The following is a 115343-nucleotide window of genomic DNA, read 5'->3' as shown; positions in this document are numbered from 1 at the left end:
TCGCACTCCTTATAGCGCAAATTCTCTACATCATAGAAACGGGAAGTTCCGTCGGCAAACACGGCTGCTGCGACCATGGCAAGCACGGCGTCTGTCGCTTTGTCCCCGTCGAATTCGAGCGCCTTCAGCTTGCCGTTACCCTGTACCCGGATCGTGCCGTTCTCGTGCGTTAGTGGGACTTCCATCATGCGGAGCACGTCAACGATAGCGCGCTCACCCTGCTTGCTTTTCTCTTCCAGCCGGTGCAGAGTAACATCGGAATTCGTCACCGCCGCCGCCGCCAGAATTGCAGCGGATCCAGGGTAATCCCCTTGAACGACATACTTCTTCGCCTCATACCGCTGACGTCCAGGCACACGGAAATGCATGAGGTCCTCGCTAGCCTCGATTATAATTCCGGCCTGTTCCAATACTTCGAGTGTCTGGCCGACTACGACTTTCGATTTCAGATCATTAAGCACTTCGATCTCGCTGTCCTGCTCAAGCAGAGGCGTGAGAAACAACAAAGCGCTCAAATATTGGGAGCTGACGCTTCCGGAGACGCAGATTTTTCCGCCGCTCGGCTTACCTCCGCGAATGGTAATTGGAAGACGGCCGTTATCATGGTCGACTTCGACTCCGAGCTGTCCGAGCGCATCGATCAAATCATCGTGCGGACGTTTGCCGAGCGAATCGGGATAGCGGTTAATGAATGTCACATCGGGACAAAGTGCGGCTATAGCCATCAGGAAGCGGAGCACCGCTCCGGCATTCCCGACATCAAGCTCTTTCACATCCTTGGGGCTTCGTCCGAAGCCGGTAATGACGATCTTCTCGTCATCCTCTTCAATAACTGCCCCCAAATCGCGGATGCACCGGCGCATTGCGTCGCTATCCTCACTATGGGCCGGGTAATAAATCGTGCTCGTGCCCTCAGCCAAAGCCGCAACCAGCAGGTAACGGGTCGTATAATTCTTGGAAGAGAGCGCTTGAATTTCGCCGTGCAGTTTAGGTGTGGGAATTACGCGAACATCCATTGTCGAATCGTTTCTCCTTTATATATGATGGCTACATTATTATCAATCAATGCCAAGGCAGACGAGTATAAATAAGATCTGTCACTTCTTTGGCGCTCATGGCGGTCGTATCGATCGATAAATGGGCAAAATCGTAGGCATGCTTTCGTTCTTCCAGCAGCTTGTTTACTCTTGCCCGGACGTCTCCCTGCAGCAGCGGACGTGCGGTATCCTGGCTGACGCGCGCAATAATCATCTCGGCATCGGCCTTCAATGCAACCACAAACCCCCGATTCAGCATGAGTTCACGGTTAGCCTCGGCAAGTACGGCACCACCGCCGGTCGCGACTACTTGCCGCTCTTGTCTGTCGAGCACGGCCGCAAGCGCTTCCGTCTCTTGTGCCCGAAAGGCGGTTTCGCCCTTCTCTGCAAAAATATCCGCAATTCGCTTTCCGGCTATGCGTTCGATCTCTTCGTCGACATCGACTTTTTCACATTCCAACCGTTTAGCAAGCAGCCCGCTTACCGTCGATTTTCCCGTGCCCGGAAATCCGACAAGCACGATATGCGTTTGACGCTTGTCCTCCATCGTCTACAGACACCTTCTCATTTTCCACTTAAATTTGGACATATGTTAAACTATCATACCATTTTCTCAAAACTTCGGGTATAAAAAAGTTCAAATTGCGTAGAGATGATAATACCGTTAAATGACCATTTAAGCCGAGGAGTGACCTTTATGGCTCCAAACCGCGAGCCTCATCCGTCGCATCAACGAATAAACCGGATATTAGGGCCCGAGTACCCCTTGTGCCGGGAAGACGTCGTATGGGCGCTTGAATACATGAAAAAGAAAGTGGCTGACGAAGCGCCTGAATTAATCAGCCTTCCCCAGCCACAATTATTGCGTATATTTCAATCGTTTGCCGAAGTGTCGATGATACTGATTAAACAGCGCAGCGGGTGCGGCCCGGAGGCCGACCGTTTGCGGAGCCGATTAGCCGAAGCAATGTCCGGGTTCCATTAATTGACGGACTTGCCCTCCGGTCCTCGTACTACGTATCCAGCCAGTTGAAGTGGAACGTGCCTTCTTTATCGACGCGTTTGAACGTATGAGCGCCGAAGTAATCGCGCTGGGCCTGCAGCAGGTTGGCAGGGAGCCGCTCGGTGCGGTAGCTGTCGTAGTAGGACAGCGCGCTCGAGAACGCCGGAACAGGTATGCCTTGCGTTACTGCAGTCGCAACGACTTCACGCCATGCGCCTTGATACGACTCGACGATTTCTTTGAAATAGGAGTCGAGCAGCAGGTTCGGCAGTCCAGCGTCGCGGTCGTAAGCATCCTTGATGTTCTGCAGGAAACGCGCGCGAATGATGCAGCCGCCGCGGAAGATCATCGCGATATCGCCATAACGCAGGTTCCAGCCGTATTCGTCGGAAGCGGCGCGCATTTGAGCGAAGCCCTGCGCATACGAGCAAATTTTGCTCGCGAACAGTGCTTTGCGAACAGCTTCGATAAATGCCGCTTTATCTCCTTGATAAGGGGCTGAGGCCGGTCCTTTGAGCAGCTTGCTTGCCTCAACTCGTTCTTCCTTCAGAGCGGACAAGAAGCGCGAGAATACGGATTCCGTGATAATCGACAATGGCACGCCAAGGTCAAGCGCGCTTTGGCTTGTCCATTTTCCCGTGCCCTTCTGGCCTGCCGCGTCGAGGATGACATCGACCATCGGCTTATTGGTTTCGGGATCGTATTTGGTGAAAATATCAGCTGTGATCTCAATCAGATAACTGTCGAGCTCGCCTTTGTTCCACTCGGTGAAAATGCTCTGCAGCTCTTCCGTGTTTACGCCAAGCACGCGCTTTAGTAAATCATAAGCTTCGCAAATGAGCTGCATGTCGCCGTACTCGATGCCGTTATGCACCATTTTCACGTAGTGTCCGGCTCCGTCCGGTCCGATATATGTACAGCAAGGGTCGCCGCCGACTTTAGCTGAAATCGCGGTCAGAATCGGTTCAACGAGCTTATATGCGGACTCCTGGCCTCCAGGCATGATGGACGGTCCTTTAAGAGCGCCCTCCTCGCCGCCTGATACGCCGGTTCCGATGAAACGGATGCCCTTCGATTCCAGTTCCTTGTTACGGCGCTGCGTGTCCGGGAAATATGCGTTGCCGCCGTCGATAATAATATCGCCTTCGGCCAAATGCGGAACGAGAGCGTCGATCGTAGCGTCAGTACCTTTGCCCGCTTGCACCATGATCAAGATCTTACGGGGAGTTTCGAGCGATTCCACGAATTCTTCGATCGAATAGGTGCCAAACAGGTTCTTGCCCGGCGAGTCTTGAAGAAGATCGTCTGTTTTCTCACGGGAGCGATTGTACACCGATACGGTAAACCCTCTGCTTTCAATGTTGAGCGCAAGGTTTCGGCCCATTACGGCCAAGCCCACTACACCGATTTGTTGTTTAGACATCTGGTTCTTCCATCCCTTTACTCGTTTATAGTCTACCTCTTACGTGCGCCAATCTTTCGATATCCCGCATAGGGGTACACCTGGACGCTGCGCATACAATACTCCTATTTTACTCTTTTTGACCGGGAATGAAAACTATCTTTCGAATAAAAATGTCGACGGTGTCAAAACCGCTGCCCTGACCGCAACGACCGGAAGCTGATACTGTCCGCATAGCGCCTTAAACAACAAATGAGCTTTCGGGCCTGAATCGCTCCGGAAGCTCACTTGTTCAAATATATCTTATACATAAGTTCACAACTCAAGTTGGATCATCTCGGCCCGTAAAGTTTGCAGACGCTCCTTGGACAATGCCGCATCAGACTCGCGTCCTTCCATAACCGCCTCATGGAGGACGGACAGCTCGTAATCAAGCTCATAACGGAGAACCGACGCCCGCTCTTCCGCCCGCTTCGACTGAAACGCCTGGATAACTTCTTCAACAGTGACAAACGGTTTTTTCTGATAAATGATTCTATGTTCCATGCCGGACACCTCCACAAGTCGTATGATTTCGCCAAACATAATGCTTTCAATCACGATCTGCCTGTCTTTGAAACGCTTTACTACCGCGTGACCGCGGGAATCGTTAATCAGCTTCTCAAGCAGCTCCGACAGCTTCTCATCTTTAATAATATAATCGCCGATAATTTTGTACCGGTGGCGCACCCGTTGGAAACGGAGTTTTACCAGCTTTCGCCCGCTTCGAACGGAAATGAGAAAATAGACGTCCGTTTCGCTCCAATAGAGCGAATACCCTTCCTGGATCAAATCCCGGATCAGATTTTGGATTTGCCGGCGGTCAAAACGCAGCTCCAGGTTGCAATATTCTACTTCGTGACTCTTGTTCATCGGCAATCCCTCCTCCAGCAATATCATTGACGAAATGTTCTGAATATTCTCTCATATTACTATCTTATACTCCATCTTATGTAATGGCAACTTGGTTTATTGACTATTTTTAACCTTGTTCAGGACATTTGAACAGTAGAACCGTAAAAAAAACGAGGCTGTCCGCCTTCGTCTATAAAAAGAAGGTCGGACAGTCTCGTACCTGGTATTGTCTTTACTTGCTTATAGTCATTTTTAATCCACAATCCTCAAGACGGCGACGCATCTCGCTGTCTCCTCTGCCATCCGTTATCAGATGATGCACCTGCTCACAGGAAGCGATAAGCGAGAAAGCGCGGACGCCGAACTTCGAGTAATCGGCAAGCAAGAAAACTTCATCGGCGATTCCGATCATTTTTCTCTTAACGGATGCCTGCAGTTCATTTGACTCGCTGATACCGTAATCCGGGTGAACGCCTTTGCCCGAGATAAACGCTTTGTCCACATGGAAGTGTTCCAGGTTCGATTCTGCAAGCGGGCCTTGGTAAGATAACGATCTGGAAGAAAGTATGCCTCCGGTGGAAATCACTTCTATCTTCTCCTTGCCCGCGAGTTCCAGCGCTACCTTGATCGAGTTCGTGAGAACCGTTAACGGAATATCCGGTATCGCCGCAGCCATATAGAACGCCGTGGAGCTCGCATCCAGTGCGATTTTATCGTAAGGCTCGATCCGCTGGACCGCTTCCTGGGCTATCCGCTTCTTCTCGGCAGCGTTCATAATTTCACGCTCGAAGTAAGGAACTTCAGTCTGCGCATCCTTCACGCTCACCGCGCCGCCGTGACTGCGCTGAAGCTTGCCTGCATGCTCAAGCCGGTCGAGATCGCGCCGGATCGTTTCCTCCGTCACGCCGCACAGCTCGCTTAGCTCGCTTACCCGGATGCTGCCTCGGTCATTGACCAGCTGTATAATTTTTGCATATCTTTCGGCCACTAGCATGGACTTCATTCCAATCCGATCAACTGGTTGAATGTGCTGTACGCTTCATTCCAAACGGCGGGGTCTTCGGGCCGGTATGTTGTAATTGGGAATGAGTCCCGGATCAGCCTCCGGGCTTCGGCAATATCGCTTACTTCACCGGCGGATATAAACTGAACCGCCAGATTGCCGAGCGCGCTTCCTTCCGCAGGTCCGGCCCACACCGGCTTGCCGATGGCGCTTGCCGTGAACCGGCACAACAGCTCGTTCTGAATGCCGCCCCCTACAATATGGAGACCTTCAAAAACGGAACCGGTCAAAGACTGCGTTTTGTCAAGCACATACCGATATTTTAAAGCCAAGCTCTCCAGAATACAACGAACAATCTCGCCTTTTGTAACAGGCTCAGGCTGGCCGGTCTCCCTGCAGTAAGCAGCAATTGCCGAAGGCATATGGTCAGGGTTAAGAAAACGCAGGTCGTCCGGGTCGATCAGAGAGCGGAACGGTGCCGCCTGCGAAGCGCTGTCCAGCAATTCGGGATACTGCAGTTTGCCTCCACCGGAACTTTCTCTCTCCCATGCGCGTTTGCTCTCTTCTAGCAGCCACAAGCCCATAATGTTCTTAAGCAGCCGGTAAGTATCGTATACGCCGCCTTCGTTCGTGAAATTGAGCCTCTGCGCTTCCCCGGTAAGTACCGGTGCCGGCACTTCAGTCCCCATCAGCGACCAGGTACCGCATGATAAGTATGCAAACGACGGAGTAAGCGCAGGAACACCCGCCACTGCGGAAGCGGTGTCATGTTCACCGACGGCGATAAGCGGAATCGCCGGCACCCCAAGCTCCTGCGTCACGGAATCGCGCAAACGGCCGACAACCGAGCCCGGTTTAACCGGTGGAAGCAGAATATTCCTGTTAATGCCTATAGCGCCGAGCAGCCGTTCATCCCAGTCGCCGGCAGTCGGATTGAACGCTTGCGTAGTCGTTGCGTTGGTGAATTCGCTGTACATATCGCCGCTCAGGAAATAACGCAGCAAATCCGGAATCATCAGCAGATGCCCGGCTTGCGCCAGCAGCGGGTTTTGATCCCGCTTGAGAGCATGAAGCTGATACAGTGTGTTGAAAGGCAGAAATTGAATGCCGGTGCGGGCGAAGATTTCCGCATCCGGGACGATCGCGAATACTTCCTCCATGGCGGTCGCAGTATGGGTGTCGCGGTAATGGTAAGGGTTGCCGAGAAGCTCGCCATTCCCGCCGATGAGGCCGAAATCGACCGCCCAGGAATCGATGCCGATGCTGCTTATATCTTCATTCGAAATGCGCCAGGCATTGCGAATCCCCTGCTTAATCTCGTGGTACAGCCTTAAAATGTCCCAATGGAAGCGCCCGCCGACCCGCACCGGTTCATTCGGGAATCGGTGCGCCTCTTCAATGACGATTCTGCCCTCCTCCACCCATCCAAGCACCGCGCGGCCGCTGCCTGCGCCAAGATCGAAAGCGAGCGCCTTCACCAGCTCGCGCCGCCCTTGCCGCGATGGGCGATGGATTCGACATAACCGCTTTCCCGGAATGCTTTCATCGGATCGAGCGGCAGACCGAGCTCCTCGCGCACCGCATGAAGCAGCGGTGTAACGTCGACTTCGTACGCGCTGCGGACCGCATCCTCGGCAGCCATCACATCCTGGGCTTCCTGTGCGGCGTGCACCTCGTCCAGATTAATAAGCAGCGCCTTCGCATACTGCGTCTGGACGTTCAACACCGAGCGGATCATCGCCTGGATCTTCGGCTCGATATTGTGGCTTTGGTCGATCATGTAAGCAATATCGTCCGCGCAGCCGCGGATGCCGCCGTCTGCATCGTTAGCAGCTTCGATAATTTGATAGAAAATAAGGAAAAGTTCATAAGGATTGATCGCTCCGACGATCAAGTCGTCATCTGCGTATTTGCGGCTGTTGAAGTGAAATCCGCCAAGTCTCTGCTCATCGAGCAGGTATGCAACGATATGTTCCACGTTCGTGCCGGGCGCATGATGGCCGGTATCGACCAGCACCGAAGCCCGGTCGCCCAGTTTTTTCGCCAAATTGTACGCCATGCCCCAATCGGCGAGATCCGTGTGATAGAAAGCGGGCTCGAAAAATTTATATTCAATGAGCATCCGCATATCAGGGGTCATCGCTTTATACATCTCGGACAGCGCCTCATACATCCATGTTTTCCGCTTGCGGATATCCGCTTGGCCGGGATAATTCGTGCCGTCCGCAAACCACAGGCTTAGATCGCGAGAGCCTGTCGCTTTGGCGATATCGACACATTCGAGCAGGTGGTCGGTCGCTTTGCGGCGAACCGCCGGATCGGAATTGGTGACGCTGCCGAACATATAGTCATCCTCTTGAAACAGATTGGGGTTGACGGCTCCGATTTGCAAATCGAGTCCTTCGGCATGAGTGCGAAGCTTATCGTAATCGTCAACTTTATCCCAAGGAATATGAATGGCAACCGATGGACAAAGGCCTGTCAGCTTATGGACGACAGCCGCATCGTCAAATTTCTCGAACGGAGTGCGGGGCACGCCATTTTTGCGAAACACTTTGAACCTTGTTCCCGAATCGCCGTAACCCCAGGATGGCGTTTCGATACGGATCGATTTCAGCTTCGCTTTCACTTTGTTTAAATCGATGCCTCGATTGTGCTGCTGCTCTTCAAACAAGCCGTAAGCGCGGTCGCTCATCGTTGTTTCATCCTTTCGTATCTATTTTATTTGGTTGGTACGAACGGGATATGCCATCACGGACATGAGGGCATTGGCGGGCTGTGTAGCATCAAGTCTGCTGTACTGGACGTAGATTGGAATATCGCTCAATACCTCCATCGCATACGGGACACCTTTGGGAATGATCTCTGCTCCACTCTTCAGGCTGGAGGTGCGTGCATGCAGCGTCCTCTTGGCCGGGACGAGCAGCGGAATGCCTTCGAGCGGCGGCTGATCTTCGAAATAGACGTTGACGATCAGCTGGGCGTCCGTTTCATTCGTATTCAAGACGCATATCGATTCATGACTTTCAAGATCGCCGGTGCTTACGGGCGGAATATATCCGTCCGGAACGACCCATAACGTTTCTCCTCTTTGGACAGACACGAGGGCTCTCCTCCTATAACAGCTGAATGATAAGTAAATGTATTATCGCGTAAATGCCGCCGGAACGCCGCCGTCGATCGTAAGCATGCAGCCGGTCGTCTTTGCGGATTTGGAAGAAGCGAAGAAGGCTACGCCCTCGGCAATATCGGACGGATAGATGTTAACGAGCAGTGTCGTGCGCTTGCGGTAGTATTCTTCCAATTGATCCGGCTCGATGCCGTAAGCGGCGGCGCGTTCATTGCGCCAGTTCGAATTCCAGATCGCCGAGCCCTGCAGGATGGCATCGGGCAGGACCGTATTGACACGAATGCCGTCCGCGCCGCCTTCTGCCGCTATGCAGCGTGCCAAATGCGCTTCGAGCGCTTTCGCCGCGCTGTAAGCAGACGCGTTCTTACCGGCGTAAACCGAATTTTTGGAGCCGATGAATACCATATTGCCGCCCGTACCCTGCGACTTCATCAATTTAAAGGCTTCACGCGCTACAAGGAAATAGCCGGTTGCAAGCACATTTATATTGAGATTCCATTCTTTAAGTGATGTCTCCTCAAAGGGACTGGAGGTTGCAAGTCCGGCATTGTTGACGAGAATGTCAACACCTCCATAGTAAATAGCGGCTTCCGCGAAAGCGCCGAGCACCTGCTCTTCGCTCGTTACATCCATTTTAACGGCAAGCGCGCGGCCTTCGCCGAATTTCCCGTTGATCTCGCCGGCAACCTGCTGCGCGCCTTCGAGATTAAGATCCGCGAGCACGACATGAGCGCCTTCCGCCACAAGCCGGCGTGCCGTGGCACTGCCTATTCCTCCCGCTCCGCCGGTTATAAAGGCTACCTTACGGGAAAATTCCGCTTCAGCCGGAGCGAGCGTCAGCTTATACAGCTCAAGCGGCCAATATTCGACGTTGTACGATTCGTTCTCGCTTAGCGAAACGAATGATCCGAGTGTCGTTGCGCCGCGCATAACCGCGATAGCGCGGTGATACAGCGCACCGCTGACTTGCGCCAAAGCGCGGGATTTGCCGGTGTTGAACATTCCAACTCCCGGGATAAGTATAACGCGGGGCGCGGCTTCGAACATGACGTCTCCTTCGTGCTTGTTCCGTTCGAAATAATCCGCATACTCCGCTTTGAACTTCGCTATTCCTTCTTTCACTCTGAGCGTAAGAGTCTCCGCCGTTCCCGCCGCAGGATCCCAATCGATATAAAGCGGAACCATCTTCGTATGGACAAGATGATCAGGGCATGCGGCGCCGACCTGCGAGAGCACAGAAGCATCCCGGCCGTTAACAAAGGTCAGCACATCCGCTTCATCATCGAACGTGACGAGCATGGACTTCGAATCGCTGACCGCTCCGCGGATCACAGGCATTACCGCCGCCGCGAGATCACGTCTTCTGTCCGCATCAAGGGAGCTGTAACGCGCGCCGCCGAACAGCGCCTGCTCGTTCACCTTGCTCTCGATGTAGTCCTCCGCCTCGTTGATAATCGACAGCGTCTTGTTATAGCATTCCTCAGACGTATCGCCCCACGTGACAAGACCGTGCTTCTCCATTAGGACCAGTTCCGCTTTGGGGCTCGCGAGGACGCCTTCGGCAATCATTTTGGACAAAGTAAACCCTGGCCGGACATACGGGACCCAGACGAAACGGTCGCCGAAAATTTCCTTGGCCAGCGCCTGCCCATTATCCGTGCAGCAGAGGCTGATGATTGAATCGGGATGCGTATGGTCGACATGCTTGAAGGGCAGAAATGCATGCAGCAGCGTCTCGATTGAAGCGCGCGGATGCTTGCTGTCGATCATGCAGTTCGCGAGGTAAGAGACCATATCCTCGTCGGTCATGCTTTCACGCTCGAACAAAGGGCGGATGTCGTCCATTCGAAGCGCAGTAAAGTTATGCGCTTTCATCGTGGCCAGATCGGAACCGCTGCCTTTGACATACATCACTTCCACGTCACGGCCCCGGAAGTCCTGAACGACAGTCTTCATGGAAGTGTTACCGCCGCCCCAGTTGCACACTGTACGGTCCGTACCGATCAAATTGGAACGATAAACAAGTTCATCAACGCCGCTTGCAACCGCAGACGCCTTCTGTGATTCCCACAGTGATTTCGCCATTTTGTCATCACCTTTGTTTATTATTGTTTTATTTTGTTTGTGTTTGTTTTCATGGTATCACAGGCAGTAAATAATGTATATACAAAAAAAACAGCGAAATACACAAAAAAATTTGCCCGACACGAAGGTAGGCAATCTCATTGGAGGGACAACGGCACAATCATCCCACCCCCCGCATTCATACAATGTGAGGCATAGCAAAACAAGCATAGTCTTCGCTGCCTTTCCCCAGGATTCAACTTATCCCCCGAAACAATTCCATGCGCTATGCCCAGCATTTTGATTTGAAAGGAGTGTGACGTACATGTCATATCCAGGCTGCTTTACCAGTGCAGGAGTTATTTTGGTTCTTTTCATTCTGCTCGTCATCGTTAGCCGTGCTATGTTTCTATAATCTTCATTGACCATCCGGATGAGAGTCCGGGTGGTCCTTCATCTTTTTACGCCAAACGGTTAAAAAAAAAAGAGCCGTCAGATTGACGACTCCTCTTCCGAATATTAATATGCGTCCCTACAGGAACCATTGTTTCAGGATGAGCCCGAATGCGACCCCGCTCAGAACTGCGCCTACAAAGCTGTACCAGCCTGCGCGGTTTTTCTGTTGGAACATCTTAAGAATCCCAAAGCTAAGCAGCGAGAAAATAAGCAGTATAAATATTGCACCTGTGATGAACAGGTCTGCGGAAATCGTGCTGATATCGTCAACCGTCAAATTTAACACCCCTTTATTTAAGTCTTTACTTCAAATATATGAAAGCACGAAGTTTCCTTCATACTTTGCCGGGCCGCTTCCATGCCGCCTGCATAGTCGCGACAGCCAATTCTTCCTTCATTATAATCGATTCTCCTGAATTATAACCACTGCTTGTCCTTGAAAGTTCGGACAAATTCGTGACAATTGATCCTCGGAAGACGCGATTATAATATACGATCGCCTAATGGCTCCTTTGCCGGACGTGCGCTTACGGGCTGATGATCCGGAAGGCGAATCCCCGCGGGCACCGCGGCCGACTGCAGATGGGCGTAATGCTCAATTACATATGGACCCGGTACAAACGTCCAATCTAATTAATAGCTTTGTCATACATTAACAGTGTGATATGACAATCACAAATAAAATCAAGAACTCAGGAGGTATGCACAGTGGGATACCTACCAGGCGTAGGCGGTGCAGGCTGCGGACCCTGCGGACCGATAGGCGCAGGCTTCTGGACCAGCACAGGCGTCATTCTTGTACTCTACATCTTGCTGGTTATCATTCTTCGTGCCGGCGTATTCTAAGTTGACAAACTATAACCAAAATCAGCCCTGCCGTTCGGCAGGGCTGATTTTTTGAATAGCAGGCCGGACAAGCCGGTTTTCGAGGCCGTCAGCTATGGGACATTGCGCATTTGATGCATTTTGAGAGCGAGCTGCAGCTGCAGCCGTACTTCGGGATCGTCCAAATCGACACCGAGCAGCTGTTTGGCTTTTTCCAGGCGATAAACGATCGTATTATAATGCGTAAACAACGTTTCGGAAGTCAGCCGCATATTGCCGTTGCAGCGGAAAAAAGCTTGAAGCGTCTCAACCATGCGTCCGCCCTTCCGATCGCTGGCAAGAAGCGGGTCTATGAAGCGCTCAAGGACCGCCTCCCACTCCTCGCCACGCGGAATCAGATACAGCATGCTGTAAATGCCGAGCTCATCGTAGTGAACAAGTTCCTTCCGCAGCCTGCATATATCGGCGGCCTGCCGGGTTCGCTTTGCCTCAACGAAGCTTGTAGAAATATGCTCCGGTCCGGACCCGCTCCGGCCAATATAGAGCGATTGCAGCGACGGACCGCAAATGGCGCGGAGTTCAGTGAGGAAAGCGGTATCAGCCTTCGGATTCGCCTGAAAGATGATGATCAGTTCACTCTCATGTACAGCGGCTAATACAAATTCCCGCCGATAAAACCGTTCGCTGCGGATCGCTCCGGCCATTTGACGGAGATGGCCCACCGGTTTGGGAGCGCCATCCCAACTGACAACCGCCGCCAGAAGCGGAATATCGGGGATGATCTTACAGCCGCAAACATCGGCACGAAGCATCACGTCATCCGCCGTAAGCAGTTTTCCGGCAAGCCAGTCCTCGGTAAACTGCTCTACATACTTTCCTTCCACATCTCTTACCGCTTCGGCGTTCATTAATTCCAGCCCCGCCAGCGGGCTCATGCGGTCAATCGTCAAGGCGTCGACCGGCGTGATATCTTTGCCTCGTTCGAGCAGAACGAGCAGCGCCGAACGTTTGCGCGGCATGGGGATATCCGCAGCATACATTTTAATCGGCTGCCGTTTGAAGGACCCGTTCACCGGTTCGTTCTCATCATTCATTGGCGAATCGAGGTACCGAAAACCAAGTCCCTGGGTAGAACCGATGGAGGCATAGCTTAAAAGGTGTTCAAAATCCGCTTCATCCGGGCCGGGCCGGCCTCTGATAGCTCCCGAGAAACGAGATGCTTCTCCAGGGCGTATAACAGCTACCGGGTTTCCGAGCATCCGCTCCAGCATATCCAGAAACGCATGCAGGCCGCCCCCTTCAAGAAGGAGACGGCTCATGGTTTGTATTCGGTTCTGAAGGATGACCAGGTGGGTGGATTCATGCACTAAAACCCGCTCCATAACTTCCCTGACAACATCGGAGAATACTGTGCCCGGCGGAAGCTCAATGAGCGGAAGACCGTGTCGCTCCGCAGCTTCAACAGCTTCCTCCGGAATCCGGCCCAGGAACCGCTTTGTCTTTATTCCAAGTGCGGAGACGCCCCGTTCGACAAGGTCCGGAATAAGCTGGCGGAACAAATCCGGCTTATCGCGGAACGGATAACCGGTCGTCATAAGCAGTTCACCCGGGCGCACCCAGTTCAAAATATCCGGCACCTCCATTACATTGACCCGGCTGACGCTCTTCTTCAAGCCGGATTTGCCGGCGAGCAGCCGCGCTTCGTGAAAATGCGGCATCGCAAGCAGCTCCGCCACGGTAAAGACAGGCGCGTCAGGCATAATGCCGGCTGCCGGCTCTTGTGTCAAACCCGGAGCGGAATCGATATCCGATTTGTTTTCATCCCGTATATTTCGCCTGGTTTTGTTAGCTTTCAAACCGATCTTAATGACTTCTGCCATGAACGCTCCACCTTCCTCTGCTTATGCCAAGCCATGAAGTACGTTATTAGTCGACGCGGCAAATCCGAAAATCCCCCCCTGCTGAACCGTCATTCGGACCGCCGCCTCGTGATCCCGCAGATCGTACGCTGCCGCCGCATCCTCCACAAGCAGGCAATCAAACCCGCGATCGTTTGCCTCTCTGATTGTTGTATGAACGCATACATGGGTCGTGACGCCTGTCACGATTAAAGATTGAATATCCAATGACCGGAGCAATGCGTCCAAATCCGTGCGCCAAAACGCGCCTTTTCCGGGCTTGTCGATGACCCATTCGCCGGGGAGCGGCGCTAGTTCAGGGATGATAGCGTGACCCCGCTCCCCGCGGATGAGCAGACGGCCCATCGGCCCTTCGCTGCCGATCCCCGCCCCGCCTTTGCGGCTGCGCTCAAGCTTATTCGGCGGACAGTCCGATAAATCGGGAAGATGACCTTCCCGTGTATGTACGACCGGCAGCCGCAGCATCCGGAATTTACCGAGAAGGGCATCAATATGGGGAATGATGGCCCTCGCCGGGGCTATATCATTGCCTAGCCTCTCGCCGAAGCCGCCCGGGGCGCAGAAATCGTTCTGCATATCAATCACGAGCAGAGCCGTGCGAGCAGGCTCGAATGTGAAAGTATAGGGAACGGCGTCGATCGATTTTCTCACCCCTTGTACCGGGCCGCTCACTTTACCGACCCTCCGTCAGCACCTTCAGACTCTTTCGCAACAATTCCCTCGCAGTCCACCTTTGTCGTTTCAAAAAAACGGTTGGGGGGAATGTCAGCCGAAGCCGGCAGAAAGATGCTCACCTGTTCCGTTGGAAGAACATCATCGTTGCGGACCGAGTGGACGACGCCTGCGGGTACATGGAAGGTGTCGCCCGCTTTGTAGGATTGCCACTGGCCATTACATAGCAGCTTTACTTTACCTACGGTGATATGAATGATCTCCGCGACGTCATGATAATGCGGAAGCACTGCGCCGCCGACGTTAATTCGTTCCCACAGTACCGAGCTCGCCCTGATACCAAGGGCATCGGCTTCCTCGGCCGTTACAATCTCCTTATGATAAAGACCTACGTGCTCGGTAATCGGAGCCCACTCGATCGCCTCGCTTGTTTTCACGCTTGTCGCATTTGCCCTGTCCCGATTCATCGGTTTTCTCTCTCCTTCGCTAATTTGCTGTCTTCTCCATAGTCCATTGCCTCATCGCTTCAATCACCTTCAATGAATCCGATACGGAACCAAATACGCCGCCCTGCATCGTAACCATCCGGAGCGCTGCATCGTGATTATTCTTATCCGTCGCGCCGGTACAATCTTCCAGAATGACGCATTCATAGCCGCGGTCGTTGGCCTCGCGCATCGTGGTATGCACGCAAACATCGGTCGTAATACCAGTCAGTATCAGATTCCGAATGCCGCGTGTTCTCAGCAGTAAATCCAAATCCGTCGCATAGAAACAACCTTTTCCCGGTTTGTCAATCACGATTTCGCTCGGCATCGGCTTCAACTCATCGATAATATCCCAGCCTGCTTCACCCCGGACCAGGATCCGTCCGAGCGGACCCGGCGAACCGATTTCGGCGCCGATACCGGCACTCCGCCATCTTTTGTTCGCCGGCAAATCCGAGAGGTCCGGACGATGGCCTTCACGCGTATGAATGACCGTAAAGCCCGGAACCGCCCGCGCCTCATTCAGCAGCGAGCGAATGGGGGCTATCGCTCTCGCGGTTAATGAAATGTCATATCCCATAAGGTCGACATAGCCGCCGGCTCCGCAAAAATCAATCTGCATATCGATGATGACAAGAGCGGTCGTCTCGGGAGAGAACGAACCGTCATAAGGCCAATTGTAAGGTTCGGCATTCACAGTAGGCATGGTTTGCACCTTCCTTTCAATAACGTTCCAAGAAGAGGCGGCGAGCCGTTCCATGCCGGCCGCCGCCGCAATATTTCGTCATTACGGCTCATCTTATTGGCCGGGAATGCTGCCGATAACACCTTCGACAAGATAGTTGGTCGCTTCCAGATCGTCCTCTTTCGGCACCGATCTGTCCGGTATTTTCACATTTCCCTTTTGATCTTTGACAGGTCCGGCAAACGGGTGCAGCTTGCCGTTCAATATTTCCTGCTTTTTGTCCAGTACGTATTTGCGAACATCCTCGGGCACGGCTTCACCAAAGGCGGTAAGCTGCACGATGTCGTCCTTTAAACCGCCCCGGTACTTCCCGTCGTAAACGCTTCCCTTGAATTTGCCGTCTACAGCCGTTTTTACCATGTCCTCGTAGAGCTTAGACCAATTCCAGACCGAGCCGACAATCCAGCCTTTGGGCGCGAGAGAGGAAGCATCCGCATGGTAGCCGACGGTCATGACGCCTCTGCGTTCCGCCGTCTCGATGACGGTTTTCGTGCAGTCCTGATGCTGAGTTAGAACATCCACACCGCTGTCGATCAAGCTGTTTGCAGCGTTCGCTTGCTGGCCCGGATCGCACCAGCTTCCTGTGAATGTAACGGTTGTCGTCGCCTTCGGATTTACCGAACGGGCGCCAAGCGTGAATGCGTTGACGTTAAGCAGCACTTGCGGAATGGGTACCGAGACAATATAGCCGAGTTTGCCTGATTTGGACATTTTCCCCGCCGCAATGCCTGCAAGGTAGACCGGCTCGTAAATCGTTCCGAAGTAGGTACCGAGATTATCCGATGTCTTTAGACCGCCTTGGTGGAAGAAGACGACATCCGGATGATTCTTCGCCACTTCCAGCGCCGGGTCGAGATGGCCGTACGAGGTCGGAAAAATTATTTTAGCCCCCTGGCGGATCATTTCCTCCATTACACGCCCGGCTTCCGCGGTTTCCGGAACATTCTCGGAACGAAGTATTTTCATATCGGGAAACGCCTTGGCTACACCTTCGCTGCCCAGGTAAGCGGCTTGATTATAGCCGTAATCGTCCTTGGCGCCGACAAATAAGAAGCCAACCGCCGAACCGCCGGTTCCTGGTGCGTTGCCGGAATTCCCCGCGCTTTTATCGCTGCCTGCCGATGCCGTTGAAGTCTCGACGGGTTTATTACCGGTCCCACCGCCCTGCGAGCAGGCCGAAAGCAGGATCAGCACGATTGCACCCAGCACAAAGCCGCTTTTCGCTATCCATCTTCTTAAACCTTCCATCTCCAAACCCTCCCCAAGTGAACCTGTCTATATGTTCGCAACGCTCGCTGCCCAGCGCTAGGCTAATGAGCGATGGACGACGGTTTAACCGGTTGCTCCCGTAAACACTTTACTGAGCCCCTCCGGCATTCGCCCCCGCTGCCTTCGTTCGACCAGAAACAGGGCCGCCAGTGTCAGCACATAAGGAAGCATGAATAGCAGGAAGGGGGACACATCCACCCCACGGCTTTGCAGCACCAGCTGGAGCGCCTGCGCTCCGCCGAACAAATATGCGCCGAGCATGGCGCGAAACGGGCGCCAGGAAGCAAAGATGACGAGCGCCGCGGCGACAATGCCCCTGCCGCTGGTCATACCTTCCACCCATGAATGGGTGAAGGCGACGGAAAGCTGGGTACCGCCAACTCCGGCAAGAAATCCTCCGGAAATAACAGCCAGATATCGGATAAGCACCGGCGATATACCGTATGCGTATACGACTTCATCGCGTTCTCCGACCGCGCGAAGGATAACGCCGATTCGAGTCCGGTGCAATAACAGCCAAACGCCCGGCACGAGCAGATAAGATACGTATGTCAAAGGGTCGTGTTTAAAGAGGATCGGACCTATCCAAGGGATATCGGAGAGAAGCGGTATTTCCACCGTATTAAATCCCACGATTGACGCGCTTACGAACGAGCGGCCAAAGAAAGCGGTCAAGCCGAGACCGAGAAACATGAGCGTGAGCCCTGAGGCAAGCTGATTCGCATTGCGCGAGATAACGAGAAATGCGTGCATGAGAGAAATCAATCCGCCGCATATACCTCCGCCAAGCGCGCCGATCCAGGGATTACCGGTCCAGACGGTGACGGCGAAGCCTCCGAGAGCCCCTGCTACCATAGCCCCTTCCGTGCCGAGGTTGATTACGCCTGCCCGCTCCGAAATGAGCTCACCCATGCTTGCATACAGAACGGATGTGCCGGACCTGAGAGCGCCGGTCAATATGTCCGCGATCATTTCGCGCGCCCCCTTCCAAACGCCAGAATCGAGATCAGAATAATCGCCATAAAGATATGCATGGCTGAGGAAGGAAGCCCGCTTGTCATCTCAAGTGCATTGCCGGCAACCGATGTCGCTCCTATAATGAGGGCCGTTCCAATTATCCAGAGCGGCTGATTCCATGCCATCCATGCGGCAAGAAAGCCGAGATATCCGTAATTCACGCCTGTTGACGGGCGAAGCCGCCCTTCTATTCCGGTTATCTCGATCATACCCGCCAGGCCGGCAAGTGCTCCGGCTGCCAGTAGAACTAACACCTGCATCCGCTCCGCCGGAATTCCCGCGAGTCTGGCGGCCACCGAATTGCCGCCTACCGTCTTGAGACGATATCCAAACCTTGTTCGGGTGAGCAGCCACCAGATAAATACAGCCAGCGCAAGCGCTATGACCACTCCCAGGTGAATCCGAGTTCCCGTAACGACCGGCAGTCTTAACGAGTCGTCGATTTGCGGAGAAAAAGGCCAGTTGAATGATGCCGGGTCTTTGAGGATACCATGCACGAAATAACCTACCGTGTAAAATGCGATATAATTCAGCAGCAATGTGGTAATCGTCTCATTCATGCGGCCATAATGGCGAAGTCCTGCGGCTACTCCCGCCCATAACGCCCCTCCTGCCGCACCGGCGATAGCCAGCATCGGCAGCCCGGCATAAGCGGGCCATCCGCTCACTGCATAAAGCGCAGCGAAGGTTGTGGTCAATGCGCCGATGGCAAGTTGGCCTTCGCCGCCGACATTGACGAGTCCGGCTCTGGCCGGCAGCGCGGTCGCCAGAGCCGTCAGCAGAATCGGCGTTGTTTTCACTACAACCTCGCCAAAACCGTAGCTGTCACCAAAGCTTGAACGTATCATAGTTATATAAATCTCTAAAGGATTTGCTCCCACGAGGAGCAGAAAGAGGGCGAACAGTATAAACGGACCGACAATCGCAAGTCCGATATGAACGTTCGGCAGCGTTTTGCGCCAAAACGGCACATTAGATGATGCCTCTAAAGCCGCAGCAGCAGCGCCCTGCCGAATATCGTCAACCGGCTCATGGGGCGGTTCACTCATTGGAGCGGCATGGTTCATGCGCTTTCCCCCTTGAGCATAATCGTACCTATTGTCTGCATATCGACTGCCACCGGATCATAAGGACCATACAGCCTGCCTTCATTCAGCACGACTATCCGGTCAGACAAGCGAAATAGCTCGTTAAGCTCCTCGGAGATGAGCAGAATGGCCGCTCCTTCATCGGCAAACTGCCTCAGCATTGACTGGATGCGCCTTGTCGTCCCGATGTCGAGCCCCCGGCTCGGATAGCTCACGACCATCGCCTTCGGCTTTGCAATAAGCGCTCTTGCCAGCACCATCCGCTGGATGTTTCCGCCTGAAAGCCGTTTCGCATACCGTTCCGGTCCGGCGACCCCCAGCTTTCGGACAGACTCTGATTCCTCAAACGAACGCCGTATTTCCCGCCAATCGATTCCGGCGCCGCGCGGCACGAGAGGCAGCCCGCCAAGCGTCATATGCTCCAGTACGGAGAAGCCTGCAACAATCGAATCGCGGATAGGATCTTCACTGACAAAGCCGACTCTCGCCTTCAGAAACTCCCCGGGCTGCTTGCCGGTTAAATCGCGTTCGCCGCTTGTGATCTTACCGCTGAAAGACTGCCGCAGACCGACGAGAGTCTCGGCCAACTCCCGCTGCCCATTGCCGGATATTCCAGCCACACCAATGATTGTATGGCTGTAGAGTGATAGATTAAGGTCCCTGAATATAACGCGGCCGTGGTCATCCCGCACCGATAATCCAATCGTGCGCAAAACCGGCTCGCCTGCACCGAAGTGAGCGGATTTGTTCTTAATTTCTCCGGCTTGATTCATGGCCGCAGCATCCCGAGCCGCAAGTGCGCCGTCAGCTGTCGGTATCGTTCGACTTTCATCATCTCGCAGCATCATCGCTACAAGAGACATTTCATCCAATCCGTTTTCCCGCGTGCCGGTATAGGTTACTCCCCCTTCCCGCAGCACCGTCACCCGGTCCGCGCATGCAGCAACCTCGCCTATTTTATGAGTTATAAGCAAAATCGCGAAACCGTCGTCACGCAGCTTGCGCAGTAAATCGAGAAAGGAGGTCACTTCACCGGGAGTCAGTACACTTGTCGGCTCATCGAAGATGAGCAATCTCGCATCATTCCCCAGCAGCGCTTTAACGATTTCTACACGTTGACGCTGCCCAAGGTCAAGCCGCCACACAAAAGCATCCGGATTCACATCCAGTCCATATTGTCCGGAGATCGCTGTGATTCGTTCACTAAGTGTTTTCAATCCAAGCGTGAACAGTCCCCGCCCAACGGCAAGAGCCATATTCTCGACGACGGTGAGTGAGGGTACGAGACGGAAATCCTGGAACACCATTCTCACTCCAAGCAATTTCGCTTTCGATGGAGGAAATAACGCCGCCGGCGCTCCTTCGATAAAGATTTCCCCCTCGTCAGGAGGGTAAAGACCGTACAGCATTTTCATCAGAGTGCTCTTGCCTGCGCCGTTCTCGCCAAGTATGGCATGAATTTCACCGCTGTAAATATTCATGCTGATCCGGTTATTTGCAGCTAAAGAACCGAACCTCTTGGTCACCCCAACCACCTGGAGCAATGGCATGGGGCCTGTTTCCTCCGACGAAGACTGTACCGCCCTGCTCATATCCTGTTTCACCGTCATCACAACCTTTATGTTATTTAACCTAACATACAGTCGCAGTATTCTTCTTGCTTTTAATAATATCTTACGTGAAGATGAATGTCTCTATTGATATTCAACAAACTTTAGCGTTGTTTCTTAGTGAATCATAATAAAAGCTTTACATTCATTACATTTAATTAACTTCATATGTAATATATTTTATTCAATAAATAATTGAATATCAAAACAAAAAAGCTGCACCGCCGCTTTCATCGAATTACGATGAAGCGAGAGTGCAGCTTTTTTTTATATTTATGCCTTAATTGCGGAGAGCTCTGCATATTTTGCCGCATACCGGCTCACTGAATGGATAAACGTCGCATGGGACCATGTCAGCGGTGCGACAGATAACGGACTGCCGTCAAGAGGATGTATCTGCTCGGGTAGAAGTCCGCTCGACAATGCGTGCTTCACGACCCATTCCATCGTCTGGCGCGGACCTTCCAAATCCTTCAGGCTTTGAGCGGATTCGATCTCGAAATTCGCTACCCAAAGGGTACAAATGATCCATGGGTTGCCCGGAATATTCTCGATATCGCCGGATTGCTGGAAATAGTAGTCGTTCGTGTAACGGGCGGCTCCGCCTACGCCGTTGCGGATCGACAGTCCTGTCTTGATCGCACTCATCGTACTAATGACGCGGGGGTCTTCAACAGGCAGAACGCCGAACTCCCAAATGCCGAACAGGCTGCTCTCCAGCGTCATGTCTTTCACCCAACGATTGTCCTTCTGGATTAGCCCCCGGGCAAACCGGCCCGATTCCTCATCCCACAGATGTGTCAGCATCCCGTGTTTGATCGCTTGGGCGGTGTTGCGCAGATGATCGCTCCGCTCGTAATCGCCGAACAATTCGGTAAAGTACGCCCCCGCCATCAATCCTCCGTACACGGAAGCCACCGTATACGTCCAAATACCGTACCGTTCTTCCCACAGATCATAGCTCGGCTTGGGCAGGGACAGCGAATGCTCCATATATTGGCTCAAGAACGCTGCGCCTTTGCGTATCAAATTGTTATATAACGACTGAGGAAGCTCAATCACCTGATTGCGCATATAATCCTTCCAAAGCGCGAACAGCACGAGCGCCGTCTCGTCCTCCTGGATCGGCAGCCTTCGGCTTCCCTGCACGATATAGGGATGCCAGCTCGAGCCGACCGTGCCGTCCGGATTATACTTGTGAAATAAATAACCGTCCGGCGAAAGCGTCTGGGCGCAAAATTGGAAGAACGGCGATATAACGCTCTGGAATCCGGCAGCGGACATCGCATCGGCAATCAGAGCGCCGTCGCGCGGCCACATATAACTGTAATGATCCCGGTTGTACTGCAGAATATCCGTATCGTTGGCTGCGACGATCGCCCCGCGTTCATCCGTCTGCGTGCGCACGATGAGCAGACTCAGTCTGAACATGCGGGACACTTCAGGCGGAAGATCGCCCAAATTGACCTCCGCCCTGTGGAGCCAATGCTTCCAGTAGATGACGATCCGGCTGAGCAGTTTCTCCGGATGGCTTTCCTGGACATATTGGTTCAGTTCTTTGACTTCCTCGAGATTCTTGCCGATGGACATCCAGTAATACACGGTTTTCTCGCCGCCGCCCGGTACCACGGTCCGAAAGCTCATCGTACTGTCCACCGAGCCCTGAGAGATCGAGTTTCCCATCAGAATTCCGTCTTCGGCGTCCCGCCAAGTTCCTTCGGCAGAGTGAAACCGCTTGATGCCGGTTGTATACTGCATCATTCCGCCTTCGTCCGAGAAGCCGTTAAACATGAAATAAGAGGAACGCTTATAGTGAAACATCGTATGATTATCGGGATAATAAGCCGCTGTATCCCCGACCTCCGAGCCGTCTATCATCAGATCCTGATGGAAGAACAGACGAAACTCCCGGGGCTCGGACGATTTGTTGCGGACTACGACACGCTTGATATAAATACATTCGCGCTGGTGAATACCGTCGTTCATATGCAGCTCGACATTAAGCCGCTCGTTCTTCGCGATTACATTCGTGACAAGGGAATCCTCAATGTACCCGAGCTCGAATTTCCACTCCGGTTCCTCCAGCCAGGAGAATTGACCGCCGACCCAAATGCCGAACCTGCAGTACTGCCCCCCGACGTGATTAAGCTGTCCCACATAGGGATAATAGATGTCGCGGATATAACAGTTTTTATCCAGGTTGACAAGCAGCTTGCCGTTGCCGATTACGAGATGACGGGCCATGGTTATGTCTCCTTTCGATTCAGCAGAAGTTCGCCATAAAGTTCCATGTACGATTTCGCGGATTGCTTCCAGCTGCAATCATCTTTCGCGCCATTGGCGACGATCTTCTGCCATGCCTGCTCGTCGTTGTAAAACGTGAGCGCTCTGCGTATGGTGAATAGCAGGTCTTGAGCGTTGTAATTGGTAAAGCTGAACCCGTTTCCTTCTCCTGTGAACTCGTTGAAGGCCTTAACCGTATCCTTCAGTCCGCCGGTTTCCCTCACGATCGGCACAGAACGATAACGCAGCGCAATAAGCTGGCTCAAACCGCACGGTTCGAATTGAGACGGCATAAGGTACATATCGCTCGCCGCATATATCCTCCTTGCGAGACCGTCATTGAAGCCGAACCAAACCGCAACCTGGCCCGGCCGCTCTGCTGCTGCGCGGCGAAACATTTGTTCATAGTGCCAATCGCCTGCCCCGAGTACGGCCAGCTGTACTCCTTCCTTAAGCATAGGCTCAAGCACGGCCTGGATCAGATCCAATCCTTTCTGGTCCACAAGGCGCGACACGATGCCGATAAGCGGTGTGGCATCCGATTCGGCAAGACCAAGCTCACGCTGCAGCGCCAGCTTGTTCTTGCGTTTACGCGGAAGCGAGCCGCGATACGGCACCTTCACTGCCGGATCATGCATCGGGTCAAATGAGTCGGTGTCTATTCCATTGACGATACCCGTCAAATCTTCGGAACGGGACCGCAGCAACCCGTCAAGCTTCTCTCCGTAAGCTTCCGTCTGGATTTCCTGCGCATATGTCGGACTAACTGTCGTCAGCTTGTCCGCATAGCTCAGACCGCCTTTCATACAGCTTCCTGCGCCGTAAAATTCGATTCCCTCCGATCCGAACAGCTCCTCGCCGCTTCCGATCAGATCCATCAGCAGCTCCTTACCGAACACACCTTGATAACGCAGATTATGTATCGTGTAGACAGTGGCGATATCCCGGCAAACCGGTTCATGCGCATATCGCGTCTTGAGAAGAAAAGGAATAAGCCCTGTCTGCCAATCATGGCAATGAATAATATCCGGAAGGAATTCCAAATGGAAGAGCGCCTCGGTAACGGCAAAGCAGAAAAAGACGAAGCGCTCCGCATCGTCGCCATAGCCATACAATCCACCGCGCCGGAAATAGTATTCATTGTCGATCAGGTAGAATACAACTCCGTCAATTTCCGCTTTGAGCAGCCCGCAATACTGCTCGCGCCAGCCGAGGCGGACCGTAAAAACGGCAACTGTCTCGAATTGCTTCGCGAACGCTTCCGGAATGGCTTCATATTTGGGGAGGATAACCCGCACCTCGGCACCGAGCTCCTTCAAAGCCTTGGGCAGAGACCCGGCGACATCCGCAAGTCCCCCCGTCTTGATAAGCGGTACAGCCTCCGAAGTGGCAAATAACAATTTCATTGTATGATTTCACCTCTGTCTCTCTATCGGAACCCCGATCCCGGGGCTGTTATATTACCTTACGCTTGATCGCCAAGAACGGTGAAGATGCGCCGCCGCGAAGATCTCGGCTTCTTTCAATCGTTACGTCTTTATCCAGAATGACGTGGTCGACGCTGCTGTTCTCGCCGATTATGCCGTTTTGCATCACAATGCTGTTACGGACAACCGCGCCCCTGCGGACATGAACTCCACGGAACAATATGCTGTTCACGACCGTCCCTTCGATAATGCAGCCGTTGGCTATCAGTGAATTGCTTGTTTTCGCCCCGTCCGCATATCTGGCGGGCGGCTCATCCTTGACCTTCGTATAGATCGGCCCCGGCTCAAAGAACAAACTCCTCCAAACATTGGGGCACAGCAGCTGCATGCTGTTTTGATAATAGCTCGAAACCGTATTGACGATGCCCAAATAGCCTTCATACATATGGCTCTGAATATGAAGCGTATCGACACGTGACATGATGGCGTGCCTTACAAGATGATCCTGGCCCTGCGCCAGCGACGTCTCCACGAGTTCAAGCAGCAATTCCTTGCGCATGATATACATTTCCATCGAGACGATATCGCTGTCCATCCGGCCGTAATGATCCTGCATCGCCGTAATGCGCCCGGAGCCGTCTATAAGTACTTTCCGCGCATTGCCGTCCAGCAGATCTCTTTGCTCCTTACAAACAACCGTTATATCCGCTCCGCTTGCTTTGTGCTCCTCGGCGATCGGGTCGAAATCGATATTGCAAATCATATGACTGCGCGTTATGACGACATATTCCACCGAACTGCGCTCAAAATAGTCGCGGTGCTGATAGAAATGAAACAAGTCGCCGCGGCGCACCTCATTGACATCGTCGGTTATCGGCGGCAGCATAAACAACCCGCTTTGTCTGTGGTGGAGATCCCAATGCTTCCCGGAGCCCAGATGATCCATCAGTGAACGGTATTTGGTATGAGCGAATACGGCTACCTTTGTAATGCCGGAGTTTACCATGCTCGATAAAGTAAAGTCGATCAGCCGGTAACGCGCGCCGAACGGCACTGTTGCCAAGCATCGTCCCGCCGTCAGCGACTCAAGCTCATCCGATTCATGAATCAGGTTAATAACGCCGATAATGTTCGAATTCATGGTTGCTCCACCTCCTGCAGCGATTGATTCGTCGCAACATATTCATCACTTCCGATTACCGTCACGGCACCTCTGTTCGGGCTGCCGATCGTCACGCCGTCCGCGATAATTGCACCTTCTCCGATAATGGAGCGATATATGGAAACGCCTTTGCCGATTTTAACGCCCGGCATAATAACCGATTCCTCGATGCGGCTGTCAATGCCGGCTTGAACGCCGTAGAATAAGACCGATTGCTTCACGAGGCCTTCAACGACACAACCTTCTGTAATCAGCGAATTGATAACTTCGGTCCCGGACGCTATATAATGGGCCGGCCGATTCGGGTTAACCGAGTATATCCGCCATTCGTGGTCGTTCAAATCAAGCGGAGGCTTTTCGGCAAGCAGATCCATATTCGATTCCCATAAGCTTTCTATCGTGCCGACGTCTTTCCAATAGCCGTTAAATGTATAGGAATTCAGCTTTACCCCATCCTGCAGCATGGCAGGTATGACGTCTTTACCGAAATCGTTGCCGGATAAACGGTTTGCTTCGTCGCGGATCAAATATTGTTGAAGTACGTGCCAGGAGAAAATATATACTCCCATTGAGGCCAAGTTGCTCGTCGGCACCTTTGGTTTTTCTTCGAACGAAGTGACTCTGCCGTCATCGTCGACTTGCATGATGCCAAAACGGCTCGCTTCCTTCCACCCCACCTCAATGCACGCGATCGTAACATCGGCACCGGTCTGTTCATGCTGCTGCAGCATCAGCTCGTAATCCATTTTATAAATATGATCGCCTGAAATGACAAGCACATAATCGGGATCAAACCGATCAATGAACCCCATGTTCTGGTATATAGCATTGGCCGTTCCTTTGTACCACATGCCGCCTTTTTGTTTCACGTATGGAGGAAGAATGGCCATTCCGCCGTCACGCCTGTCAAGCCCCCAAGGACTGCCGATGCCAAGATAGGTGTTAAGCACAAGCGGCTGATATTGGGTCAATACGCCGACCGTGTCGATGCCCGAATGAGCGCAGTTGCTTAAAGTAAAATCGATAATACGGTACTTCCCGCCGAAATGGACGGCCGGCTTGGCTAAATCCTTCGTAAGCACTCCCAGTCTTTTCCCTTCACCGCCGGCAAGAAGCATAGCTATCATTCGTTTTCTGCCCATGGACACCCTCTCCTTTTCCACTGCAGCAGGCCGCAGCAGTAATTAAGTGTACAGTTTCAATACAACTCGCGTTACGATAAATGCGTTACCCCTTGCGAATAAGTAAGCAATTGGAAGCTGAGTGGCGGAAGATCAAGTGCCAAGCTGGATTCCCTTCCGTGCCAAGGAACATCCCGGCTGTGAAACACATCCGGTATATGTTCCCATGTACCTCCGAATGCTGTCGATTCGCTATTTAAAACGAGCCGGTATTGACCCGGTTCGGGGACGCCTATAATGAATTGGTTATATTGATGGCGGGAGAAGTTGCACACGGAGATCGCGAACTGATCGGAATGATGGCCCCTTCGCATAAAAACAACAATGCTCTGCGCCGCATTATGCACGTCGATCCATTCGAAGCCCCCCGGCTCGCAGTCCCGTTCCCACAACGATGTGTGCCGGGCATAAGCTGCATTGAGCGTTTGCACATAATGGTGCATACGCCCGTGCAAATGGTAATCGAGCAGCATCCAATCCAGCGATTCCGCGTCCTTCCATTCGTCGAATTGCCCCCACTCGCCTCCCATGAAGAGCAGCTTCTTTCCCGGATGCGTGATCCAATACCCGTAGAATAAGCGAAGCTGGGCAAATTTTTGCTCGTAGGTACCGGACATTTTGTTCAAGAGCGATCGTTTGCCGTGTACAACCTCGTCATGGGAAAGCGGAAGCACGAAGTTTTCGGAAAAGGCGTATACAAGTGAAAAAGTAATCAAATTGTGGTGGTGCCTGCGATCATCAGGATCGAGCGCCATATAGCGGAGCATATCATTCATCCAACCCATGTTCCATTTAAAGTTAAAGCCGAGGCCGCCCATATGGGTCGGTGAAGTTACAGCCGGCCATGCCGAGGAGTCTTCTGCAATCATGAGGGTGTCGGGATAATAATGAAACACTGTCTCGTTAAGCCGCTTCAGAAAGCGGATAGCATCGACATTCTCCGATCCGCCGAATTTATTAAGCGTCCGCAGTTCCGGAGGTTTGTCAAAGTGAAGGTCGATCATGCTGGCTACTGCATCTACACGCAGTCCGTCGATATGATAAACATCCATCCAGAAAATCGCGTTCGAGATAAGGAAGCTCTGCACCTCTGTGCATCCAAAGTCAAAGGCAAGCGTCCCCCAAAGCGGTTTCTCAGCACGTTTCCAATCGGTGCCTTCATAGATTGGCGTCCCGTCAAACAATCTCAAGCCATGATCATCCTTGCAGAAATGACCCGGAACCCAGTCCAAAATAACACCGATTCCCCTTTGATGGCACCTGTCGATTAAATGCATAAGCTGCTGCGGAGATCCGTAACGGCTCGTTGCCGAGTAGTAGCCCGTCACCTGATACCCCCAAGATTGATCAAGAGGATGCTCGGTAATCGGAAGCAGCTCGATATGGGTGTAGCCCATGTCGAGGACATAATCTACCAATTGTCCGGCCATTTCCTCATACGTCCAGAAATTTTCTTTTCCATTATTACGCCAGGATCCAAGATGCACTTCATAGATGAGCATCGGCTCACTATAAGGTCTGCCGGCCTGCTTGCGTCTTTGCCAGTCCCCGTCCCGCCAGTCATAGCCGTTAATTTCGGCTACTATCGAAGCCGTGCCCGGTCTGCGTTCGGATGCAAAGGCGTATGGGTCGGATTTCAGCACTCTGCCGCCGTCCGGCGTTTCAATCTCGTATTTATAAACCGCACCCGGTCCGACTTCCGGAACGAACAAACACCATACGCCCGTGTCGCCAATCCGTTCCATCGCATGACTTTCACCCTGCCAGCCGTTAAAGGAGGAAACAATACTCACGCCGACTGCGTTGGGCGCCCATACTGCAAACCGTACGCCTTGTTCATCGCCAAGGCTGACAAGGTGCGCGCCCAGCGTCCTATAACTATGAAACAATTTACCCTTATTAAATAAATATAAATCACGCGTGGACAAGCCAAATGCAGCATTTACCATAAGTAGCAAGCACCTCCCATATAAGGATGGTTATGATAGGCCGTTGTCAAGATTATTGCTGCGATTGCGCGATATTTCCTTCATTATACACCTTTCGTCAATTGGTTGGCACTCTATTTTCTGAAAATTTCGTTTGTTTCCGGGCTTTTTACCCTGGAACTGAAAGGCAAAAAATACAAGCTTTAATCTACTATATACGTCCGGACGCTGAAAAATTAATGCCAATTGTGCCGGATTTATAAATGAAAGCATTTCAAATCTGCGCTTGTTCGCGTACCAAATATGGATTCCTCAGGCATCATTAACCAAAACCCGGGAATTGCAATCAAAATACAAGAGTCGCTTCTGTATTTGGTTCCCAGTTTCAAAGATACGCAAACGCTCGCTGCATAAGGGAGTCCGGCCCAAACATGCCCGAACATGGAAAGGACCTCGGCGCCGCTGCTGCGCGCTGAGGTCCTCTCACTTGAATATATAAGCCTGTAAGGTTCTTACTCCTCCGCATCCAGCCTGGAAACGTTCTTGGAGATTGAAGTGCCTGTGTACCGCTTGCGATAAAGCAGTGGAGTAATACCGATATGGTCGGAGAACGACCGCGAGAAATGAGGAGTTTGTTTAAAGCCCGTTTCATTCGCGATGCGGGAAATCGGCCAATTAGTCTTCAGCAGCATCAGCTTGGCCTGGTCGAGCCGGTACGAGAGCAAATATTGCTGCGGCGTGCAGTCGAACACTTCGCTCATACAGCGGGCGATGTAATTGGGATGCAGCCCAAGCGCTTCGCCAAGCTTCCGGTTCGTCACCGAAGTCCGGAAATGCAGCTTCAAATATGCGGCGGCTTCTTCGGCTACGGCGATCGGAGCTTTGGCGGCATCGCTCCTCCAGCCTTCATCGAACAGCTGAAGCAAATGCAGAAACCATTGCTGCCGCTGCCAGAATGCGGCGTGAGACGTACCCATCGCCGCTTCGTGCAGCTTGCCGAACAAGGAGATGGCTTCCTCGGGAAACCCGAGCGTCATTGTCTTGGGGAGACGGATCGCATAGGAATAATAATCGCCCCGAAGCGTTCCGCTGTTGTTCTCGACCAGCTCTTCCCAAGGTCCCGATGTCTGAAAATGCACCCAGTCGAGCACGGTATTCTCCGTGCAGGGTTTAACGGGATAATGCCAGCGGTCAGGGCGGAGAATGACCATTTGCCCCGGACCGAGCGCCCAAGTACGCGATTCCTCGCCAATATATAGCGTACCGCTGTGAACGAAGAGCAGATCAAAAACACCGATATTACGGCGGTTCGGATGCTTGCCGCCCGGCGAATATGTTTTCCGGTTGGATTCTATGAAATAAGGCAGCGGCGGCGATAAAAAAGTAAGCAGCGGATCGGACGACAAAAGAAGCCCTCCCTGTTGATATGACTGAGCTGTTAATTAAAATTTGACGCCCGTTTATTTTATCAAACTATTCCCCCTTGAGAAACAGAAAATTACTGTATAACGATAAAAAATAAAGTCCCGCCGGCAATAAATCATATAGTGAATCTATCAGGTCCGGGTCTCGCTTTACCTAGAGGCGCTAATCTTTTATACTGATCGTAAAGCTTACCATCTGGGAGGACCCATCGTTATATGACGAATTCGATTTATCGCTGGAGCCTTAATCTGATCACACTGGCGTTATTATTTTTAATTGTGTTTGTTATGACGGGACACAATCTCGCCTCCTTAATCTCCTTTAACTTCTTATCCGGCATTTCGGCCGCTCAGCTGCAAAGTCTCAAGACGATATTCGTGAGTATATTTCTGGAGGCGCTCCCGTTCATTCTCCTGGGGGTTATCATATCATCCGTTCTTCACTTATACATTTCGGAAGAGCGGCTTCAGCGGTTCATTCCGCGAAACCCGGTGCTTGGAGTCGTCTACGCCTGTCTGCTCGGCATACTGCTGCCTGTTTGCGAGTGCGGCATGATTCCGATCGTCCGCCGTTTGATCAGCAAGGGCATGCCCGTCTACATCGGAATCACTTACATATTGGCGGCTCCCATTATTAACCCGGTGACCTTTGCGGCGACGTTCATGGCTTTCCGGACGGACCATCAGATGGGCTATTTCCGTATCGGCTTGGCGTTTGTCGTTGCATTGATAATCGGAATAGTCCTGTATTATACGGTCCGTAAGAACCCTTTAAAACATCACCTTGAACATAATCGGCATGATCACTCCAACCACCAACATGATCACAATCACTCGCATAATCATAAACCGGGAAACCGGCTGCTGGCCGTGTTCACCCACGCGTCGGACGAATTTTTTGAGATGGGCAAATACTTGATGATTGGCGCTTTCCTCACCGCTGTAATCCAGACATTCATTAGCCGCGAACAGCTTGTCTCGTTGAGCGGCGGCGCCCTTGGATCTCATCTGCTGATGATGGGTTTTGCCTACCTTATATCATTATGCTCTACCTCCGATGCCTTTGTGGCCGCATCGTTCAGCGGTATTTTCCCCAAGGGGGCGCTGCTCGCTTTTCTGGTGTTCGGACCGATGGTCGACTTCAAAAACACGCTTATGATGTTGTCCACCTTTCGTTCACGCTTTGTATTTCGGCTTATCCTGCTCGTAACAGTGGTGGTATTCGTAGGCTCGGTGGCCGTCGGAGAGCTGTGGCCGAATTTATAATAAGGAGGTGCTACCTATGGAAGATCGGACTGAACGCCGATTAATCGTTCATCATGTCATTCGCGCGCTTATACTGGGAAGCATTGCCTTCTACATCGCTCATCTGCAGCTCACGAACAATCTGACACTTTATATCGCCCCGCGCATGACGATATATGTAAAACTGGCTTCGCTCGGACTCTATCTTGTTGCGGTGATCCAGATCTATCATGCGTTTCGGCTGTGGAACCGGCAGGAAGAGGAGCCGGAGGAAGGCTGCAGTTGCGAGCATGATCCCGCGCCGCATTCGCTCGGGCGGAATTTGCTTGTTTACGGACTCTTCGTCATTCCGCTGGCCGCGGTATTCTTCACACCGGATACGACGATCGGCAGCAGCATGGCCGCCAATAAAGGATTTAACCTTAGTGCCTCATCCGTCATTAAGCAGAAGGAAAGCCAGTCTGCTTCCGCGGAAGTCGCCTATGCGTCCGCAAGCGTCACAACGAATACGTCCGGCGCCGCAGTGATATCAACCCCGGATGCTGGCAGTCCGGGCCAAAGCGCTGCAAAGCAGCAGTCACCTGGCAGCGGGGATGCCAAGCTTGAGAAACTGTTCCCCGGCGATGAGTTTACCGAAGCCTACGCCAAACTGGGCATACAGCTATACAAGCAGCCCGTCGTAGAGGTGAAAGAAAAGAATTACATGGAAACGTTGACGGCTGTCGACCTTTATCTGGATAATTTCATAGGCAAAAAATTATCGATTAAAGGTTTCGTCTACCGGGATGATACGTTGAAAGAAAATCAGTTTATTCTTGGCCGCTTCGCGGTTCAGTGCTGTACGGCCGATGCGCTTCCTTACGGGGTGATGGTCGATTTCCCCGAAGCGAACCATTATGATAAGGATAGCTGGCTCAATATGACCGGAACGGTAAGCAAAACCACATACAACGGTCAGGAGATTATTCTGCTCAAAGCCGATAAAATCGAGAAGATTAAGCCGGCCGATGACCCTTACGTGTATCCTGACTACGATTTCGGATAGTAGCCTTGGACTACAGCCCGCCTCCGTCATTTCGGTGCGCGGGATTTTTTTGGTTTTACACGCCGGAACTAGGCCGGGGTCTGGGCAAATCTCCGTCTTCTGGCTGGTTTTCCCTCCAGCTTCTTAGTGTAACATAACGATCGTAAGGCACTCGTATGAGGATCGGAGGTCTGATCGGATCGCTATGATGAAGCTGCGGCGAAAAATCCTTATTAAAATTATGGTTTACTTGCTCGTATCATTGAGCGTTATGTTGACCGCGGGATTCATTTATGAGTGGGCGGGCTCCCGGCAGGATGAGAAAACCTTCGTCCCGGTCGGCAAGCTGTATGAGGTAAATGGCCGAAACATGCATCTGTATACAGGCGGTAGAGGGGATACTACCGTGGTATTATCATCAGGATGGGGGACGGCCAATCCCTACGTTGATTTCTATCCGTTATACAAGGGGCTCGAATCCTCCGTCAAATATGCCGTCTACGACAGGTTCGGTTACGGATTCAGCGATGCGACGTCTTCGAAGAGAGACATCGATACGATCGTGGCGGAAATCCACGAACTTCTTACTGTATCCGGGCAAAAGCCGCCATATGTTTTCGTCGGACATTCCCTGGGATCGCTGGAAACCATCCGATATGCGCAGAAATATCCGGATGAAGTGAAGGGGATCGTGCTGGTGGAAGGCGGCAGCCCGGAGTATTACGCGTCGCGAAAGCCCCTTACGTTGATCCCACTTATTCAGGGGTTTCTGGTAAAGTCAGGTGTAGTGAGGGTGCTCTATCACTTCAATGGATTTGCCGAAGGGATCGCAGATCAAAGAAACGGATTGCGGCTGCTTCCTGAGGATCTAAAAGAACTGGACCGCGTATCGACTTTGATGAAGACGGGGAACCGTAATATGATTGACGAAATGCGGTTGAGCCGTGACAATGCCGAAACGATTCTGGCCGGCGGCAAGCCGCTCCCGGTCCCGATAACGGTGTTGACTGCCGATTATTTCGGCCATCTGAGTAACGACAAGGCTTGGAAGGAATATGAGGCGCAGCTGCCGTCGTGGTCCAACTCGGGCAAACAGATCATCGAACCGGGAACGTCCCACTATCTACATCACTACCGGCCTGATACAGTGGTGAAAGAGATACTCCTTCTATCGGTTCAATAGACGAGCGAATAGTGGACGACACATAGAAAAAGCCTCGTCGTCCGTGTAAACGAGCGGAGAGGCTTTTCAACTGGAATGAAGATGTCTTATTCCTTGTACAGATGTTTTATTTCTGGCAATCCTCGCAAACTCCGTAAATCTCAAAACGGTGATTCATGATTTTATAATTCCCCGGCAAATTGAGGGTTCCATTCATCGGACAATAATCAAACGTCTCAGTCTTCTCGCAGTTTACGCAGATCAAGTGATGATGGTGGTGGTGGGTGCAGCCTCCCTTGAACTTCAAGCCGCCCTCCATAAAATAAAACTGTTCAAGCGCTCCCATATGACTGAGCATGCGCAAATTGCGATATACGGTATCGAAGCTGACCCCTGGATATTTGTCCCTCATTTGGTCATAAACATCTTTGGGCGACAAGAATCCGTCTGCATCAGCAAATATTTGCGCAAGGGTTCGACGCTGGTCGGTGATTCGCCAACCGTTCCGGGACATGACTTCGAGCATTTCCTGCACGATGTGGGTATCCGCCATCGTTTCCCCTCCCCTCTTCTTCTTTATGTCATTATATATTGCCGAACGAAACGCGAGAAGTCAAGGGCAAGCGAATCATCACGGGACATCGATTACAAAAGGGACAATGAACGTCTTCCCGTTGCGCTGGAACTGGCCCCACACTTTGTATACGCCGCTTTGCGGGAAGTTCGTCATAAACTTGGCATCCGGGCCTTTCGACTTATCATCCGACGGATGCACGTGGAGATATTCTCCCGCATCCGCGCTCATGATAACCACATGTCCGACCGCTCCGAGATAAGGCTCCAAATCCGTAACCGGCTTCTTCGACTTCGAATCAACCATACGGAAGGTCAGGTTCAAATCCGTTCCCGCCACCAAATGCTCGTATGCAAGCGTCGCTTCCACGCCGTCTACGCTTTTTACCAATTCCTGATCCGGCTTGATCGGTTTCATATCGGGCGCAGTACCTTTAACGGTAATCCAGGTGCTTTTGTTCGTCGCCGAACCTCCGGTAGGAACATAATCCGCAATCAGCTTATACTCTCCTGCGGCCGGGAACCGGGTCTTGACCTCAAAGCGGCCGTTTCCTTTGTACTCCGGGTGTATGTGGTTGAAGAACGATAAATCCTTGCTTACCACAATCAGATGCATCTGCTTCTCATGGCTAATGTCGAAATTGTCGACCGGCTTACCGTTATCGTCATTGATCTGGACATCAATGGTCGTATCGGAATTCGGCTGGACTTGTTCTTCCGAAAGCTTCCATGCAGCTTCTGTGTGCACTTCCGCCCCTGCGTTCGCATGCTCCCCGCCGGCTTCATGACCCGCATTTCCCGTCTTACTGCCGCCCTCCCCATGATTTGTCCCATGATTTGTCCCATGTTTTGTCTCATGGTTAGTCGACGTAGAGCATGCGGTCATCAGAATTAAAGCTGCAGCCAGCATTACCAAAGCAAATCGTTTCATATTAGAGACCTCCAAATTTCACCTTCAAATTTTTACAATTTGACCCGCTGAAGACGGAGAGCGTTCAGCACAACGGATACCGAGCTGAGCGCCATTGCTGCTCCGGCTAGCCAAGGCGCCAGAAATCCGCTTGCCGCCACAGGTATGCCGATAACGTTGTATGCTAGCGCCCAAAACAAATTTTGTTTGATATTGACCATTGTTCTCTTACTCATTAGAATCGCATCGGGTATACTGTTCAAATCTCCGCGCATGAGGGTTACGTCTGCCGCTTCCATCGCCACATCCGTTCCGGTGCCGATGGCCATTCCGATATCCGCAGTTGCCAGAGCAGGCGCATCATTGATGCCGTCGCCAACCATAGCCACCTTACTGCCGCCCGCTTGGAGCTTCTTCACCTCGGCTGCTTTACCCTCGGGAAGAACTTCAGCGAGAACATGTTCTATCCCTGCTTCAGAGGCGATCGCTCTGGCGGTCCGCTCGTTATCGCCGGTAATCATAATAACGCGAAGCCCCATTTCCTGCAATCGGGACACAGCCTTCCGGGACGTATCCTTTATCGTATCCGCCACTGCTATCGTCGCCGCATACCGCCCGTTCACCGCTACCAGCATCGCGGTCTTCCCCTGCTCTTCCAGTCTGACCATTTCTTCGAGGGCATGCCCGAGCGAAATATCGTGTTGGCCCATCAGCTTGCGCGTGCCGATCAACAGTTCATTGCCTTCAACCGACGCTTGAATTCCGAAGCCCGGGATAGCTTGGAACGAGCCGGGTTGCTGGAGCGCGATTCCTTGAGCTTCAATTCCCTGAACAATCGCTTCCGCAAGCGGATGCTCTGAATTACGCTCGGCCGATCCGATCCAGCTGAGCAGCTGTTCGCGGTTCCACGATGCTTCGACTTGGATATCCGTAAGCTCCGGCTTTCCCTTCGTGACCGTACCTGTCTTATCAAGCAGAATGGTGTTAATCCGGTGCACCGCTTCCAGATGCTCGCCGCCCTTGAACAGAATACCGAGCTCGGCTGCCCGCCCGGAGCCTGCCATAATTGATGTCGGAGTGGCTAGCCCCAACGCGCAGGGGCAAGCAATAACAAGAATCGCAATAGCCTTCTCAAGCGCTCCGGGGAAATTGCCTGGTTCGGCCACGAAATACCAGATTAACAAGGCTGCTGCAGCAATGACGACGACGATCGGGACGAATATACCGGAAATAACGTCGGCAACCCGTTGGATCGGCGCTTTGGAGCCCTGCGCTTCTTCAACAACTTTAATGATCTGGGCTAAAGCAGTCTCTTTGCCCACTTTGGTGGCTCTGGCCTTCAGCACCCCGTTTTTGTTAATCGTAGCTCCGATAACCGCGAGGCCCGCATGCTTCTCTACCGGGACACTCTCACCGGTAAGCATCGATTCGTCAACAGCAGATAAACCTTCCATCACTTCGCCGTCAACGGGGATTTTCTCGCCCGGCTTGACGATGAATATGTCTCCGGCAACAACTTCTTCAACCGGGACGCTCACTTCCAGCCCCTCCCGCATTATTCGCGCGGTCTTGGCTTGTAATCCCATCAGCGATTTAATCGCTTCGGAGGTACGGCCTTTGGCCAGCAATTCGAAGAGCTTGCCAAGCAGAATCAGCGTGATCAGGATTGAGCTTGTTTCGTAATAGAGCTCAATCTGATGATGGCTGCCGGTGGACCGAATCGTCATATATAGGCTGTAGAAGTAAGCGGCGGAGGTCCCAAGCGCTACGAGCACATCCATATTCGCGCTCCCATTGCGCAAGGCTTTATATGCGCCTGTATAAAATGGCCATCCGATGATAAACTGGACGGGAGTGGCCAGAATAAGCTGAAACCAGGGATTCATAAACAGCTCCGGCACCGGAATCCATGCGGTGAAGGAGAAATGTCCGACCATCGCCCACAGGAGCGGAAGGGAGAGCAGCGATGAAGCAAGCAGCTTGCGCTTCTGATTACGCAGTATTTCCTCTCTGCGTGCGCCGGAATCATCAATTTCCTCCTTCAGCTTCGCCTTATACCCGAGCTGTTCGACCTTGTGTATCATACCGGCAACATCAACGCCCGATGACGAGAATTCAACACTCGCCGTTTCAAGCGCGAAGTTCACTGACGCGTGATGGACGCCTTCCAGTTTATTCAACCCTTTTTCAATCCGATTGGCGCAAGCCGCGCACGTCATTCCCGTTATTTGCAGGGTTGTTTGTTGATTTCCGTCGGTTTGCATCTTGTCTCATCTCCATAAACACTAATTCATATATGGTACCCCAGTAGGGTATATTTATTCGTAAAAGAATGGAGCCTCCCATCCGAGCGGCTCCGGACTGTGTTATACGACATCGTAACCTTGTTCCTCTATTGCCTCTTTAATTGCGTCCAGCGAAATTTTACCGGCATCGTAATCAATGGAAACGGATTTGCTTCCAAGATCGACTTTGGCGGTAGCTCCCAGTGTCTTAACGGCGCTTTCAATAGAGTTTGCGCAATGTCCGCAAGACATGCCTTCCACCTTCAACTGTACATGTTCCATAAATAAATTCCTCCTATTTCATCAATTTTTTCACGGTAATCAACAGCTCATCAATGACTTCTTTTTCTCCGGCCTGTATACGTTCTATGACGCAGCTCTTCATATGGCCTTCAAGCAGCAGCTTTCCGACGCCGTTGAGCGCCGATTGAATCGCCGCGATCTGGTTGAGGACGTCGTCGCAGTAAGTGTCTTTCTCGATCAGTCCCTTCACTCCCCGTATCTGGCCCTCGATCCGGTTAAGCCGGGTGATTAAATCCGACTTCATTTTATCCGGGTGATGACTCTTTCTTCCGCCTTCTCCGGGGCTGCACTCCGTATGAAGAAGCTCTGTCGGCTTATCCATGTTTGTTCACCTCTTGATTCAAATATACAATACCCCCCATGGGTATGTCAATCAAAAATATCACATCCTCATTAAGCGGCCATATCCATATTCTTAACCAAACCACCTTTCCCATCCTATCTAAGCCCGGCAGCCGCGCCAAAGGCTGGAAGTATTATGATTGACATTAATAAAAAAAGACAGCGGGAGCGATAAGGCTCACGGCTGTCTACTATATTCCCCGCTATACATTAATCCCATTATCTTCGCCTCGATATGCGGCCGAAACCAACCCGCGTCTTGGGCTTTGATGATTTGCGCGGGGTCAGCCAGCTGCCCGAGCTGCTGCCGCTGCCGTCATCCCGCGTTATTTTGCCGGATTTCGGAGGAGCTTTGTTGAATACATTGCCGTCGCTTCCGACCTTACCCGAAACCGCATCCTTCGCTCTTGTAAAAATCGATCCCTTGCGCTCCACCGTCATCGGCGGAATCGCCTTCTTCTCATTCACAGTAGGCACATGGTAGGTTCCGGTCTTCGGCTTGTACGTATCCCTGTCAGCATAGCCTCGATAAGATCCGCCGCCGTAGCGGCCGCCGTCGAATAAATCACCGAGCAAGCTCGCCAGCAGGTAGCCTTGAAGGAAGCTTGAGCTGTAGTTGTTCCGCACATAGTCCTTGGAGTCAACCTCTACAAGCGTGTCCTCCGGTTTTTTCTCATCCTGCTGCAGGTGTATGATTTTGTCCGAATAAACAAGAAACATGTGGTCGCTTTTCTCAGCCGATTCCTGCTGCGGCTTCGACTCAGCGGCGAGCGCCTTCGCCACTTCCGGTACGGTTTGCCCGGCAGCGCGGTAAACATAGGAAGTTTGCGAGCCGCTGCCGCTGACCGATTCCAGCGGGTACTTATCTTCAATCGTGCTTGATATGCCGCATGCTGCAAGGAGCGGAACAATCAAGCTGACGACGAGTAAATTTTTTATGAAGAATGACAGCTTCTGCTTCATACCGATTCCTCCTAGCTTCCGCGGAGGACGCGAACGTCGGCCGGAAGCACATCTTCGCCTTCATACAGCATAAATCTGCCGTCCTGCCATTCGACGCGAAGCAGCTTCATGTCATCGGATTGATACTGCCATACATACTGCTCTCCGCCCTGTACGAAAGGGGTCCTGCCGGCAGCGGTAATGAATCCGGAATACTGCTCTTCAAGGTGATACGTACGCTCGTCAAGCTCAATAATCGTCGGCACTTCCTCTACGGAGTCGAGTCTTCCGTCGATGGGACCGTATATCGCATAAACCGTCCGTTCGCGCTCCTCGATTGTCAGATAGCGGATGTCCGAGCCGTCCTGAAGGGTTAGCATTATCAAGCTGCGCTGACGGTTTTGCGTCCGTCCGACCACTTGGTAGGTCACAAGCGATATTTCGCAAACGTCGCCAGGTCCGATCGTCATCATGCTCTTCTCCGGCATCGGCGGTTCCGGCTTTGCCAATATGTTTTTGATCCGTGAAAACAGGCTCATCGCCACCGCTCCTTTTATGAATAGTTTACAAGCACGAACCGATAATCAGAGCGCCTGAGATATGAAGCGATCCGGCCAGCAGAGCGTGCGCTATTTTGCCTTCCTTCGTACCTCTGTCCAGATCAAGTCCGAACGCGGTTCGCAGCACAAGCCCCAGCAGCCTTTCAAGTACAAGCAGAATCAGAAAGGAAATGACGGAAACGATCAGTGCCTCGCCCAGATGGTTTGAAGTTGTTATCGACTGTGACAAGATGTACGCCTGCGCGAGCAATTTCATCACAAACCGGGTCGTAACCGCTAAATTGCCCTTCTTGATTTCCTCCATGTCCTTGTAGCGGGTAAAGAGCGAATCGACCGTCATCAGCACGACTAACAGCACCGCACCTGCACCGGTCCATACCAACATGGCTACTACTTCTTGAAATGTCATCGGACATCCTCCATCGTCAATTTGCCGCGCTTCGTTACAAAGAAAAAACGCCGAAGGCCGTCAGATCGGCGGTTAGGCGCGATCAATGCCAGCGGACGTTCTTTCTTTGCTTACGGGCTGTTTAGTTTTTGTTCTCGTACTGCTTCAATAGAGCCGCGAGTTCGTCGTCGACCGCCTTGTTCTTGCCAAGCGCTTCGAATTCGGCGTCAAGCGATTTCTCTTTGCTGTTCATCTCGTTGCTCGCTTCGGCCTGCGCTTCCATCTGGAGCATTTTCTCCTCCATCCGCTTCATGCCTGCCGATGCGGTATCCGAGCTGAACCCGGCCATAGATTTGTTAATCTCAGCTTGCGCTTTCGCCGCATTATAACGAGCGACGAGCGTTTCGCGTTTGTTCTTCATCTCAGTCAGCTGCTTGCGCATTTCGTCCAGCTTGGAGCGCAGGTTATCGGCGGACGCTTTGTTCTGATCGAAGCTTGTTTTGTACTCATTCATCTTCTGCTCCGCGGCCTTCTTCTCTTCAAGGGCACGGCGGGCAAGCTCGATATTCTGCATTTGAGCGGCCGTGTGGGCCTGCTCATCGCGTTTCTTCACAAGCGCTTCCTGCTCTTCATACAGCTGCTTGAACTTCTTCTCGATTGCGATTTGGGCTGCGACCGCTTTCTCCGCGTCCTCCAGATCTTCCTGCATATCGCGGATATATTGGTCGGTGAGCTTAACCGGATCTTCAGCCTTCTCAATCATGGCATATACATTGGATAACGTTAAGTCTCTCAAACGTTTGAATATCGACATCTTTCATTTCCTCCTTAGAGTTTTCTCCCAAGCTACCGGCACACGCCTATGCGGACAAGCGTCCCGGAAGCATATAGCTTACGAAATTGCGTTATGCTAACTAGTACGCAGCCAAACCCGGTTCGTTTCAGCCCCCACGAATTAAATTATGTATCGAAGCCGGTGAAGAAGCAACTAAAGATTTCATACATTTTTTCTCTATAGACAGCGGCATGCTACACCTTATACAATCCGAGAGGGGTTTCTTTATCTAACAGCGCTTCATTAATTTGTAACCGGAGGAACATCTCACCGTAAAAGGTAACATGCTTTTCAATGCCGCCCGCCGGCCGCCATCCTGTAAGGAAAGGAGGTGCTGCACGCATGCACTTTATCCGCCGATTATCCGTTAAGCTGCTGCGGCTCAAAAATTCACTGCTTGCGTATGGAACAATACTGTTCATCCTGTTAAGCTCGGCGATTGTTTATTACCTTGAACCGGATACCTTCCAAAATGGGTTCAATGCCTTGTGGTGGGTGATGACGACTGTGGCGACGGTCGGCTACGGCGATTTCTACCCAACAACGGTACCGGGCAAGCTGTTTGCGATGTTTCTATATGTATTCGGTATCGGACTGCTCAGCTTGGTGATCGGCAAAATCATTGAAGCGATCGCCGATCTGCAGCGACGAAGGGGGAGCGGAAAATTGAAGTTTCAAGGCCGGAATCACATCATCCTGCTGAATTGGAGCAAGAAGGCCCAGTTAGCCGTTGAAGAAATTATGTCAACGGACGAGAACGCCGAAATCGTCATTATAACCGAGAGCGAAAAACATCCTTACGACCGCAGGAACATCCATTTTGTCAGCGGCGATCCGACATCGGACGATACGCTCGAGCAAGCCGGCATTAACCGTGCCCGTTCGGCAATCATATTCGCGGATCCGGGGATCGAGGACTCATCTCTCGTCGACGGCAAATCGCTGCTGATCGCCGCCAGTATCGAGCGGATTGCGCCCGAGGTGCATACCACGGTAGAAATTACCCTCGAGAAGCATATCCAAAACTTCCGGCATGTGAAGGTAAATGAATTCGTCCTTTCTCATGATGCGGTATCCCGGCTGGCGGTCCGCTCGGCGCTTAATGAAGGAAACATCGAAATCCTGACCCAGCTCCTGAGCAGACAGCACGGCGAAGACTTGTTTGAGGCAGCGCGCGATCCCGAGTGGCGAACTTACGGGGACGCATTTCAGGCACTGCTTAAAGAAGGCGCGACGCTTGTCGCAGACGGCAGCGATATGACCATCAACCGCAAGCTCCACGAGCAGCTGCCTGCCAATACCAGGCTGTTTGTCATAACCGACAAGGCCACCATAGACAAAATTAACGCTAAAGGGAGAAATAGTTAATGACCGTGTCCGTGACGTACCTCGAATGGTCGGATATGCAGGGGAAGGTCCTGCAAACCATAGACCGGCACATCGTGGGCCGCGATGAACTATTCATTCGCAAGCTCGTTAACGCTTCCGTCATTCATAACGTCTTGTATGAGCATACATCGAACGAGTCGGAGCTCTCTCAGCACGCCATCTATGTCATACCTTTTCGCGGCAAGGAGATTGCGGAATATGGGCGGGCGATTGAGTCATCTTTGTCCGAATTTTGCGATGTGGCGATGCGGATCGAACCGGAATTTTGGCTTTGGGACAATTTGGGCAATCGATTCATTCGAGGCGGGACCAGGTTGTCACCGGGCGAAGCAGCGGAAATTGCTCAGCTGCTGCTGGACCATTACATCGTAACGGATGAACGGACTTATGAGTGCATATATACGGTCATGGATACCGACCGGCGCAAAGCATTGTTTTATTTGAAAGAGGTGAAGGCATAAATGAAAGGCATTCCCGGCAAAAAAATCTTGCAGTTCGCACTTCTCCTTACCGTGCCGGCCGTGATGAGCGGCTGCACCGACTACTCGTCTTCGCAGCAATGCTATGACGGCAATAACGACGGCTACTGCGACGACAATAGCGGCGGAGGTACTTACTACAGCACCGGCGGCAGAGCGACCGGACCCGGTAAAAGCTACAGCTCCGGCTCGGATTCAGGCTCTCACAGCGGATTCGGCAGCGGCGGCTCCCACAGCTCCTTCGGAGGATGAAGCCATGAACCGCGTCCTTGATTTGAAGCTGAAGCACGACGAGCTGTTTCAGGGGAAGCTGGCAGAAATGATTCCCTACCATCGGATGTATGGAAAGAGCTACTGTCTCCCTTCCCTTACGTTATATCAGCCCGAAGAGTGGGATTACCTGCGCAGCGCATCGGAACGTATCAACCTTATCTATTGGAAGGCGCTGCGGTTCACGCAGCGTTACTTGCCGGATTCGTTTCTCACAGGACCGCTTGGTCTCCACCCGTCAATGGTCGAGGCATCGCGTTTGGAGGTTCCTTCGCATGGGATATCCCGGCAGGATTGGATTATCGGTCCGAACGGTATGAAATGTATCGAGAACAACACCGATACGCCGACGGGGGTCCCGGAAACAGCTATATTGGAGAAGCGGCTTGTGGAAGGGTTTACGCCCTATACTTCCATCTCCGGGGAAATGCGGAATTCGATCCAGAGCGCCTTTCGCCGCCTGATCGGTTATTACTCCGAACAGGGTCTCGCCGGTACAATAGCGTTCAGCTGTTATGATTGGCATATGGAAGACACGGTTAACACGCGTTATATTATGGACGCCGTTGCGGAGCTTGGCTATTCGGTAATGTTCGTCCCTTTGGAACGGCTCGAAATCATCCCCGGCGAGGGTCTCTACGCTTATGGGCGGAGAATTCACATGCTCTACCGGCTCTATCCTCTCGAATATTTGATACAGGATACCGATGAAGCTTCGGGGCTTCACGTCGGTGAAGCGCTTATGGATCTCGTCGTACAGGGAAGACTCGGACTTATCAATCCGGCTCAAAGCATCATCATGCAAAGCAAGGGCTTCATGGCGCTAATCTGGTCGCTCTTCGAACGCAGCGACATCACCGAACAATACTGCGGATTTACATTGTTTGAACCCGAGGAGCTGGAAACAATAAGCACCTACCTGCTCCCGACCTATTACGAGAAGACCGTTTTTGAACAGGCAAACAAGCCGTATGTGGCCAAAGCGTACTGGGGGCGGGAAGGAAAAGGTACAGCCGTATATAACGGCAGGGGCACACTGGAAGAAGCCGAATGGGGTCACGACGAAGAAGAAGCAGCTGAAGTGATAGATTATTACGGTAATCAGCCGAAAATCTATCAGGAGTGCTGGCCGATGGAAGAAGTGAACATCCGTACGGAAAGTGGCGAGACCAATGGCTTCCTGCTTACCGGTGTCTACGTGATCGGTGGAGCCTGCTCCGGCCTGCTGCCCAGAATTGGCGGTAAAATAACAGGCGATATGGCCTACTACTGTCCGGCGGCGCTAGCTATTAAAAGGGAGGGAAAGAATTAAATGAATGCATTTACGGATAATTTGCTTAACATAGTAATTGGAATCGGCATTATTTTTCTCATTCTGGCGGTTGGGGCTTTTGTGTTCAGCCGGTTGACGCGTTTCAGCGACGCTGAGGAAATCAACAAGGGAAACGAAGCGGCCGGCGTGTATATGGGCAGCAAGCTGCTCGGGCTGTGCATCATTGTGGGCATGGTTTCCTTCAGTTCGCACGATTGGATCTCCATGCTTATATGGTCTGGGATCGGCATCCTTGTACTGTGTCTTGTCTATCTCGTATTTGACTGGTTGACGCCGCGCTTTAAAGTATGCGACCAGATCGCGGCAGGCAATATGGCCGTTGCGCAGATGCTTCGCTCTGTCATTATCGGCGTCTCGATTGTGGTCGGTACGATTTTGATGTAAGAGCTTTTCCTTAAGAAAGGACGGCCTGAGCGGAATCTCTCAAGCCGTCCTTTACCTTCTTGCAAGACTCTCCCGCTAATTCGGCTGAAAGAGTGAATCGCATGACGCTTATATTATGCGCCCGGAGTAACAGGCCCCGATTTGCCATCGGTTCGCTGTTCGCCATTAACCGGTTCGATTATTTCACCCTGTTTCTCACGCTCAACGGTAACATTGTATTGTCCGAGCTCTTTCTTTTTGCCGTCGCTATCGATCGTGCCATATTTGGAGAAATCGGGAACCATCGGGTCAAAGACGAAGTAGACGGATTCTCCGAAATCGGGAGGCTTGATACCTTCTTCACGATACGTACCGTTCACCGGAATGGTATCCTTTTGCCATTTCACTTCGGCCAAACCTTCGCTGCTTATCTCGATATAGCTGATCAAGCCTTTATATTCCACCATAAACCGGAGCGCCTCACCCTTCGGGAATGTAAACGTTTGGGAGAAGCCTTCGCCCTGGGGTTTGAGCTCTTTGTTTATAAATACCTCAGCCAATCCGACCGCGGCATTGCGCGCTTCCACCAGCGTCCCGTTCATCAGCGTCTCATAGACGTCCTGTCCGGCCGGTGTACGAACAATCGCATGCTTCGTCTGGTCGTTGTATTCGACATACCCTCCTAGTGTCTCCGAGAGAAAACGAAACGGCACGTATGTCCGCCCTGAATTTATGATAGCGGGGACAGCAAGCTTCGCGTGCATTCCGTTCACATTTACCTCGGATACCCCAGGCTGCAGACGGATTGTAATATTACGGCTTGGATTGTTTATGATTACCGTTCGCGTCTCGGCTTCATAAGAGTAGTTGACCCACTCCGGGTCATTAAAAGAAATGAGACGTACCATTGTGGATCCATGAGATATGAGTACTGATTCTTGTTTTCTGCCGTCGATATAGACTTCCGTGTGGTTGGAGCTATCGGCAAAAACGGGCAAACCGGCTGATACGAGTCCCAAGAGCAGCAGTGCAGCGGCTGTCGGCTTCAACCATTTCATCGTCTATTAGTCCTCCTTTGTCCAGAGCTGATTGATCCCTTGACCCATCGCCTGATTAGCTATCCCAAGCTGTGCAGGAAACGGCTCCAGCCCGTTTCCATATTCTGATACGCCCATTTGATATGATTATCATCCTCGTAATGGCGATAAGGGCATTCAATAACCAGAATAAGATCCAGGTACAAATCGTAGAGCGCTCTCCTAGCCAGTTCTTCCTGCGAGAAAGCGGACTGCCCGTAGCCCTCCAGGAAAGGTTCAGGCTTGGCAAAATGGCTAAAGTAAAATTCCATTAACGGGTCGCCCCAGATCGCTCTTTCAAAATCGATAATACCGGAAATACGCCCATCATTGATAAAGATATTGCCATCCCACAAATCCCAATGAACAAAATACGGCCGCTGAACCCCGGACAATACATCCGATGCCCCGTGCAGCTCCCTTTCGATCTGCGAGTAATCAACGGGCAGCTCTACTCCCGCATCGCGGCCATCCGCAAGGACATCCAGCAGCATTTTGCAGAAAGTCTCCTTCCACCCGTTTCCTGTACGATTGACCTGGCCAAAATATCCGAATTGGCTACCCTCAATTTCGTTTAACCTCCGGTTACAGACCCCGAGCTCATATTGAATGGAGGCTGTTTCCTCCATGGAAAGCGAGTCTCTTATTTTGTTTAAGGGCTCTCCTTCTAAATATTCCATTATGAAATATTCACTGTTAAGGATCGAGAACGAATCGTCATGCGCATAAATCCGCGGCACAGGAAGTATATCTTTACCGCCGATTAACTTCATCGCCATTACTTCCGCGGTCATTATATTATTCTCGTATCTCATTACTTTTGTATCTTTCACGGGAGCCGCTTTGAGAACCACCTTCCGTCCGCTGCCGAGCAAGATCGAATATGCCGTGTTTGCCCACCCGTCCGACAGCTCCCTTGCCTCTTGAACGGACTCATTGAATACCTGACGGATGACAGCTTTGAGCTGCTTCGCATCCAATTTGTTCTTTATTCCGCTTTCCACCGGCAAACACCCCACAATGATTGATTTTTCTATGTATTTCCCGTTAAATAAATGCCTACATCATACCATATTCTCCGTTTCGGCGCGATACAATAGATCAAAAAGAAAAGCAGCCCCCTACTATGGGAGACTGCTTTGCCGTGAGCTGGAGCTTCGCTTGCTATCAGCTCCTTACTTATAAAACTTCACCCGCTCCTCGAGCGGCTGGAACTCTTTCTCACCGGGCGGCGCTGTCGGCTTGCCGAACGGCATCTGTGCGATCAGCTCCCAATCATCCGGCACCTTCCACAGCTTCTTCACTTCCTCGTCGATCAGCGGGTTATAATGCTGCAGCGATGCTCCGAGTCCTTCAAGCTCCAGCGCTGTCCATATGACAAACTGCAGCATCCCGGACGACTGATGGGACCAATCGGGAAATTTATCTTTGTAACGTTCAAATTTGCCTTGAAATTGCCGGATAACGGAATAGTCCTCGAAGAACAGAATCGTACCGTATCCGCTGCGGAAGCCGTTGATCCTCTCCTCCGTTTGAGAGAATTGATCTGATTTCACGATTTTTCTAAGCGTTTCTTTCGTCGTATCCCAAAGCTTGTCATGATGAACGTCCAGCAGGACGACAATTCTGGCGCTCTGGGAATTAAATGCCGAAGGAGTGTGTTTCACCGCTTCATTGACCAACTCGAGAATACGCTCATCCGGTACGATTCGATCTTTACTGATACCATAAATCGTTCTGCGCTCTTTCAGTGCGGCGAGAAATTCATTGCCCATTTCTATTCTTCCTCCTTCACTGTTATTCTATCTCTCTAGTTTCATTAACCTATCCGGAGGAAAAACCAACAACAAAACGTTTTACCCGTTTAGAGATACCTTCTGATTTCTTCTTCCGGCAGCGGCCGGTTAAAGTAGTATCCCTGCGCTTCATTGCATTTCTGATTTTCAAGGAACCGCAGCTGCTCCTCGTTCTCAACCCCTTCCGCCACCACTTGAAGGTCCATATTTCTGGCCATGGCAATGATCGTTGAGACGATAGCCGCATTATCCTTATCAACCGTTACATCATTAAGGAATGAGCGGTCAATCTTCAGCTTATCTATCGGCAGCTTCTTCAAATGACTGAGGGATGAATATCCGGTACCGAAATCATCCATCGAAATCGATACACCAAGCTGCTTTAGCTGAATCAGCTTTTCAATGACTTGATTCGAGTCGTACATAGCTACACTCTCGGTAATCTCCAATTCCAGGTATCCGGGATCGATATTCGATTCCGCTATAATACCAGTTATGGTTTCCACGAGGTTAAATTCATAAAACTGCCGCAGTGAAATATTCACCGCCATTCGTACCGGCATAAGCCCTTCGTCGATCCATGTCTTTAGCTGGCTGCACGTTTGCCTGAGTACCCATTCTCCGATCGGTACAATCAGACCCGTATCTTCCGCCAAGGGTATAAATTCGACCGGAGAAATTTCGCCAAGCTCCGGGTGCTTCCATCTGGCCAGCGCCTCCACTCCAACCATACGCCTTGTCTCCAAATGAATTCGGGGTTGATAATACACCTCCAACTCCCCGTTCTTGACCGCTTTGCGCAGCTCCTTTTCGATGACCATTTTCCGTAAATAAGCTCCGTCCATATCGCTATTGTAGAAACGGTATTTATTTTTCCCATGCTCTTTTGCGCGGTGCATGGCCGTATCCGCATGCTTCGTCAAGGTTTCGGCATCAGCTCCGTCGTAAGGCGACAGACTTATTCCGATACTGGGAGTGGAATAAATCTCTTGACCTGCCAAATAAAACGGAGACTTGAAGCTGCTTATAATTTTCTCGGCATAAACGACCGCTTCATCATGAGAACTGTTCTGGATCATAATGACAAATTCATCGCCGCCGATTCGAAAGACTTCTCCGCGCCCTTCCAAATGATAGGTCAACCGCCCCGCAACAAGCTTTAGAAACTGATCGCCCATAGAATGTCCCAGCGTATCATTGATCACTTTAAACCGGTCCAAGTCGATAAACATCAAGACGATATGCGTGTGCTTGGCAAGCAGTGCCTGACTTAAGGACTGATTGAAGGAGAGCCTGTTCAAGAGTCCTGTCAGCGTATCGTGATAGGCAAGCTCGGTTATTTTATTCTCGTACTGCTTACGCTCCGTGATGTCAGTCGATACGCAAAGCTGCTGCAGTGAATTAAGTATCCGAATCGGGACCTTAGCCGTCTGCATCCATCTTCTGTTTCCCGCGGCATCGATAATACGTTCTTCAACATTATGCACGCCCTCGAATGATTCTAAATTGTCATTCACATTATTTCCGCCTGCATGTTCGTCGTTTTCGTATCGAACGAAATCAGTTTCTCTTTTTCCTAATATATTATCAATTGTTTCCCCATATAAATTGGCAAGCGAAAGATTGGCGAGGGTAAGCTCCCCGTCGGAATTTTTGGTATAAATGAAATTCGGATTCGTATCGATTACCGTCCGGAGAAATTCTTTCTGGTCGAACAGCGCTTTATTCATTTCCTTGACGAAATTGGCGTGCATCAGGCAGAATCCGATAAATACGGCGATTGCGAAGATTAAGACGGCGATGCTGCTCGGATATAAACCGCTTCTCTGCGAAATGTTAAGAATACCGATCGAATAGGCGACGATGGACGTTAAGACAAACAGCAATAAAAATGATTTAATATGAACATTCGAAACCCTTCGGCTGATCGCCAGGCATATTCCGAAACTAATGAAGAATAACGGGAAACTCACATTGAACAGCCAGCTGTAGGCGCCGTAAACCGGAAAGAGGAAGCTCTCAGAATGCTGGATTTGTACCAGGTTAAGGCCAATAATACCTTGAGTTGTCCAGCCCAATACATAAACGATCAAGCTCCATATCAAGAATGCGATGATCATTCTTCGATTGATGAACCAGCGCCATCTGCCCGAAAGCTTCTTCCGATCAACCAGTTCATTATAAATAACGTAGGAAACATAGAGTAGAGAGGGGGACAGCATGATCGAACCGAATCGGAATAACCGGAAAAGAAAGTCGATCATTTCGCGTCCAAAATAATCATGGGCAAACAATATACCGACATCAAGCTGCCAGATACTTATAAAAATCATGAAAATAAACATGCTGCACGACAGCTTATTTCGGCCGAATAAGGTTTGAATCGCCAGCCCAAGTCCCAACGGAACGATGGCGAATACAAGCATTAAGAAAAACATATTGCATTTCCCTTTCAAAAACAGCCTTTATTGGAGGTACTTGGACAGCAGCATACACGTATTGTTTCCGCCATAACCGTGGGATGTGACTACGACCTGATTTACATCGCAATATTTTGTTTCCTGGAGAATAGGCAAGTCGCCAAACCCATAGCCCGTCGTCTTTACGGTCGGCGGTATGAAATCATACTCTATCGATATAAGCGAAGCTATGGTTTGCATCACTCCGCTTGCTCCGAAGGCATGGCCAATCTGGCCTTTAATTGAAGTAATCGGAATGGAGTGGTCCTCGAAATTATTCGTATAGGCTATGTATTCCACTGTATCGTTAGCCTGAAGCCCCAGCGCCTGACTGTTGATATAGGTCGGAAGGTAATCACCAACTGTCATCTTAAGCGCTTTGGACATCGTTTCGCCAGTAAGGTCCGATGCGAATATCGACTGCCCGTCATTGTTCGAATAGATGTTATCGATTGAACCGTAAATCGCAGTGTCTCTCTCCAATGCATCCGTTTCCCGTTCCAATACTAGCACTGCGGCGCCTTCTGAGAGAACGAAGCCTTCTTTATCCATCGAAAATGGAGAACCTGCCGTATGAATATCCAAATCCTTGGACAGTGCTCCCAGCTTCGCAAAGCTGTAGATGCAGCCTGTCGATATCGGCGCATCCGATCCTCCCACGATACAGACGTCCGCTTGACCCGACTCGAGCAGCACCTTCGCCATCATAATGGAATCCAACCCGGCGGTGCAGCCTGTACTTAAAGTAAAAACCAGTCCGTTCGCACCGATATGATACGCCACGGATGAGGACAAACTATGCGGGTTGCCCGCACCCGCGCCGATTAACGGAAACTTATCATATTGTCCGTTATTGCTGTAAACGGCGTACTGCTCTATCTCCGACAATCCGCCGACAGAGGTTCCCATAATGACGGAAACCCGCAACCCTTCCTTTAATTCAATACCTGACATCTTCACCGCTTCGTCCGCTGCAGCGATGGCCATCCGTGCTATTCTGGGGTAGTATTTGTAATTGCGGCCATTAATTCGCTTATACTCGTTATGAATGATTCCACACACCAGATCCGTTTCATTAGGGCCGATTCCGCTTACCACCTCCAAGGTGCACAACCCTTGATCCAATACGTCTTTGAACCGCTGCCTGTCTTCAATACCCGGTGCTTTAATGCCATATCCGGTAACTACGATTCTCTTCACAATTTTCCCCGACGCTCTCTATATATATTTAATTAATTAAACATTAGCCACGCAATTCGACAACGTTCGAGAATATTATAACTAATATTCTATTTTTCGGCACTTAATCTTTTGCAAAGAGTTTCCATACTACCCGATGCCTGGATGGTAATGTGAGTGGTAATATGAAAATAAAACCGGGCGAAAACGAATATTTCGTTTCACCCGGCTTTTATCCATTGCTTGCTGTTAGCCTCCCCCTCCGCCGGGGACCTTAATAACGCCTAATTCATTGGCATTAATGGCGAAGGCATTGCCGCCTTGACCGACGAAAGCGGTAGCTGACTGTTTCGCTCGGAATTTCACTCTGCCCTTGTCGGCGGATACGTTGTTCACTTTTTTCACTTTCTTCTTGCTCATACAAGCATCACCTCCCCTCCCGGGCTCTAACATGCATGGTGTGCATGCAAAAGTGTTCCGGTCAGCGGCGTCTTTTCTTTATGATTTGCACATTGACTGCATTGCTGGCCAGCACGTTACCGATATCCGCCTTGGCCGCTGCGGTTTGTTGAATATTAATGACAATGTATTGATTCTTGCCTATACGGTAGCGGTACGTCTTGATATTCGATCGGGTCATGTATCGATCCTCCTTATCCTGGAGTTGATCTATTAATATGTTTGACAACCCTCCATCGAAGCGGCGAATGATAGATTAATAGAAAAAAGAGGCATATACACGAGTGTACATACCTCCTATAAATGACCCGAAAAAACGATGTTTACGGATACCACTCGTTCTGCGCGGTAGTAATCGAACACCAACGCGAAGCGAACAAATAATCGAGCAGAAGGCTCGTCGATTCCGGCGTTCCAATCCGGCGCAGCGCCTCGGCGGCATGACCCCGCACGTAGCGGTTGTCGTCGTCCAACGCTCTGACAAGCCCGGGAACAGCCGCAGCGGCCGTGGATCCCTTCTTCGCCAAAGCCAGCCCCGCCCAGAACCGCACTTGGTAATCCCCGTCCTGCAGCTTGTCGGCCAATGCCGTAATAATGCTATCATCATGCTCCGGGGACTGAATCCGTCCCAGCGCTTCCACTGCCGTTCTGCGGATGACTACCGACGAGTGACCGGTCAGCCGGACAAGTCCGGGAACAGCTTTACCTGCCAAATGCCGCAGCTCGCCGAGTGCGAAAGCCGCAAGATTGACCGCTTCTTCACGGTCGCCTCCCAGTAAGCGTGATAACCCGTCGACAGCCGACCCGCCGTTCACACTCAGACCATAAGCAGCCGCCATTGAGACCTTACGGTTATCGTTCAGGAGCGCATCAAGGAGCATACCGGCGCCTTCCTCACCCATTGCGGCAAGACCGTAAGCGGCATTCAAGCGGACAGGTTCGAATTCATCTCCAAGCGCTTCCGCCAGCGCGTCCGAAACGCGGTTGGAACCTGCGGCGGCTAATCCCAATTGGTTCGCCGCTTCCGCTCTTATCCCCGGAGCCGGATCCTTCAACTGTTCCAGCAGGAGCTCTGTCTCAACAAGCCCGCCGGTCGAGTCCGAATCCTCCGCCAAGCTGCCGACTTCACCCTTTAGCCAGTTCCAGGTATCTTTCCACAGTAAATCATGTCTGATGAGAGGCGCGCTGAAAGCCGCTGGAGGCCGCCACTTGGGATCGGAGCAATCCCAGGCGGGTGCGCTGGGCACCTGCGTGCGCATGAACTCGAATTTAAGCATATACCGCTGTTTACCCGACAGATTAGCCGTTGACCGGTGCCAGATGTCATAGTGAATCAGGGCGAACGTACCGGCATTTCCGCTTGCTTTGCCCTCCTCATCATGATCGTCGCCTTCAAAGGTGCGGCTTTCATAATATTGAGTGCCCGGCATCACACCGGTAGGACCCATTTCAATTGGAGTATCCTGCGGAAAATACATAATCATCGCCCACCAAGGTTTGTGATTGCGCATTCGGCTGTAGCCCCAATAGCTGTCTTTGTGCCAGTTGCCCGCTTGCGGATTGCTGTTCAGGTGACCGTAACGATGCGTATGCATAATATAGCCGGGTCCGAGCACGCTTGTAAGCGCCCCCTTGATGACAGGACTTTCAAATACGAGCTGCAGCTCCCTGATACGCGGAAGCAGATTGTTGCCGGGATTTCCTTCCTTCTCGTAAACATAATCAAGCTGAGATAATAATTGCCGTTGAAATTCCTGAGAGAAATCGGTCTTCAGGATCAGAAAACCTTCCGCAATAAACGTTCTCATCTGTTCATCCGTCAGCAGCTGAAGAGCTTGCCGCTCACGAATCGCTTGCTGCTCCATATTATCACCCTACCTTACTGGTTAGTTTCCCTAGCGGTTATGCTGGGGAACAATGTCTTCATTATAAGGCCGGTTCAGGTGTGTTAATATGAATGTTCCTATGATGCATTTGTACAATATTAAGATTCGCCGTCAGCCAATAATAAGTAAACCAGATGGCTGTTTAAAAATCTGAGCGCCGGCCCCAGGGGATATTGGTTAATAAAGCGGATTAGTATTTTTTTCGTAGTATATGAAGTCTATCAATACAGTGAATACTCATCTGTAATAAGCATGTGTATGTTCTATTGAAAGGCTTCTCCATGTAATAAATGATGTACGTGCGGCAACAGCCCATCCTCCCTATATAATAATCGCCATTCAGCGCTTGATATATTGCGGGGCCTCCGCTTGTCGCTCGGGGAAATAATATTTCCACTCATTATCTCACCTATTTTCGAGTGAATTGGAATATATATTTATTTAATGAGATTAGGTTGAACTTCACCTCCAATTGTTTTTCAAACTATATCAGCGGCTGCCTTACAATTAAGCTATCTTTTATTAGTCGTCCCATTTTTTGGATATTTCGTTCATTCTGTGTGCTAATATGAAAAAAAGTGACGGGAGGGCAGCTTCAATGGGAAAAATCGTTTATCTCCCTTTAGATGAAAGACCCTGCAATGCCAAGTTTCCTATGCAAATCGCCGCTTCCTCGGACCTTAAACTGACGGCTCCTCCAAGGTCACTTCTGGGTAATAAGAAACAGCCCGCTCCCTACGGAGCGCTGAAGGATTGGCTGATTGCCGAAACCGTTCAGGCCGATATTCTGATTATTTCTCTCGACATGCTCGTTTACGGCGGAATCGTCCCCTCCAGGCTTCACCATCTTTCCGGCCGGGAATGTTCGGAGCGGTTCGGGACGTTAATCGAATGCAGGAAGAGAAATCCGTGGCTTCGAATCTATGCGTTCAACTTGATTATGCGGGCCCCTGCCTGTAACAGCAGCGACGAAGAACCCGATTATTATGAGGAATTCGGGGTCCGTCTGGCGAGGAACGGATGGCTCAGCGACAAAACTATCCGGGAAGGCTTATCGGATGAGGAGCGGCTGGAGCTGCAGCAAATCCGGTCCGAGCTGCCGGAGACTGTGACCCGGGACTTCATAGGCCGCCGCGAGACGAATACAACTGTTAACCACATGGCGGTAGATCTCGTGCGTCAAGGCGCGATCGACTTTCTCATCATCCCTCTCGACGATAACGCTAAATACGGTTATTCCTCACACGAACAACGGCAATTGTTGTTGTCGGCGGAGAAGCATCAACTGCTTGATAGGATACATATATACCCCGGCGCGGACGAGATCGGCTGCACATTGCTTGCACGCGTCTTCTGCGAGCTCAAAAACTATCGCCCGGAAATCTACATCCGACACTCCTCGACTAACGGACCCTTCGTCATCCCGAAATATGAGGACCGAAGCTTGGGGGAAAGCATCAAAAGCCATATTACCGCTGCCGGGGCATTCATCGCAGACAGCTCCGCTGCGGCCGATGCGATACTGATGGTCAATTCACCGCCGGCGGGCCAATACGATATGGCGGAGACATCGCAAAGCTTCAGCGAGAGGCATGCTTCTTATTTCTCGGAAGTCAACCTCAGAGAGTTCGCGCAAGCGATCGATGTATATACGGAGAAAGGGAAAATGGTCGCCCTTGCCGATGTCGGAACATGCAATGGAGCTGACGAGCCGCTGATGAAGCTGATCTCCAAGTCGGGGCTGCTTCCGCGCATCTCGGCGTACGCGGGTTGGAACACATCCGGCAATACCCTCGGAACCGTCATTGCACATGCCATCATAGAGTCGTTCTACCGTAAAGCGGAGGTTGTACTGCAGCAGGAAGCTTCGCGTTCGCGGCGCAGCAGAGAGTTCTACCTCGCCAGACTTGTTGAGGACTGGGGCTACCAGTCCATTATACGACGCGAAGTCGCCCGCGATTACTTAGAAGCGCTTGGAGGTAACTATTTCGATATAAGCGCGGCCGCTTCCCAGGTGCACGAACTGATCCGCGGCAAAATGAATGCTTTTATTACACAATATCTTCATGATCTGCAGCCTGACCGGATCAAGCTCGGGCGCGTCGAGCTTCCTTGGAGGCGAATGTTTGAGGTCGACTTTGAATTATCGATTATATAGAAAGAGGCACGGAGCGTCTGAGCTCTGTGCCTCTTTCCTAATTCCCGTGATACACCGACAATTCCGAATGCCGATTTAGCTTATTTCCGAATGTTCTATCAACCGATTAAGCCGGGAGCACTTTCAACCGTGTTTTTAGCTTCATAGGCGATTTGGCCGTCAAGCACATCCTTAGCGCGGTTGATATCGAGTAGATTTTCCCAGCGTGCAATGACAAAGGCTGCAACGGCGTAGCCGATAATGTTGACGGTTGTTCGGTAATTCCCCATGAACCGGTCGGGAGCCAGCATCAGGGCAACGGCTGCTATAGGAAACGAACCGGTTGCCGCGGCGGTTGCCGAAAGTGCGACGAAAGCGGAACCCGGTATACCCGCCATACCTTTGGAGGTTAATAACAGGACCCCAAGAATCATCAACTGATCGCCAAAGCTCAAATTAACACCGGTGGCTTGAGCAAGAAAAACAAGGGCGAGCGAGAGGTAAATCGATGCTCCGTCAAGATTGAATGAGTATCCGGTCGGAACGACAAGGCCCACAACGGCTCGATTGCAGCCCGCATGCTCGAATTTGTTCATTAACTGCGGCATGACCGCTTCAGAGGAACCTGTCGCGAAAGCCAGCATGATCTCTTCCCGGATATAAAGTACAAGCTTCCACAGACTGAGGCCGATGAATATTCTCATTATAACGGCCAGGACAACGATGAAGACCAAACAAGCGACCGTCATCGCGGCAAAGAGTTTACCCAATGACAGCAGCGTGTCGATACCGTACTGACTCACGGCAAAGGCCATCGCCCCGAATGTGGCAATCGCGGTAAGCTTCATGATATAGCCTACAATCTTGAACAACACCTCGTTGACCCGCTCCATGAAATCAAGAATGACTTCCGAGGTCCGCCCCCCTACATGCGAAAGCGCAAATCCGAATAAACAGGAGACCAGCAGAACCTGCAGCATACTGTTATTAACGAACGCGCCAATGGCGCTATCCGGAATGATGTTCAGGAAAAAGCTCGTTCCGCTCGGAAGCTCAGATCCTTTCGTTGTTGCCTCGATACCTGCTGTTGACAGGCTTGCCGGATCTACATGCATTCCTACACCCGGATTGGTGAGATTGGCCACGACCATGCCGATAATTAAAGCAAGGGTGGTCACCACTTCGAAATAGAGGATCGTTTTGCCGCCGATTCTACCTACGGCCTTGATATCACCAATCTTCGCGATGCCGACTACCACCACACTGAAGACAAGCGGCGCGATCATCATTTTAATCAGCTTAATGAAGCCGTCGCCGAGCGGTTTCAGTTCAATACCTACGGTTGGCCATAAATAGCCCACCAGGATACCTGCAATGATTGATACCATGATTTGAAAGAAAAGTCCTTTGTAGAATGGCTTTTTTACACGTGCTGTTTCTTGCTTCACAAACAATCACCTCACATTGTTTTTGTATGCCGTGCTGATTGTGGATCCTTTCTTCCATCGGCTTGGTACATAACCCAGATGTACAAACACGTTAGATAACATCACATAAATGAAGGCTGCATTACGGGAATCTTAATTTTCATGACATATTTAGTTTCACAATATGTCATCTTATGCACTTAATATAACGTATAACTAACAGCGGCACATTGTTTATTGTGAACAAAATTTCAAAACCCATTTAGGCAACACATACAAGACAATGAAATCATTAAACAGGATTGCCGCAAAAAAAGAGGGCGCCCCCAAGTAGATAAATCTACTTCAGGCACCCTTTTTTGAATGCTGAACATGTGTTATTGTATTTACTCACTGAGCATTCCGACTGTTTGCGGCCTCATACTACACATTTTCCCGTATCCAAGTACGCAACTTTTCAGCATATATTGAGCGTTCATCTGGATCGGTCTGATAACCATTCATCAGGTAAAGTTGATCATTCTCATATCGCGGATAAACATGGAGATGGTAATGCCACACGTCTTGATTGCCGGAAGGCTCATTATGTTGTCGCGTGGAAATTCCATCACATCCATATGCACCTTTCATTGCAAGCGCTGCTAGTTGAGCTGCTCGGTGAACTTCAACAGCATACTCTGCAGGGAGTTCATATATGTTCTCGAAGTGTCGATTTGGGACAACAAGAACATGCCCTTTATTGTTTATCCACCACTTGCTAGCGATAAAGGCTGTTATGTATTCATTCTGGTGAATGATATCTTTCTGTTTTGTTCCCTGCTGAGGTAGTTCGATGCCCGAAACAACATGGCAAAATGGACATTCGTATCCTTCGGGCTTATGTGAATATGCATTCATCTCTTCATACAACTCCCTTGCAGTATTCCGTTAGTTCGGTTCAACCTGCAATAAATGTTGGTGTTTTCACATTCTTGTGATTAGAAATCCATTGTGATAACACACTCCTAGTTGGTGCTCCCATAATAAAATTAACATCGTTCGCGGGATGCAAACTGTTGTCGGTTATCTCTTTCAATGGAATCCATGCAACGCCAACCTGATGCACATCCGGTGTTTCCCCGACTTTAGCTTCGTTGTTTGAAGTAATAGCGCACAAAAACGTAAAATCAATTTGATGAACATCAGGTTCCAATTCAGGAAACAATGAATCTCTCTTTGCGATAAACTCATTAATAAATAGCAATTCCACAATTTCAACCTTTAAACTTACCTCTTCGAATACTTCTCTCATCAAAGTTTCGTGGATGCTTTCACCATGTTCTTGTCCGCCTCCAGGGAGAACATAAAATTCTCCTTGGACGCCAGTTCTCCTTAATACAAGCAATTGCTCATCTTTTATTATCACTGCCCTAGCTGCAGTTCTAATACTCACGGTATCACCTCGTTGAATTCAAATGTCAAAAATCCCTTACATAATATAGATACCGCCATTCTTGTTGCATGCGCAGGTAGAATATTTTCGTTTAACGTTTGAACAAGCGGATACAATTATCCAAGATAGTTCCAACAAGGCAGAAGAAAGCAAAATGCACAATATAACCAGGAAATTTTGCGGTGATTAGGGCACTGCTCGGTGGTTTAAAAGGATCAAAATCGAGCATCCAATGTTTAAATGGCTCAAATGGCCCCACTCCAATATCAAGGATATCGGGAGCATGAACAGTTTCCCAGATATCATTTAGACAAATTGTAATGCTAATTAATGAGAGCCAGAAGGTGATTCTCTTCAATAAAATCATGAGTTCACCCTTTCATCACTGGTGCTGTGCCCTGGTTTAATATAAATTGGCCCTCCTTCAATATGTAAGCGGTTAATATTTCCTATTTATAAGCGGATTCCCTGTAGTTGTCAAGGTAAATAGGAATATCATGGAAGGAACGTTAAAAGACGCAGCCTTTTAAAAACAAGCTGCGCCTAACTTATCTTATGTTTTTTGAGAACGGCTAACCCTTAAGACCTTTATCAATGGCATCCAGAAGCCGGCGCGTTCGGTCGCAGCCGTACTCCCAGAACATGATGCCTGCCAGGCCGTTGTATCTTACATAATCGCATTTATGACGAATGGATTCCTCGTCTTCATATGAGATGAAGGTGCTCCCGTCAAAGAGATACGGCGCTCGCGCCTCGTCGTCCCAGTGTCGGACAAAACCGTTCCTGCCGATATACTCCGCGGCAAGTGACGTGTAATCCGGACCATAGCCGCCGGAGCCGCCCGCCATCTGGTGCAGCCCGTTATTACGGTCTGGAACTTGCTTCCACATCCGGGAATAGAACGCCGCGCCGATCACGATTTTGCTCCCGGGCACGCCTGCTTGAACAAACATCCGGACGGAAGCGTCCGTACTGATACGGAATAAATCCCCGGTTGGCGTGTACAGGTTGGTATGGTGACCGGTCAGCACTTGAAAGCCTCCGCGCATATCGTAGGTCATCAGCTGCACGAAATCGACCAGCTTTCCCACCTTGTCCATCTCGGTACCGTCAATATAATACTGGTCGGCGCCAGCCGCAATCGTAAGCGGATAATGGCGGCCGTCCTCCTGTCCCTTGCGGTCGAGCGCCGTCCGCATTGCACGGAGCAGAAGCGTGAAGTTCGTTTTATCACTAGGACTTGCCTCAATACCGGCTTCCGCATAGCACGGATACTCCCAGTCGAGGTCTATGCCGTCGAACGGCAGTTCATGAAGCACCCGGACCGCAGATTCGGCCATCTTTCCACGTCCTGCCTCCGTCGATGCTGCCTCGGAGAAGCCGCCCGCACTCCAGCCTCCGACGGACAGCAGAACCGTCAGCTCAGGGTGATCTTGTTTCAGCCGATTCAGTTCGTTCATATGCGGCCTCAGATGTTCCGTACGTATTTCATCATCACGGACATGCCCGAACGCTACGTTCAAATGCGACAGCTTCCTGACGTCCTCCAGTGTCAAGTCACGCAGGCTAGCGGCCGAAGCGTATCCCGCGGTAATATAGCTTCGTGTCATATTTAAACTGATCTCTCCTTCCACAGCATTCCGTCTTCCCTAATCCGCCATATAGACCGCTCATCAGCAGAAGGGGCAGAAATTTCAAACAGTCTTCCGGTGATTTCAATTGTCGGACAAATCGTCCAGCTGTCGCCGCCCATGAGCAGTGCCGAGTCCCCAGTAAATTCCCCACACTCGGCGTAGCGGTTGCGCTGCCGGTAATATAATTTTCGAAGTTCCCATTTCACCAGTTCATCCGGCGGCAGCCGGAATGGTTCGGCTTCTCCCCGGTCTCCCCCGTCGAATATTACATAACCCCATAATTCAGGGTAATGCATATTAACAATCCCCATCGGCGACCATACCCAGTTATCCTCGGGATACGGTTTTCCGGTCTCCGGGTTCACAACCTTGCGGTATTTGCCATCGACAACCTCGGTTCGCCATTCGACGCGGGAGAAATTGACACGCCAATATTCCCCCTCAACCGGCGGCCTGCCTTCAGGGGCGCATTCACGTAAGGTGGTCCAAGGCATGGCCACCTCGACGCTCCACTTCCGGTTTGCGGCCCCAGGCCGGTTGAGCTCGCCGTCAATATGGACCGCCGTGCGCAGTCCGCTTATATCCCACCCGTTGACCGCCGGCCCTCCGTCGCGATACGGCTTGACCAGCAGCAAATCCCATACCGTGTTAAGAGCATTGATTTCAAATTCGTAATACTGATGGGAATCGCCGTCCGGGTCTATGAAGATTTCAAAGTCGTTGTCATAGAAAATGACCGAGTCCCGCTCCGTCAAGGTCGCCCAAATCTGATCCTCTTCCAATTCGGCGCCAAAATAGAAACAATCGTCGTCCCAGAGCATTTTGACCCGGGTACGTTTACCCGGCTTCGGACGGAGGTCGCCTTCAATATCGACAAAGTCGTCGGTCCAATCGGCCTTCGCCCAGAACGGTTTGTCCAGACGGCCGTCCAGTAGAAGCGGTTCTGCCGCCCGCCTGCACATATAATGCTTCGGAGCAAATGCAAGCTTCGGCTCCGGTACCCCACTTAAATTCACATTGATCTCTCCTGTCTTATTGAGCATACCTTACTGATGCTATCAGCTTTGTTCCCACAATCGGCGCAAGTTGTTCATGCGATTCGCGATGACTTAGCAGCTTTGATAATAGTAGGATTCGATCAAAAATGATGTTTTCCTTCAACAAAATGAAAATTACATAACTTAATATTCAATTTACCTTCAATATATTGATCGTCATCATATGATATATCTCTTTAATAACGTTTACTGTTCAAGACAGAATTTATTGTGTTCCGTGACCCGGACAGCGTCATGAATGGTGCGCTTGATTTCATAAAATACATTTGCGGGAGCAATCCAATCGGATAATGTACTTGTCAAATTTTTTGGTACAATTCATGGCGATCGGCATCGGTTTGGTCGAAACGATATTGAGCTTCGCCAAAAAATTATTGTTCCCGCTCTCATTTCCATTATTGACAAATAAGGAGGTGTCTCTACTTAATCCCTTTGCAATTCATCCATAAATCTATGGAAAACAGGAGGAATATGTAATGTATAAGAAGGTTCGAACGATGCGAAAATCGGTTATCTGGTTACTTTGTTGTCTGCTTGTCTGCTCGCTCTATATCCCTGTTAAGCATGCGACGGCGGCCACAGCCCGTCAAATGGAGGCGCTCGACCGCGGCGTAGTCGCGGTCAGCGTCAGTGGAGGCGTGTTTATCAGCTGGCGGATGCTCGGAACCGATCCCGATTCTGTCTCCTTTAACCTCTACAGGAACGGAACGAAGGTTAATGCATCACCAATTTCCACGAGTACCAATTACCTCGATGCTCAAGGTACGGCAAGCTCCCTCTACAACGTTCGCGCCATAGTGAACAGCCAGGAACAGCCCGCTTCGGAGACCGGCTCAGTATGGGGGCAAAATTACTACTCGCTTCCGCTTCAAGTTCCTCCAGGCGGTACCGTACCCGACGGCTCCTACACCTACAACGCGAATGACGCAAGCGTCGGAGATCTTGACGGGGACGGCGATTACGAGATTGTTGTCAAATGGGACCCCTCCAATTCCAAGGACAATTCCCAGTTCGGTTATTCCGGCCCGGCCATATTGGACGCATACCGGCTCGACGGCACCCGCCTATGGCGGATTAATCTCGGCAGAAATATTCGCGCCGGCGCCCACTACACACAGTTTCTCGTCTATGATTTCGACGGCGACGGTAAAGCGGAAGTCGTCTGCAAAACAGCCGACGGCACAGTTGACGGGAAGGGGGTAACAATCGGAAATGCAAGCGCCGACTATCGAAATTCGGACGGCTTTATACTGTCGGGGCCGGAATATTTGACCGTATTCAGCGGTATTACCGGGGAGGCGCTTTCGACCGTCAGCTACGACCCGCCTCGCGGAACCGTCTCCAGCTGGGGGGACAGCTACGGCAACCGCGTCGACCGCTTTCTGGCGGCCGTCGCTTATTTGGACGGCCAGCGGCCCAGCATCGTTATGGCTCGCGGCTACTATACGCGCACTGTACTTGCCGCATACAACTGGAGGGATGGCCAGCTCACGAAGCTGTGGACGTTTGATTCGAACAGCTCCGGTAACAGCGGTTACGCCGGTCAGGGCAATCATAACCTTAGCGTCGGGGATGTCGATAACGACAGCAAGGATGAAATCCTGTACGGCTCGATGGCGGTTGACGATAGCGGATCCGGCCTTTACTCAACCGGGCTTGGGCACGGCGACGCGATGCATTTCGGCGATCTCGATCCCGACAGGCCGGGGCTTGAGGTGTTTAAGGTGAATGAAGAAAAAGCAGCCCAGTATGGTGCGGAAATTCATAATGCGGCAAGCGGCCAAGTCTATTGGGGGGTATTCACGGGCGTCGATACCGGCAGAGGAATGGCCGCGGACGTCGACCCCCGATACAAAGGCGAAGAGCTCTGGGCCTCGAACGGCGTCGGCCTGAATACCGTTAAGGGACAGAAGATCGGCAGTACGATCCCCTCCTCTATCAATTTCGGGATATGGTGGGACGGCGATTTGCTTCGCGAGCTTCTGGATCATACGGGATCGGGCGGCAATGGGACTATCTCCAAATGGAATTACCAGCTGCAGCAGACTGACAGGCTGCTTACTGCAACCGGGACGGCTTCCAACAACACAACCAAGGGCAACCCAAGCCTTCAGGCCGATATTCTGGGCGATTGGCGGGAGGAAGCGGTCTGGCGCACCGCCGATAGCTCTGCGCTGCGCATATATACGACAACGGAGGTCACGAATCATCGTATCCGTACCCTGATGCACGATCCTATCTACCGCCTCGGCATCGCCTGGCAGAATGTCGGATACAACCAGCCGCCGCACACCGGCTTCTATCTTGGCGACGGGATGTCTACGCCACCGAAACCGGACCTCTATCCGGCCGGCATCCAGGGTACCTTCAAGCTGCTGAACACGAGCAGCGGCAAAGCGCTCGATGTCTACGCCGGAGTAACGGCAGACGGAACCAACGTGCAGATTTGGACCGACAACGGCGGAGATAACCAGCTGTGGAACATCGTTCCGATCGGTGAAGGCAGCTATAAGCTTATTAACGTACGAAGCGGTAAGGCGCTCGATGTGGATGCCGGGGGAACGGCAAACGGCACCAATGTTCAGATTTGGACCGACAATGGCAGCGCTGGCCAGCGCTGGAAAATCGTCGCCAACCCGGATGGATCTCACAGACTGATCAGCAGCCTCAGCGGCAAGGCGCTCGATGTTTACGCCAAAGGAACGGCAGACGGAACCAACGTGCAGATTTGGACCGATAACGGCGGCGATAACCAGAAATGGCGGCTCGTTAAGCCTTAGGACGCGGCAGTGCGCATGGCTACCCGCAGCCATGCGCACCCATTTTACCGTAATTTTCTCAAGTTTTAAGGCATGTATGCTTTCCGCGGGGAATGCAGAGCCATACCCTGAAGATGTTCTCCGATTAATGCGGCCACGGCAGGCCCTGTTAAATCATCCAGTTCGATCTGTAATTAAATCACTCCATCCACTTAATTAAATTGCATGTTATATAACCTGGCATATATCCCGTTTTGCTTCAACAGCTTTTCGTGTGTGCCTTCTTCTGCAACCCCGTGTTCTGAAAGCACGATAATCCTTTCCGCATTCTTGATGGTGGACAGTCTATGGGCAATGACAAAGGTTGTGCGGTTCTTAGACAATCTCTCGAAGCTTTCCTGCACCACCCTTTCGCTCTCGTTGTCCAAGGCGGAGGTCGCTTCATCAAAGATAAGGATCGAAGGGTTTTTCAAAAATACCCGTGCTATACTTATGCGTTGCTTCTGACCGCCTGAAAGCTTAACGCCGCGCTGTCCGATATAAGCATTGTAGCCGCCCGGAAGCCCCATTATAAATTCATGGGCATTTGCATCCCTGGCAGCTTTTACAATTTCCTCATCTGTCGCCCCGGGTCTCCCATATAATATGTTCTCTTTAATCGTTCCTGAGAACAAATACACTTCCTGCTGTACGGTCCCGATATTGTCGCGCAATGATTTTAATGTCACGCTTTTTATATCCGTCCCGTCGATTTTAATTGCACCCCTGCTTATGTCATAGAAACGCGGTATCAGACTGCAAAGCGTCGTTTTCCCAACTCCGGATGATCCTACAATCGCTACATATTCACCGGGATTTGCCGTAATATTTATATTGCTCAGCACATCATTCGTGTCGCCGGCATACTGGAAGCCTACATTTTCAAATTCCACCTTGCCTTTAACACCGCTTAATACTGCGGCATCTTTTGCATCTGTAATATCAGGCTGAACCGCCAATATTTCCGCAAAACGTTCAAACCCAGCCACACCATTCAGGAGGTATTGGGTAAAGTTCAACAACCTTTTCACCGGGTCGATTAAAGTGTTTATATATAACAGAAAGGTAATCAGCTCAGTCAGCTGCAGCCGGTTATAGCTTATAAGAATGGCGCCTGCGACAACAACCGAAATATTCATAAATGAGATGAACCCGGTCAAGCCGTTGAAGAACAATGCCTCAACCAAATAACCGTTCTTCCTGCTTTCGAGAAAACGGCGGTTACTGCTTCTTAATTTATCCATTTCGATCTCTTCGTTGGCAAACGATTGCACGACTCTAATGCCGGAGAGGCTGTCTTCGATTTGCGTGTTGATGTCTGCTATACGTTCCTTGTTCTTTTTAAGCGCGTTTTTCATCTTTAAGCTGTAGTGGTATACGAAAATAATCATTACAGGCAGAATTAAAAAAATCGTTAAAGTAAGAATCCAATTAATACTTGCCAAAATAACGAACGAGCCTACTATTCTGACCAAAGAAATTACCGTATCTTCCGGTCCATGGTGCGCAAGCTCCGATATATCGAGCAAATCGGTTGTTGAACGCGACATAAGCTGCCCTGTTCTGGCATTGTCGTGATACTGAAACGAAAGCTTTTGAAAATGCTGAAACAAGTCGTTTCGCATATCACACTCCATCTTCGCGCCTATTACATGCCCATAATAGTCCGTATAGAAGTTGCTGACATACTCCACCACCATGAGGAACAGAAAAATCCCTACCATTTTTATTAAAAAGCCTGCAGCGATTCCGTCGTCACTTAGTGCGTTTGTCGTAATTTGATTTACCAGCAAGGGATATGCCAGCACTGCCATCGAAGCCAGCGATGCAAAGAATAAATCTGCGATCAACACCTTTTTATAAGGCTTATAGTAGGATAGAAACTTTTTGAACATTTCCACGCAGCATGCCTCCAATTTATGCTTCCCTTATGTTTTATTGTGTTCACAGCAATCAGACAGCCGTTCATCTTCACGGATTTGGTATAGTTGTTTTTCATCAATATCACTCCATTCGTCTTATTTCACCTTCATGGTAGCATCACCATATCAAGCAAACAAATTATAAATTGACTATAATCTTTTTTACCACGGCTATTCCGGTAATAACAGCTGCAACGGTCCTTATAAGCGAGAAAGGTTTTTTAAACTGAAAAAGCGGCTGAACGGACATTACACCCGCTCAAGCCGCCTGCCTTCTTATAACTGTCTATCCTTTTCTTTTCTCCGGCCGATGCTCGGACTGCTCATAAATCATTTCACCGTCGTGGAGCCGCAGCCAGGTACGGAAATCTCTTTTTCCTTCCTCCAGCAGGATGATTCTGGCACCGCGTGTAAATCCGCTCCGGCTGTAATTATTGTAGCCGGTCTGCCTGCCATAGCAGAGCCGGATTCCGTAAAGCTCGCCTATGTAATCATTAATATGGTCATGGCCGACGAAGGTGCCGATGATATTGTCCGTCTCCACCATCGCGGCAAACATGCCGGAGTTGAGATGAGGCGAACAAACCTCCTCATATTTGCTGCCGTAACAAGTGGCAAGCTCCCACACATCGCGGTATTCCGGAAGAGGAATATGAAAAAATGCAAGCGCAGGCACAATATCGCCGCGTTCGGACGCAAGTGCCTCCGATTCCCGCACGTACCACTCGATCTGGTCTCGTGCGATGGCAGCGTAGCCGCCGGCGCAGGTATTCCCGTAACTGCCTGAATCAAGAAAGAACAATGCTTTATCAGTGATCTCATCCCTGCCGAGCAGCCTCACCACGAAATTGCCGATGCCGCTTATATTCTCCGGGCCGCTTTCCGTAATGCAGTGATCGCATTGAAGCTGGACAGCCATCAGCTCCTCCCGAGTTATACCGGCCTCGGTATCATGATTGCCGAATACGGCCGCCCACGGCGTCCCGCTTGATTCCGCCGCCGCAATTGCCTGTCGGAAAGAGCGTCTCGGGTCTATGCAGGCTTGGCTTTCTATCATGTCGCCTGTAAAAACGACCAAATCAGGGTGTTCCTCATTTATTACCTGTACCATCAGATCACGCGTAAGCCCATCCTTTTTGCCTCCGTTTTCCCAGTGCAAATCCGTAAACTGAACGATTTTGAACGTGCCGTCTTCCTTGTAACGCAGTGTGTTCGCCAAACGTTTCACCCTCCGGTTCCCATGCTGGCGTCGTGGCGCGTTCTTGCGCAGATTGGCCGCTATCTCCAGTATACGCTTACACTTGGCGATCTTAAAGAGGCATTCTCCAGACTGAAGCGATACGAATTTCACAGACGCACGAAAGCGCTGTTGAAATCAAGATTAGGTGGTCCACCGGGTTTGATCTAGGACACACCTCTCCTTATAGAGTGCATTGGTAATGCCATACCTGGGCAGCCGCTCCGATTACTCCCGAGTCCGCACCGACATAAGCGGGAAGAATGCGGCACGCTTTCCTCATGCCCGGTGAAGTCCGGGCATCCACTTCCCGCTCAACTGCCGCCAAGAACAAACCGCCCGCTTCGGATAAGCCTCCTCCGATAATGACAGCCTCAGGATTAAACGTATGAATGAAGCCGCCTATTGCAGAACCGAGCGCACGGGTGACAGTGTCCATCACTTGAGCCGCATAAGGATCGCCCTGCATCCAGGCGTGAATGATGCTCCGGGGCTCGGAAGTCCATTCGACCTCCCACCCTTCAGCCTTAATGCGCTCCCTTGATACTCGCGCTATTCCGGTGCCTGACGCGTATAATTCAATGCACCCGTAATTGCCGCAGCTGCAGCGCGGGCCGTTGAAATCCACAGATACATGCCCCAGCTCTCCCGCCCCGCCGAAAGCCCCTCGCACAAGAACGCCGGCCTCCACTATCGCACCGCCGATTCCCGTCCCGAGTGCAAGGCAAATGAAATTGTTAAGACTTTTGCCAATGCCGTAATATTTCTCAGCAATTGCCATGACATTGACATCATTGTCGACATAAGTCTTCAGCAGAAAGCGCCGCTCCACCATTCGCTTGATCGGCATCCCCGTCCAGCCGGGAAGAGTATCGACCGCGAAAGCGACCGAGCCTGAATGAAAGTCGATTTGCCCGGCGCTTCCGATTCCGATACCGGCGATCCCGGCTTCTCCGGCTTTTCCGGTTTCACCGGTGGACACCTCAGTACCAGCCTGGCGGCTGAGCATGCGGCCGATGCCGTCCAGCACTTTATCCATTACCTGCTGCGCTCCATTCTGCGCTTCCGTCGGCACAATGTCCCGGTCGTGAATGATCCCGTTTCTGTCGATGACCGCAAATTGGATCTTCGTTCCGCCGATATCGACCCCGATTGCATATTCCACCGCGGCTCCCCTTCCCTAGAACTCCATCCCTTCGGGCCAGTGAGTTTCGATCCCCTGACGCCTGATCAAATCCAGAAATGCTTCAAGATGCTGTTTTGAGGCACGTACCTCATGCGGTGAAATGTCATTCAGGATCGAATACGCAGCCAAATAACCGGCGGATTCGCCGATATTCCACTCCGTCGGATGCAAACGATAACAACCGTTCGTGATTTGTGTCGTACCGATGTTCTTGCAGCCTGGAAGCATGTTTCTCATTCGCACAGGCAGTAGCGCTCCAAGCGGAATCTCATAGGGAACGGTTGGAATGTAAAATTTCCTGTTTGAAACCGTAGTCGGATGCAGGTCAAGGTAATAACTGCCGACCCCAACGCTGTCTTCATAGCGCCGTATGCCCAGCTCTCCCCGAAGCTCCCTGCTTACGTCGGTTTCCGTAATCGTATATTGAGCCTTGATGCGCCTTGATTCGCGGATATACGGGTACTTCGCGAGTCCGTCCCCGGTACCGAGCACATCCTTGCGCAGCCGGATCCCCGGGTATCCTGCTCCGCCGTCCGGACGCGGAGCCTCGGTCTGCAGCCAGTAGACGAGCGATAAGCTGAGCTGCCTTGCACCCTTCAGATGCTGCTGCCTTTCTTCCTCCGGAACGCCGTAAATCGGCCCCAGAAAGTAGTCGTTCTGACTCCAGTTGACCAGTGTAATGTCGCTCTGATACAAACCTTCCGCGAACAAGGAGCGGTCAATTATTCTGCGGTATGTCCACAGCGGCATCGGTTCCGACCCGTCCGGAAACAGAGCAATCTCTCTTGTTCCATCTTCAGTGTTCACGTCCGGAATGAATAGACTCAGGAGAGGATGCCCGGAAAACCCCGGCACGTAATGCCGCCAGAAATCGTACTGCTCCGGCTTCTCAATCGTGAAGTCGCCGCCCGCCGAATAATCAAGGGCGAATACATGCGTTACCGACTGCATGTCCAGCGGATCAGCCGTTATAGCGGCATGCGGTTCCCCTGTTGCGCTCTGAGCTTCGGCTCCCGTAACATATTCCACGCCGGCAAGCGGCAGCAGATCCCCGCACTCCGTGGCATCCACATAGCAGGCGCCTTCAAGAATGACAGCATCTCCGGTTGCGCCGCTTTCAACCGTGACGGATTCAATTATATCCTCGCCCACAGCCGCCAAGGCAGGGCGAAAACCATAAAATATCTTGATGCGGCCGCTGCTCACATAAGGCGCCATCATGTCCTCAAGCACTCTTAGCGATACTCTCGGTTCATGGCATAGGCGGCTTACCCATCCGTTTCCCGGATTTAGAAGCGCTGTATGCTTCGCTTCTTCGGTAAGCGGATAATTCTCCTTGTAATACTGCCGCACCCGATCGCGAAACTCCCTGTACGTTCGGGTGCAGCCGAAGCTTTCGATCCACTTGTGCTCATCCGGTGGAACTGCCTGACTCGTCAGCTGCCCGCCGAGCCAATCCGTTTCTTCGGTGAGGATAACGCGCAGACCCATTTTCGCCACGGCCAAAGCGGCCATACAGCCGCCGAGCCCTCCGCCAAGCACGATAACGTCAGCCGATTCTCTCATTCGCATCGCCTTTCTTTAACATATTCAAGGTGAACACAACGTATCACTCGCTGAACTTTCACTTCACCATTTTATGAACAATAAAAGGAAATATCCATTTAACTTTAAGAGGAGACTGTCCGGATAAAAAAAAAGAACCGATCGCGGATGATCGGTTCCCTCCAGATTTATGCCATGTCTCATGTTAATATAATTTATCCGCGACGGACCTGGCCGTTTTCTTCAGTGACTCGTACATATTTCTTATTAGTTTTAAGAAAACTTAATATTCTTTGTTATAACTTGACGGATGTCTATGGATAACGAGTTGTGTTAAAATATAACACGTCGTCCATGTTTAGGCATATTTTTCAACGACGGCCAATCCGATATAGACTTTCAAATCAAATGGAGGTTTGACACATGAATCACCTGATCGTTTACGCCCATCCGAACCCGGAAAGCTTTAACCACGCCATATTGGAAACGACAGTAAATGCACTGAGAAAGAAAGGTCACGAGGTTGTTGTGCGCGATTTGTACGACATCGATTTCCAACCGGTACTGAATCCGCAGGATACCGCGGCGATGAAAGCCGGACAGACTCCGGAGGATATTAAAACAGAGCAGGAGTTTATCACCCGTGCGGATGTCATTACATTCATTTATCCGATTTGGTGGACCGGTTTGCCCGCTATTCTGAAAGGGTATGTAGATCGGGTTTTCTCTTATGGTTTTGCATATGCATACGGAGAAGCAGGAATCGATCAATTGCTGAAAGGGAAGAAAGGCCTAATTATTAACACCCACGGCGCGCCAAAAGAATTTTATGATCAAATCGGAATGACGGCTGGACTTAAAATCACCTCGGATATCGGTATTTTCGATTTCACGGGGATTGAAACGGTAGAGCACTTGCTTTTTGGAAATGTCCCCGGTGCAGGCGAAGCAGCGCTTAAGGATATATTGAGACAAGTTGAAGACACTGTAACTTCAGTGTTCTGAACTCAATCGATTGACTCAAATGTAACGCCAGATCCTTTCATTACAAAATGGAGCAGCCGGAAATGTTCCCGGCTGCTCTATTTTATTTCAGTATGTAAGCAGATAACGGAAGGCGTAATTGCTCGATCGCCTCAATGACGAGCCGCGCCATTTGTTTGGCTCCATATTCGGAGAAATGTGTATCGTCCTGAATGCCGTCCGGATAATTAGGAGACTCCCCCGGCTCAAGCCATACGAATAATGATTTGGATTGCTCGGGTCCCAAGCTTTCGATAAGAGCTTTGCTGCGGACATCCAAATCGATGATAGGAACATTGCATTCTTCGGCAAGCTGCTTCATCGCTATCGGATAATCCCCATGAGTGTCCAGATGATTGCCATGCTCATCGAATTTCCTGCGCTGCACGGAAGTAATAAGTACCGGCACCGCTTCTTTGCTTCGGGCGACGTCGACGTAACGCTTCAGATATGATTTATAAGTGCTGAAAGGCTCTGTGCGTCTCTCCTCATCCGGCTTCTGGTCGTTATGGCCGAACTGGATAAGCAGATAATCCCCGCTTCCGATATTGGCTTCAATCTTGGCCAGCCTTCCCTCATCGATAAAGCTCTTGGAGCTTCGACCGGAGAAAGCTTCATTATGTACTATTGCCTCCCCGTTCATAAAGCTCTGCAGCACCTCTCCCCATCCTTCCATAGGAGCGGCATGGTTACCGGAGACCGTTGAATCGCCTGCAAGAAATACGTTTATTCGCGGCATAGTGAACCCCCTTGAGAATGTTGTCTGTTCCGGATTCCATCCGTCATTGCCTGATAGAACATTTGCGATTGAATAGTCATCAGCCTCTTTAATCGTCAGCATACTAGACCAAGGTGCACGCTGAGCGGCAGCAGCCGCCCCGGGTCCCGAGCTGTTATATTCGCAGTAACGGGTTGTCCGCTCGCTCGCCGGCTTATCCCAGTTATGCCATCCTTCGGGCTTGATGTGATCTCCCATCCAACAATTCAGAAAGGCGACTTTCGCATGAATTCTCCATGGTCTTCCGAGATAAACCGACTGTCGCGGCGCATCTCCAGTGAGGCTGCATTCGGTAAAAACATAACCGAACGGGGCGTCTTCAGGCGTAGATGCCGCCGTTATCCAGCCGTTGGTGTACGAAGGACCCGACCGTTCTGCCGGCCCGGCAAGCCGGTTTCTGGAAAATATTTCGCACCGGTTAAACACGGCGGTCGCCGATCCGAATATGAAATCCACATCTCCTTCAATATAGCATCTTTCGTAATACTGCCGCACCTTTCTTCTCGGCGCCTGATCTCTGGGCCCTCCGAAAGTGGCTCTCTCAACAGGAGCTTCCGGCAGGGGACCGGTGAAGACGGTATCCTGGCAGCCTATAAACCGGCAGTCCTTGAATGCAGCACGGTCTCCATCGATGTACGCCGCAAGCGCCTGCCCGACTGCGTCCCCTCTTCCGGCGGAATTGATGAATGTCAGATTCTCGGCTTGAAAGTCATCTGCACCTATAAAAACGGAATATGAATAAAAGGTGTAATAATAAGTACCGTCAGGAAATTTCTTCTTCGCATAATCGTCGAAAGTGATGACCGTTCTTTCCGCATCCTCACCCTTCAGCCTAATATAGGGCTTCTCGATATGAAGCTTCTCTTTATAAACGCCGCTTTTAATGAACACTGTTACAAGATTCGAATTATTTGACGGTATGGCGTTAATCGCTTCCTGAATACTTGTAAAATCACCGCTTCCATCCGCAGCAACAATCATGCACTGGCCTCTTCACCGGTCATAGCCGCATGATAGCGTTCCATTTCCAAACTTGCCAGCAGAAATGGCGCCATGCCCATATGAGCATCGGATACGACCTGCTCTCTGATGTAATATCCGTAAGTTCCGTCTCGGTCGAGACTTAGACCGGCTCCATGACAGATCGAATGCAGATGAACGCCGGATTCGTCCTCTTCGACCAGCCGGTCCAGAATACCCTGATAACCTCTGACTGCGTTAGAATGAAAATTACCCGATAAATAACGTAATCGCAGCCCTTTTGCCATCGCATAAACGAACATGCTTGAACCGGAAGCCTCCAAATAATTCCCCTCCCGGAAGCCCTGGTCCAGAACCTGAAACCATAATCCGCTATCTCTCTCCTGAACACGGCAAAGCGAGTGGCACATCCGCTCGAATATGCCGATTATCGTTCCCCGCTTTGGATGATCGACCGGAAAATGCTCAAGACTATCCACTATCGCCATCGCGTACCAGCCCATCGCACGGCTCCAGAAATTCTGCGAGCAGCCGGTAACGGGATCAGCCCATATTTGCTCCTTGGACTCATCCCACCCGTGATACAGCAGCCCGGTCTTCGGATCACGGGTTTTCTGCTCTACCAATAACAGCTGATGCGCCACTTCATCGAAGAGCTGCGGACGCTCAAATGTCTTCGCGTATTGCGCCAGAAAAGGCATCGCCATGTACAAGCCGTCGAGCCACATCTGGAACGGATATACTTTCTTGTGCCAGAGCCCTCCGCCGGATGTTCTCGGGTGTCCGAGCAGCTGAGCGGCGAGCAGATGCGCCGCTTTCTCATACCGGCTTTCCCCTGTTATCTTCATGAGGGTGAACAGGTTTTTGCCCTGGTTGATTTGGTCAAGATTATATTCTTCCAGCGAATAGGAGTAAATCGTCCCGTCTTCACGAACGAATAAGTCCATGTGCCTCTTCATGAAATCAGAATACTCAGGGATTCCATATTGCTCCCCTGTTCGGCCCAGGGCCATCAGCATCATGCCCGGAACATACGCCCATCGTTTCGCAAGCTCCGAGTGATACCCTTTATTATCCGATTCGTTTACAATCGTCTCGGCCGTTTTCTGCGCCCACCCGATGGACGCTTGGCCTGTTAACAGCTTATTCATATCAGACTCATCCCTTTCCTGTTTAGCATCAAGCACGCAGCCCTCGAACGATACTGACAACCTACCCTCCGAATTCAGGCAGAAAAAAATGTTTAACGCTATCATTTTAACGAATTAAAGTAATATTTTCTTTATCGCTTTCTGTCACTATTCGCTTCGAATTTTCTTTTCTTGTCATATGGTCCGTTCATTCGTTTCATTGATATAAAAAAAAGTTTCCCCGCCGGCCGCGCGGAGCGGCGGCAAGGAAACGCGCGTAACAACTTAACCGAAAATTACAACCCTGTAACTTGAAACCAATCAACGTCGATGAATCCGCCCGCGCCCTGCTGCGTTCCGTCATGGATCGCGAACAAACCGGCTTTCGCACCGACCCAGTGCCCTTCTCTAGCCTGGAACGCAGGCCCGTCAACAGCTGTGAAGTTTGTCCCGTCTGTGCTGAAGCTGAACGAGCATAATGCATTTTCCTCAACCGAGACCCGAAGATAGACCGTTTCGACTGCAGCTTCCGTGTACCATAATACGGTCTCCTGCTTGGCGTCCCCTTCCGCCCTGAATAGTATGAGGCCACCGCCGTCTTCGTCTGAGCTGCGCCGAAGTCCCAAATAAGCATAGCTATAGCCGAAGATAATGAGTCCAGCTTTGTCTCCCTGGACCATCGCATGACAATCAAGCTTTGCCGTCGCTTGAAAGCGGAGAGCGGGGAATTTCTGCAGAAGCAGCTGTGGGACATCATATAAGGTAGCGGCGTCGCTGGGAAGCGGTGCGGCATAAAGTCTCAGATGGCTTTGTCTTTCTCCAAGCTTATACCAATCAGCTTTCGGGTTTGCCTGCCATTGCCACTGAAGGCCGAGCACCGCATCATCGAACCCGTCAGAAGTGACCGGTGTTTCTACCGGATATTCCCTTCCTACATCCGGTTTCTTGAACCGCAGCACCGGTTCGCCGATACCGTCACCGTTACTGTCTTCACCCATCAACGGCCAATCATCTACCCAGTTGACAGGCTGCAGGTGTATAATGCGGCCATACGCATCCTTATCCTGGAAATGAAGGAACCATGATTCACCCGAATCCAGCTCCACCCACCCGCCTTGGTGGGGGCCGTTCACCGGTGAATCTCCTTGATGAAGGACGATCCGATCCTCGTACGGACCGAATACCGACTTCGAACGCAGAATCATCTGCCAGCCTGTCGGGACTCCGCCGGCCGGTGCGAACATATAGTAATACCCGTTCCGTTTATACATCTTGGGTCCTTCCAATGTCGGATGGGTAACGGTGCCGTCGAAAATAATTTGTCCGTCATCAAGCAGACTCTTTCCGTCGAGAGACATCCGGCAAAGGTTTAATTTGCTTTTGATCCCGCAGCGGCTGTGCGCGAAAGCGTGCACCAGATAAGCCTGACCGTCTTCATCCCAGAACGGACAAGTATCGATCAATCCCTTCCCTTCCTTAACCAAGTGGAGTGGCGTCCATTGCCCCGCCGGGTCATCAGCAGTAGTCATGAATATACCGACGTCCGGATCACCATAATATATCCAGAATTTGCCATTGTGGAACCGGATGCTCGGAGCCCAAACGCCTTTACCGTGATGCGGCTTATCATAACCCGGCAAATCCATACTCTGCATAACGTGATTGATCAGTTTCCAGTTAATCAGATCCTTCGAGTGCAGGATAGGCAGTCCCGGCAGATGACTGAAGCTTGAGGCCGTCATATAGAAATCTTCTCCGACTCTGATTACGTCAGGGTCCGAATAATCGGCATGAAGAACCGGATTGATAAACGTGCCGTCTCCTTGGTCCGACACCCATGGTTGACTATTATTTAGATTCATTGTCGTGCTCATTTATGATTCCTCCCAAATAAACATTCAAAAACGTCTTCATTTTATCACATGTGGACACTTACTAACTTATCAAATACTCACGAATTATTTAAAAAATACTCATTTTTTGTCCATTTTTTAATTCTTTACACACAAAAAAACCGCTGCTGCCCTTTTTTTGCTCAGCGGCGGTTCTATTCGTACAACTCAAAGGCATCGGAGGCACGAGTGTCTTAAACTGCGGCTCGTCCACGCAGACATAGCCAAGTCCCTCGTCTTCCAGCAATTCGAATATCCGCTCATCGATCCACTCTTCATGGCGGAACTCAACTACTACAGGAATATCCCCCAACTGCTCCCTGAAATCCTTCAAATTAAAATAGAAAGGACTATTCCGCGGAAGTTCGTGGCTTGTGCTACATGGGTTTCCTTTGCCATGTCAATTCCCACAACAAGATGATAGGTGGTATTTCGTTCAATACGTTGATTTCCCTTTATGCGATCTGCGTAATAACAAGGTGTGCGGAAACTGACCTTGTTCCTCCAGCTAATGGAGTGATCGTGAGTGCCGCGGCATTGCCGGCAGGATTTCGAACTGTGAGAACTGAATTAATGACCGAAGTTTGCACAAGAGCCATTCCTACTATTTGAGAAGTTCCTGTTGCACGCCCGACCACCGTATAAGGCAGGTCAGCGCCATTGAGCGTTAAAATGAGTTGACCCGGCTCATTTACACCTACCTGAAACAAAACCTGATAAGTGCCAATTGCAGCCAAGTTAAATGAGCTCGCATTTACACGGGTAATTTCAGTCCCACTGTTTGGACCATCTTGCGGAAAACTTACATCCGTGTCGGGAGCAACAGTTGCTGCATTATCAGGAGGCATTAAGGCAAAAAAATCTGCAAAGCCTAATACTCCACCTTCTGGTCCAGCTGCGCCAATTGCTCCTGTCAGTCCTGCTAGTCCCTGGGGTCCAAGCGCTCCTGCCAGTCCTTCGGGGCCAATTGCGCCAATTGCTCCTGCCAGTCCTGCTAGTCCCCGGGGTCCAAGTGCTCCTGCAAAACCTTCGGGTCCAAGTGCGCCAATCGCTCCCACAAGTCCTGCTTGTCCTTGGGGTCCAAGTGCGCCTGCAAGTCCTCCGGGTCCAGCTTCTGCAATTGCTCCCGCAAGTCCTTGAAGTAATTGCTGTCCAGTAGGCGGGGGACACGGGCATTGTTTTTTAATAACTTTTTTATTAACCCAATGACGACGTCTCTTTACGGTTTTCTTTTTAAACCGTTTTTTTCTATCCGGACAACTCAACAATGACACCTCCCTCTATAGATGGTTTAGTGTACGTGAGTCGTTTATTTTAGGCATGGACTAATAGCCGGTATTGGCTAGACTAAAAACTATTTTTTAGAATATTGGGTTAATGGTAGGGTAGAATTTCACCACAAAAACCCTAGCCTTATTCGGTATTCCATTCTACGCATCGCCATCCGCTGATTTGTCAATGATGACTCGATGCAGTGAGGCTCCAGGCAAATTACCGTTAATCAATACGACAGGCAGTCGCTTGTTGACCTCAGCCACTTCTTTAATCAACTCCGCACCACATTTGACTAAATCGACCCGACGCCGAGCATGATGTTTCCTTCCACCTGTTTCTCAACTAGAATAATTTCACTGTCTTTCGAGCTAACCTCTACTTCCTATGCTCGTAGTGGAGCACGACGTTTCCGGAATCGAACGCTTTCGCTTCCATCAGAGTGAGTCCAAACTGACCGACATTCAGAAATAGAGGCTTGCCTCCACCTGAAACAACGGGAGTGACGATAAATATAAACTCGTCAATCAAACCTTCTTCCGCAAGCTGCTGTATGATGGAGCCGCTGCCCAGCACGAGTATATCAGAGCCAGCGTCTTCTTTTAATTGTCGCACGACTTCAATCAGGTTGCCATCGAAGATTTGTGTGTTTTTCCAATTCGAACTTTTGATTGTTGTGGAGAAAACGACTTTAGTCATGTCGGTTAACTCTTCAGCGATCTCCTTCAAATGTTTGGGCGCATGGGAATCATTCAGAACAGGCACCCAGGAGCGTTCAAATCCACGATAAGTCGTGCCTCCGAGGATAAGCGTGTCCATCTTGCCGCCGATTAAATGCGCTGCTTTGTCTACCTCTGGGTCATGAATAAACCAATCCATACCAAAACTGGCTTCAGTGGGGCTAGCAAAGTAACCGTCGATCGATATTCGGTTCAACATTTTAATTTTGCTCATGCTTCATCACTCCTTGGTAAGTTGGTTAATTATTTCCTAATGGAATAACCTGATCATACCCGGAATGGGTGACAAAAAATTGGACGAAACCGTCTTTTTTCTACAAGTATGAGGACCCGGCCAGGTCACTATGAAATTCACTAACCTTCATCGCTATATGTTTCGGGCTTACCCAGGAGAACAACTTCATATCGCGTATAAAATGAGACTGATCGTAATAGTTCAGCGCATAGGCGACGTCGGACAATCGTTCGAACTGCCCTGAATGCATCAATCGTAATGCTTCATTGACGCGCCTTAACCTTATGTACAATTGCGGCGGCATGCCTACGACACGGGCGAATCTCTTCTGTAATTGCCGCTCCGAAATATGAAAAGCAGCTACCAGCCCCTCCACTGAAATACTCGAGATATGATCGCGAATATAATCCAGCGTCAACTCGATGAGCTCGTCCCTGCAAGCTGAAACACGATACCCGGATAACCACTCGGACACACCTTAACCTCGAGTGGCTGATTTCCTGTGTGCACCGCGATGCGCAGGCATTCAACATCCCTACTTAAAGCCTGTGAAGGTGGCAAAACAGTAAAGTTTATTGTTGTCATAATCTTTAAGTGTTCAAGAAATAAAAGCCAAAAACCTTTATTTCCCCAAATGTTATTCAACTATGCTGCCCTAGCTGAGCGAAGGGGATGCTGTACAGTAGCCCCCATAGTTCACATGCTCAGTCAGATCCCGTTTGAGTATTGAACTCATTCTTTGTTACAAGTCGATATACACGCCTTTTCTTCGACCGCCCGAATATAGTGCCCATCCGGATCATAAAAGGTGAAATAACCAAAATCATTAGTAAATACAGGTTCTTGATCAATATGGGCTCCAGCTTGTTTAATCCGTTCATGCAAAGCAAGCAAATTATTCGTCAACATCTCAACCATCGTCACGTGCCCCGTGCTGCTTGTGATAAAGAATGAACGAGGAAATACAAACTTCAATTGTGTGACCTCTTCCGGTTTGGTTTCCATCAAAAAAATACTCGGCCCGTTTCCATTTTTCAATGCAACATGTGCCTCCCCAAACTGAAAATCTGCCGAATTCAATTCATAGCCCAACACATTGCAATAAAAATCTACCGACGTTTTCAAATCCGTGACTGGAAATCTCATGCAACAGTAACCGCTCACATCCGCATTATTCGTTTTTTTGCTCAACATATTCTACATTCTCCTTTTTTAAATAGCTATTTTCGTTGTTTATTACTAAATTATCACTTGCGTTTTCAGTGCATCCGTTCTCGCTTCCGTGCCGTTCTCCGTTCACGATATTCCTTGCCTGCACCTTCCGGTCCCTAGAACGAGAGTTACTTCAAATTCTTTGTCGATGATCGCCATTGCTGGTTCTCAGATCAATTCTGAGTATTTGAGGCTGAAGCCTTCCTTGAATTTATTTATTCGTTAAAAAATTTCACAAACCTGCCCGATAGTTGAGCGACCACGCGGACGCAGTAAGAGTTGATGGATCAGCTCTTCATCTCTTTGATAATCTGATGTCGAATAAAAAAAGCCGGTTATTCCTTACTGCAAGGAATTCGGCTAGTTTACAGTTAGTCTACGAGAAATAGAAGCCCGCTACAGCAGCCTACTTCCCTTATACCTATATAATAACTCATATTTTCGAGAATAAACAGACTACTAATTTTTGTAAATTTAACTATAATAAATAGCAATCGTAAGTTTCATATTAGGGATACCGCAATTACAAATGATTGGCGAAATGGAGGATGCTGTCCATGAGAATCGGAACTGCACGAGCCGTAGCCGCCGAGTGGGTCACGCATAACGCCAGCCGGGAGGTTTGGTTTCGGGGCGCGTATTTCAGCGGCTCGACAGTTGGGATGTCTGATGAAGCAAAATTGTCTCCGGCGTCCGATGTCGATATCGTAATCGTCACCGCACAGACTGAGCCTCCCCTCAAGCTTGGGAAATTCATCTTTCGTGACACTTTATTGGAGGTCACATATCTGTCCTGGAACGAGCTCTCCTCGGTAGAGGAGGTTCTCTCATCCTACCACTTGGCAGGAAGCTTCCGGGTGGACACAATCATTGCCGACCCCACAGGACATCTGCGCTTATTGCAAACACAGGTGGCTCACCATTTCGCAGTCCGTAGGTGGGTACGTCGCAGATGCGAGAACGCCACCCAGAGGGTCGAGAATTCCTTGCGGGCTATCGACATCTCGGCACCGTGGCACGATCAGGTGACGGCTTGGCTGTTCCCGACCGGCATAACCGCGCACGTTCTTCTGGTGGCGGCTCTTCGCAACCCCACTGTGAGGCTTCGCTACCTCGCCGCACGCGGCGTGCTTGACGATTACGGTCACTCCGGCCTCTACAATGATCTGTTGAAATTGCTCGGCTGTGTTGATCTGACTGCCAGTCGAGTCGAACAGCATCTCACCAATCTGGAACATACATTCGACGCCGCCGCAGCTGCGGCAAAAACACCGTTCTTCTTTAGTACTGATATCACCGCCGTATCACGATCGGTCGCAATCGACGGAAGCCGTGAACTCATTAGGGCTGGCAATCACCATGAAGCCATCTTCTGGATCGTTGCGACCTTTGCCCGCTGCCACAAGATTCTGGCTGCAGACGCCCCGCATCTGCTGAATGTTCATGCTCCGGCATTCCACGAGATCGTTGCAGATCTAGGGATAACCTCTGCGGGCACCCTCATCCACCGTGCCAGGGATGTCATCCAGTTCCTTCCGAGACTATGGAAGACCTCCGAGGCAATACTATCCGCCAACCCGGGAATCGTTGACAAGTAGCGGGGTGTTAGGCGTCATACTAAACTAATCCGTTGCTAACTATCAGGAGGAGCAACTAGTTCAACCTTAACCCGATCCGGATCCTCAAAGAATACTGCGTAATGGTTCTTGCCTCCTGCATATGGATGATTGGCTTGGTATAAAATCCCGGTCCCTCGAGAACGTAACTTCTCAGTTATAACATCGACTTGTTGACGCGATTCGGCGTGGAAAGCCAAATGGTTCAATCCTATACGACATCTATGAAAAGAATCATTGAGGTACCTATCGCCTGTCTGAACGAAGACAAGATATGTATCTCCAAGCTTCCAACTTATGCCTTCATCCCATTTCTGAAACAGTTCATAACCGATTTCGTTCAGAAACCATCCCCAAAATTCAGAAGAACGCTCCAAATTTGAAACATTGATTTCTATATGGTGAATGAGTCCTGCTTTTCCATTCATAAAAGCCCCCTCCTTTCTCATTATTCGGGATTTCGTTACTCTTTTCTATCATTAAGAAACGCTTCGAATTCCCGGATCGTTTCAAACCGGTTGATTTTGACTTCATGTTTTTTGAGATGACGTTCTAATAGGTAGTTCAGATTTCCAACAGCCTTTAGTAAAGGAGTTAAGTCGTCAGGATTAAGAAGCTTAATAAGATCGGGAAACTGGAACTGATTGTAGAATGCATGGTAGGCCGAAGCATCATCTAATTGGCCCGGCCACTGCCCCTTTTCAGCGAAATAAAGAAATCGGGCGATTTCATCCTGCACACCGATAGCCCAGTAGTAGGCAGTTGAATAATCGTTCCTTTCACAGGCCGACGCAACCTTGTCCAATACCCCCTTTACCTCTTCGTAAAAACCCAACATTCTGTCTGGGTACGAAGAGGCGGTGGCATAGGTTTCCTTTTTAATCAAAACAAGTTTAAGTGCTTCGCTCAGCAGCTCTTCGCAAGCCTGCCGGGCCGTTGAAGCTTCCTGTGCTTTTATAATTTTATCAACAAGCATTTCAACGCGCGCCGGTTTGAATGGAAGCAGCAAAATCTGATCCATGTTTTTACCCCAGCCTGCTGTGTAATAGGTCTCGTTCAGCAGAGCAAGGCTCTCGAGAACTTTCGTCAAAACTGCGTGAGCTTCCAAACGAAAGAAGGTCATATCGTTATCGTTGCTGCTGCTCATCTTATTTAGATGAGTATTGGCATCGCAAAGCAACGTTTCCGCCCTCTCTGTCAACAATCGTCCATTCTTTGGATCGCACATATCCCTGATCTTGTCTCTCAGCTTCATGAAGCGAGCTTGATCACCGTCGGAACGAACATAGAGCAGGTGGCAATCAGCGATGATTGTCGTATTCGGTTCCTTCAATGCAGCCATATTTTCAGCCCGTTCCCAGCTTATAGGCCAGAAGTCGAAGCTAATCTCATTCACGATGAACTGGATGCTTGCGCGGTAACCTCTTGATGTTGCCGGGATGAAGAAGAAGTCCAGGTCTGACCGTTTTGTGGCCGTTCCTTGGGCATATGACCCATAGTAAGCAATGATCGCAATATCATCCGGATAGCTTGTACGAATATGGTTCACCAACGCATCAGAAACGTCAAATACATTGAACAATTGCTAGTCCCCCTCTTTCTACACTGTCTGGCTAAATTAATTCCCCAACGCTGAAAATAGGCACCGCTTCAATAACCAATCCGAAAGCTGGCGAAGATGCAAATTGAACTTAACATGATGAATTTCCATTTATATAAACAAATTATATCACCTTCCCTTCGAACAAACGAAAAAAGGAGCTGCCGTGTCGCAAGCTCCTCCGCTATCGTTATTGCAGATCAAAGGCATGTATTCCCATGAACTATAAATATCTCTTACTCTATGCAAAATTCGACATCCGATGCATTCCGGATGTCAGCAAACGACCGAAACATACCGTTGTAGCGCTCTATCAGTTGAGGTGCGCTTTGATTACCTTGGCCCCATGTGCTGTGAGCGTCCCCTGCGACGATGACTTCATATCCTAACTTACTGGCTTGGCGGCATGTCGCATCGACACACAAATCCGTTTGAATACCCGTTAAAACTACCTTCTTAATCCCAAGCCTCGTCAATTCGTGTTGAAGATTCGTTTCATGGAACGAGTCGGGGGTATGCTTTTGAATGACGATGTCTCCCGAAGCAGGAGCGATCATGGGATGAATATTCCAACCATGACTATTTGTTTCCAGCGGTTCTCCTTCGCCTTCGTTGTGTTGAACATATATAACGGGAACATCGCACGCTCTAGCTTTCTTAATCAGCCCACTTATACGCCGAAGTAAACCTTCACCATCGTACACAGGGTCTTGCTCAGGGAACATTCCTATTTGAACATCAATTACCAGCAGAGCCGTATCCGATTTCATAAACGAGCACACCTCCAAGGTTAAAATAATACTCCTGTTCATTATACACGAACATATATTCTTGTGTAAATTGTACAGAAAACAATCAAACGAGCCGGACAAGGGTTGTTTATCAGAGATTATTTCATAATCAAATTAGCCTTGAATTGAACTGAATTTTCGGAATATTTAGATTAATTTTTAGAAGAATATCTAATTTTTTCCATCATACACTGATAGTGCCAAACCCGATGCAGAGCTGCAAACGCAGAATTTGGCGATATCAGTGTAGGAGGTAAATTGTGCGAAAACAGAGTAACGATTCCCCGAAAGTAGCAAAAGATCATTCTTTCAGCCTCGAGATAAAACCGCAAACCTTCAGCTTCAAGGGCAGCCCCGACAATCCCCTTAACGAGAAGGTTACCGAGACGGTCAACAGGATGGGAGGAGTAGGAGCCGATGCGGAAATCAAATACCGCAAATCACTCACCGAGCTGTCTCGTTCGGCAAAAGAGGTTGCCTCCATTGTCGCTGCCGAGTATGGTCATCTGTCGTCCGACCAGTATTTGGACCGGTGGTCGTTGGTGCAGCTATTGTCGGATCTGAACGAACCCTCCGCTTTATCCGCGCTTGAGCCTATTCTCAGCTCCCCCATTCCGCCGGAGAGATCGGAGGACCCTCATAGTCTGAGCACAGTCGGGGAAGAAGTCATAATCCGGACTACTGCGGTGGAAGCCGTTACCCGATTAGCGGCGAAGGGTGATGTATGCGCAAGGGAATTATTGCTTAAGTATTCAACCCATGACAATTTCTCGATCAAGAGAGCCGCAATCCAGGGCTATTTAACGTATGGCGGCAAAGATGCCCGCGAAACACTGTTAAAAACCATAGATGAGAAAGACCGCCATATCATGGACATCCAGCGTACCGACGTAAGGCGTGTTCCGCAAGCGCAAGGCGGACTCCATATTGTAAACCGCGATAAAGACGAACTGCCGCCGCCGGCCGACCCGGACAGGAACCATTTATAAACGGGGTCATGACGCGGTGAAGCCGCTCAATTTCTCTGCGACGCAAACATAACGTTTAGGAGGCGAATCATGGCAAGCTGCACATTCATGGTACCCGATAAAAACGCAAGCGGGGACAATTTGTACGGAAGCATTATTTGCAATCAGGCCTACATCGATTATTTCTGGAATACTTACGGTTTCAGCGGAAATAAAAACTATTGGGATGACGGCTTCGGCTGGGAAGATCCCTGCAACACTAATCTGCCTCTCGCCCGTGCCTTCAACGCCTGTTATCTTCTCACATATTCCGCGGAAGACTATTCCAACGAGAGCTGGAGTTCTCCGATACTGAATTGGGGCAGGCGTTATGTGCGGAACAACATCGACGATTTGCGTTCCCTATGCGGAGACGGCAGCGCAATAGCAAGATCATATTCCGGCTTCTTCGTAGATGATCGGGTTGAACTATACTTAGGTTTCTTCTATTCCAAAGATGTCCCAGGACGTGCGGAAACGCTTATTCACGAAGCTCGACACCAGGGCGGCAAAAGCCACAACGCCAACTTTCCGGCCGGCTCAGTGTTCGGCGGGGGAAAAAGCGGGGCGGACTCCAACTGGGGTTACGAAGGGGCCTGGATGTACGGAGCCTTGTATTTATGGTGGTTTTACGCTGCCGGAGCCCGTACGACATCCGCAATGAGAGAGCGTGCCCGCCAACGCGGAAACCTGGTCATCGATAACGCGTTTGCGACGCATCCCGGGTTCAGCATCTAGCGAATTTTGACAAGAGGTGAAGGCAGGGTGCTATCGCCCTGGCAGAGCAGAAAAAGGACCAAGGCGCGTCTTATCCGCCTTGGTCCTTTTCCCATTCTGTTCATTAGTTTTATTATTGCTTCGACTACGGCTACCGCACGATGGATACTGCTAAGACGGGATCTGTCCCCGCGCTGAAATCGAACGTTAAGCTCGTCGTACCCAATGGCTGATTGCCCAGATAGCTCTTCGAAATCGTTACCGTATTGCCCGAAACGGTGAAATCTGTTCCCATTGCAAGCGATGCGGTTCCGTTCTTGAGGCCGAGCAATGTATTACCATTGAGCGTCATGGTAACCTGAATGTCAGATGGTCTTTTCTTGGAGAATGTCGCCGTTGTCGGCGTAATGCTTGAATTCATTATCGGAGTACTGCCCACGGCGGGATCGCCGTATACGATACCCCGACCGTTCGTGCCTACGTATACCCTGCCGTAAACTTTCGGATCGCCCGTAATCGCGCTGTTCAATACGCCGTACTGATGCTGGTCGTCGTTGACGCGAACCCATGTGGCACCTGCGTCGTCTGAACGGAAAATGCCTCTTACGCTATCGATTTGGGCCGATACGTACAGCGACATATACGTTTTACCCGGCGCCGCCTTGCCAAACCCTACCACATCGGCCTTCTCGACATCTGCCAGCTTCGTGAATGAAGCGCCGGAGTCAGTTGAGTGCCAGAGGCCGTATGGGCCGGTTTCATCACTGCCGCCAGCAAGCCAGATATCGCCCTCCACACCCGGAATAGCCTTGAAGTTCAGCGCTCCTTGGACTGGCAAGCCTGCAGCCGAGGTTTGCGTAAAAGTGGCGCCGCCGTCGGCGCTGATATAGAAACTTCCACCAGAATATGCATAGAACTTATTTTTGTTCACGCGGTCGGCCGCGATTTCCGCGTTGGCGGGTACGCCAGAGCTTGCCGTCCAGGAGCTTCCACCCGTCTTCGAGTAGAATACGCCGATATCCTGCGTTTTCCAGACCAGGGAGCTGCCGTCGGCTGCAACTGCAATCATGCCTCCGCCTGTCGTGCCGCTTGGTTCCGAAGACGGGTTGGACCAGGTCGTCCCGCCGTCACTCGAAAGTGCGATCGATTTGGCGTTCGAGTTGGCAGAATAATTCGCTTTGCCTACCCGCGCGATAAAGCTTGGGTTTAGCTCTGCATAATCGAGGCTTGTTGTACTATCCGGATTGATCAACATCTTCGTTGGAGCGACCGTCAAATCATCGTGGCGGAAGCCGGAAACGTCTCCTACCGCGCTGATCAGAGGTGCGCCTGACGGTGGACTGATCAGGTCGAGCACGGCCATCTCCTCAATTCCTTTAGCCATCACGGAAATGTTGATTTGGCCGCCGCTGTCCCAGGTTGTTAGATTATTGGTGCCGTAAAGCGTAGCGCCTGTGCCGTACATCATCCGGTTCGAGTTGAACGGGTCGATTTCCAGATCCCCGACCATCCAGCCCAGCTTCGGAGACACTTCCGGCAGCGAGGGGGTTGCGCCCCAATCCAGCCAAGGCGCTGCTGATATATCCTGCGTGTATCGGAAGGTGCGGTTCGGATAAGCCCCCCAGTCCCAAGCCCGGGTCCAGGTCGCGCCTCCGTCGGTGCTGCGGAAAATTTGCGTGTCCGGCCACCAGAGATTCAAGGCCGCGACCATTAACGTATCCGGGTGCTGCGCGTCAACCGCAAGACCCCCGTAACCGAAGCTGTTGTCGCTGCTGCTGCTTGGAACCGGGCTGATATTGGTCCATGCTCCGGTCGCTGTATTGAGCTTCCATACATCGCCCTTGGCGCCGTCATAAGGACCGATGCCGTCGCTGTATGTAACGTACAGGTTCCCATTCGAGGACAACACGCCATGATGCGGCAGGAATCCTGTTGGTTGGCCGGGAACCGCCGACCAGGTAGCCCCGCCGTCCGCACTCCGGTAGATGCTGTTCCCTTTATCCGCTACTCCGACGTAGATGGTCTGGGTTGCATTGCCGGAAGTGCCGGTGCTAGGATCGAACGTGATCCATGCCAGACCCATAATATCACCTTGATAGCTGTTGGAGGGGTTCTCAACATAAGTACCCGTATTCGTAAAGCTCGTCACTTTATTCCATGTTGCCCCGTAGTCGGTACTCTTCCACAGACCGTTGCCGCTTCGGGCCCCAAAGTAAAGAATGTTGTTCTTGTTCGGGTCGATCGCAAGACGTTCCCCTATGGAGCGTCCGGGCATATTGCCGCCGACCTTGAAGGGCAGCTGTGTCGATTGCCAGGTGTTTCCTTTATCGGTCGAACGCATGATATACCCGTTGTTGGGATCCCATTCGTTCGTGTAGGTACCTGCGGCAATATATAACCGGTTTGGATCGACAGGGTCGGTCGCCAGTGCGTCGACGCCTAATTTCGACCAGTCGCTTGTTCCCACAAAATCAAGCAGCGGAGTCCAGCTTTGGTCGGTCTGATTCCAGCGGTATAACCCTCCGATATCCGTTCTGGCGTAGATCAAATTCTGCTCTTTCGTGTTGAAGATAATGCCGGGTATAAAGCCTCCGCCGGCTCCCGTGTTAACATTACGCCACGTATAAGCTTCGCTGCCTGCCGCATTCGCCTTCGGCGTCATTTGGGCTAAAGATGTGCCCGTAATAATTGCGGTAAGCACCAGGATGCAAAGCTTGTTGATCAGCTTTCGTGTCATTGTCATACCTCCCTCAAGTTTTAAAAATGATGAAGTGCAGCTTGTGAGCTTCTTTTGCCGGTTTGTTGAATCCAGCACCTCCTCCGTTTCCGTTTCCGTTTCCGTTTACATCAGCAACCTTTTGTGAATACGCTTACATATTATCACGCACCAAATCCTTTCCATACCTGACAATTTGGATTAGATTTCAGGTATATTTTAGACATTTTCATGCAAAAAGTGCATCTACGGGTCATGCAGCGGCTCGTACCAGGAGGAAAGGCAGCGGCGATTTCGTGACAATTCACGAGGCTGCCGCCCGGAATTTGAAAGGAGTTACCGTTTCGTTTCCACTGGGCTGCCTGATTACGGTAACCGGCGTATCAGGTTCCGGTAAATCGACACTGTTGTTTGATCTGCTTGCCGCCGGCGGCCAAGATGACCAACCGAGGACCGGCTGCCATCAGATCACCGGACTCGCTGCGGTCGGCGGGATCATCACAATCGATCAGTCACCTCTTGGCCGGATGAGCCGGTCGAACGTTGCGACTTATACGGAAGTGTTCACCATGATGCGGAACCTGTTTGCAGCCCTGCCGGAGGCGAGGAAAAGCGGCCTTTCGCCAAAGCACTTCTCGTTCAATACGCCCGGCGGACGGTGCGAGACGTGTCAGGGACTCGGCGTCGTCCCAATGGATATGTTTTTCCTGCCGGATGTGGAGGTCCGCTGTCCAGCTTGCCGCGGAAGACGGTTCAAGGACGAGGTGCTGAGGGTAGCATACAAAGATTGCACGATCTCTGACATGCTTGACTTGACGGTTCAGGAGAGCCTCCCCCTGCTGCGGGATCATGACAAAACAGCTGAATCGATCAGACTCCTGTGCGAGGTCGGTCTCGGCTACCTGCAGTGGGGACAGTCCGTGCGGACGTTGTCCGGCGGGGAATGTCAAAGGGTCAAGCTGGCGAAAGAGCTTAACCGTAAAACGAAACAGCATACGCTTTATTTGCTTGACGAGCCGACTACCGGTCTTCATCCCGTTGACGCCCGCCGGTTGCTGATCCTTCTGAACAAGCTGGTGGATGCCGGCCATACGATCATCGCGGTGGAGCATAACCTGGATGTCATCCGCGATTCGGACTGGGTCATAGACATCGGTCCCGAAGGCGGTGATGCAGGAGGAATGCTCATGGCTGCCGGCACGCCGGAGCAGGTGGCGCTTGTTGAAGCGTCCCATACCGGCCAATTTCTGCGGCAGGTTCTGTAATCTTCGATAGCGGCCGCTAGCTCACTGTAGAGCGCTTGCATCGATTTGAGACATTTTCGAGAGGCCATATTTTGGATCGGAAAGCCCCCTTCGTTCAATCAGGGAAATGGGTTACTGAAGGGGGCGCCGGTGCCCTCAATCAAATACAAAAAACATTATAAAAATTTTGCTAAGAGCTCATCAATTTTTCCCGTAAGTTCTTCGTCTACTTCATCTTGAGTTGGATGGTATTTCATACGCTCAAGATCGGTCCTTAACTCAGACAATTCTTGAGTGGATAACCGGTTTATTAACCCATAAAGTAAAGACCACTTCCATCCGCCATCGTTAGAATTTAAGACAGCCCGGATATGAGGTATTAAAAGATGCCCATAATCGATTAGCAAATCCTCTATATCTTGAGCGATCGGCCAATTCATGTCTTGCAGCGATTCAAGTAGTTGAGGCAGGACTTGTACTATCGTTTCTTTGTTTTCTTTTTTTAATTTTTCCACACTTTTATAGTCAAACTTGTTTCTTGGGATTAATTCGTTCTTGTCCATCATTAATCTCCTTGAATTCCACTGGCCTTGATTATGAATCAAGCGAGCACTTTTTTCTCGAGCGTTTGTTTTATTTCATCCCTCAATCTCTCATATCCTCCCGGGATTGGTTCATCCGATAGACGTTTGAGTTCTTTTTCAAGAAGAGCGGTGTAAGCAGTATCGAATGCATTATCTTCTGGGACTTCGATATCGGGACGAACCCCCACTCCCTCCCAATTGTCTTTGGTTATCGGATTTATTGCGCGGCCGTCAGGGATAAATACTTCAAACTCCCTGTTTATTCTATGCATTCTCCCCGGGTGAGCCCCGCCGCCAGTCCGCTCCCCGACAATAATCGCCCGGCCTATTGACTGAAGGTTGTAAGCAAATTCCTCGGCGGCCGAAAATGTTCTCCGACTTGTTAAAATATACAGCGGCTTAGTACCGCCAAATTTCTTACCCGGAACATAGGGCAGGCTCCAAAACTGCTGAGTTTCATCATTTTTTCTCCAATACAGATTGTTCAGATGCGTAGGCGACGGTTCGAGCAAATAGCTCGAGATGAACGCTACCATATAAGGAGAACCGCCATGATTATTCCGCAAATCAATGATCATGCAGGAGGTGTTTGCTAGGAAAGCCATTGCGCTGGTTACTGTTTCTCCAGCAAGCTCAGGCGGCATAAATGCATCAAATTGCAGCAGCCCGATATTCCCCGGTAACCGCTCGGTTTTGGTGAACCCGTAGTTATCCAGCCTGATCATTGTGAAGAAATCATCTTCGTTACTATTCTTTCGGGAATCCTCAACTTGGGCTTTTTCTGTGCAGTGCCGAATTCGTAAATGTTTATCCCCAGAAGAGCTCTGTAATTTCGAGGTTAGCAGGTCTGCAAACATTGAATAATCCTGGAATCCTTCGTATTCGATCTCATTCATTTGAGTAAGTTCGCTTCGAAGGCTCACAGCCGTTTCTGGAAATACATAATGTTCAACAATCAAATCTGTCAGTGCCTTTATTGTATCTTTCTTAAAGCCATGGTCCATTATTGTTCCTCCTAGGTTAAACTATGTAAAATCGATATCAAGAAAAGGTAAATCATTTTCAATATTACTGGTCGTGGTTTCAAGCATTTCTTTCGACCATGGATGCAGGTTATTTAAATCCAAGCTGCGAAAAGCACCCGAGTAAACGAGAATTTCCCGGAGTCTGAGAAACAAGGGGATTCTCTTCAGCCAGTATGAATCAAGAGTGTTCTCCCGGAAATATCCCTCCATAAAGTAATCGTAAAACCGTTTTGCAGTACGATTTCGCTCCTCTGTTCCATCACTCGGCAGCGGCGTTGCATAAAACAGCGGATTTGCTATATCCGCCGCAAACCAGTTGTATTCACACTCATCAAAATCAAAAAGCGTCACTTCATCGTTATGCACATGCAAATTATTAAGGTGAATATCGCCATGAATCAAACCGAACGAAGCTGCATCTTTGGGTAATTGTAATAATTCATTTAGAAAGTACTGTGTTTTTTCTATTATATGAGCGTAGGAGACAGGGATATATTCGGTAAACTTGGTAAGGTAATTATTTTCCTTCCAGTCGCATCGATCTACGGGTCCTTTCTCTATCTTGTACTTTTTCGATAACGCATGTATCTTCCCGGTAGTCCGCCCTAACCTTTGTATCAGATTTTTATCTTCCATAAAGGCCACATAGTCCGGTTTGGCTCCGGCTGCCTTTTCAAAAGCTGTAGCGATAAAATAGGAGTCCCCATGATTGATTTTATTGACAAGCTCGCCCTCTAAAGATCGGATTGGTGCGGCAGCATTCACCCCGTGATTGCACAAATATATAATCCAATACAGTTCAGCTTCGATCATACTCAAGGAACGGTGGGAACTATGGGCAATTCTAATAATACAACTCTTCGTATCTCGATTCACCTCGTAGACAAAGTTTTGAAACCCGTGCAAGTCGCTCAGATCGTTCTTATCATATCCGTATTTGCCGGCGGATTCGTTCAAGATATCGTCGTTAAGTAAAGCTCTTATCTCTGTTTCCAATTTGATTCCCCCCATAAATTCTGTAAATAAGCTATTCTATAGCTGGTCAAGCTTTTCCTCCTACACGCCTGTTTATATAAAATTTGGTAAGAGGAATGCCCGGCGCATGCGCAACCTTCTCTGGGCGTGTATCGTCGATATGAGTATAGATGAGATGAAACGAGGGGTCTCGATGTTACGCAAATCAATGATAGTTGCAATTACTGCTGTTCTGTTGTTAACTTCATGCGGGCAACCCGATCGCAAACCGATATCCGCACAGGAACGCGCTCGCCTATCGGCGCAAACCGACTCACGCGTTGCGCAGTCATCGAATACGTTCGGTCTCGAGCTGATCGGGAAATTGAAGCAGGAAAAGCCCGGAGAAAACATTGTTGTATCACCAATTAGCATCGTACAAGCGCTGTCGATGACGATGAACGGTGCGGCAGGTCCGACACTGGACCAAATGGCAAAGACCCTGCATTTGGAGGGGCTGCCTGCGAAAGTGCTAAATGATGAGCAGCGAAAGCTGCGGGAGCTTCTGCTTCAGCCCGGCCCCGGTGTTAAGCTGTCAATGGCCAACTCGCTCTGGCTGCAGCAAGGTTGGCCGTTTAAGAAGCCTTACCTCGATAGCGTGAAATCTGCGTACGGAGCGGAACTGAACGAACGCAAGTTGAGCGATCCCGCTGTGTTGAAGGAGATCAACAATTGGGTCGATAAGGAGACACAGGGCCTCATTCCAACGATTCTGGATGAGCCCGTGTCTGAGATGACGAAGTTGATGCTGCTCAACGCTCTTTACTTTAACGGGACATGGAAAAGGCCGTTCGAGCCGGAAGACACGAAGGACGGCGACTTTACGAAATCGGACGGAAAGGTGCAGCACATTCCTTTCATGCATCAAGAAGGCAAGTTCGAATACGATGAGACCGATGAGTATCAAGCGGTGCGGTTGCCATACGGCGATGGTCAAATGGGCATGCTCGTCGTGCTGCCGCGTAAGAATGCCGACCGAATGACGACGGCGAAGCTGCTGGCAGATCCCGGCTTATGGACGAAGCCTTTTACCCGCTTCAACGGGCAGTTGGCCCTGCCGAAATTCCGAGTAGAGGGCATGCTTGACTTAATAGACACATTGAAGGCCATGGGCATGAGCTTGCCGTTTGACCCGGGAAAAGCGGACTTCAATGAAATGGCAGACACAAGCGGTGACCGTCGGCTCTTTATCAGCAAGGTCGTGCATAAGACGCTGGTCGATGTCTCCGAACAAGGTACCGAAGCTGCTGCCGTAACGATGGTCGGAGTCGAAACCACGAGCGCTCCACCGGAAGGCAACTTCCAAATGACGGTCAACCGCCCGTTCCTATTCGCGATACAAGATCTGCAAAGCGGCGTAATTCTTTTTGTGGGATCAGTAGAGACGCTTTAGAAACTTCGCAATTACGTCCAATTCGCAGCTGAAAAAAAAGAGAGAAAAAAAGACCCCGACAGGGATCACTTAGTCTGCCTGATTCAGGTGAACCAGCTTGTCGGGGTTTGAAACCATATAAATAGATGTAATCTGGCCGCCCTTAAACGCAAGTGAAACGGCATAATGTACGATGCCACCTATCTTGTAGACAAGTCCAGGCAGGCCGTTGACTATTCGGAACGATATCTCCGTATTGGACGGCAGCTTCGCGGCCGTTCCAGCCACGAATGCGATAATTCGCTCGCTGGAATGGATCGGATTGAGGGCCGCTTTCACTTTACCGCCGCCGTCACTAAGCAGGACTGCATCGCTCTTAAGCAGCTGCAGGACACGCCCGATATCGCCGCGCTCGAGGGATTGCGCAAACTCCAGGAGGATGCTCCTAAGCTGCTCGTTATCGGTCTGAGGCGCCGGCTGCGGATCCGGCTCAAGCGCCGGTATGCCGCGCTTGGATCTTCGGAAAATCTGACGGCAATTCGCCGTACTCTTGCCTGTAATCTCAGCGATCTCGTCATAGCTGAAATCGAAAGCTTCGCGCAGCACAAATACCGTCCGTTCAATCGCACTAAGCTGCTGCAGTAAGAGCAGATAAGCGGTATGGATCGTTTCCTTGCGTACGCATATATCCTCCGGTCCCCCGAAATCCTCAATCAACGGCTCCGGCAGCCAAGGTCCAATATAAGTCTCCCTGCGCCTGCTTTCCTTGCGGATCCGATCGGCGCATAAATTCGTAATGACCCGGCAGAGAAAAGCCTTCTCATTATGGACAGGTGCAACAACGGCACTGTCTCGGATGATCCGCTCACTCCAGACCATAAAGGTCTCCTGTACGGTATCCTCTGCATCCGTTACACTGCCTAACAACCGGTACGCAATTGAAAATAAGAGCGGTCTATAAGTTTCATACAGCTGACCTGTTTCCATTCAAGACTCCTCTCAACGTTTCCTGCGCCCTCCCTTGAAGCAAAGCCTCGGCGGCGCGTTTAGCGCTGGCAGCAGCCGCGTCGGCCAGCAGCTCCCGATGCCCGGCCCAGTCGCCTGCCACATAAAGCCCCGGCATTTCAGGAACGTCGGGCCCCGGCAGAGCCACGCGACCCGTATGCGCGTGATCATAGACTACAGTCATATGCGGCAAATACTGACGGGCGACGACTTCGTCGCGCCAGCCGGGCTGCAGCAGATCGAGGCTGCGCTCCATATCCGTCCTGTCGAGTGCGGCGTCCGGCGCTGCGGCTCCGTGATACTTAATAACGGAAACAGCCAACAACCCGTTACGTCCAAGATTAGCAGCGCGTGACTGGTTCGTAAACAGGAAAGGTGAATCAATCCCCATCACGAACTGGATATTCGGTCTTGTGAGCCTTCGCATGACGAGGTCAAGGCAGGCCGAAGTGACCGGTCTGGCTTGCTTGCGCCATACATCCAGCGATGTGTGTTCGGCCCCGTTCACGATCCGGCAGCATTCAGCAGGCGGTACCGCCATGACCACGGCATCTGCAAGAACGGCTTCACCGTCAGCCAACCGAATCTCGAAGCCGCCGGACTCATGAGGTTCAGTTGAATCTTCGGCCAGTCGGGCGACTGCACTGACTTGTTCAACGACTTTCCCGCTGACGGCGTCAACGAGGCCGGTTGCTGTCGCAGCCTTCCTGAGACGGTCGATAATCGTCCGCCATCCGCCGTCCACATACAACACGCCCCCATTCAGTACATGCTTGATCTGCCTGAGAACAGGACCGGCGAGTTGGATATCCTGCTGGTGCGCGTAAGTGGCTGTCCGACAAAGCGCATAGAACAGGTGACGCACCTGCGGTTCTCGAATACAACGCTCCGCCCATTCGGTCAGCGAGCCGGCTGGGAGCCGGCTTTCATCAAGTTTTTTCACGCCTAGAATGATGCGGGAAAGTGCGATCTTTCCGGGCCACGACAGCAACCGAGAGGTGAACAGTGACATCGTCGACCCTGGCAGCGTGTATACCCCCCCGTTCAATACACCGTGCCCCGAGGATCCGGGATTTCCTCCTTCGAGCGCGATACCGAGGTCTTTAAGTACGGCGGGCAGCTCTCCGTCCAGGTACACTGCATGCCCGCCCAGATTCAGCGCCACGCCTTCCCGCGTATTTGTTGCTGCCCTGCCGCCGAACGTGTCCGCCTTTTCCACGAGTAATACACGCTTACCGCCCCTCGCCGCATAAGCTGCCGATATCCAGCCGCTCAGTCCGCCGCCCACGATTACAACATCCCATTTGTTATGATTCATTCGAATCCCCTCCAACCGTTTTCCCTTATGTCGTTTGGGGGATCGTTTTTGTGACACATCCGCTCAAAATAAAAAATTATTCATTCTATGGTTTACATCAATAGGCCACACTTCGCTCATTTTTGATCAAAAACCCATTTCTGCTTTAGGTGAGCATTGTCAAACAGCGGATTCTTGTTTCGATGGTTTTTACTACATCAGCTATGTCCACACCATCAGTCATAATATATTCTTCGAAGCATGTATCTTTATATGACTCCAAACATTTGGCCGTTTGCTGGAAGCACCAGTTCCCTTCAAGCTCTCCACGCTGTCTTAGGCGTTCAAATATCGTTTCTTCTTTGGCTATCAAGCAAAAATGATACGTTCTGTCATCGATCTCCTTAAAGCCATTGAATATATAATGAAAATAAGCCTTATTGAAAATTGTCATTGGTACAATAATGTTTTTGTCATATTTATTCCGCAATAACTCAGCGACCTTAACCACAAGCATTTTCCACAATTCCATATCTTGGAAATTGTCTGTCTGCTCGTCCGGCGTTTTTAATTCGTCCGTTATAATGTTTCGCAGCATGTAGCCTACTTCTTCAGGGTCGTATATCATACTGTTGGAGATACATTTAAGGAGTTGGTTTGCAACTGTTGTTTTGCCAGCTCCAAAAGCTCCGTTTATCATTATGATCATGTTGCATTTCCTCCAGTTCGATTATCAACCTTATTTCAAACCTTCAAGTGCCGTTTTAATCGATTTACCAAACAGGGGATTTTCCCTGGATTTACTCCAGTAAATAACGAGAGCGTTTCCTCTCTCATACAAAAAAGGGAAAGTTGTAAATCGGGCATTTTCCATCTCTTTATTGAACTCTTTAACTCCCTTTACTCGAGCTTGTTCCGTATTAAAAATATAAAAATTTACATATTCAAGATCACCGTTTTCTGTCGATCCTGGCGTTTCTACACCGTACATCTCAGGGACAACGTTGTTTAAATTTAATGTATGGCCGACTACTCCGAAGGCTGTTAATTTCACTCCCTGATCTTCAATAGCCGTTATAACAGCTTCCAATTTGAACTGATTCTCCTTGATACTAGCGCAGCCGTTTATTGCAATCAGACCTATGACAATGGCTAGGATGAGTTTTATTTTCGACATAACTTATAAAGCCCCCTTATTGTTTGTTTTGAAAGGTCTTTCGGTACCGATTCACGAGTATGATAGATGCTTGATATTCGATGGGAATCGTTTTTTGTTGAATTAATTTCATTTCCTATGATAGAAAAAAGACCTTGCCGGCATCAGTAATATATGTGTGCGAAAGGAGCGAGCAGATTGCCGGAATCAGAACGCTTGCTGCTGCAGGTTGACCCGGTACAGGTGGACGCGAACAATGACGATGAACCTAGGCCCATTAAAGAGGCGGACCTTGTTGCCAAAGCTAGAACCGGGGACCCGGATGCATTCGGTGAGCTGGTCCGAAGCAGCCGGTCTAAAGCATTCGGTCTGGCATACGCCATGACACGTGACCACCACCTTGCCGAAGATGTTGTGCAAGATGCGCTCGTCCGAGCATTTCTTCATCTGGGCACATTGATCGACAGCAGCCGGTTTACCCCGTGGCTAACCAAGATTGTACGCAATGAGGCCAATATGAAGCTGCGCCGCGGAGGCCCGCATCGGAATGAGCGGCCATTCACAAGCTGTGTAACCTTTGAAGGCGGCACCGAGAGACCTAGCGGAGTTGGCACGGCAGGTCAACATACCGCCCGCCAGGATTGGTCCGATATTGACCGGGTGCTCTTCCATCTTAGCAGATCTGCCCTGGATGCGGCCAGACAAACGAATGATCCGTCGACGGCCCTCCTGCGCAAAGAGCTTATCGACGGAATTCGCAGCCTGCTTCATTGCTTGAGCAGGCGGGAAAGACGCATCTTTTTTGAAGCGTACTTTTTCGACCAGCTTCCACCGCAGGATATTGCCGCTTTACTGGATACCGCCGTCGCTAATGTATATAACGGCATTTCCCGGTCCCGGACCAAGATTCAACAGGAACGTATTCGCGTTCATATCAGCTTGTATGTGAAGCAGCCGCAGCAATCAGGAAAACCGGTAAAGAGACTGCTCGCTCCGCCGTTATACAAAATAACTTGGAAGGATTGAGATATTATGGGGAACAGAACTGATTTTACATGGAGTCACAACACAGATACAACCGCGCTGCACAGCATACTGCAATATACGGATAAGGCGGGTATGTCTCTGGTTAATGTAATGGGCTATTCTGGTCATGCATTTCGCATCATCATCGATCGGGAAGCGGTCGAGGTCGGCAGCTATTCTTTTTTCGATTGGAAGCTTCGTCATGGCGAAGTGATGCAGAACCTTGGCTTTACGATACAAACCGCAGGGAAACAGACTAATACTCCTCCAACTCCAGAGGAATTAGAAGAAGGAATCAGACTCGTCCAAGAGACAATTGACAGAGGGTTGCCTGCACTTGGCTGGGACTTATTCATTCCGGAGTGGGGAGTCATCTACGGCTATGACGATGAGAAACGCATTTTTCAATGCAGGGACATTCGAAAGGACGGCGAACTGCCATACGAAAAGCTGGGACGGGGCGAAGTCACGGAGCTGTATGTGCTGGCGGTTACAGGTTCCCGGCCGGTCGACCGTCGGAGTATACTGAGGGGCGCTCTCCAGCTTGCCGTCAATCATGCCCACGACACGTATGTTGAACTTGAATCATCGAATCATCGCAACGGACTTGCCGCCTATGATGCTTGGATGGAGGCATTCATCAACCGGTCTGTTGATCCCTTCGGTAACGGAGTCAACACGGGGAAAATTTGTGATGCGCGAGAGTTTGCAGAGCAGTTCCTGCAAGAGCTTTCCACAAGCTGGCCGGGTGATGAACAGCATGATGGGCAATTTCGTGCGTTGGCTAAAGAGGCGGCGGAGCATTACAGTATCGTAGCAGAACGACTTGGTCAGATGCGCTCAATGTTTCCCTTCCCCCAAGGCGGAGAACCAAACCAAGATGCTCAGGCAGAGCGTGCCCTGGAACTGCTCCGTGAAGCGAAGGCGGAAGAAACACAAGGCATTATGCTGCTGGAGCGGATGCTGGAATTGTTAGATTAGTACGGAATTGCCGAAGAAGCGCCCCGGGAGAAACCGGGGCGCTTCTTGCTGTACTGACCAACTAAATATTAAGATTGGAACACAAACACAGGGCCCGAGTCTGTAAAATAGATTGTGTAAACTCCTAAACCTATTACAATGGAAGTAGAAGAAAGGTTGGGGAGAACACATGGGATTATGGACGAAACAGCAACTCCGGCAGTTCATCAAGGAGAATAAGTTGGTCTCTGCGCAGGATGCACAGAATGCGTTGAAAGAGCTGTTTGCTGAAACGCTGCAGGAGATGCTGGAAGCCGAGATGGATGAACATCTGGGCTATGAAAAGCACGATATGCAGAACAAACAGACAACCAACAGTCGTAATGGCAAGAGTAAGAAAAACATCGTAAGTGAGTATGGTGATCAGGAGATCGCCGTTCCCCGTGACCGGCAAGGGGAATTTGAACCCCTGGTGGTGAAGAAGCACCAGTCTAATGTGACCGGCATTGAAGATCAGATTATTGCCCTTTATGCCAAAGGTGTCAGCACGCGTGAGATTCAGGATCATCTGCAAAATCTGTATGGGATTGAGGTCTCTCCCACCTTTATTTCTAACGTGACCAACAAGATCATTCCCTTGATTAAGGAATGGCAGAACCGGCCGCTCCAAGGCGTGTACGCGGTTGTCTTCCTGGATGCCATACACTTCAAGGTGAAGCAAGATGGTGCCATTGTCAATAAAGCCGCCTACATGGTAATCGGCATCGACCTGGATGGCAACAAGGATGTACTGGGCATGTGGATTGGTGAGCATGAATCCGCCAAGTTCTGGCTTAATGTTCTAAACGACCTGAAGAACCGGGGCGTGCATGATATCCTTATCATCTGTGTCGACAATCTGACCGGCTTCAGCCAAGCCATTCAGGCTTGTTACGCGAAAACGGATATTCAGAAGTGTATCATCCACCAGATCCGCAACTCCACCCGTTACGTCTCTTACAAGGATCTGAAGAAGGTAACAGCTGACCTGAAGCCGATTTACAAAGCAGCGACGGAAGAAATGGCACTCGTCGAGCTCGATCGCTTCGAGGAAACCTGGGGGAATAAGTACCCGCTCATCATTCGCTCTTGGCGCAATAACTGGGATGAGCTGGCCACCTTCTTCAAGTATCCACCCGAAATCCGCAAGCTCATTTACACCACCAACATCATCGAGAGTTACCACCGCCAACTTCGCAAAGTGACGAAGGGAAAAAGCATCTTCCCGACGGATGAATCCTTGTTGAAAATGCTTTATCTGGCCACCATGGATGTTACGCGTAAATGGACAGGCCGCGTTCAAAACTGGGGTCAAATGCTGCTGCAGCTCTCCGTTTTCTATCCGGACCGCATCGGACAGCATCTGCGATAAAATTCCCCCCTCGGGGGAAAGCACGAAAAGAGTTTACACAAAAGATTTGACAGACCCCAGGGCCCTTCCATCTCTCATCTTCTATCATTTGCTCGTCATACGAGACGTTCCCCTTGTACTTTGCAATTACGTGCTTCCAGAACTCGTAAGCGTCCTTATTGCCATATGTTTGTCTAATCTCCCACGTGCCACGAAACTGTTTAAATAGCGAGAAAGCAACCTCTTTTCCCACACCCTTACGCTTGTATTTCCTCATAATAAAGAAATCACCAATTGTGTTCGTCTTTTCCGCTGAACTGAGTTTCATGTATTGCGTAGGAACATCAAGACTAACCAGAGCAAACCCTGCAATTTCCCCGTCTACTTTCACTATAAATGGACGACGATATTCGTCTGTCCATTGGTGATCGAAATATTTATATAAATAAAATCCATGGCTATTTAAAACATGTCCATCAAACTCACTGCTGTCATAACGATATAGCTGAATCAGGTTATAGAGAACCGTTTTTTCCTCATATGGTACCAGAGATATATCAATATTCATATTATCACTCTTTTTCACAGTTTATGGAATGCTCTAAACACCAATCCCGCAGAAACTGCAGGTTCGTGTTGAAGTATTGATCGTTTTGCCACGCTCCCCATATTTGCGAGTTGCCCGTATGCAGACCCATTAACCATATCTCCCTAATCGCCACAAAGGTAGGAATCGCTTCAATATCATGTACAGAAAGCATTTTATGCTTCTGGTAGGAATCGAGGAAAACGCCCCACAGTTCGTTGTTAAACTGGTCTTTCCCGCGTCCTCGCACCTTCGCCCAGAGGAATACAGACAAATCATAAGCTCTCCAGCCAAACCCGGCACAATCAAAGTCAAAATGAGTTAAGGCACTATCATGAAAGTGCACATTTCCCCCATGCAGGTCACCGTGACAGACACCCCAATCCAGCTCGAAAGAAATCCTGTTTATGCGTCTCTGCAACGAAGAAGATAATGACTCCAGATACTCGATATCCTCCGGTCTGTGAGCTAACAGACGCTTAATCGGCCGAATAGGTTCCTTAAGCAAATGATCCAGATCAATTGCAAATCTTTCATGACTGCAGTGGAAATCATCGAGTGCCAAATGCATCCTGGCGACTTGTTCGCCATATAAGGAAGAATTCTCTTTACTGTCCGAATGGCCTCCTGCCGCGTAGGTAAACAGAGCTGCGAAACGCACTCCCTCATGGGCCGCTAATTGCGTAAGGTACCCGCCATCCTTCTTCATTACTGAATGAGACACCGGGACTCCATTTAATATCAGGTGATTTAACAATTCAATTTCAAAATCGATATCGCTTTTATTTCGCCAATTAGCTTTGTAAATTCGCAATATGTATTTATTATCGCCGGTGTCCACTAAATAAGTATCATTAAGCCCGTTACTGAGGAACCTGCATTCCGTGACGTCACCAATATTATAAAGATCAGTTATCACAGGTGCCAATGCATCGGAAGATATGACGGAATGATTAACGGCCAAATTAAGCATATATCGCACTCCAGTCCCTGGAATTGTATGACACAGGTGCAGCTTTAACTCCCGCTTTACTTAGCATGTAATCCATATCTACATTCTCCTGTCTTTATTGTTTCTCTACTTGGAAACAATTCTTTTAATTGGGTTTCATAGCTTTTGGCCGGGTCGGCTTCATTTAGGATATTCGTGAATCGATGAAGATTTCCTTTAATTGCTGCAAAGATGCGGTAATGACGCAAACCTGTTTATTCCAGTTTAAATGACAACTAGAAAAACCGCTCTTATGAGCGGTTCAAATTTAACGTATGACTTTTTTCTGCGACCCTAGGAAGGTACTGTGACCTACTTCCACTCTCCCAAAATCTCCTTATAAGCCGACAAATACTCTCCCGTAAGCCGCTTCGCCAGCGAGTAGGAATTTACGAGAGGGTGGGCCATAAGGGCCTCGACGGCAAGCTCTTTGGAATTGTGCTTCACCGCTTCCACGGTCAATCGTTCGAACCGCTTTACACTTTTCATCAGCAGATACATGGGTTCCGGAATCTCGCCGATAGCAACCGGCTTCGCTCCTTCCCGACTCACTACACAGGAAATTTCAACAACGTCATCATCTGCAAAACCGGCGATTGCACCTTTATTCGGGACAGATAATACGATATTGCGTCTCGTCTTTGCTTGCAGCGCTTCTACGAAATCGAGCATCACTCCCGCATAACCAAGCGACTCGGGAAGCTGAAGCTGCTCCACCGGTGCAATTTCCTTAGCCGCCGTTGCCGTCTCGATGGCCATGTACGAAGCTTCTCTTTTCTGCGTATAGTAGAGATAGGTTTGGATAGCCTGCTGCGGGTTGCTTTCGATCGGCATGCTTTTCAACACTTCCAGCATTTCCTTGTTGTTCTGCGCGATCATCTGTCCACGGGTCATCCCGGATTTCATAATGTTCTCAAACGCTCTCTCCCTGTGGTAGTAGTAATATAAATACTCGTTAGGCAAATAGGGAAGGGCGGTCAGCAAATCGCTGTCGAACATGCCAAATTCATCGATGCGGGAGGTAAAAGCCCTGTCGTTCTTGAGTGTTGGGAGCAGGTTCAGCTGATTATAGACAACCTTGCTTATCCAAGATAAATGGTTCAATCCGAAAAACTCCACATAAAGCCTGTTCGGGTCCACACCCATTACTTCGGCCATGCGCAGCTTAGTATGGCTCGGCGTATCGCATATCCCGATAACCCGATCGTAGCCGGCGCTTCTCAGCGCCTGGGTAACCAGCCCCGAAGGGTTGGAGAAGTTGAAAATCCATGCCTCCGGCGCGACCTCAGCGGCCAATTTGCAATAGTCAAGCAGCACGGGGATGGTTCGGATCGCCATGGAGAAGCCGGCCGGACCTGTAGTCTCCTGCCCTATCACTCCGCAGTCCAAAGCGATTTGTTCATCGGTATATCGGGACTGCTCTTTACCTACGCGTACGGTTGTTACGATATAATCCGCATTCCGAAGGGCTTCGCGCGCGTCGGTGGAGATGCCGAGCTTCAGCTTGACGCCGCTCTCGGCAATAACAATCCGGCACAGCTTAGCGATAATCTCCAGCTGCTCCTCATCCGTATCCAGCAGAACCAGATAGTCAATGCCGGATTGCTCCGCCTTCAATGTCAGGCTCTTGGTAAAAAGGACGGCCCTAACGCCCCCTCCGCCGATCAGCGTCAGTTTCATGATCTATCCTCCTCCCCATTTCATAGTACGACCGCCTTTATCATGCTGGTCAATAAAACGCAGCAGCTCCTCGCGGCCCGGAGCGCCTCTGCTGCCCCCAACCGCGCCTACGGACATCGCTCCGCAGACGTTCCCGTACAGCAGACATTCTTCCGGGTCCTTTCCCGATAAGAATCCATATATATAACCGGCGTTAAAGCAATCTCCGGCACCTGTCGTGTCGACCGTCCTTACGTGGAAGCCTTCTTTGCGGTTCGTCTTTCCACGGTAATTCGATATGGCGCCATGTGACCCCAGCTTAACGATGATGTGGCTGCTGTGCTTGGCAAGTGCTTTGAGGCTGTCATCCGCATTGGAGCACCCGGTATAGTGGTTCGCTTCCGTCTCGTTCATGAAGAAAACGTCAACACGCTCCATCAATTCATAAATGCCTTTATACCATTCCCCGGTATCGTCCCATCCCGTATCGCAGGAGGTCGTTATGCCCATGGACTTTAATTTCTCCACCATATCCATGAATTCCCGGTGATTCAAGCTGCCTTTGTAGTTGGTCAAGTGAACGTGCCGTCCGAGGGCAGCGCTCTCCAGATCCAGCAGCTGCAGGCTGAGCTCGGCATTAGAACCCGAATACGTAATAAATGACCGGTCCTTCTCCGGATTGATTGCGATAGAAATCCCGGTTTTGTGGACTGCACTTTTCTTCATATATCTGGTATCGATACCATGCCGTTTGAATTCATCCCTTATATAAGTGCCGAAATAGTCGCCGCCGAGAATGCCGTTAAAGGCGATACGCATACCAAGCTTAGCCAAAGCCAAGCTGAATAAGGCCGCGCCTCCGCCCACCTCAATCCGCATATCCCGAACAAACACTTCCTGTCCCGGGAGCGGAGACTCCAGACAACCTACAACAATAAGGTCGATATTCGCGTCTCCGATCACAACCGCATCGTATTTCTTCAAGGCGTTCCCTCTTCTCCCGCTCGCAGCCCTGCAAAGCGAAACCTTCGCAGACTACGGATTCACTATTCTCCTGCAGCTGTCCCGCGCAATAAACCGGTGCTTCATAATGATATCACCGCCCGAGTCGTATTCGCCCTCGGCCGATATTAATTTCAGAAGCGTTCCGACGGTCACGCTCCCCATCTCATAAATCGGCTGTTCCATCGAGGATAGACGGGGCCGCACCAGCTCGGTCAACTGGCTTCCATCGAATCCGACGACCGAAATATCGCCCGGAACCTGCAGTTTATGATCGTAGATGCAGTTCATCGCCCCGACCGCCATATCGTCGCTCACAGCGAACACGGCAGTCGGCAGCTGCTTGCCCCTCAGTATCTCGCGCATCATATCGTAGCCGCTTTGAACCTTGTAATCGCCGAAACGAATCCATTCGTAAACGATCTTGAGTTTGTGATCGGTAAGCGCATTACGGTAGCCGCTGTAACGGTTCTGTCCGGAAGTGATATCCCTCATGTCGCCGCCGATAAACCCGATCCTCTCGTGCCCCAAACCGATTAAATGCTCTGTCGCTTCATAGGCGGCCTGATAATCGTCGATAATGACGGAGATGAACTCCTGATCCATCGGCTTAACGCTCGAGAAGATGACTGGAACGTTCAATTTATTAATAAAAGTGCGGATTTCCTCGTTTATTTTTTCATGCATGATGACGATTCCCTCGACTCGCATTTCTTTGAAGATCGTCAAGTATTTAAATTCCTTGTCAATGTCTTCACTGATGTTGCAAACAAGCAGGTTATAACCGTTCGAGCTGGCCGTCTCTTCGATGCTGCTGAGGATCGTCGAGTAGAAGTTGGAAGTGATATCCGGCACGATAACGCCGATCAGATTCGTTTTCCTGCTCACAAGACTTCTTGCGATTTGGCTTGGAACATAACCAAGCTCCTCGATTGCCCTATTCACCCGCAGCTTCAAATCGTCCTTAACGTATTTCTCGCCGTTCAACACTCTGGAGACGGTTGTGACCGAAACGCCCGCCTTCTTGGCAACGTCTTTTATCTTTACTGCCATTATCCTCATCCCAATCCCTATAATTCATACCTTCCCTTGGCCGAATACTATTCTTTAATTGAACCAATCATGACGCCCTTGGCAAAATATTTCTGAATAAAAGGATACAGCACAATGATCGGCGCGACCACAATAATAATCGTTGCCATCTTGAGTGAATTTCCGGTAACCTGGATTTTATCGATCATGTCGTATTTCGAGCCTGCCGCCTGCTCCAGCGTGCTGCGCAGCGCTTCGGCCTTCGTAAGCATCTCCTGAAGGAGTGTTGAAAGCGGACGCAGCTTGCTTTCCCGGACGAAGAACGCTCCCGTAAACCAGTCATTCCAATGATTAACCGCATTAAACAGCGCAATAACGGCAATTACCGGCCGACTAAGCGGCATGATCACGTGCATGAAGATTGAGAAATCGTTATAGCCGTCAATTCGTGCGGATTCCTCCAGACTAATGTGGATTTGCTGGAAAAAGGTCCGCATAATGATAATATTCCAGGCACTGTAGAGGCTCGGGATGACATAGACCCAAATCGAATTCGTCAGATGAACCGACTTCAGCAGCATGTAATAAGGTATAATCCCCCCACTGAACAGCATCGTGAAAAAAACGAGCAGTGTAAAAAAACGGACGCCCGGCAGCGTTTTGCTTTTCAAAGCGTAAGCCGCCATGGCAGTGAGAAAGACGCTAGCAATCGTACCGACAACAGTGCGGAATATAGAAATTCCGAAGGCGCTCGCTATGTTCGAAGAGGAGAACACTTCCTGGTAATTTTCCAGCGACCAAGCCCTCGGCCAGAAAAAAATGCCTCCGCGTTCCGCATCCTTCCCGAGATTGAATGAAAGCGCCAATATATTCAGGAAGGGCAGCACAATCGTTAAACATAATAATACGATCAAAGCGTAGTTAACGACAGTGAAGATTTTTTCGCCCGGTGTCATCTTGTAGAACGCTTTTCCCACCATTCTACCTCCTGAAAGGGGCCGGTTTTAAAACCTAATGAATAAAACCGGCTCTCCCTGACATCAACGTTATCGATTGGCTAGAACTTCAGTTTTGTCTTTGGATCTGTGTCTTTTTGCTCGAGCAGCTTCAAATAATCATCCAAGCCGGCGGCTTTCAGCTGGTTTGATGCCGAGTCGAGAATTTTCTTCGCCTCGTCGAGATTCTTGCTGTAATATGCGCGGATAATGCTGTCGTTGTAATTGTCCATCGCAGCCTTCAAATCGGTTCCTCTCTCAAAGTCGCCGAGGAAAGAAAGCGGCGTATAGCCATCCTGCACGACTGCCTTTTCCCGTTTTGCGTCCCAGCCCCAGTGATCGGCTATTTTCAGAGCGCCTGCATTCAGATCAGGATGAGCGGCATCGCCGTATTCCATCTCGCCGAAATCAGCCATTCTGTCGATGTCCGTGCTGCCGAGAAGCTCTCCCCAGTAATTGCCGACACCGGCAAAACCCAGCTTTTTCGCCTCATCGGGATTGTTCCGCTTCAGGTCGATCACTTCTTTCTTGGCGATCGGGTTGCCCTTGGCGTCAAGCGTATAGTCTCTGCCTTCGATTCCGTACTGCCACAGCAGCTTGCCTTCGCGGCTTGCCAGGAAATCGGCAAACTTCACGATTTCTTCCGGATTCTTCGTTGTTGAAGGAATCGCCCAAGCGGAATATCCCGATTTATAATCGACCTTCATCTGATATGCGCCGTCGATCGAATTCATCGGTCCAATCGGTACATAATGCATATCGCGGTTGAAATCCAAATAGTTGTGCATATCCGGAATAATTGCCCACGAACCGTTCAGAGCGCCTTCCGTTGCTCGGCTTCCGTCAATGGTGTAGTATTCCGGCTGGATAAGCTTCTCCTTCAGCAATTTTTGAACGAATTCCACTCTCTTGATGGGATATTCCGTCTCGCTCTCATGCTTAAGCTTACCGTCTTTATCTTGTCGGATATGCTGGTCGTCCGCCCCGAACATCAGGTCATTATACAGTGCGCCGACTTCCTTACCGCCCCAATAAGCCGGACCGATCGGATATACCTCTTTGCCGTTGCTGTCCTTGAATTGCCCTGCTTTGATCTGCTTGGCCAGCTCATACAGCTGCTCGCTTGTCATGATAGTTTTAGGGTCGATCTTGAGCGCATCGGCAATGTCTTTACGAATGTATGGCCCGCCTACATATTTCCGGGTTGCATAGCCCCCTTGTCTCGCGATGTTCATATGAACGAAATAAGTCGATCCGTTAAATTCCGGACGGAACATAACACCGTATTTCGTATCGAGAGGCAAATAATCGTCCTGCAAATATTTGCTGTAAACCTTCGTGTCCTTAATCAGCGGGGTTAAATCCGTGAACATGCCTTCGCGCGCCGCCTTCAGAACGACCGGCATTTCCGGCCGTCCGCTGTTGTTAAGGTAAAAAGAGACAAAGTCAGGCAGATCTCCTGCGGCAAGTCCGGCGACCAATCCATCGATCGAATGCTCTGCCGTCATCATATGGATTTCAAAATTGATGCCCGTCATTTCTTTGATCTTCGCCAGAATTTCAGGGTTCATGTCTTCCGTATAATCGTCGGCATCCATGAAGATAAGCCCTTTAACCGTCCTGTCGGCGATCCACGTCGCCGGCTTATCCGCCGTTTTATTTGCAGACGAATCTCCGGTTTTGTTCGCCGATACGGAATCACCCGGTTTCGGTTCGTTGGCGGCGTTGGAACAGCCCGCAATCAGAATAGCGGTTATTAGCGCAATGGACAGCATTTGAAACCAATTACGTTTTTTCAATTTTAGCATTGGACACCGATCCCTCTTTCGATTTTAAATGACTTGATTGATTGCCATTTCCCTCGAGAAGCATTCTTTCTGGTATCGTTACCATATTGACGTATCGGAAAACCTTCGGGCGAGCCGATTGGCGGTTATTACCAAGAGAAAACCAATGACGCCCTGCATCATACCCACGGCGGTCGCATAGCCGTATTGGCCGCCCTGCAGGCCTACACGAATCACATAGGTGTCCAAAATATCGGCTAACTGCATATTGCCCGGCGTCCTAAGCAGGTAGAGTTGATCGAACCCCGCCGAAAGTATGTTTCCAAGCGATAAAATGAAGAGGATAACGATCGTCGGGCGGATCGAGGGGAGCGTAATGTTCCAGATCTCGCGCCATTTGCCGGCTCCGTCCATTTTGGCCGCTTCGTACATATCGGGGTTCACTCCGGCAATTGCGGCCAGATAAATAATAGAGTCCCAGCCGATGTTTTTCCATAAGTTACTGCCGAACATAATCTGATAGAAATAATGCGGATCCATAAGATAGTAGGTGCTTCCATCTCCGCCGAAAGCGGAGACCGCTTGATTGAGCAAGCCGGTATCCGGCGCGAGCACCCGCTGCACGATCCCGATAACAACGACCCAGGAGAGAAAATAAGGCAAGTAGGATATGCTTTGCGCCAGATTCTTGAACCAGCGGCTGCGGACCTCGTTGATCATCAAGGCCAAAATAATCGGGAACGGCAGTCCGAGGAACAGCTTCATGCTGCTTATGATCAGTGTATTTTTAATGAGCATGCCGCTTTGATAATCATTGAAAAACCTGACGAAATAATCGAACCCTACCCACGGGCTTCCAAGGATGCCTTTGTTGAATTTATACTCTTTGAAGGCCAGTATCAGGCCTCCCATCGGAATGTATGAGAATACGATGAAGAAAATCAGGCACGGCAGAAGCATGAAGTACAAATACCTGTGCAGTACAATTTTTTTCAATAGCTTTTTCCCGCGATTTTGGGTTGGCATAGCCGGCAGATCGGCATTCATGATTCTCGAATCACCTCTCTTTCCATTCATTCACAATCACATGAAGGATGATGAAAGCGGTTAAACAATCACTCCGATAGAGTCACCTCCCTGGTCTAATAACCGATATGGAATCGATATCAGAAATGCCGAAAAAAATTTGTTCGTGATTTGGATCAAAATAGAGAATAAGTTGAGTGTTCGTAAGAATGAGCAAGTATTAATAAAATACTTTCAAAGCCTGAGGTTCGTCAATGAAGTGCATAGCAGTGGATGACTGAAGTATTGGAAAGCGTTCCAATCTGTAACTTGCGGATTAATTTGATCTTAATTGCGATTCTCCTTTAAGTCAACAATTTTATGAGAATTGACAAAATCAAAACATTTTCGAATATCCGACCATCACTTTCGGGAGACATGAAACGTTATAATGATATAAATAAGAGAGGGTGACTTTTTAGATGAGCGTGATATGTTGGCAGGATGTAATGAAGAGACTTGAACCGAAGGTGGACCGCATGATCGGCCGGCTTCAGGGCAAATACCCGCATGACGCCGGGAATGACGGCAAATATAACTGTATGGGCTCCGATTATTGGACGACCGGATTTTGGCCGGGAATTCTCTGGATTATGTACGATATGACCGGCAATAAACACTATATGGACGCGGCCTGGAATGCAGATGCGGAACTGGAAGAATGGTTCGTCAAGCCAACCGAAGAGCTGCACCATGACGTCGGCTTTCAATTCCTGTCGACGGCGGTCATCAAGCATACGATCACGGGCGATGCGGACGGCCTTCGCAGAGGCTTGGAGGCGGCTAATTTCCTCGCGGCGCGGTACAATCCGGCCGGACAATTCATCCGTGCATGGAATGCCGACAAGCACGGCTGGGCCATCATCGATTGCATGGTGAACATATCGCTTCTCTTCTGGGCAAGCCGGATTACAGGCGATCCCCGCTATAAACATATCGCCGTCCGCCATGCGGAAACGACGATGCAGCACGGTATTCGGAATGACGGTTCAACGAAACATATCCTTTCCTTCGACCCGGAGACAGGTGAATTTATCGAGTCATTCGGCGGTCAAGGCCTTTCCGTCGAGTCGACATGGAGCCGGGGAGCCTCTTGGGGCTTGTACGGCTATGCCAATGCTTACGTCAATTCCGGCGATGAACGCTTCCTGGATACCGCCAAACGGATCGCTCATTACTTTATCGCAGCACTGCCGGAAGATCATGTGCCGTATTGGGACTTTAGGCTTGAGTCGTTCGAAGGCCAACCCAGGGACAGCTCTGCGGCAGCCATCGCCGCGTCAGGTCTTCTGGATCTGGCAGTAATCGTGCCTGCCGGAGAGAAACAGCTCTATAAAGGCGCGGCCGAGCGAATGCTTCGTTCACTAACCGAAAACTATGGAACTTGGGATCAACCGGAGCACGAGGCGATTCTCCTTCACGGAACTGGAAGCGGAACCTCTTACATCGACAAATCGCTTATCTTCGGCGACTATTATTATGTGGAAGCGGTCGCGAAGCTGAGCGGCTGGAAGCATCGGATCTATTGATCGGCCGCCGAACGCTTTCTCGCTAAACCGAACATCAAGCCCGCCGGATCATGGCGGGCTTGATCTAATCTGCAGCGGCTTCCAGATTTCTGAACTGGTTGTAGAACATCCGGTAATAAATTCCCTGTTTATCCATTGACTATGTTAACTTTCATTGTTGTTTTTCATCTAAAAGAAAACCGCCCATCAAGTAGGCGGTTAGTTGAATTTTCGTTACCTGACAGATGCAATCAACCAGACTCTCCATTTAAAATATTTTGAATCTCTTCATAGCTGTGTTCGCTTATTTTTCCATCATAACCTCCAAAATTAAGGTCAAAAAATTTGCCATTTTCATACTCATATCTAAATATATATCTTCCTGAACCAATGTCCTTGCTATTTCCTAATTCTTTTATAACCTCCTGGTATGTCATATTCTTCGTTATTTGACGTAATTGTGTTGCAGTTACTTTCCTTATCTCATTCGTTAATCCTAATATTTCAATTTTATTTTCATTATTTACTCTATTTACTGAAAATTCATCTTTGACTGCCACACCTTCTATCTGGCTGTCATTATTAGTGCAACCATTTAGAACCGTTACACAAATCACAAATACTAGTAATAGAACAATCTTGTGAAAACGCACTACACATTCCACCTTTCCCTATCCTGGCTGCTACCGTGTATACGCTTAATTGTTCTATTTGTTGCATTTTAGTCAATTGGAAATTTCCCGTCGAACACTCGAGTATTTTAGGAAGAAAAAGATGCTTGTCTAAGATTGGTGTTTGTATCCTTCACAGTAAACAAGCAAGAATTGACCAACATATTTTTCTTGTTTAATGTAGTGTTTTCATACTCCTTGCTATTTAACTAGCGGAACCACGTTAAATAATGTTGCAATACTTGTTTGTAACACCATTAAAGCGGTTAATCCATTTTTTCAGGCGGCTGTGGTAACTGTTTACGTTTTGGATCTGATAATTTCTTCACACGCTGTTTTTTCATCGGACTTGAAGCGGTAATGGGCCAGTCCCTTCGAGTTTGCATAGGAACTGAATGCTCTCCATGAATCAGTACAAAGCACATCCAAAGCTCACATTCTCAAACACGACATGACCATTTGCGTTTTCCTATGCGATGGCTTTCGGTGAATCTTCCGGCTCCTCTCGCTCATCGAGAACCTCAAATACCCGCTCCACGCCGGCCAAGCCGGATTGCATGTTATTGAAGACGTTTGCCACATCCATCAGCGGCCTGACGAATTGTCTGGAGTAGCTTAAGAAGCGAAGCATCGCAAACAGGCTTTTTCGAATGTTACGCTCCAGAATTCGGGTTAACCGAAACATATAAATGCGGCTGAAGCTGCGGAAAAGGGCGACGACAAAACCGATTATGGCGATCCACATCGCAACATCCAATACAGCCCGGGGAGTCGTCTTCAACTGCTGAATTTCATCGGTGAAACGTTCAAGCAATAGGGGAATCACCATTTGAAGCAGAGAAGATATAGACAATAATACGATACCCAGTAAATATTGATACTTGTATTTCCACATGTATTTTCGAAACTGCAATACGCGTTCCTCCCTTCTCCTCTTACCTTTTATCTGTTCTTATAATTAGACTAACCGTTGCTCTTCATCGAAAACATGGATTTCTCTATGGTTATTAATGGATTATCTTGCGCCGACTAGAAGGATGCATTTCACTCATTTCCTTCCGAAATGCAAAAAAAGAAAGCAGGGTCACCCTTACAAAGGGTATTCCTGCCTTCTTTAATCACGTACTTTAGGTTTTGATTACCTTGTTTATTAATGATGATCTTATCGATTCTATGTATCGACATGATTAGTTGAAATGAATGGTCGGGATGACACGATTTGAACATGCGACCCCCTGGTCCCAAACCAGGTGCTCTACCAAGCTGAGCTACATCCCGTAATGGCGTGCCCTAAGAGATTCGAACTCCTGACCTTTTGATTCGTAGTCAAACGCTCTATCCAGCTGAGCTAAGGGCACAATATTTATTATGGAGCGGAAGACGGGAATCGAACCCGCGACCCTCGCCTTGGCAAGGCGATGCTCTACCGCTGAGCCACTTCCGCAGATTGGTGCGGTCAAGAGGACTTGAACCTCCACGGTTGTTACACCACTAGAACCTGAATCTAGCGCGTCTGCCAATTCCGCCATGACCGCTTGCTAAAACATATGGTGCGGTTGATGGGACTCGAACCCATACACCCGGTGGGCACTACCCCCTCAAGATAGCGTGTCTGCCAATTCCACCACAACCGCATATGATCAAAGTGAGCCATGTAGGACTCGAACCTACGACACCCTGATTAAAAGTCAGGTGCTCTACCAACTGAGCTAATGGCTCATAAGAATGACTGAGGAACTTAGGTTTCGAACCACTAAACTCGTCATTGTGAATCCGTTAAGATGGTGCCGGCGAGAGGACTTGAACCCCCAACCTACTGATTACAAGTCAGTTGCTCTACCAGTTGAGCTACACCGGCATATAAATTTCCGATCCCGTATTATGTACGAGGTTCTCGCTCATAATATACTTTAGGATCACTTTTACTTATTGAGGTGAAATGGCGGAGCTGACGGGATTCGAACCCGCGGTCTCCTGCGTGACAGGCAGGCATGTTAGGCCTCTACACCACAGCTCCACAGTAATAAATCGGATTGCCCCGAAAACATATTGGTTGCGGGGGCAGGATTTGAACCTGCGGCCTTCGGGTTATGAGCCCGACGAGCTACCGAGCTGCTCCACCCCGCGATAATGGTGAACGCTGACGGGATCGAACCGCCGACCCCTACCCTGTCAAGGTAGTGCTCTCCCAGCTGAGCTAAGCGTTCATATGACCCGTAGGGGATTCGAACCCCTGTTACCTCCGTGAAAGGGAGGTGTCTTAACCCCTTGACCAACGGGCCGGAAAAACCGGTATAAAATCGTACGGAGAGAGAGGGATTCGAACCCTCGCACCACTTGCGCAGTCTAACCCCTTAGCAGAGGGTCCCCTTGAGCCACTTGGGTATCTCTCCATGAATGGCTCCCCGAACAGGACTCGAACCTGTGACAACTCGATTAACAGTCGAGTGCTCTACCAACTGAGCTATCAGGGAATAGGAAATCGATCGTTTTGGTGGAGCCAAGCGGGATCGAACCGCTGACCTCCTGCTTGCAAGGCAGGCGCTCTCCCAGCTGAGCTATGGCCCCTTGGGGGAATGGTTGGCCTTAGTGGACTCGAACCACCGACCTCACCCTTATCAGGGGTGCGCTCTAACCAGCTGAGCTAAAAGCCAATAAAAAACCCACATCACTGTGGGTGATATTTACAGTTTAGATGAAGGTTTACACCTTGAAAACTGGATACGAATATGATGCAAAACAATTGATAGCTGGTTAGTCAGTCTCGGCGAAGAGACATTAGGATAAGCCCTCGACCGATTAGTATTCGTCAGCTGCACGCATTGCTGCGCTTCCACCTCGAACCTATCAACCTGGTCGTCTACCAGGGGTCTTACGAATTGGGAAATCTCATCTTGAGGGGGGCTTCACGCTTAGATGCTTTCAGCGCTTATCCCGTCCGTACTTGGCTACCCAGCGGTGCTCCTGGCGGAACAACTGGTACACCAGCGGTACGTCCATCCCGGTCCTCTCGTACTAAGGACAGCTCCTCTCAAATTTCCTACGCCCGCGACAGATAGGGACCGAACTGTCTCACGACGTTCTGAACCCAGCTCGCGTACCGCTTTAATGGGCGAACAGCCCAACCCTTGGGACCTACTTCAGCCCCAGGATGCGATGAGCCGACATCGAGGTGCCAAACCTCCCCGTCGATGTGGACTCTTGGGGGAGATAAGCCTGTTATCCCCAGGGTAGCTTTTATCCGTTGAGCGATGGCCCTTCCATGCGGTACCACCGGATCACTAAGCCCGACTTTCGTCCCTGCTCGACTTGTAGGTCTCGCAGTCAAGCTCCCTTATGCCTTTGCACGCTACGAATGATTTCCAACCATTCTGAGGGAACCTTTGGGCGCCTCCGTTACATTTTAGGAGGCGACCGCCCCAGTCAAACTGCCCACCTGACACGGTCCCTGTACCGGATGACGGTACCAGGTTAGAACTCCGATACGATCAGGGTGGTATCCCAACGATGCCTCCACCGAAGCTGGCGCTCCGGCTTCCAAGGCTCCCACCTATCCTGTACAGATCGTACCAAAGTCCAATATCAAGCTGCAGTAAAGCTCCATGGGGTCTTTCCGTCTTGTCGCGGGTAACCTGCATCTTCACAGGTATTAAAATTTCACCGGATCTCTCGTTGAGACAGCGCCCAAGTCGTTACGCCATTCGTGCGGGTCAGAATTTACCTGACAAGGAATTTCGCTACCTTAGGACCGTTATAGTTACGGCCGCCGTTTACTGGGGCTTCGGTTCATAGCTTCGGGTTGCCCCTTACCACTCCCCTTAACCTTCCAGCACCGGGCAGGCGTCAGCCCGTATACTTCGCCTTACGGCTTCGCACAGACCTGTGTTTTTGCTAAACAGTCGCTTGGGCCTTTTCACTGCGGCCCCCTCGGGCTATTCACCCTACCGAGGCACCCCTTCTCCCGAAGTTACGGGGTCATTTTGCCGAGTTCCTTAACGAGAGTTCTTCCGCGCGCCTTAGCATGCTCTGCTCGCCTACCTGTGTCGGTTTGCGGTACGGGCACCATCACCTGGCTAGAGGCTTTTCTCGGCAGCGGGAGCACATGACCTTCGGTACTGTAATTTTCCCTCCCCATCACAGCCCAGCTTTATCGGTTAACGGATTTACCTATCAACCAGCCTCACTGCTTGGACGAGCACTTCCATCCGCTCGCGTCACTACCCTTCTGCGTCACCCCATTGCTCATAACGGCTTACGGTGGTACAGGAATATCAACCTGTTGTCCTTCGACTACGCCTTTCGGCCTCGCCTTAGGTCCCGACTTACCCTGAGCGGACGAGCCTTCCTCAGGAACCCTTAGGCTTTCGGCGGACAAGATTCTCACTTGTCTTTTCGTTACTCATACCGGCATTCTCACTTGTATGTCGTCCACCAGTCCTTACGGTCTGACTTCAACCTGCATACAACGCTCCCCTACCCCAAGACACTTTCGTATCTAGCCATAGCTTCGGTGGCGTGTTTAGCCCCGTTACATTTTCGGCGCAGAGTCACTCGACCAGTGAGCTATTACGCACTCTTTAAATGGTGGCTGCTTCTAAGCCAA

102 protein-coding genes, 15 tRNA genes, 1 rRNA gene and 5 pseudogenes (2 of these 123 only partly in view) are annotated in these 115343 nt (G+C 50.3%); 25 read left to right on the top strand and 98 right to left on the bottom strand.

All coding sequences use genetic code 11. The features are described from left to right. Both aroA and KZ483_RS12590 read right to left on the bottom strand, forming a co-directional pair. Window positions 1–1016 carry the 5' portion of a 3-phosphoshikimate 1-carboxyvinyltransferase gene (gene aroA, locus KZ483_RS12595; protein WP_220352973.1) on the bottom strand. 277 nt of this gene lie to the left of the window's left edge, so 1016 of the gene's 1293 nt are visible here — the first part of the coding sequence; the start codon lies at window positions 1014–1016; its stop codon lies beyond the left edge, outside the window. Between the two features lie 46 nt (window positions 1017–1062). Continuing rightward, window positions 1063–1584, bottom strand: a complete 522-nt coding sequence (locus tag KZ483_RS12590) for a shikimate kinase (RefSeq protein WP_220352971.1) — start codon at window positions 1582–1584, stop codon at window positions 1063–1065. Between the two features lie 150 nt (window positions 1585–1734). On the opposite strand from KZ483_RS12590, the gene KZ483_RS12585 reads away from it, so the two are divergent. Beyond that, window positions 1735–2022, top strand: coding sequence for a hypothetical protein (locus tag KZ483_RS12585; RefSeq protein WP_220352969.1), 288 nt, complete (start codon window positions 1735–1737; stop codon window positions 2020–2022). Window positions 2023–2050: 28 nt separating this feature from the next. Here KZ483_RS12585 and gndA read toward each other — a convergent pair whose 3' ends face one another. The 7 genes from gndA to KZ483_RS12550 all read right to left on the bottom strand — a co-directional run bounded on the left by gndA (window position 2051) and on the right by KZ483_RS12550 (window position 10554). Beyond that, window positions 2051–3463 (bottom strand): NADP-dependent phosphogluconate dehydrogenase, encoded by a 1413-nt coding sequence (gene gndA, locus KZ483_RS12580; protein ID WP_220352968.1) that lies wholly within the window; start codon window positions 3461–3463, stop codon window positions 2051–2053. A 294-nt stretch (window positions 3464–3757) separates the two neighbouring features. Beyond that, the gene (locus KZ483_RS12575) at window positions 3758–4354 is read right to left on the bottom strand and encodes a hypothetical protein (RefSeq protein WP_220352966.1); all 597 of its coding nucleotides are present in this window, start codon (window positions 4352–4354) and stop codon (window positions 3758–3760) included. 214 nt (window positions 4355–4568) lie between these two features. Then, a complete protein-coding gene (locus KZ483_RS12570; RefSeq protein ID WP_220353410.1) occupies window positions 4569–5330 on the bottom strand; it encodes a DeoR/GlpR family DNA-binding transcription regulator in 762 nt (253 codons plus the stop codon). Between the two features lie 5 nt (window positions 5331–5335). Beyond that, on the bottom strand, window positions 5336–6817 hold the full coding sequence (locus KZ483_RS12565; protein ID WP_220352965.1) for a rhamnulokinase: 1482 nt from the start codon (window positions 6815–6817) through the stop codon (window positions 5336–5338). After that, window positions 6814–8034, bottom strand: coding sequence for an L-rhamnose isomerase (gene rhaI, locus KZ483_RS12560; RefSeq protein WP_220352964.1), 1221 nt, complete (start codon window positions 8032–8034; stop codon window positions 6814–6816). Before rhaI ends, KZ483_RS12565 begins: the two co-directional genes overlap by 4 nt. A 21-nt stretch (window positions 8035–8055) precedes the next feature. Further along, on the bottom strand, window positions 8056–8442 hold the full coding sequence (locus KZ483_RS12555) for a sensory rhodopsin transducer (protein ID WP_220352963.1): 387 nt from the start codon (window positions 8440–8442) through the stop codon (window positions 8056–8058). A gap of 42 nt (window positions 8443–8484) precedes the next feature. Then, entirely contained in the window at window positions 8485–10554 is a 2070-nt protein-coding gene (locus KZ483_RS12550) for a bifunctional aldolase/short-chain dehydrogenase (protein WP_220352962.1), read from the bottom strand. Between the two features lie 304 nt (window positions 10555–10858). Between KZ483_RS12550 and KZ483_RS28490 the strand changes: the two genes are divergently transcribed. Further along, a complete protein-coding gene (locus tag KZ483_RS28490; RefSeq protein ID WP_258881674.1) occupies window positions 10859–10948 on the top strand; it encodes a YjcZ family sporulation protein in 90 nt (29 codons plus the stop codon). Between the two features lie 117 nt (window positions 10949–11065). Here the strand turns inward: KZ483_RS28490 and KZ483_RS12545 are convergent, their stop codons facing one another. Next, entirely contained in the window at window positions 11066–11275 is a 210-nt protein-coding gene (locus KZ483_RS12545) for a hypothetical protein (RefSeq protein ID WP_258881673.1), read from the bottom strand. A gap of 422 nt (window positions 11276–11697) precedes the next feature. Between KZ483_RS12545 and KZ483_RS12540 the strand changes: the two genes are divergently transcribed. After that, window positions 11698–11835, top strand: a complete 138-nt coding sequence (locus tag KZ483_RS12540) for a YjcZ family sporulation protein (RefSeq protein ID WP_220352959.1) — start codon at window positions 11698–11700, stop codon at window positions 11833–11835. A 92-nt stretch (window positions 11836–11927) separates the two neighbouring features. On the opposite strand, the gene KZ483_RS12535 is transcribed toward KZ483_RS12540, so the two are convergent. The 14 genes from KZ483_RS12535 to KZ483_RS12470 all read right to left on the bottom strand — a co-directional run bounded on the left by KZ483_RS12535 (window position 11928) and on the right by KZ483_RS12470 (window position 30009). Continuing rightward, window positions 11928–13694 (bottom strand): PucR family transcriptional regulator, encoded by a 1767-nt coding sequence (locus KZ483_RS12535; RefSeq protein ID WP_220352958.1) that lies wholly within the window; start codon window positions 13692–13694, stop codon window positions 11928–11930. Window positions 13695–13715: 21 nt separating this feature from the next. Continuing rightward, window positions 13716–14405, bottom strand: a complete 690-nt coding sequence (locus tag KZ483_RS12530) for a cysteine hydrolase family protein (protein WP_258881672.1) — start codon at window positions 14403–14405, stop codon at window positions 13716–13718. Next, window positions 14402–14872, bottom strand: coding sequence for a cupin domain-containing protein (locus KZ483_RS12525; RefSeq protein ID WP_220352957.1), 471 nt, complete (start codon window positions 14870–14872; stop codon window positions 14402–14404). The genes KZ483_RS12530 and KZ483_RS12525 overlap by 4 nt, the downstream gene beginning before the upstream one ends. Window positions 14873–14891: 19 nt before the next feature. Beyond that, entirely contained in the window at window positions 14892–15599 is a 708-nt protein-coding gene (locus tag KZ483_RS12520; RefSeq protein WP_220352956.1) for a biuret amidohydrolase, read from the bottom strand. Between the two features lie 93 nt (window positions 15600–15692). Continuing rightward, entirely contained in the window at window positions 15693–16886 is a 1194-nt protein-coding gene (locus KZ483_RS12515) for a BMP family ABC transporter substrate-binding protein (protein ID WP_220352955.1), read from the bottom strand. A gap of 84 nt (window positions 16887–16970) precedes the next feature. After that, window positions 16971–17879 carry an ABC transporter permease gene (locus KZ483_RS12510; protein WP_220352953.1) on the bottom strand — a complete coding sequence of 303 codons (909 nt, stop codon included), beginning with the start codon at window positions 17877–17879 and terminating at the stop codon, window positions 16971–16973. After that, a complete protein-coding gene (locus KZ483_RS12505; RefSeq protein ID WP_258881671.1) occupies window positions 17876–18991 on the bottom strand; it encodes an ABC transporter permease in 1116 nt (371 codons plus the stop codon). The genes KZ483_RS12510 and KZ483_RS12505 overlap by 4 nt, the downstream gene beginning before the upstream one ends. Then, window positions 18988–20622 (bottom strand): ABC transporter ATP-binding protein, encoded by a 1635-nt coding sequence (locus KZ483_RS12500; protein ID WP_258881732.1) that lies wholly within the window; start codon window positions 20620–20622, stop codon window positions 18988–18990. Before KZ483_RS12500 ends, KZ483_RS12505 begins: the two co-directional genes overlap by 4 nt. A 273-nt stretch (window positions 20623–20895) precedes the next feature. Next, window positions 20896–22866: a glycoside hydrolase family 15 protein gene (locus tag KZ483_RS12495; protein ID WP_220352950.1), complete on the bottom strand. Its 1971-nt coding sequence runs from the start codon at window positions 22864–22866 to the stop codon at window positions 20896–20898. A gap of 2 nt (window positions 22867–22868) precedes the next feature. Next, window positions 22869–24311: a glycogen synthase GlgA gene (gene glgA, locus KZ483_RS12490; protein ID WP_220352949.1), complete on the bottom strand. Its 1443-nt coding sequence runs from the start codon at window positions 24309–24311 to the stop codon at window positions 22869–22871. Between the two features lie 49 nt (window positions 24312–24360). After that, window positions 24361–25473 (bottom strand): glucose-1-phosphate adenylyltransferase subunit GlgD, encoded by a 1113-nt coding sequence (gene glgD, locus KZ483_RS12485; RefSeq protein ID WP_220352948.1) that lies wholly within the window; start codon window positions 25471–25473, stop codon window positions 24361–24363. Then, window positions 25470–26636, bottom strand: coding sequence for a glucose-1-phosphate adenylyltransferase (locus KZ483_RS12480; RefSeq protein WP_220352946.1), 1167 nt, complete (start codon window positions 26634–26636; stop codon window positions 25470–25472). Before KZ483_RS12480 ends, glgD begins: the two co-directional genes overlap by 4 nt. Window positions 26637–26707: 71 nt before the next feature. Next, a complete protein-coding gene (gene glgB, locus KZ483_RS12475; RefSeq protein WP_220352945.1) occupies window positions 26708–28624 on the bottom strand; it encodes a 1,4-alpha-glucan branching protein GlgB in 1917 nt (638 codons plus the stop codon). 491 nt (window positions 28625–29115) lie between these two features. Then, the gene (locus tag KZ483_RS12470; protein ID WP_220352944.1) at window positions 29116–30009 is read right to left on the bottom strand and encodes a helix-turn-helix transcriptional regulator; all 894 of its coding nucleotides are present in this window, start codon (window positions 30007–30009) and stop codon (window positions 29116–29118) included. A gap of 234 nt (window positions 30010–30243) precedes the next feature. Here KZ483_RS12470 and KZ483_RS12465 point away from each other — a divergent pair, with 234 nt between their 5' ends. From KZ483_RS12465 to KZ483_RS12455, 3 genes are all read left to right on the top strand, one after another. Beyond that, window positions 30244–31293 (top strand): permease, encoded by a 1050-nt coding sequence (locus KZ483_RS12465; RefSeq protein ID WP_220352943.1) that lies wholly within the window; start codon window positions 30244–30246, stop codon window positions 31291–31293. A 16-nt stretch (window positions 31294–31309) separates the two neighbouring features. Beyond that, the gene (locus KZ483_RS12460) at window positions 31310–32317 is read left to right on the top strand and encodes a TIGR03943 family putative permease subunit (RefSeq protein ID WP_220352942.1); all 1008 of its coding nucleotides are present in this window, start codon (window positions 31310–31312) and stop codon (window positions 32315–32317) included. 184 nt (window positions 32318–32501) lie between these two features. Further along, window positions 32502–33479 (top strand): alpha/beta hydrolase, encoded by a 978-nt coding sequence (locus tag KZ483_RS12455; protein ID WP_258881670.1) that lies wholly within the window; start codon window positions 32502–32504, stop codon window positions 33477–33479. 106 nt (window positions 33480–33585) lie between these two features. Here KZ483_RS12455 and KZ483_RS12450 read toward each other — a convergent pair whose 3' ends face one another. The 9 genes and pseudogenes from KZ483_RS12450 to KZ483_RS12410 all read right to left on the bottom strand — a co-directional run bounded on the left by KZ483_RS12450 (window position 33586) and on the right by KZ483_RS12410 (window position 40575). Beyond that, window positions 33586–34011: a Fur family transcriptional regulator gene (locus tag KZ483_RS12450; RefSeq protein ID WP_220352941.1), complete on the bottom strand. Its 426-nt coding sequence runs from the start codon at window positions 34009–34011 to the stop codon at window positions 33586–33588. 78 nt (window positions 34012–34089) lie between these two features. Then, window positions 34090–34962: a hypothetical protein gene (locus tag KZ483_RS12445; RefSeq protein WP_220352940.1), complete on the bottom strand. Its 873-nt coding sequence runs from the start codon at window positions 34960–34962 to the stop codon at window positions 34090–34092. 32 nt (window positions 34963–34994) lie between these two features. Then, window positions 34995–37191: pseudogene (locus KZ483_RS12440) on the bottom strand (heavy metal translocating P-type ATPase); the annotation flags it as partial. Window positions 37192–37307: 116 nt separating this feature from the next. After that, window positions 37308–37508 carry a cation transporter gene (locus KZ483_RS12435; RefSeq protein WP_220352937.1) on the bottom strand — a complete coding sequence of 67 codons (201 nt, stop codon included), beginning with the start codon at window positions 37506–37508 and terminating at the stop codon, window positions 37308–37310. Between the two features lie 13 nt (window positions 37509–37521). Then, complete coding sequence (locus KZ483_RS12430; RefSeq protein ID WP_220352936.1) at window positions 37522–37851, bottom strand: metal-sensitive transcriptional regulator; 330 nt, start codon at window positions 37849–37851, stop codon at window positions 37522–37524. 239 nt (window positions 37852–38090) lie between these two features. Beyond that, window positions 38091–38834 carry a DUF4247 domain-containing protein gene (locus KZ483_RS12425; protein WP_220352935.1) on the bottom strand — a complete coding sequence of 248 codons (744 nt, stop codon included), beginning with the start codon at window positions 38832–38834 and terminating at the stop codon, window positions 38091–38093. Between the two features lie 11 nt (window positions 38835–38845). Beyond that, window positions 38846–39352 carry a DUF4178 domain-containing protein gene (locus KZ483_RS12420; RefSeq protein ID WP_220352934.1) on the bottom strand — a complete coding sequence of 169 codons (507 nt, stop codon included), beginning with the start codon at window positions 39350–39352 and terminating at the stop codon, window positions 38846–38848. A gap of 25 nt (window positions 39353–39377) precedes the next feature. Then, the gene (locus KZ483_RS12415) at window positions 39378–39782 is read right to left on the bottom strand and encodes a DUF350 domain-containing protein (RefSeq protein ID WP_220352933.1); all 405 of its coding nucleotides are present in this window, start codon (window positions 39780–39782) and stop codon (window positions 39378–39380) included. Between the two features lie 121 nt (window positions 39783–39903). Then, on the bottom strand, window positions 39904–40575 hold the full coding sequence (locus KZ483_RS12410) for a PspA/IM30 family protein (protein ID WP_220352932.1): 672 nt from the start codon (window positions 40573–40575) through the stop codon (window positions 39904–39906). Between the two features lie 363 nt (window positions 40576–40938). Between KZ483_RS12410 and KZ483_RS12405 the strand changes: the two genes are divergently transcribed. The 5 genes from KZ483_RS12405 to KZ483_RS12385 are packed head-to-tail and all read left to right on the top strand — an operon-like array spanning window position 40939 to window position 44451. Next, window positions 40939–41964, top strand: a complete 1026-nt coding sequence (locus KZ483_RS12405; RefSeq protein WP_220352931.1) for a potassium channel family protein — start codon at window positions 40939–40941, stop codon at window positions 41962–41964. Then, window positions 41964–42446, top strand: coding sequence for a hypothetical protein (locus KZ483_RS12400; protein WP_220352929.1), 483 nt, complete (start codon window positions 41964–41966; stop codon window positions 42444–42446). The genes KZ483_RS12405 and KZ483_RS12400 overlap by 1 nt, the downstream gene beginning before the upstream one ends. Beyond that, a complete protein-coding gene (locus tag KZ483_RS12395; protein WP_220352928.1) occupies window positions 42447–42716 on the top strand; it encodes a hypothetical protein in 270 nt (89 codons plus the stop codon). 4 nt (window positions 42717–42720) lie between these two features. Continuing rightward, window positions 42721–44046: a glutathionylspermidine synthase family protein gene (locus KZ483_RS12390; protein ID WP_220352927.1), complete on the top strand. Its 1326-nt coding sequence runs from the start codon at window positions 42721–42723 to the stop codon at window positions 44044–44046. After that, entirely contained in the window at window positions 44047–44451 is a 405-nt protein-coding gene (locus KZ483_RS12385) for a DUF350 domain-containing protein (protein ID WP_220352926.1), read from the top strand. Between the two features lie 113 nt (window positions 44452–44564). Here the strand turns inward: KZ483_RS12385 and KZ483_RS12380 are convergent, their stop codons facing one another. From KZ483_RS12380 to KZ483_RS12345, 8 genes are all read right to left on the bottom strand, one after another. Then, on the bottom strand, window positions 44565–45488 hold the full coding sequence (locus KZ483_RS12380) for a copper amine oxidase N-terminal domain-containing protein (RefSeq protein WP_220352925.1): 924 nt from the start codon (window positions 45486–45488) through the stop codon (window positions 44565–44567). 59 nt (window positions 45489–45547) lie between these two features. Beyond that, window positions 45548–46510 carry a phosphotransferase family protein gene (locus tag KZ483_RS12375; protein ID WP_220352924.1) on the bottom strand — a complete coding sequence of 321 codons (963 nt, stop codon included), beginning with the start codon at window positions 46508–46510 and terminating at the stop codon, window positions 45548–45550. A 171-nt stretch (window positions 46511–46681) separates the two neighbouring features. Continuing rightward, entirely contained in the window at window positions 46682–47281 is a 600-nt protein-coding gene (locus KZ483_RS12370) for a nitroreductase family protein (protein ID WP_220352923.1), read from the bottom strand. An 89-nt stretch (window positions 47282–47370) separates the two neighbouring features. Beyond that, complete coding sequence (locus KZ483_RS12365) at window positions 47371–49740, bottom strand: EAL domain-containing protein (RefSeq protein WP_220352922.1); 2370 nt, start codon at window positions 49738–49740, stop codon at window positions 47371–47373. Window positions 49741–49767: 27 nt separating this feature from the next. Continuing rightward, window positions 49768–50961, bottom strand: coding sequence for a beta-ketoacyl synthase N-terminal-like domain-containing protein (locus KZ483_RS12360; protein ID WP_220352921.1), 1194 nt, complete (start codon window positions 50959–50961; stop codon window positions 49768–49770). Between the two features lie 228 nt (window positions 50962–51189). Further along, window positions 51190–51360 carry a hypothetical protein gene (locus KZ483_RS12355; RefSeq protein ID WP_220353756.1) on the bottom strand — a complete coding sequence of 57 codons (171 nt, stop codon included), beginning with the start codon at window positions 51358–51360 and terminating at the stop codon, window positions 51190–51192. A gap of 61 nt (window positions 51361–51421) precedes the next feature. Next, a complete protein-coding gene (locus KZ483_RS12350) occupies window positions 51422–51580 on the bottom strand; it encodes a hypothetical protein (RefSeq protein ID WP_220352920.1) in 159 nt (52 codons plus the stop codon). A 142-nt stretch (window positions 51581–51722) separates the two neighbouring features. Continuing rightward, window positions 51723–53264, bottom strand: a complete 1542-nt coding sequence (locus tag KZ483_RS12345) for a HEAT repeat domain-containing protein (protein WP_220352918.1) — start codon at window positions 53262–53264, stop codon at window positions 51723–51725. A gap of 619 nt (window positions 53265–53883) precedes the next feature. On the opposite strand from KZ483_RS12345, the gene KZ483_RS12340 reads away from it, so the two are divergent. Next, window positions 53884–55443, top strand: a complete 1560-nt coding sequence (locus tag KZ483_RS12340; RefSeq protein ID WP_220352917.1) for a DUF4127 family protein — start codon at window positions 53884–53886, stop codon at window positions 55441–55443. A 98-nt stretch (window positions 55444–55541) separates the two neighbouring features. Here KZ483_RS12340 and dctA read toward each other — a convergent pair whose 3' ends face one another. The 6 genes from dctA to KZ483_RS12310 all read right to left on the bottom strand — a co-directional run bounded on the left by dctA (window position 55542) and on the right by KZ483_RS12310 (window position 60931). Further along, window positions 55542–56870 (bottom strand): C4-dicarboxylate transporter DctA, encoded by a 1329-nt coding sequence (gene dctA, locus KZ483_RS12335; RefSeq protein WP_220352915.1) that lies wholly within the window; start codon window positions 56868–56870, stop codon window positions 55542–55544. A 402-nt stretch (window positions 56871–57272) separates the two neighbouring features. After that, window positions 57273–57746: an HIT family protein gene (locus tag KZ483_RS12330; RefSeq protein ID WP_220352914.1), complete on the bottom strand. Its 474-nt coding sequence runs from the start codon at window positions 57744–57746 to the stop codon at window positions 57273–57275. A gap of 40 nt (window positions 57747–57786) precedes the next feature. Further along, window positions 57787–58281 carry an NUDIX domain-containing protein gene (locus tag KZ483_RS12325; RefSeq protein WP_220352913.1) on the bottom strand — a complete coding sequence of 165 codons (495 nt, stop codon included), beginning with the start codon at window positions 58279–58281 and terminating at the stop codon, window positions 57787–57789. Window positions 58282–58372: 91 nt separating this feature from the next. Beyond that, the gene (locus KZ483_RS12320; RefSeq protein WP_220352912.1) at window positions 58373–58648 is read right to left on the bottom strand and encodes a hypothetical protein; all 276 of its coding nucleotides are present in this window, start codon (window positions 58646–58648) and stop codon (window positions 58373–58375) included. Between the two features lie 205 nt (window positions 58649–58853). Then, the gene (locus KZ483_RS12315; RefSeq protein ID WP_220352911.1) at window positions 58854–59891 is read right to left on the bottom strand and encodes a glycoside hydrolase family 18 protein; all 1038 of its coding nucleotides are present in this window, start codon (window positions 59889–59891) and stop codon (window positions 58854–58856) included. Between the two features lie 2 nt (window positions 59892–59893). Then, window positions 59894–60931 (bottom strand): carbohydrate-binding family 9-like protein, encoded by a 1038-nt coding sequence (locus KZ483_RS12310; RefSeq protein ID WP_220353406.1) that lies wholly within the window; start codon window positions 60929–60931, stop codon window positions 59894–59896. Window positions 60932–61563: 632 nt separating this feature from the next. Between KZ483_RS12310 and KZ483_RS12305 the strand changes: the two are divergent. Further along, a pseudogene (locus KZ483_RS12305) lies at window positions 61564–63318 on the top strand (rhamnogalacturonan lyase); the annotation flags it as partial. A gap of 9 nt (window positions 63319–63327) precedes the next feature. After that, window positions 63328–63753, top strand: a complete 426-nt coding sequence (locus tag KZ483_RS28485; RefSeq protein ID WP_258881731.1) for an RICIN domain-containing protein — start codon at window positions 63328–63330, stop codon at window positions 63751–63753. Window positions 63754–63944: 191 nt separating this feature from the next. On the opposite strand, the gene KZ483_RS12300 is transcribed toward KZ483_RS28485, so the two are convergent. Both KZ483_RS12300 and KZ483_RS12295 read right to left on the bottom strand, forming a co-directional pair. Further along, the gene (locus KZ483_RS12300; RefSeq protein ID WP_397376197.1) at window positions 63945–65666 is read right to left on the bottom strand and encodes an ABC transporter ATP-binding protein; all 1722 of its coding nucleotides are present in this window, start codon (window positions 65664–65666) and stop codon (window positions 63945–63947) included. Window positions 65667–65979: 313 nt separating this feature from the next. Next, window positions 65980–66912, bottom strand: coding sequence for a metallophosphoesterase family protein (locus KZ483_RS12295; protein WP_220352908.1), 933 nt, complete (start codon window positions 66910–66912; stop codon window positions 65980–65982). Between the two features lie 21 nt (window positions 66913–66933). Between KZ483_RS12295 and KZ483_RS12290 the strand changes: the two genes are divergently transcribed. Continuing rightward, window positions 66934–67101, top strand: coding sequence for a hypothetical protein (locus KZ483_RS12290; RefSeq protein ID WP_220352907.1), 168 nt, complete (start codon window positions 66934–66936; stop codon window positions 67099–67101). Between the two features lie 13 nt (window positions 67102–67114). Here KZ483_RS12290 and KZ483_RS12285 read toward each other — a convergent pair whose 3' ends face one another. Next, window positions 67115–68095, bottom strand: a complete 981-nt coding sequence (locus KZ483_RS12285; RefSeq protein ID WP_220352906.1) for an ROK family protein — start codon at window positions 68093–68095, stop codon at window positions 67115–67117. A 15-nt stretch (window positions 68096–68110) separates the two neighbouring features. Then, a complete protein-coding gene (locus KZ483_RS12280; RefSeq protein WP_220352905.1) occupies window positions 68111–69688 on the bottom strand; it encodes an FAD-dependent oxidoreductase in 1578 nt (525 codons plus the stop codon). Between the two features lie 396 nt (window positions 69689–70084). On the opposite strand from KZ483_RS12280, the gene KZ483_RS12275 reads away from it, so the two are divergent. Then, on the top strand, window positions 70085–70666 hold the full coding sequence (locus KZ483_RS12275) for an NAD(P)H-dependent oxidoreductase (protein ID WP_220352904.1): 582 nt from the start codon (window positions 70085–70087) through the stop codon (window positions 70664–70666). 82 nt (window positions 70667–70748) lie between these two features. Here the strand turns inward: KZ483_RS12275 and KZ483_RS29120 are convergent, their stop codons facing one another. The 9 genes and pseudogenes from KZ483_RS29120 to KZ483_RS12230 all read right to left on the bottom strand — a co-directional run bounded on the left by KZ483_RS29120 (window position 70749) and on the right by KZ483_RS12230 (window position 78906). Further along, window positions 70749–71423, bottom strand: coding sequence for a rhamnogalacturonan acetylesterase (locus KZ483_RS29120; RefSeq protein WP_220353405.1), 675 nt, complete (start codon window positions 71421–71423; stop codon window positions 70749–70751). Between the two features lie 108 nt (window positions 71424–71531). Next, window positions 71532–72443 (bottom strand): annotated as a pseudogene (locus KZ483_RS29115) (pectinesterase family protein); the annotation flags it as partial. Next, window positions 72440–73594, bottom strand: a complete 1155-nt coding sequence (locus tag KZ483_RS12260) for a glycoside hydrolase family 88/105 protein (RefSeq protein ID WP_220352903.1) — start codon at window positions 73592–73594, stop codon at window positions 72440–72442. The pseudogene KZ483_RS29115 and the gene KZ483_RS12260, both read right to left, overlap by 4 nt. Before the next feature lie 275 nt (window positions 73595–73869). After that, window positions 73870–75447: a glycoside hydrolase family 43 protein gene (locus KZ483_RS12255; protein ID WP_220352901.1), complete on the bottom strand. Its 1578-nt coding sequence runs from the start codon at window positions 75445–75447 to the stop codon at window positions 73870–73872. An 88-nt stretch (window positions 75448–75535) separates the two neighbouring features. Beyond that, window positions 75536–75799: a DUF72 domain-containing protein gene (locus tag KZ483_RS12250; protein ID WP_258881669.1), complete on the bottom strand. Its 264-nt coding sequence runs from the start codon at window positions 75797–75799 to the stop codon at window positions 75536–75538. 121 nt (window positions 75800–75920) lie between these two features. Then, window positions 75921–76739, bottom strand: a complete 819-nt coding sequence (locus tag KZ483_RS12245) for a collagen-like protein (RefSeq protein ID WP_309568664.1) — start codon at window positions 76737–76739, stop codon at window positions 75921–75923. A gap of 376 nt (window positions 76740–77115) precedes the next feature. After that, window positions 77116–77691, bottom strand: coding sequence for a dihydrofolate reductase family protein (locus tag KZ483_RS12240; protein ID WP_220352899.1), 576 nt, complete (start codon window positions 77689–77691; stop codon window positions 77116–77118). Window positions 77692–77791: 100 nt separating this feature from the next. Continuing rightward, on the bottom strand, window positions 77792–78187 hold the full coding sequence (locus KZ483_RS12235) for a helix-turn-helix domain-containing protein (RefSeq protein ID WP_258881668.1): 396 nt from the start codon (window positions 78185–78187) through the stop codon (window positions 77792–77794). A gap of 257 nt (window positions 78188–78444) precedes the next feature. Then, complete coding sequence (locus tag KZ483_RS12230) at window positions 78445–78906, bottom strand: VOC family protein (RefSeq protein ID WP_220352898.1); 462 nt, start codon at window positions 78904–78906, stop codon at window positions 78445–78447. 575 nt (window positions 78907–79481) lie between these two features. Here KZ483_RS12230 and KZ483_RS12225 point away from each other — a divergent pair. Then, window positions 79482–80522: a hypothetical protein gene (locus KZ483_RS12225; protein ID WP_220352897.1), complete on the top strand. Its 1041-nt coding sequence runs from the start codon at window positions 79482–79484 to the stop codon at window positions 80520–80522. A 35-nt stretch (window positions 80523–80557) separates the two neighbouring features. Here KZ483_RS12225 and KZ483_RS12220 read toward each other — a convergent pair whose 3' ends face one another. The 3 genes from KZ483_RS12220 to KZ483_RS12210 form a co-directional block, all read right to left on the bottom strand. After that, window positions 80558–80968, bottom strand: a complete 411-nt coding sequence (locus KZ483_RS12220; protein ID WP_220352896.1) for a VOC family protein — start codon at window positions 80966–80968, stop codon at window positions 80558–80560. 35 nt (window positions 80969–81003) lie between these two features. Further along, entirely contained in the window at window positions 81004–82122 is a 1119-nt protein-coding gene (locus KZ483_RS12215; protein WP_220352895.1) for a nucleotidyltransferase domain-containing protein, read from the bottom strand. Between the two features lie 254 nt (window positions 82123–82376). Next, window positions 82377–82910 (bottom strand): cysteine hydrolase family protein, encoded by a 534-nt coding sequence (locus KZ483_RS12210; protein WP_220352893.1) that lies wholly within the window; start codon window positions 82908–82910, stop codon window positions 82377–82379. Between the two features lie 281 nt (window positions 82911–83191). On the opposite strand from KZ483_RS12210, the gene KZ483_RS12205 reads away from it, so the two are divergent. Then, window positions 83192–83920: a HEAT repeat domain-containing protein gene (locus KZ483_RS12205; protein ID WP_220352891.1), complete on the top strand. Its 729-nt coding sequence runs from the start codon at window positions 83192–83194 to the stop codon at window positions 83918–83920. A gap of 69 nt (window positions 83921–83989) precedes the next feature. Next, window positions 83990–84676 (top strand): hypothetical protein, encoded by a 687-nt coding sequence (locus KZ483_RS12200; protein WP_220352890.1) that lies wholly within the window; start codon window positions 83990–83992, stop codon window positions 84674–84676. Window positions 84677–84806: 130 nt separating this feature from the next. On the opposite strand, the gene KZ483_RS12195 is transcribed toward KZ483_RS12200, so the two are convergent. Beyond that, window positions 84807–87392: a X2-like carbohydrate binding domain-containing protein gene (locus KZ483_RS12195; RefSeq protein WP_220352889.1), complete on the bottom strand. Its 2586-nt coding sequence runs from the start codon at window positions 87390–87392 to the stop codon at window positions 84807–84809. A 236-nt stretch (window positions 87393–87628) separates the two neighbouring features. Between KZ483_RS12195 and KZ483_RS12190 the strand changes: the two are divergent. Continuing rightward, a pseudogene (locus tag KZ483_RS12190) lies at window positions 87629–88636 on the top strand (ATP-binding cassette domain-containing protein); the annotation flags it as partial. 155 nt (window positions 88637–88791) lie between these two features. On the opposite strand, the gene KZ483_RS12185 reads toward KZ483_RS12190, so the two are convergent. The 3 genes from KZ483_RS12185 to KZ483_RS12175 are packed head-to-tail and all read right to left on the bottom strand — an operon-like array spanning window position 88792 to window position 91220. After that, complete coding sequence (locus tag KZ483_RS12185) at window positions 88792–89181, bottom strand: DUF5071 domain-containing protein (protein ID WP_220352887.1); 390 nt, start codon at window positions 89179–89181, stop codon at window positions 88792–88794. Window positions 89182–89216: 35 nt separating this feature from the next. After that, a complete protein-coding gene (locus KZ483_RS12180) occupies window positions 89217–90203 on the bottom strand; it encodes a S41 family peptidase (RefSeq protein ID WP_220352886.1) in 987 nt (328 codons plus the stop codon). 21 nt (window positions 90204–90224) lie between these two features. Further along, window positions 90225–91220, bottom strand: coding sequence for a phosphotransferase enzyme family protein (locus KZ483_RS12175; protein ID WP_220352885.1), 996 nt, complete (start codon window positions 91218–91220; stop codon window positions 90225–90227). Between the two features lie 172 nt (window positions 91221–91392). Between KZ483_RS12175 and KZ483_RS12170 the strand changes: the two genes are divergently transcribed. Continuing rightward, a complete protein-coding gene (locus tag KZ483_RS12170; RefSeq protein ID WP_220352884.1) occupies window positions 91393–92631 on the top strand; it encodes a serpin family protein in 1239 nt (412 codons plus the stop codon). A gap of 69 nt (window positions 92632–92700) precedes the next feature. On the opposite strand, the gene sigJ is transcribed toward KZ483_RS12170, so the two are convergent. The 4 genes from sigJ to KZ483_RS12150 form a co-directional block, all read right to left on the bottom strand. Next, entirely contained in the window at window positions 92701–93597 is an 897-nt protein-coding gene (sigJ, locus tag KZ483_RS12165) for an RNA polymerase sigma factor SigJ (RefSeq protein WP_220352883.1), read from the bottom strand. Continuing rightward, window positions 93575–94933 carry an FAD-dependent oxidoreductase gene (locus KZ483_RS12160; protein ID WP_220352882.1) on the bottom strand — a complete coding sequence of 453 codons (1359 nt, stop codon included), beginning with the start codon at window positions 94931–94933 and terminating at the stop codon, window positions 93575–93577. Before KZ483_RS12160 ends, sigJ begins: the two co-directional genes overlap by 23 nt. 145 nt (window positions 94934–95078) lie before the next feature. Then, window positions 95079–95621, bottom strand: a complete 543-nt coding sequence (locus tag KZ483_RS12155; RefSeq protein ID WP_220352880.1) for an AAA family ATPase — start codon at window positions 95619–95621, stop codon at window positions 95079–95081. Between the two features lie 30 nt (window positions 95622–95651). Then, window positions 95652–96089, bottom strand: a complete 438-nt coding sequence (locus KZ483_RS12150) for a hypothetical protein (protein ID WP_220352879.1) — start codon at window positions 96087–96089, stop codon at window positions 95652–95654. A 177-nt stretch (window positions 96090–96266) separates the two neighbouring features. Between KZ483_RS12150 and KZ483_RS12145 the strand changes: the two genes are divergently transcribed. The 3 genes from KZ483_RS12145 (at window position 96267) to KZ483_RS12135 (ending at window position 99465) form a co-directional block, all read left to right on the top strand. Beyond that, window positions 96267–97094: an RNA polymerase sigma factor gene (locus tag KZ483_RS12145; RefSeq protein ID WP_220352878.1), complete on the top strand. Its 828-nt coding sequence runs from the start codon at window positions 96267–96269 to the stop codon at window positions 97092–97094. A gap of 6 nt (window positions 97095–97100) precedes the next feature. After that, window positions 97101–98075, top strand: a complete 975-nt coding sequence (locus KZ483_RS12140) for a hypothetical protein (RefSeq protein WP_220352876.1) — start codon at window positions 97101–97103, stop codon at window positions 98073–98075. 169 nt (window positions 98076–98244) lie between these two features. Then, the gene (locus KZ483_RS12135; RefSeq protein WP_220352874.1) at window positions 98245–99465 is read left to right on the top strand and encodes an IS256 family transposase; all 1221 of its coding nucleotides are present in this window, start codon (window positions 98245–98247) and stop codon (window positions 99463–99465) included. Here KZ483_RS12135 and KZ483_RS12130 read toward each other — a convergent pair. The 8 genes from KZ483_RS12130 to KZ483_RS12095 all read right to left on the bottom strand — a co-directional run bounded on the left by KZ483_RS12130 (window position 99368) and on the right by KZ483_RS12095 (window position 108543). Next, window positions 99368–100012, bottom strand: a complete 645-nt coding sequence (locus tag KZ483_RS12130) for a GNAT family N-acetyltransferase (protein WP_220352872.1) — start codon at window positions 100010–100012, stop codon at window positions 99368–99370. The genes KZ483_RS12135 and KZ483_RS12130 overlap by 98 nt on opposite strands. Window positions 100013–100016: 4 nt before the next feature. Then, window positions 100017–101003 (bottom strand): phosphotransferase, encoded by a 987-nt coding sequence (locus KZ483_RS12125; protein WP_220352871.1) that lies wholly within the window; start codon window positions 101001–101003, stop codon window positions 100017–100019. A 330-nt stretch (window positions 101004–101333) separates the two neighbouring features. Then, window positions 101334–102701 (bottom strand): family 4 glycosyl hydrolase, encoded by a 1368-nt coding sequence (locus KZ483_RS12120; RefSeq protein ID WP_220352870.1) that lies wholly within the window; start codon window positions 102699–102701, stop codon window positions 101334–101336. Window positions 102702–102704: 3 nt separating this feature from the next. Beyond that, window positions 102705–103664 carry a carbohydrate kinase family protein gene (locus tag KZ483_RS12115; protein ID WP_220352868.1) on the bottom strand — a complete coding sequence of 320 codons (960 nt, stop codon included), beginning with the start codon at window positions 103662–103664 and terminating at the stop codon, window positions 102705–102707. Window positions 103665–103715: 51 nt separating this feature from the next. Then, window positions 103716–104735: a LacI family DNA-binding transcriptional regulator gene (locus tag KZ483_RS12110; protein ID WP_220352867.1), complete on the bottom strand. Its 1020-nt coding sequence runs from the start codon at window positions 104733–104735 to the stop codon at window positions 103716–103718. A gap of 47 nt (window positions 104736–104782) precedes the next feature. Continuing rightward, the gene (locus KZ483_RS12105) at window positions 104783–105694 is read right to left on the bottom strand and encodes a carbohydrate ABC transporter permease (RefSeq protein WP_258881667.1); all 912 of its coding nucleotides are present in this window, start codon (window positions 105692–105694) and stop codon (window positions 104783–104785) included. A gap of 77 nt (window positions 105695–105771) precedes the next feature. Further along, on the bottom strand, window positions 105772–107517 hold the full coding sequence (locus KZ483_RS12100) for an extracellular solute-binding protein (RefSeq protein ID WP_258881666.1): 1746 nt from the start codon (window positions 107515–107517) through the stop codon (window positions 105772–105774). Between the two features lie 78 nt (window positions 107518–107595). After that, the gene (locus KZ483_RS12095; protein ID WP_258881665.1) at window positions 107596–108543 is read right to left on the bottom strand and encodes an ABC transporter permease; all 948 of its coding nucleotides are present in this window, start codon (window positions 108541–108543) and stop codon (window positions 107596–107598) included. Window positions 108544–108983: 440 nt separating this feature from the next. Here KZ483_RS12095 and KZ483_RS12090 point away from each other — a divergent pair, with 440 nt between their 5' ends. Then, the gene (locus KZ483_RS12090; protein WP_220352865.1) at window positions 108984–110090 is read left to right on the top strand and encodes a glycoside hydrolase family 88 protein; all 1107 of its coding nucleotides are present in this window, start codon (window positions 108984–108986) and stop codon (window positions 110088–110090) included. A 230-nt stretch (window positions 110091–110320) separates the two neighbouring features. On the opposite strand, the gene KZ483_RS12085 is transcribed toward KZ483_RS12090, so the two are convergent. From KZ483_RS12085 to KZ483_RS11995, 19 genes and pseudogenes are all read right to left on the bottom strand, one after another. After that, entirely contained in the window at window positions 110321–110722 is a 402-nt protein-coding gene (locus tag KZ483_RS12085; RefSeq protein ID WP_220352864.1) for a hypothetical protein, read from the bottom strand. 151 nt (window positions 110723–110873) lie between these two features. Further along, a pseudogene (locus KZ483_RS12080) lies at window positions 110874–111166 on the bottom strand (IS1595 family transposase); the annotation flags it as partial. 43 nt (window positions 111167–111209) lie between these two features. After that, on the bottom strand, window positions 111210–111653 hold the full coding sequence (locus KZ483_RS12075; protein WP_220353755.1) for a 6TM ABC transporter family protein: 444 nt from the start codon (window positions 111651–111653) through the stop codon (window positions 111210–111212). A 288-nt stretch (window positions 111654–111941) separates the two neighbouring features. Beyond that, window positions 111942–112018, bottom strand: a tRNA-Pro gene (locus KZ483_RS12070). Between the two features lie 3 nt (window positions 112019–112021). Next, window positions 112022–112098: transfer RNA gene (locus KZ483_RS12065), tRNA-Arg, on the bottom strand. A gap of 11 nt (window positions 112099–112109) precedes the next feature. Continuing rightward, window positions 112110–112184, bottom strand: a tRNA-Gly gene (locus tag KZ483_RS12060). A 4-nt stretch (window positions 112185–112188) separates the two neighbouring features. Beyond that, a tRNA-Leu gene (locus KZ483_RS12055) sits at window positions 112189–112275 on the bottom strand. Between the two features lie 13 nt (window positions 112276–112288). Beyond that, window positions 112289–112374: transfer RNA gene (locus tag KZ483_RS12050), tRNA-Leu, on the bottom strand. 12 nt (window positions 112375–112386) lie between these two features. Beyond that, a tRNA-Lys gene (locus KZ483_RS12045) sits at window positions 112387–112459 on the bottom strand. Between the two features lie 63 nt (window positions 112460–112522). Then, a tRNA-Thr gene (locus KZ483_RS12040) sits at window positions 112523–112598 on the bottom strand. 82 nt (window positions 112599–112680) lie between these two features. After that, window positions 112681–112757: transfer RNA gene (locus tag KZ483_RS12035), tRNA-Asp, on the bottom strand. Between the two features lie 33 nt (window positions 112758–112790). Continuing rightward, window positions 112791–112867, bottom strand: a tRNA-Met gene (locus tag KZ483_RS12030). A gap of 4 nt (window positions 112868–112871) precedes the next feature. Further along, window positions 112872–112947, bottom strand: a tRNA-Val gene (locus KZ483_RS12025). Window positions 112948–112950: 3 nt separating this feature from the next. Beyond that, window positions 112951–113022 (bottom strand) — tRNA-Glu (locus KZ483_RS12020). Between the two features lie 23 nt (window positions 113023–113045). Beyond that, window positions 113046–113133 (bottom strand) — tRNA-Ser (locus tag KZ483_RS12015). A gap of 5 nt (window positions 113134–113138) precedes the next feature. Further along, a tRNA-Asn gene (locus KZ483_RS12010) sits at window positions 113139–113214 on the bottom strand. Window positions 113215–113232: 18 nt separating this feature from the next. Next, a tRNA-Ala gene (locus tag KZ483_RS12005) sits at window positions 113233–113308 on the bottom strand. Between the two features lie 9 nt (window positions 113309–113317). After that, window positions 113318–113394: transfer RNA gene (locus tag KZ483_RS12000), tRNA-Ile, on the bottom strand. Between the two features lie 125 nt (window positions 113395–113519). After that, window positions 113520–115343: ribosomal RNA gene (locus tag KZ483_RS11995) — 23S ribosomal RNA — on the bottom strand; it runs 1108 nt beyond the window's last position.

This window comes from Paenibacillus sp. sptzw28 (assembly GCF_019550795.1).
GTDB lineage: Bacteria > Bacillota > Bacilli > Paenibacillales > Paenibacillaceae > Paenibacillus_Z.
This window is presented reverse-complemented; position numbering and strand designations above follow the sequence as displayed.

What these genes read in the sequence shown, in the direction of transcription:
- KZ483_RS12495 (WP_220352950.1), bottom strand. Translation starts at nt 22,866, where the DNA reads ATGGCCCGTCATCTCGTAATCGGCAACGGCAAGCTGCTTGTCAACCTG.
- KZ483_RS12195 (WP_220352889.1), bottom strand. Translation starts at nt 87,392, where the DNA reads ATGACACGAAAGCTGATCAACAAGCTTTGCATCCTGGTGCTTACCGCA.
- KZ483_RS12370 (WP_220352923.1), bottom strand. Translation starts at nt 47,281, where the DNA reads ATGGGCAATGAATTTCTCGCCGCACTGAAAGAGCGCAGAACGATTTAT.
- rhaI (WP_220352964.1), bottom strand. Translation starts at nt 8,034, where the DNA reads ATGAGCGACCGCGCTTACGGCTTGTTTGAAGAGCAGCAGCACAATCGA.
- KZ483_RS12455 (WP_258881670.1), top strand. Translation starts at nt 32,502, where the DNA reads ATGATGAAGCTGCGGCGAAAAATCCTTATTAAAATTATGGTTTACTTG.
- KZ483_RS12095 (WP_258881665.1), bottom strand. Translation starts at nt 108,543, where the DNA reads ATGAATGCCGATCTGCCGGCTATGCCAACCCAAAATCGCGGGAAAAAG.
- KZ483_RS12505 (WP_258881671.1), bottom strand. Translation starts at nt 18,991, where the DNA reads ATGAACCATGCCGCTCCAATGAGTGAACCGCCCCATGAGCCGGTTGAC.
- KZ483_RS12105 (WP_258881667.1), bottom strand. Translation starts at nt 105,694, where the DNA reads ATGGTGGGAAAAGCGTTCTACAAGATGACACCGGGCGAAAAAATCTTC.
- KZ483_RS12100 (WP_258881666.1), bottom strand. Translation starts at nt 107,517, where the DNA reads ATGCTAAAATTGAAAAAACGTAATTGGTTTCAAATGCTGTCCATTGCG.
- KZ483_RS12480 (WP_220352946.1), bottom strand. Translation starts at nt 26,636, where the DNA reads ATGGGCAGAAAACGAATGATAGCTATGCTTCTTGCCGGCGGTGAAGGG.
- glgB (WP_220352945.1), bottom strand. Translation starts at nt 28,624, where the DNA reads ATGGTAAATGCTGCATTTGGCTTGTCCACGCGTGATTTATATTTATTT.
- KZ483_RS12260 (WP_220352903.1), bottom strand. Translation starts at nt 73,594, where the DNA reads ATGAATAAGCTGTTAACAGGCCAAGCGTCCATCGGGTGGGCGCAGAAA.
- glgD (WP_220352948.1), bottom strand. Translation starts at nt 25,473, where the DNA reads ATGAATTCGAACATTATCGGCGTTATTAACCTGATTCATGAATCGGAT.
- KZ483_RS29120 (WP_220353405.1), bottom strand. Translation starts at nt 71,423, where the DNA reads ATGCCGCGAATAAACGTATTTCTTGCAGGCGATTCAACGGTCTCCGGT.
- KZ483_RS12460 (WP_220352942.1), top strand. Translation starts at nt 31,310, where the DNA reads ATGGAAGATCGGACTGAACGCCGATTAATCGTTCATCATGTCATTCGC.
- KZ483_RS12300 (WP_397376197.1), bottom strand. Translation starts at nt 65,666, where the DNA reads ATGTTCAAAAAGTTTCTATCCTACTATAAGCCTTATAAAAAGGTGTTG.
- KZ483_RS12240 (WP_220352899.1), bottom strand. Translation starts at nt 77,691, where the DNA reads ATGAGCAAAATTAAAATGTTGAACCGAATATCGATCGACGGTTACTTT.
- KZ483_RS12290 (WP_220352907.1), top strand. Translation starts at nt 66,934, where the DNA reads ATGCTGGCGTCGTGGCGCGTTCTTGCGCAGATTGGCCGCTATCTCCAG.
- KZ483_RS12210 (WP_220352893.1), bottom strand. Translation starts at nt 82,910, where the DNA reads ATGAAATCGGATACGGCTCTGCTGGTAATTGATGTTCAAATAGGAATG.
- KZ483_RS12415 (WP_220352933.1), bottom strand. Translation starts at nt 39,782, where the DNA reads ATGACATTTCAAGAAGTAGTAGCCATGTTGGTATGGACCGGTGCAGGT.
- KZ483_RS12395 (WP_220352928.1), top strand. Translation starts at nt 42,447, where the DNA reads ATGAAAGGCATTCCCGGCAAAAAAATCTTGCAGTTCGCACTTCTCCTT.
- KZ483_RS12365 (WP_220352922.1), bottom strand. Translation starts at nt 49,740, where the DNA reads ATGTTTTTCTTAATGCTTGTATTCGCCATCGTTCCGTTGGGACTTGGG.
- KZ483_RS12385 (WP_220352926.1), top strand. Translation starts at nt 44,047, where the DNA reads ATGAATGCATTTACGGATAATTTGCTTAACATAGTAATTGGAATCGGC.
- sigJ (WP_220352883.1), bottom strand. Translation starts at nt 93,597, where the DNA reads ATGGAAACAGGTCAGCTGTATGAAACTTATAGACCGCTCTTATTTTCA.
- KZ483_RS12450 (WP_220352941.1), bottom strand. Translation starts at nt 34,011, where the DNA reads ATGGCGGATACCCACATCGTGCAGGAAATGCTCGAAGTCATGTCCCGG.
- KZ483_RS12350 (WP_220352920.1), bottom strand. Translation starts at nt 51,580, where the DNA reads ATGACCCGATCGAATATCAAGACGTACCGCTACCGTATAGGCAAGAAT.
- KZ483_RS12200 (WP_220352890.1), top strand. Translation starts at nt 83,990, where the DNA reads ATGGCAAGCTGCACATTCATGGTACCCGATAAAAACGCAAGCGGGGAC.
- KZ483_RS12130 (WP_220352872.1), bottom strand. Translation starts at nt 100,012, where the DNA reads ATGAATATTGATATATCTCTGGTACCATATGAGGAAAAAACGGTTCTC.
- KZ483_RS12550 (WP_220352962.1), bottom strand. Translation starts at nt 10,554, where the DNA reads ATGGCGAAATCACTGTGGGAATCACAGAAGGCGTCTGCGGTTGCAAGC.
- KZ483_RS12180 (WP_220352886.1), bottom strand. Translation starts at nt 90,203, where the DNA reads ATGGACCATGGCTTTAAGAAAGATACAATAAAGGCACTGACAGATTTG.
- KZ483_RS12380 (WP_220352925.1), bottom strand. Translation starts at nt 45,488, where the DNA reads ATGAAATGGTTGAAGCCGACAGCCGCTGCACTGCTGCTCTTGGGACTC.
- KZ483_RS12355 (WP_220353756.1), bottom strand. Translation starts at nt 51,360, where the DNA reads ATGAGCAAGAAGAAAGTGAAAAAAGTGAACAACGTATCCGCCGACAAG.
- KZ483_RS12150 (WP_220352879.1), bottom strand. Translation starts at nt 96,089, where the DNA reads ATGTCGAAAATAAAACTCATCCTAGCCATTGTCATAGGTCTGATTGCA.
- KZ483_RS12435 (WP_220352937.1), bottom strand. Translation starts at nt 37,508, where the DNA reads ATGGAACATGTACAGTTGAAGGTGGAAGGCATGTCTTGCGGACATTGC.
- KZ483_RS12405 (WP_220352931.1), top strand. Translation starts at nt 40,939, where the DNA reads ATGCACTTTATCCGCCGATTATCCGTTAAGCTGCTGCGGCTCAAAAAT.
- KZ483_RS12315 (WP_220352911.1), bottom strand. Translation starts at nt 59,891, where the DNA reads ATGACACGAAGCTATATTACCGCGGGATACGCTTCGGCCGCTAGCCTG.
- KZ483_RS12320 (WP_220352912.1), bottom strand. Translation starts at nt 58,648, where the DNA reads ATGATTTTATTGAAGAGAATCACCTTCTGGCTCTCATTAATTAGCATT.
- KZ483_RS12170 (WP_220352884.1), top strand. Translation starts at nt 91,393, where the DNA reads ATGTTACGCAAATCAATGATAGTTGCAATTACTGCTGTTCTGTTGTTA.
- KZ483_RS12125 (WP_220352871.1), bottom strand. Translation starts at nt 101,003, where the DNA reads ATGCTTAATTTGGCCGTTAATCATTCCGTCATATCTTCCGATGCATTG.
- KZ483_RS12140 (WP_220352876.1), top strand. Translation starts at nt 97,101, where the DNA reads ATGGGGAACAGAACTGATTTTACATGGAGTCACAACACAGATACAACC.
- KZ483_RS12525 (WP_220352957.1), bottom strand. Translation starts at nt 14,872, where the DNA reads ATGAATCGGGACAGGGCAAATGCGACAAGCGTGAAAACAAGCGAGGCG.
- KZ483_RS12090 (WP_220352865.1), top strand. Translation starts at nt 108,984, where the DNA reads ATGAGCGTGATATGTTGGCAGGATGTAATGAAGAGACTTGAACCGAAG.
- KZ483_RS12255 (WP_220352901.1), bottom strand. Translation starts at nt 75,447, where the DNA reads ATGAGCACGACAATGAATCTAAATAATAGTCAACCATGGGTGTCGGAC.
- KZ483_RS12575 (WP_220352966.1), bottom strand. Translation starts at nt 4,354, where the DNA reads ATGAACAAGAGTCACGAAGTAGAATATTGCAACCTGGAGCTGCGTTTT.
- KZ483_RS12330 (WP_220352914.1), bottom strand. Translation starts at nt 57,746, where the DNA reads ATGAATGCATATTCACATAAGCCCGAAGGATACGAATGTCCATTTTGC.
- KZ483_RS12185 (WP_220352887.1), bottom strand. Translation starts at nt 89,181, where the DNA reads ATGATGGACAAGAACGAATTAATCCCAAGAAACAAGTTTGACTATAAA.
- KZ483_RS12465 (WP_220352943.1), top strand. Translation starts at nt 30,244, where the DNA reads ATGACGAATTCGATTTATCGCTGGAGCCTTAATCTGATCACACTGGCG.
- KZ483_RS12400 (WP_220352929.1), top strand. Translation starts at nt 41,964, where the DNA reads ATGACCGTGTCCGTGACGTACCTCGAATGGTCGGATATGCAGGGGAAG.
- KZ483_RS12445 (WP_220352940.1), bottom strand. Translation starts at nt 34,962, where the DNA reads ATGAAACGATTTGCTTTGGTAATGCTGGCTGCAGCTTTAATTCTGATG.
- KZ483_RS12225 (WP_220352897.1), top strand. Translation starts at nt 79,482, where the DNA reads ATGAGAATCGGAACTGCACGAGCCGTAGCCGCCGAGTGGGTCACGCAT.
- glgA (WP_220352949.1), bottom strand. Translation starts at nt 24,311, where the DNA reads ATGAAATTGTTATTTGCCACTTCGGAGGCTGTACCGCTTATCAAGACG.
- KZ483_RS12590 (WP_220352971.1), bottom strand. Translation starts at nt 1,584, where the DNA reads ATGGAGGACAAGCGTCAAACGCATATCGTGCTTGTCGGATTTCCGGGC.
- KZ483_RS12585 (WP_220352969.1), top strand. Translation starts at nt 1,735, where the DNA reads ATGGCTCCAAACCGCGAGCCTCATCCGTCGCATCAACGAATAAACCGG.
- KZ483_RS12520 (WP_220352956.1), bottom strand. Translation starts at nt 15,599, where the DNA reads ATGCCTACTGTGAATGCCGAACCTTACAATTGGCCTTATGACGGTTCG.
- KZ483_RS12230 (WP_220352898.1), bottom strand. Translation starts at nt 78,906, where the DNA reads ATGTTGAGCAAAAAAACGAATAATGCGGATGTGAGCGGTTACTGTTGC.
- KZ483_RS12420 (WP_220352934.1), bottom strand. Translation starts at nt 39,352, where the DNA reads ATGAGCCTGTTTTCACGGATCAAAAACATATTGGCAAAGCCGGAACCG.
- KZ483_RS12390 (WP_220352927.1), top strand. Translation starts at nt 42,721, where the DNA reads ATGAACCGCGTCCTTGATTTGAAGCTGAAGCACGACGAGCTGTTTCAG.
- KZ483_RS12160 (WP_220352882.1), bottom strand. Translation starts at nt 94,933, where the DNA reads ATGAATCATAACAAATGGGATGTTGTAATCGTGGGCGGCGGACTGAGC.
- KZ483_RS12155 (WP_220352880.1), bottom strand. Translation starts at nt 95,621, where the DNA reads ATGATCATAATGATAAACGGAGCTTTTGGAGCTGGCAAAACAACAGTT.
- KZ483_RS12535 (WP_220352958.1), bottom strand. Translation starts at nt 13,694, where the DNA reads ATGGCAGAAGTCATTAAGATCGGTTTGAAAGCTAACAAAACCAGGCGA.
- KZ483_RS12340 (WP_220352917.1), top strand. Translation starts at nt 53,884, where the DNA reads ATGGGAAAAATCGTTTATCTCCCTTTAGATGAAAGACCCTGCAATGCC.
- KZ483_RS12500 (WP_258881732.1), bottom strand. Translation starts at nt 20,622, where the DNA reads ATGACGGTGAAACAGGATATGAGCAGGGCGGTACAGTCTTCGTCGGAG.
- KZ483_RS12280 (WP_220352905.1), bottom strand. Translation starts at nt 69,688, where the DNA reads ATGCGAATGAGAGAATCGGCTGACGTTATCGTGCTTGGCGGAGGGCTC.
- KZ483_RS12570 (WP_220353410.1), bottom strand. Translation starts at nt 5,330, where the DNA reads ATGCTAGTGGCCGAAAGATATGCAAAAATTATACAGCTGGTCAATGAC.
- KZ483_RS12120 (WP_220352870.1), bottom strand. Translation starts at nt 102,701, where the DNA reads ATGAAACTGACGCTGATCGGCGGAGGGGGCGTTAGGGCCGTCCTTTTT.
- KZ483_RS12430 (WP_220352936.1), bottom strand. Translation starts at nt 37,851, where the DNA reads ATGGATAAGCCGACAGAGCTTCTTCATACGGAGTGCAGCCCCGGAGAA.
- KZ483_RS12275 (WP_220352904.1), top strand. Translation starts at nt 70,085, where the DNA reads ATGAATCACCTGATCGTTTACGCCCATCCGAACCCGGAAAGCTTTAAC.
- KZ483_RS12110 (WP_220352867.1), bottom strand. Translation starts at nt 104,735, where the DNA reads ATGGCAGTAAAGATAAAAGACGTTGCCAAGAAGGCGGGCGTTTCGGTC.
- KZ483_RS12510 (WP_220352953.1), bottom strand. Translation starts at nt 17,879, where the DNA reads ATGATCGCGGACATATTGACCGGCGCTCTCAGGTCCGGCACATCCGTT.
- KZ483_RS12135 (WP_220352874.1), top strand. Translation starts at nt 98,245, where the DNA reads ATGGGATTATGGACGAAACAGCAACTCCGGCAGTTCATCAAGGAGAAT.
- KZ483_RS12410 (WP_220352932.1), bottom strand. Translation starts at nt 40,575, where the DNA reads ATGTCGATATTCAAACGTTTGAGAGACTTAACGTTATCCAATGTATAT.
- KZ483_RS28490 (WP_258881674.1), top strand. Translation starts at nt 10,859, where the DNA reads ATGTCATATCCAGGCTGCTTTACCAGTGCAGGAGTTATTTTGGTTCTT.
- KZ483_RS12425 (WP_220352935.1), bottom strand. Translation starts at nt 38,834, where the DNA reads ATGAAGCAGAAGCTGTCATTCTTCATAAAAAATTTACTCGTCGTCAGC.
- KZ483_RS12515 (WP_220352955.1), bottom strand. Translation starts at nt 16,886, where the DNA reads ATGGAAGGTTTAAGAAGATGGATAGCGAAAAGCGGCTTTGTGCTGGGT.
- gndA (WP_220352968.1), bottom strand. Translation starts at nt 3,463, where the DNA reads ATGTCTAAACAACAAATCGGTGTAGTGGGCTTGGCCGTAATGGGCCGA.
- KZ483_RS12220 (WP_220352896.1), bottom strand. Translation starts at nt 80,968, where the DNA reads ATGAATGGAAAAGCAGGACTCATTCACCATATAGAAATCAATGTTTCA.
- KZ483_RS12345 (WP_220352918.1), bottom strand. Translation starts at nt 53,264, where the DNA reads ATGGAGCAGCAAGCGATTCGTGAGCGGCAAGCTCTTCAGCTGCTGACG.